The following is a 113,072-nucleotide window of genomic DNA, read 5'->3' as shown; positions in this document are numbered from 1 at the left end:
ATGGCGGGCATGGTCGTGCCGGAAACTAGAGCGGGCGCATTGCGGACGAAGGCGGCGAGCATGTCCGGCCGGTTGGGCACGCGTCCCGCGATCATCCCCTGACGCGCGAAATGCGTCAGATCGGGACCGAGCCGTCCCTGCGGCCACCTTATGCCGGGGATGACATGGCATGCCGCGCACCCTGTCCGTTGAACGAGGGCGCGTCCGCGCTGCACATCCGCGCCGGGCATCGCCGCCCGCCCTTCCGGCGGTGGCTTGCAGCCGCCGAGCAGCAGGATAAGCGTAATGCCGATACGCAAAGACGACGCAGCCCCCTTCCCTTTCGTGCGAACTGCTATGGAACCGCCCGCAATCGTCACGGTTCCATTATGATGCGATGTTTCAGCCGGAGTCCCGACCTGCGCCCCGTCCTGCTGCTGGCGATGACGGCTGGCTGCGGTTCCTATGACAACCGGGGACTGGAGCAGTTCGCGTCGACGGGACAATTGGTGGCGCTGAGCGGCGGCGGAGCGGGCGCGCAGGGCGCCTGTCTGACGTGCCATGGCGTAGATGGCGGGGGCGACGGCACGGCGGTGCCTCGCCTGGCGGGGCTGGGCGCGGGCTATATGGTGGCGCAGCTCGACGCCTATGCGGACGGGCGGCGGCAGCATCCGCAGATGCAGGCGATCGCCGAACGGATGACCCGGCGGCAGCGGCTGCTGGTGTCGGACTATTATGCCGCCCTGCCCTATCGGTCGAAGGTGGAGATGTCTTCGCCTGCTGCTCCCCTTCTGTATACGAAGGGCGATCCTGAGCGCGGCCTGCCGTCATGCGCCAGTTGCCACGGCCTGTCGGGCGAAGGAGTGGGCAGCGGCAATCCGCCGCTCGCCGGACAGTCGGCTGCCTATCTGGCGGACCAGTTGCACCGCTGGCGGCTGTCGCTGCGGCGGAGTGATGCGCGGAACGTGATGCAGCAGATCAGCCTCAAGCTCACTGCTGAGGAAGCCCGGACTCTCTCGGACTATGCTGCGTCTCTTTCCGGCTATCCTCCCAATCGGGAACCTCCGGCAGCATCCCGCGCAGCACGTCATGCCGATCCCAGAAATGATGCTTCAAGGCCGCCCCTACATGAAGGGGGATGAGCAGGGCGAGCAGCAGGACGAGGATGTGATGTCCCTCTTCCGCGATGGCGAGCAGGCGATATTGCATTTCAGGGCCGAGGCCATGCAGGGGGAGCGCTGGCCAGGGGATGAACCCGGCAAGGCGCAGCGGCGCGGGTTCGCCAAGCGCCGACCACATGACCCAGCCGGTCAGCGGCAGGCCAAAGAAGCAGAGGTAGAAGATATAGTGGGTCAGATAGGCCGCCTGCGTCTGCCAGCCGCCCCGGTCCGCGTCATTGACCGGGCCCGGAATGATCAGACGCCAGAACAACCGCGCGATCGCGAGCAGCAGGATCGGCAAACCCACGGCGCTGTGCAACTGGTAGGTCAGCAGCTTGCCGCCGCCCGACGGCAGGATGCTGGCATACCAGCCGATGGCGAGTTGAGCCATGACGAGAAAGGCCATTATCCAGTGGAAGGCGATGCCGACCGGCGAATAGCGCGACCGCTCCGTATGGGTGGCCGCCCAGCGGCGCAGCGCCTCGATCACACCATGGCTCGCGGCGCGGGGTCAGGAGCGATCAGGCGGCTCATGCGGAGCAGCGCGGCGGCGAGATAGACGCCCGCGGCCGGGACCCACATCACCAGCCCGGCGAGTTGCTGGTCCTCCAGCGGCGACAATCCCCAGGGCTGGGTCGAAAGCCAATGCGGGGCATAAAGGGTCGACGGGGCGAAGGTCAGCAGCGCGCCCAGAAGCCCCATCTGCATCATCGAAAAGAGCAGCGCCCCGGTGGCCGGGATCGCGCTCGCCTGCCGCAGCCGTGCCCAGAAAAGGGCGGCGCTGGCGAGGATCGTTGCCTGCATGAGCCAGTAGATGCCGTCATGGGAAAGCGCGGCGGCATAGGCGGCGGGCGCATGCCAGAACCACAGCACCAGGGTCTGGACGAGCGTCCCCAGCAGGAGGCTGCCCCTGACCTTGCCGGGCCACAGCGACAGGATCGGCGCGAGGACCAGCATCAACAGCATGTGGTGGACGGTGCGCGCGGAAAAGAGGGCGGAGGTCAGCGCGCAGAAAGGAGATATGAACAGCAGGAAGGCGCAGAGCAGACCGGCCAGCGTCCAGCCGCGAGGGACATGGGAGCGCCATGCCCATGCCGCCGCGGCCAGCAGCAGCAGGATGAGGAAGGGATCGCCATTCCAGCGCGACAATAGCTGCGCTGGCGCGGGCGCCCCGCCGCAATAGGGTATCCAGCCAATGTCGCTCATGCCGATGCTCCCTCCCCGACGCCAACCCTTTGCCGGGGGTTGGGGTTCCGGCCGGGCGCACGCCCGAACCTCAAAAGAGGGAACAGCAGGCCCCCTCCGCCGTTTGACCGTTAACCCAACAGAAACAGGTGAAACATGGCGGACACGGCAGCGCGCAACGGGTCTTCGCCGGGCTGGCCCACGAAGCTCCTGGGATGCGTGACCGGGTTGATCGGGCTGGTCCTGGCCGTGGGCGGGGCATGGCTCGCTGTCGTTGGCGGGTCGCCCTATTATCTGATCACCGGCGTTGCCATGATGGCGTCGGGATGGCTGCTGTACCGGCGGCGGATGCTGGGGGCGTGGCTCTATATCGTTGTCGTGGCCGCGACCATCCTCTGGGCCTTCTGGGAAGTGGGGACGAATGGCTGGGCGCTGGTGCCGCGCGTGATCGCGCCGCTGGTCCTGCTGATCGCGGTGCTGCTGGTCATGCCGCTGATGTCGGTGCGCGCGGACAGGTGGAAGCTGGCGGGCGGCGCGATCGCGGCGGTCATCCTGCTGACGGCCGTCACCGGATTCACGCTGGGCCGGATCAACCAGCCACGGGTGCAGGCCGCCCTGCCCGCGGCGTCCGGCGTCATGGCCGATCCCGCCTTGTTGCAGGCGGGGACCGACTGGCCTGCCTATGGCGGATCGGAAAGCGCCCGGCGCTTCTCGCCGCTGACGCAGATCACGCCCGCCAATGTCGCATCGCTGGAACAGGTCTGGCTGACGCATACGGGCGACATGCCCTCCAGCGCCGCGAAGGGCACCTATGGCGCTGAGAATACGCCGCTGAAGATCGGCAACACGCTCTATGTCTGCACGCCCAAGAGCATCGTCATCGCCCTTGACCCGGCGACCGGCCGCCAGCGCTGGCGCTTCGATCCACGCGTGCCCGACACCGCCATTCCCTATACCGCCGCCTGCCGTGGGGTCAGCTATTATGCCGTGCCCGATGCCGCCCCGGCCACGGCCTGCGCCAGGCGGATCATCTGGGGCACGCTGGACGCGCGCCTGTTCGCGATAGACGCGAGCACCGGCAAGCCGTGCCAGGATTTCGGATCGAACGGACAGGTGGATACGAAGATCGGCATGGGCCAGACCCCGCCCGGCTATGTGTCCATCAATTCGCCGCCCACCATCGTGCAGGGTGTGGCCGTGACCGGGCATCAGGTGCTGGACGGGCAGGACCGCTGGGCCCCTTCCGGCGTGATCCGGGGGTTCGATGCCGTCACGGGCAAGCTGCGCTGGGCCTGGGACATGATGCACCCGGACTGGAACGGCTATCCCCCGCCCGGACAGACATGGGCACGGGGCACGCCCAATATGTGGACGGCGGCGAGCGGGGACGAGCAGCTTGGCCTTGTCTACCTGCCCATGGGCAATGCCGCCGCCGACTATTATAGCGGCCTGCGCCGCCCGCCAGAGAATTTCTACGCAACCTCTCTGGTGGCGCTGGACGTGCGGACGGGCAAGCCGCGCTGGCGGTTCCAGGCGGTGCGCAAGGATGTGTGGGATTATGATTTCGGCGCGCAGGCGACGCTGGTGGACTATCGCGGCACGCCCGCGCTGGTGCTGCCGAGCAAGCAGGGGGACATCTATATCCTCGACCGGCGCACCGGAAAGCCGCTGACGCCGGTGGGGGTCATGCGCGCGCCGGGCGGAGGCGTGGAGCCGGACCAGCGGTCCCCCTTCCAGATCTTTTCGCGCTGGCACACACTGCGCAAGCCGGAGCTGACCGAGCGGGATATGTGGGGTATGTCCCCCATCGACCAGATGATCTGCCGCATCCAGTTCCGGCAGGCGAGCTACAAGGGGTTCTACACGCCGCCCGAAAGCAAGCGGCGGTCGATCGAATATCCCGGATATAATGGTGGCACCGACTGGGGCGGCGTGGCGGTCGATCCGCGGCGCGGGGTGATCGTCGCCAATTATAACGACATGCCCAACTATGTCCGTCTGGTCCCGCGCGCGGAGGCCAACAAGCTGGGCTGGGCGCCGCGCGAGCAGGCGCGCGGCAATATCGGCGGGGCGGAAGGCGCTGGCGATCCCCAGGCACATACGCCCTATGCGATCGACGTGAATGCCGGATGGCGGATGAAATTCACCGGCATGCTGTGCAAGCAGCCGCCCTATGGCGGCATCCGCGCCATCGACCTGAATACGGGGCGCACGATCTGGGACCGGCCGTTCGGCACGGCGCGGACCAATGGACCCTTCGGCATCCCGTCCATGCTGCCCATCACCATCGGCACGCCGAACAATGGCGGCGCGGTGGTCACGGCGAGCGGCCTGATCTTCATCGCGGCGGCGACCGACAATCTGATCCGCGCCATCGACCTTTCCACCGGCAAGACGCTGTGGCAGCGCAAGCTGCCCGCTGGCGGGCAGGCGACGCCGATGGTCTATGAGGCGGGCGGGCGCGAATATCTGGTCATCTATGCAGGCGGCCACCATTTCATGGAGACGCCGGTCGGGGACGAGGTGATCGCCTATGCGCTTCCCCAAGGCCGGGGGTGATCCGGGGTGACGGAAAAACGGAAAAAGCAGCCTTAATGCGGATGCCTCGATACAAGACGATCACGCTCTGGAAGGGTGGGAATTAGCTGGCGATCCGCACGGGCACGGATTTGGCGGCGGGGGTCTTCGACAGCTTGTCATGGTGCGACAGCGGCACCAGCGGGTTCATTTCGGGATAATAGGCCGCGACGCATCCATCCGGCAGGGAAAAGGGGGTGACGGTGAGGCCGTCGACCTGCCGGTGCACGCCGTCGCCGGCATCGCTGACCAGAGCGACCACCTGTCCGGCCGACAGCCCGGCGCGGGCGATCTCTTCCGGGTTCATGAGCAGCACGTCGCGCGTGCCCTCCACCCCGCGCAGGCGGTCCGAATAGCCGTAGATGGTGGTGTTGAACTGATCGTTCGAACGCAGGGTGATGAGGCGGTAACGGCCCGGCGCATCTTCGAACCCGCAGCCCGACAGGGTCGTGGGGACGGTGAATTCCGCCTTTCCGCTTTCCGTCTGCCAGATCCGCTCGCGCGCCTTGTTGCCCTTGTAGAAGCCGCCGGGGGTGAACATCCGGGCGTTGAAATCGTCGAACTTGCCGGGATAGCTCGCCTCGATAAGGTCGCGCACCCTGGCATAGTCGCCGACCCATTCGTCCCACCGAACCTTCGGATTGGGCGGCAGAGTTTCCCTGGCGATGCCAGCGACGATCGCGAGTTCGGACATAAGATGTTCGCTGGCGGGCTTGCGCTTGCCGACCGATCCGTGGATGCAGGACAGGCTGTCCTCCATCGTCACCGTCTGCGGGCCGCTGGCCTGCATATCCTCCTCCGACCGGCCAAGGCAGGGGAGAAGATAGGCGACCTCTCCATTGATCAGGTGGCTGCGGTTGAGCTTCGTCGCGATCTGGACAGTAAGGCGCATGTTCGTCCATGCCTCCTCCATCTTCTCCTGCTCAGGAATGGCGCGGAGGAAATTGCCGCCCAGGCTGAGGAAGGCCTTCACCTTGCCCGCGATGATGGCTTCGCAGGCTTCGACCGTGTTCATGCCCTTTTCCATCGGCGGGTCGAAGCCGAACAGTTGCTTCAGCCGGTCGTTGGGCACCAGTTCGGGCTTTTCGGAGATACCGACCGTGCGCTGACCCTGCACATTGGAATGGCCGCGCACGGGCGAGATGCCCGTCCCTTCCCGCCCGATATTGCCGCGCAGCAGCAGCAGGTTGACCAGCGCGCCGATGGTCTGCGACCCGTGGACATGCTGCGTCACGCCCATGCCGTAGACGCCGATCACCTTGTCCGCATCGCAATAGATGTCCGCCGCCGCCTCCAGATCGGCGCGGCGCAGGCCGGATTCCCTTTCAATCTCTTCCCAGCTTGTGGCGTCGAGGCAGGTGGTGAAAGCATCGAAGCCATGGCAATGCTGATCGATGAAGGCGGTGTCGATCAGGTGGCGCTTTTCCCGCGCGAACAGGCCGGCGTCGCGGGCCATGACATGCTTGCACAGGCCCATGATGGCGGCGATGTCCCCGCCGGGGCGGACCTGGAAATAAAGGTCGGAAATCTCCGTTCCCCTGGACGTCAGCATCTCCGCCGGGCTTTGCGGGTTGACGAATTTGAGGAGGCCCGGTTCGCGCACCGGATTGAAGGTCACGATCTTGCAGCCGCGCTTCACCGCTTCCTGCAAGGGGTGGAGGAAGCGCGGGCTGTTGGAGCCGGTATTCTGGCCGAAGAAGAAAATGGCGTCGCATGTGTCGAAGTCGCTGAGCACGCAGGTGCCGACCGGCGAGCCCGTCACCTTCTTGAGGCCGACCGATGTGGTTTCATGGCACATATTGGAACTGTCGGGCAGGTTGTTATGGCCGTAGAGCCGCGCGAACAGGGCGTAGAGATAGGCGGTCTCCAGGCTGGCGCGCCCGGAGGTGTAGAAGACGGTGTCCTTCGGATCGAGCGCGCGCAGTTCCGCCCCGATCTCCCGGAACGCGTCCGCCCAGCTCACCGGCAGGTAGCGGTCGCTGGCGCGGTCGTAGCGCATGGGATGGGTCAGCCGACCCTGCTGTTCCAGATCATGGTCGCGCCAGCCCTTCAGGTCCGTGACGCTGTGTTCCTCGAAGAAATCCGGGGTGCAGCGACGGCTGGTGAGTTCCCACAGCGTCGCCTTCGCGCCATTTTCGCAAAATTCGAAAGGGTGCGGCTTGGCGGGCTTGGTCCAGGCGCAGGACACGCACATGAAGCCGCCGGGCTTGTTCTGGCGCCGCAGCGTTTCCAGCACGGCGGGCGAATCCAGTTCCTTGCCGTAAATGCGCCCCATGCCCTTGAGCGAGCCCCAGCCACCGGCGGGACCGTCATAATGCACGGTGTCGTTTTCGGGCTTGGTCATGCTTCTGCTCCTGGGGCGGGTTGGGGGGCTTGCAGCAGACAATGCGCGCCGCGCCGGAAATATCCTGCCGGTGTCGCCTGCTGGTCAGCCGCGAGGCCAGGGCAAAGCCATAGATCCGCGGTGGATCGAACCGCCCGGCTAACGGTTCACCCCTTGTCATGCCTGTTTCGATCAATCCCGAATGGCAGCAGATGGCGATCTACGCCGTTGGCACCGCGATAGTGCTGATCCTGCTTTTCAACATCCCCTATGCCGGGCGGGTGCTGCGGGCGCTGTTTTCCTTTGCGCTGCTGGCCTTCTGCATCTTTCTGTTGATGCAGCAGGCGCCGTTCGATCCCACTCTGGCGCGGATCACGGCGCAACTGGGCATCGATGGCCAGCAGGTGAGCGGCAGGGAGGTGCGCATCCGCATGTCGCCGGACGGGCATTTCTGGGCACGGGCAGAAATCAACGGCGTGGAGCGCAGGATGCTGATCGACAGCGGCGCGACCGTCACCACCCTGTCCGAAGAAACGGCGCAGCGCGCCTCGGTCGAGCGCGGCAGCGGGCTGCTGCCCATCGTCATGCGCACCGCCAATGGCGTGGTTCCGGCCGACACGGGGACGATCGGCCGGTTCGTGCTGGGCGGCATAGAGGCGCGCAACCTGAAGGCCGCCATTTCGCCCGCGATCGGGAACATCGACGTGTTGGGCATGAACTTCCTGTCCCAACTCGCTTCCTGGCGGGTGGAAGGCCGCACGCTGATCTTGGTCCCGCGCGTCGAGGGCGCCAAAGCCGCGACGGGTGCATGACGCGTGCCGGACATGAGGATGACGCGGTGACGGCGTTGGATGAACTGATTGCCGGGGTCAGGGCTTGCCGCGCATGCGCTGGCAGGCTGCCCGGCGAGCCGCGCCCCGTGGTTCAGCTTTCGGGCTCCGCCAGGCTGCTGATCGCGAGCCAGGCGCCGGGCGCGAAAGTGCATGCGTCGGGCATCCCTTTTTCCGATGCTTCGGGGGACAGGCTGCGCGAATGGATGGGGATTTCGCCGGAAACCTTCTACGACGAGAGCCAGGTCGCATCCTGCCCATGGGCTTTTGCTATCCGGGGCGCGGCGCGGGCGGCGACAAGCCTCCCCGCGCCGAATGCGCCCATCTGTGGCGCAGCGCCCTGCTTGCGGAGATGCCGCAGATCGAACTGACCCTGCTGGTCGGGACATATGCGCAGGACAATGTGCTTGGGCCCGGCCGGATGTCGGACCGCGTGCGGCACTTCGACGCCTATCTGCCCGCCTATTTCCCGCTGCCGCATCCGTCATGGCGTTCCCGCATATGGATGCGCGACAATGCATGGTTCGAGGCGGAGGTGCTGCCGGAACTGCGCAGGCGCGTGAAGGACGTGCTGGAATGACGGGCGGGACCATCTACACCATCGGTCATTCCACCCGGCCGATCGACACCTTCGTCGACATGCTGCGCGGCGGCAATGTCCAATGCGTCGTCGATGTGCGGACCATTCCACGGTCGCGGACCAACCCGGACTATAATCTGGACAGCCTGCCCGAAACGCTGTCCCGCTGGCAGATCAGGCACAGGTTCATCAAGGCGCTGGGCGGGCGGCGTGGGCGTCAGAAACAGGTGGCGGCCGATGTGAACGGCTTCTGGGACAATCAGAGCTTCCACAACTATGCCGACTATGCGCTTTCGCCCGAGTTCCTGGCCGGGCTGCACGAGCTTGAGCAACTGGCCCGTGAGACATGCTGCGCCATCATGTGTTCGGAAGCGGTCTGGTGGCGGTGCCACCGGCGCATCATTGCCGACTATCTGATCGCCGGGGGGTGGAACGTGCTGCACCTGATGGATCGCGGCCGCATCGAACCGGCACGGATGACGCCCGCCGCCAGCGTCGCGGGAGAGGCTATCACCTACCCGCCACCGCCCCAAGCATGGTGATGGCGGCCAGCAGCAGCAGGATGCGGTGCATCCATTCCATGCGGCGGAATTCTATCGCCGGGCGGCCGGACCGCTTCAGCCGCTGATGCAGGCCCAGCGGCTCGATCAGGAACAGCATCGCCGCGAAGATGGTCCAGACGGCCAGCATCGCATGCATCCACCAGAAATGCGGGTCGGCAAACCGGCTCCACATCTGGCCGCGGTCGATCATCCACAGGCCGCTGGCGCCCGCGATCAGCACCCACAGGCGCGCTTGCCCGGCAAAGCGCTCCTCGAACCTGTGAAAGGTGGCCAGCCATTGATCGGGCGGGCTTCCCCTGCGGATGGACGGCATCAGCACGAGCGTGACGAAGGCCACGCCGCCGATCCACAGCAAGACCGCGAGGACGTGGATCGCCCTGGCGATGGTGATGCCGTCCATCGCGGCCCCCGCTCAGGCGGCGAGAAGTTCGTCGGCCGGGCCGAAGAACTCATAATGGATGCGGGCCGAAGGCACCCCGGCCAGCGACAGAGTCGACACCGCATGGCGCAGGAAGGGGCGCGGGCCGCAGATATAATAGTCGGCCTCCGCCACCGGCGTGTTCGCGACCAGCCATTCGTCCGTGATGATCCCGGCGGCGTCATAGTCGCGGCCTTCCACCTCGTCGGCGAGCGGGGTTTGATGGAAGTCCGTCACCTTGATCGCCTTGCCCCTGGCCGCGACGGCGCGGACATGATCGCGCATCGCATGGGTTTCGCGATTGTGCGTGCCGTGGACATAATGCACCGGCACCGGCGCGCCGCTTTCCGCCAGCGCTTCGAGCATCGCCACCATGGGCGTCAGGCCGACGCCGCCCGACAGCAGCACCACGGGCCGCTCGACATGATCGGCCAGGAAGAATTCGCCTGCGGGCGCGGCCACTTTCAGGATGGTTCCCGGCCTGACTTCCTCATGAAGCCAGCCGGACGCCAGCCCATGGGGTTCACGCTTCACGGAGATGCGGTAGGTCTGGCCGTTCGGGGCGGCCGAGATGGAATAGTTTCGCTTGATGGGGGGATGCCCCGGAATTTGCAGCCAGAAGGTCAGATATTGCCCGGCCTTGTGATCCATGACCGGGCCGCCATCGGCCGGACGAAGGATGAAGGAGTTGATGACGCTGCTTTCCCGGATGACGTCTTCCACACGGAAGTCGCGCCAGCCGTTCCAGCCGCCGTCCGCGTCCTTCTGTTCCGTATAGATGCGCTGTTCACGGGCGATCAGAATGTTGGCGAGGAACCAGTAGGCCTCACCCCAGGCGGCGAGGATTTCGTCGGTCGCGGCGTCGCCCAGCACCGCCTTGATCGCGCCGAGCAGGGCATTGGCCACATGGGGATAATGTTCGGGCAGGATCTGCAAGCCCACATGCTTCTGCGCGATCCGCTCGATAGCGGGGGCGAGCGCGCCCAGATTGTCGATATTGCTGGCATAGGCGAGGATGGCCCCGGTCAGCGCGCGCGGCTGGGACCCGGCATCGCCATGATGCGACTGGTTGAAAAGGTCGCGGATTTCAGGGTCCTGAAACATTCGCGAATACATTTCACGGACGATGTCGAGGCCGTGGGCCTCCAGCGCCGGGACTGTGGCCTTGACGAGCGCGACGGTCTGCTCGCTGAGGGGTTGCGACATCGATATCTCCTCTACTGTAAATGCGTCAGGAACTTGGAAATCAGGGGAAAGGATTCTGGTCGTAGAAATCGACCTGCATCTTCATGGCCCCGATGGGCGTCACGAAATGGGGCTGCTGGGGCTGCACGAGGCCGGGCTGCTGCGGCGTCAGCAGCGATTCAGATGGCGGTTCGAGGTAGCTGAGCCGGAGCTGCCCCTCCAGAACCTTGATCACGCCCCAGACGCCAGCCTTGGTACTGTGCCGGGCGCGCAACGCCGCGGGCAGCGAGCTTTCGTCGAACACAGGCGTCGAGCGGTAGGGCAGGACATCAGCCATGATGCGCCCCCTCCGCCTTGCGGACAGGGAAAGGCGGCGCGCCCGAAGGCAGGCGGAAGAACATGGCGAGTTGAAGGCTTTCAGCGATCTGCGCCGCCTTGGCCTGAAGCGCTGCCGCGGCCTTGGGCGTCATCAGATCATCCGTGGTTTCCTTCCACAGGAGCAGCCAGCGGTCGAACAGTTCCGGCGTGATCCGCGCCTTGTGCTTCATGTGCGCGGCGACCGGCTGGCCCTTGTAGCGCCCGCTCGCCAGCATAACCGACGACCAGAAGGCGGTCAGCTTCTTCAGATGGTCCGGCCAGTCATGAATGGCGTCGTTGAATATGGGACCGAGCGCCGCGTCGCCCCGGACGCGGGCGTAGAAGGCGTCCACGAGCGGCCCCAGATCCGATTCCCTGATGTGCGAGACGCCATTCACGACTCAAGCTCCAATCATGCATTGAAAATACATCTATAAGGCGGATTTGAAACATGCAACAGAATTGCATATTTATCGGATGCCATTTTCAAGGATCGCCGGAGCCGCCCAATGAAGCTGACGCTGTATACGGATTATTCCATGCGCGTGCTGCTCTACCTCGGCGCGAACAGCGGCCGCCTGTCCTCCATCGCGGAGGTGGCGCAAGCCTATGGCATATCCCAAAATCACCTGATGAAGGTGGTGAACGGCCTCGCCCGCGCGGGCTATATCGAAAGCGTGCGGGGGCGCGGGGGCGGCATCCGGCTGGGGAAAGCGCCGGAGGACATCAATGTGGGCGTGCTCGTCCGCTATACGGAGGAGGGGTTCGACCTGGTCGATTGCGGCAGCTGCGTCATCGCGCCCGCCTGCGGGATGACGGCCGTGCTCAGGGAAGCGGTCTCCGCCTTTTTGAGCGTGCTGGACGGCTATACGCTGGCCGACATCATGGCCAGGCAACGGACCCCCCCCCCGTTACGCCGTTCGGGATTGGGGCTAGATCACGCCCAGCGCCTCCATCGCCTCGGCCACGCGGACGAAGCCGGTGATGTTCGCGCCCAGCACATAATTGCCGGGCGCGCCGTAGGATTCGGCAGTTTCGGCGCAACTGTCGTGAATCCGGCGCATGATCATGGCGAGGCGGGCTTCCGTTTCCTCGAAGGTCCAGCTGTCGCGGGACGCGTTCTGCTGCATTTCCAGCGCTGATGTGGCGACGCCCCCGGCATTGGCCGCCTTTGCGGGGCCGAAGAGCACATTCGCGTTCTGGAACAGGCGGACCGCTTCCGGCGTGCAGGGCATGTTCGCGCCCTCTCCCACGGCCATGACACCGTTGCGGATCAGCACTTCCGCATCCTTGCCGTTCAATTCATTCTGCGTCGCGGAAGGCAGGGCGACGTCGCAGGGGACCTGCCAGATGGTGCCCTGATCAGTGAAATAAGCGCCCGCGCCCTTCAACCGCGCATATTCGGAAATGCGCTCGCGGCGGACGAGCTTGATCTCCTTGAGCAGTTCCAGATCGATCCCCTCCTCATCGACGATGAAGCCCGACGAGTCCGAACAGGCCACTGCCCTGCCGCCGAATTCCTTGATCTTCTCGATCGCGAAGATGGCGACATTGCCCGAACCGGAAACGATGGCGCGCTTGCCCTCCAGGCTTTCGCGCCGGGTCTTGAGCATCTGGTCGACGAAATAGACGGTGCCGTAGCCGGTCGCTTCGGTGCGCGCGCGCGATCCGCCGTAGATCAGGCCCTTTCCGGTCAGGACGCCCGCTTCATAACGGTTCGTCAGGCGCTTATATTGGCCGAACAGATAGCCGACCTCGCGCGCGCCGACGCCAATGTCGCCCGCCGGGACATCGGTATATTCGCCAAGATGGCGGTAGAGTTCGGTCATGAAGGACTGGCAGAAGCGCATGATCTCGCCATCCGAACGATCGCGCGGATTGAAGTCCGACCCGCCCTTGCCCCCGCCGATCGGCAGTCCGGTCAGCGCATTCTTGAACGTCTGCTCGAACCCCAGAAACTTGATGATGCCGACATTGACTGACGGGTGGAAGCGCAGCCCGCCCTTATAGGGCCCAAGGGCGGAATTGAACTGGACGCGAAAACCCCGGTTGATGTGGGTCTGCCCCTTGTCATCGACCCAGGGCACGCGGAAGATGATCTGGCGCTCCGGCTCGCAAATGCGCTCGATCAGGGCGTTGTCCATATATTCCGGGTGCTTCGCGACGACGAGCCCCAGGCTTTCAAGCACTTCCTCGACCGCCTGATGAAATTCGGTTTCACCGGCATTCCGCCTGAGGACGTCCTCATATACGGGCAGAAGCTTCTCATCGATCCGGGGCATGTCTGTCTCCTTCTTTCCAGATGGACGGATCGAGTCCGCCATTTTCGAACAGGCGCGGGCTATCGGAGCCGGGCGGCTGCCGTTTCGTTATTTATGGGATGGTTGGGGGCCGCCGCCCCGCCTGGCATTCTGATCATCGCGCTGGCTTTCGGAAGGAAGGAGCGCGCCCATGCACGGCGCGCCGCAGACTTTCGATCTACCCCGGGTCCGGGGCATGAAGCGCCGCAACCCGGGGCTAGTTGCCCGCGAGAAGCTGTCCCCCTTGATAGCGGAAGCGCACATGATCACTGCGTGAATGCATCATGAGCGCCATGGCACAGCCCGCCCGCCGGAGTCAAACGCGCGGCGGCCGGGGGTCTTCCCCTGTCAGTAATCGGAAAATTCCCCCCGCCCGATCAGTGCGCCGCCGCCAGCGCCTGGTCGATATCGGCCAATATGTCGCTGATATGCTCTATGCCGATGGACAGGCGGACATAGCCGGGCGACACGCCCGACGCGCGCTGTTCCGCTTCGTTCAACTGCGAATGGGTCGTGGAGGAAGGATGGATCGCCAGACTGCGCGCATCGCCGATATTGGCGACATGGTAGAATAGCTGCAAAGCATTGATGAAGCGCCGCCCGGCCTCTATCCCGCCTGCAAGTTCGAAGCCGACAAGCCCGCCATGCCCGCCGGTCAGGTATCGGTCCGCCAGGGCCCTGGCTTCGCCATCCTGCTGCGACGGGTGAATAACCCTGGTGACCGCGGGGTGTTGCGCCAGATGGCTGGCCACCCCGGCGGCATTGGCGCAGTGCCGTTCCATCCGCAGCGCCACCGTCTCAATCCCCTGGATCAGCTGGAACGCGTTGAAGGGCGACATCGCCGCGCCCAGATCTCGCAGCAGGATTACCCTCGCCCGCAAGATATAGGCGATCGGGCCAAGCGGCTTTGCCGCCTCCGTCCAGACCGCGCCATGATAGGAGGGATCGGGCGTGTTGAGCAGCGGCTGCCGGGCGGGATCGGCCGCCCAGTCGAAATTGCCGCCATCGACGATCAATCCGCCGATGGAGGTGCCATGCCCGCCCAGATATTTGGTCGCGGAATAGACGACGACCGCCGCGCCATGATCGAACGGACGGCACAGCAGCGGGGCCGCCGTATTGTCCATGATCAGGGGAATGGCGGCTTCCCGGCCGATGGCGGCGACCTCCGCGATCGGGAACACCTCCAGCTTCGGATTGGGCAGCGTCTCCGCATAATAAGCGCGGGTGCGGTCGTCCGTCGCACGGCGGAAATTTTCAGGATCGGAAGGATCGACGAAGCGCACCTCGATCCCCTGATCCTTCAACGTGTTGGCGAAGAGGTTGTAGGTGCCGCCGTAGAGCGCCGTCGAACTGACGATATTGTCCCCCGCCCGCGCCAGATTCTGCACCGCATAGGCCGAAGCCGCCTGCCCTGAAGCGACGGCCAGCGCCGCCGCTCCGCCTTCGAGCGCGGCGATGCGCTTTTCCAGTACATCCGTCGTCGGATTCATGATCCGGGTATAGATGTTGCCCATTTCCTGGAGCGCGAAGAGGGACGCCGCATGTTCCGCGTCGCGGAACTGGTAGGACGTCGTCTGATGGATCGGCACCGCGACCGATCCGGTCGCCGGATCGGCCCGCCATCCGGCATGAACGGCAAGGGTTTCGGGTCTGGGCCTTTGTTCGGACATGGGAACTCCGTGGATCAGAATATGCCGCCGGGGCAGCCTTGAAGAATGGGACAAACAAGCGGGGCTGTCCACCGCCTGCTTGATCCCGGGACATGCCGGTCAGTTGGCCGCCCTCTCCCGCGCGACCTTTACGATTTTCAGCGCGCGTTCGCGGCCGTCCCGGTCGGGCCAGAGAATGGACTGCCCCTCCCTCAGCCCGATCAGGCCAGCGCCCACCGGCGTCAGTATGGATATGCGCCCGGCCGAAATGTCAGCGTCGCCGGGATAGACGAGTTGATAGCTATGCTCCTTCTCGCCGCCCTCGTCGATGAAATCCACCGTGGCATACATGGTCACGACATCGTCCGGCATCTGGGCGGCGGTGCGGATGGTGGCGCGCCCTATCTCCTCCAGAAGCATGGCGCTAACTTGCGGCAGGCGCTTGGCGGCGGCGATCGCCAGATCGGTAATCGCATCGGCTTCTGAATCGATCATGTGAATCGGCGGGCGTCGGCTCGCCTTCTTGCTGGTCATGGGTCTGGCTTTCCGGGATGAACTGCCTCCGGCATGCGGAGGCCATCGTGTCGCGAGTCTGTCCGGCCCCGAGTTCAGGGCGAAAAGCACCGGAACCCGGGGCTATATGCCCGCGAGAAGCTGCCCCCCATGGTGGCGAAAACGGTGATGACAGCGGCAAGCCTTCATCACCCCATGATGTCGCGGGACGCCGCTTATGTCAAACCGGGTCCAGCGGATCGATGCCCGGTCCCTGCTATTGCAGCCGCAACAGGAACAGCCCGTAGCCCACGCCGGGAAGGTCATCGCGCCGCCCCGATTGGAAGACGATCATCTTGCCATCCGGGCTGACCACGGGGTTCGACGCCTTGTAACCGTCATAATCGCCCCAATGGGTCAGCCGGACCATGTCGGTCCCGTCCGGCTCCAGCCTGAGTTTCCACACATCGATATATTTGTCGGAATGCTTTTCCTTGCCCCGGCTCGATTCCACGAGGATATGGCGGCCGTCAGGGAATATTCCTTCGGCTTCATTATATTCCTGCGGAATTTTCCGGTAGGTCGTCACTTTCCCGCTTTTCAGGTCGACGCCCATCACATCCGCATAGGGCAGGCGATAGCAGCTGTAGATCAGTTCCTGGTCGTTATTGCGGAAATCCTGCACCTCAAGGCCGCAGTCCGCGGAGTTGGAACGCAGCACCTCTCGCTTATTGGCGAGTTTGGGCACGCCATTTTCCTCGACGATATCGGCGACATAGACGATGGAAACGTTCGGCGCGATCTGGCCCGGATAGTTGCGGGCCGAATTGGCCCAGGCGATCTTCATCGACTGGCGCGAGATGGCGATGCCTTCGAATATCTTGTGGTCGAGCGGGATGGGCTTCGACTTGCCGTCCTTCCTGAGGACCCACATCTCCTGATCCTCGAACCGCGTCTTGATCGGATTTTCGAACTTGCGCGCGCCGATCAGGAACAGGTCGCCGTTCGGCAGATATTGCGCCCTTAAATAGCCCGCATGCGGATAGGGGGTGAGGACGCGCAGTTCGCCGGTCCGCACGTCGATTTCGAAGGCGTCCCCGAAACTCTTGGACATGAAGGCGACCTTGCGGCCATCGGGCGACCAGGACGCGCGCTCCCCGAACCAGGAGAGGCGCGTGATATTCGCGGGAAGATGATCTTCAGGGTTGCCCGTCTTGAGTCCGGCTCCGGCCTTGCCGTTTGCGGCCTGATCCGCCGCAGCGAAACTGGCGGACGTGCAAAGTGCGGCCAGCAGCATGGCCGCGATCATTTTGCCCTTATGGCGGCTCCGAACCATCAGTCCCCTCCTTCTTATACCTGGCTTGGATAACCGGACCGGACCGGCCAGACAACAGCCCTGCACAACCATGAATTTGATTATTGCGCAGATTTGTCTACGCTTTGTCACGATATTAAGAAGAAGGGGAAGAGGATGCACGCTTTTCGCGTAGACCGCCGCCAGTTGCTGCTCGCGGGGGCGGTTGCTCCTCTGGTTCCGGGTCTTGCCGCCGGGAAAGCGCCTCCAGCGGACTCGCCGGTCGCGTTCGCGAAGCGCGAAATCACCCGTGCGTCCCCCAATCCTCCCGCGATCAGCTATAGGATCGATCCAGCGCTGAGCGGTCAGGCCTACAGGCTGAGCGGATCGCCTGAGCAGATCCGCGTCGTTGCCGGTGACGCGGCCGGGGCGATGTATGGCGGGCTGGATATCGCCGAAGCGCTTCGGACAGGGCCGGAGGCGTTGCGCGAATTGTTGCGCGACGCCAGCGTCCGCAAGCCCTATGTCGCCAAGCGCGGGATCAAGTTCAACATTCCGCTCGACCTGCGCACGCCCAGCTATGGCGACGGCGGCGACAGCAATCGCGCCAACATCCCCGAAATATGGGATCGCGATTTCTGGCTGGCCTATTTCGACGAGATGGCGCGGCAGAGGTTCAATGTCCTGACGCTGTGGAACCTCCATCCCTTTCCCTCCATGGTGAAGGTGCCGGAATTTCCAGATGTGGCGCTGAACGACGTCTGGCGCAGCCGGGAGCCGCTGGGTCCCGATATCTTCGATCCGCGCGGCAATGCGGCGCCCGCGCGTCACCTCGCCAATTATGAAGTCGTGAAGACGATGCCGATCGAGCAGAAGATCGCCTTCTGGCGCGATGTCATGGATATGGCCGCGCGTCGCGGGATAGAAATCTACATCTTCACCTGGAATGTGTTCGTCCACGGGACCGACGGCAAATATGGAATCACCGACAAGCTGACCAATCCGAAGACGATCGCCTATATGCGGGCGAGCGTTAGGGAATTGATCAAGACCTATCCGCTGCTTGCCGGCATCGGCATCACGGCTGGCGAGAATATGGGTTATCCCGGCCAGTCGGACGCGGAGCAGAATGAACGCTGGCTCTGGGCCACCTATGGCGAGGGCGTCAGGGATGCGCTGAAATCCTTGCCGGGCAGGACGGTTCCTCTGATCCATCGTTTCCACGAAACGAAGGGCGACACGATCAACCAGGTGTGGGCGGCCTATCCGGGCTTTCCGCAGTCCTTCACCTTCAGCCATAAATATTCCATCGCCCATATGTATTCGACGCCCCGCCCGCGCTTCTTCGAGCGGGAGGCGCGCAAGTCGCTGGACGGCAAGCGATCCTGGATCACGGTCCGCAACGACGACATCTTCTCTTTCCGATGGGGCGACCCTGATTTCGCGCGCGAATATATCGCGAATATGCCCGAAGCGGCCGTGCTGGCGGGATTCTACATGGGTCCTGACGGCTTTTGTCTGGGCCGCGACTTTCTGGACCGGGCCACGGCTGGAAGGCCGATCGGCAGCCACCGTCCGCTGGTGCTGCAAAAGCACTGGTATGCCTTCACCCTCTGGGGGCGGCTCGCCTATGACCCGCGGCTGAGCGATGCACGGTTCGAAGCCATGCTGGCCGATCGGTTCCCGCAGGCCAATGCCGCGACATTGTTCGCGGCGTTGCGCGCGGCGTCTCAGGTGATCCCGCGCACGACCTGCTTTTTCTGGCGCGACATCGACATGATGTGGTTCCCGGAAGCCTGCGTTCACAACAGCCTGTTCGGGATGCGCGGATATAATCCCGGCAAGATGCGCACCGAATTCTATACGGTGGCCGACTTCATGATCGGCAACACCGCGCCCGATGTCGACATGCTGAACATCCGGGAATGGCGCGCGCGAATGGCCGGAGGCAAGCCGATCGGCAAGGCTTCCCCGCTCGATGCAGCGGACGGGATCGGCGGCGCGGGGGCAGAGGCGCTGCGGCTGGCCGCTTTATTGCGCGAAGGCCTGGCCCAGGACGCGGGCCGGGAATTGCAGCAGACGATCGGGGATATTTCGGCGATGGGCCATCTGGGCCATTATTATGCCGCCAAGATCCGTGGGGCCTGTGCGCTCGCCCTGTTCGATGCTTCTGGTGACGTGGCGCAGAAGGCCGATGCCGTCCAGCATCTGGAAAATGCCTTGAGCGCATGGAAGGATTATGCTGCGGTGCACAGCGCGCAATATCTTCCGAACTTCTTCAGCCGGATCGGCTGGGTCGATGTGACGGCGCTGACCGCCGACGCGGCGAAGGACATGGACATTGCGCGATCCTGGACCGCCGGAACATTGAAATAGCCGCCCTGGATGCTCTGTTGGAACCCTTGGCAGAAGTGAGATTGTGATGTTCAGATTTTCGCTGCCTTCCATCCTGTTGCTTGCAATGACCGCGCCTTTGACGGTCGCGGCGTCCTCCGCCGGTCCCGTGACCTTGCCCATGCCGCAGTTCCGCTATGAAACCGATTGGCTGAAGCTTCCCGCCGGTCTCACCATGGGCGAGGTTGTGGCCGTCGCGGTCGACGGGCGGGATCATGTGTGGGTGCTGCACCGGCCCCGCACGGTAAAGGATCGCGATCCCGCCCAGGTCGCGCCGCCGATCGCCGAATTCGACGAACAGGGACGGTATCTGCGCGGCTTTGGCGGCCCGGCGGAAGGATATGAATGGCCTGGGAGCGAGCACAGCCTGGCGGTTGCGGCGAACGGCGAAGTGTGGATCGGCGGCAATGACCGCAGCGCCGGGCATGGGGACGACATGATCCTGGTGTTCAGCCGGGACGGGCGTTTCCTTCGCCAGATCGGACGGCGCGGCGCGACGAGGGGGAATTTCGACCGGCGGAATTTCCATGCGCCGGGCGACATCTTCGTCGATGATCGTGCACGGGAAGTCTATGTCGCGGACGGCTATGGCAATCAGAGGCTGGTGGTGCTGTCGCAACGGGACAAGGCGTTTCTGCGCCAGTGGGGCGCTTACGGCGCGCCGCCGCCAGAGCAGGCGCCCTCCCCGGCCCCGCAAAAGCAAATGCCGGTATCGGGCGAGGCGAAGGATTTCGAAGGGGTGCACGGCGTCGAGCGGGCGCGGGACGGCACGGTCTATGTCTCCGATCGCGGGCATCAGCGCATTCAGGCCTTCACGGCGACAGGCAAGTTCCTGGGCGAGGTCGTGGTCAACCGGGGGCTGGCGAACCCGCTGACCGTGTCCGGCATCACCTTTTCGCGCGATCCCGATCAACGCTATCTGTTCACCGCCGACTGGGGCAACGGCATGATGGTGGTCATCGACCGCAAACGGCTGCGGGTGATCGGCACGATCGGCCAGGCCGGGACAGGTCCGGGTGAGTTCAAGGGACCTCACCTGATCGACAGCGACAGCCGGGGCGTCATCTATGTGGCGGAAGTGCAGGGCCGCAGATTGCAGCGCCTCGTGCCGGTGGATCGCTGACCTCTCCGCCCCGTCAGAAGCCGTTGGCCAGACCCCGCGCCAGCAGCGCATCGCTGCGCGCCAGGACGATAAGGGGAAGGCCCGCAGCTTCGGCACGTTCCACCGCCAGACGGGTGGGGGCGGAGATCGTCACGAGCAGGGGGCATTGCGACAGGACCGCCTTTTCCACCAGTTCATAGGAACAGCGTGATGACAGCAGCGCAAAGCCGCCGTCCCACCCCGCATCCATGCGGCGCATCGCCCCCACCAGCTTGTCGAAGGCATTGTGCCGCCCGACATCCTCCCGCACCAGACGGATGGTCCCGTCCGCTGTGACCCATGCGGCGGCATGGGCGGCGCCGGTTTCGGCATTGAGCGGCTGATGATCGGACAGGTTGGCAAGGGCGCGGAATATGGCCGCGCGGCCCGCCGCAGCCGGGGCGATCACCCTGGGCAAGGGGCGGATGGCCTGCTCCAGATTTTCGATGCCGCAAATGCCGCAGGAGGATTCCGACGCGCGGTGCCGCACGCGGTCGAGCAAGGCGGCGGTCCGCGTCTGGGGCAAGGTGGCGCGGGCGACGATGCCCCGATCCGTGCGGTGGCTATCCACGTCGAAGGGAGGATCTTCGGGCCCGGCCAGCCGCTCGGCCAGGGCGAATCCCAATATCAGGTCGTCGATATCGGCCGGTGTCGCCATCAGCACGGCATAGCCGATGCCGTTGAACTCGATCGCGACCGGCACCTCGTCGGCGAGCGCGCGGCCAGCAACCGCCGTGCCGCCATCAGGCGTCAGCCGCGCGAAGGACAGGCGGGAAAGCGGCGCGCCGCTCTCATCATCAGGGGGCGTCATCGTGAAGCGCCTAGCCAGCGTCGCAATGCCCGACCTCATTCACGGAATTGAACTGCTCCTCATCGGGATGCGGCGCGGCCCTTCCCTGCGCCATGCGGGCGACCGCCGCCGCCACAAGGGGGGACAGGCGATCCGGCTCATCACGGGCGATGGCGATGATCTGCTCCTTCATGCGCGGGTCCCAAAAGCTGGTCAGATGGTCGGTCAGCGCCGTGACCGCGCCCTCCTCGCCCATGGTCGCCAGATTGAGGGCGATCTGGTGCGCCATGTAGATCAGCCTGCCGGTCGTGGACATAACCTCGATATCATCGCTCATGCCCGCCATCCTATTCCGCCGCCTCCAGCGGCGCAATGCGCCTGCTGTTGCGCGCCTGGGCCGCATAGTCCTGCTGCCATTCGCTGGGACCGTTGGAGGCGGAGACCTGCACCGCCGTCACCTTATATTCCGGGCAGTTGGTCGCCCAGTCGGAAAAGTCGGTAGTGATGACGTTCGCCTGCGTTTCGGGATGGTGGAAGGTCGTATAGACGACGCCGGGCGCGACCCGTTCGGTGATGAGCGCGCGCAAGGTCGTCTCCCCCGCCCGGCTGCGCAGCGTCACCCAGTCGCCATCCTTCAGGCCCCTGTTCTCCGCATCGCTCGGATGGATTTCCAGCCGGTCTTCCGGGTGCCAGGCCGTGTTGCCCGTCCGCCGCGTCTGCGCGCCGACATTATATTGGCTGAGGATGCGCCCCGTGGTCAGCAGCAGCGGGAAGCGCGGGCCGGTCTTCTCATCGGTCGGCACATAGCCGGTGACGACGAACTTGCCCTTGCCCCGCACGAAACCGTCTATGTGCATGGTCGGCGTCCCGGCGGGCGCGGCTTCGTTGGCGGGCCATTGCAGCGATCCTTCCGCCTCCAGCCGGTCATAATTCACGCCCGCGAAAGTCGGCGTCAGCGCCGCGATTTCGTCCATGATCTGCGATGGATGATCATAGGTCCAGTTCAGCCCCATGGCGTTGGCGACCAGCTGCACGATTTCCCAATCGGCATAGCCGTTGAGCGGGGCCATCACCTTGCGCACCATCTGGATGCGCCGTTCGGCATTGGTGAAAGTGCCGTCCTTTTCCAGAAAGGTCGATCCGGGCAGGAAGATATGGGCATAGTTGGCGGTTTCGTTGAGGAACAGGTCCTGCACCACCACGCATTCCATCGCCGCAAGGCCCGCAGCGACATGGTGGGTGTTGGGGTCGGATTGCAGAATGTCCTCGCCCTGAATGAATATGCCCTTGAAACGGCCATCGGTCGCGGCGTCGAGCATGTTGGGAATGCGCAGGCCCGGTTCGGGATCGAGCCTTACGCCCCAGGCGCGTTCGAACAGTCCCCGCGTCGCACCGTCCGAGACATGGCGATATCCGCTGAACTCATGCGGGAAGCTGCCCATGTCGCAGGCGCCCTGTACGTTATTCTGGCCGCGCAGCGGGTTCACGCCCACGCCTTCGCGCCCGACATTGCCGGTGGCCATGGCAAGGTTCGCGATGGCCATGACGGTCGAGCTGCCCTGGCTATGTTCGGTAACGCCCAGGCCATAATAGATCGCCCCATTGCCGCCCGTGGCGTAAAGGCGCGCGGCGGCGCGCACCTCCTCCGCCCTGACGCCGGTCAGCGGCTCGATCGCTTCGGGGGAGCGGGCGGGTTCCGACACGAAATCCGCCCAGTCCTGAAACTCGTCCCAATCGCAGCGCGCGCGAATGAACGCTTCGTCATAGAGCTTTTCGGTCACGACCACATGGGCGAGCGCGGTCAGCATGGCGACATTGGTGCCGGGGCGCAGGGGAAGATGATGTTCCGCCTGGACATGGGGCGACTTCACCAGGTCGGTGCGGCGAGGATCGATGACGATCAGCTTCGCGCCCTGCCGCAGCCGCTTCTTCATGCGCGAGGCGAAGACCGGATGCCCGTCCGTCGGATTGGCGCCGATGACCAGGATCACGTCGGCCTTCATCACGCTGTCGAAATCCTGCGTCCCGGCGGAGGTGCCGAAGGTCTTGCTGAGCCCATAGCCGGTCGGCGAGTGGCAGACGCGCGCGCAGGTATCGACATTATTGTTGCCGAACCCCTGGCGGATCAGCTTCTGGACCAGGAAGGTTTCCTCATTGGTGCAGCGGCTGGAGGTGATGCCGCCGATGCTGCGCGTGCCATATTTCGCCTGGATGCGGCGGAACTCGCTGGCGGTATGGGCGATCGCTTCCTCCCACGACACTTCGCGCCACGGTTCGTCGACCGACGCGCGGATCATGGGATTGAGGATGCGGTCGCGGTGCCGGGCATAGCCCCAGGCGAAGCGGCCCTTGACGCAGCTATGGCCGCGATTGGCCTTGCCTTCCTTCCACGGCACCATGCGCACCAGTTCTTCGCCCCGCATTTCCGCGCGGAAGGTGCAGCCGACGCCGCAATAGGCGCAGGTGGTGACGACGGCGCGGTCGGGCGTTCCGGTTTCGACCACCTTCTTTTCGATCAGCGAGGCGGTCGGGCACGCCTGCACGCACGCGCCGCAGGACACGCATTCGGAACCAAGGAAGCTGTCGTCCTGCGAAGCGGCGACCTTGGAATCGAAGCCCTTCCCCTCGATCGTCAGCGCGAAGGTGCCCTGCACCTCCTCACAGGCGCGCACGCAGCGGGAACAGACGATGCACTTGCTGGGATCGAAGTCGAAATAGGGGTTCGACTGGTCCTTGAGCTGCCCCATGTTGGTCGCGCCGTCATAGCCGTAGCGCACATCGCGCAGGCCGACCGCCCCGGCCTGATCCTGCAATTCGCAATCGCCATTGGCCGCGCAGGTGAGGCAGTCGAGCGGATGGTCGGAGATATAGAGTTCCATCACCCCGCGCCGCAGTTGCTTCAGCCGGCCGGTCTGGGTGCGCACCACCATCCCATCGGCCACCGGCGTGGTGCAGGATGCGGGATAGCCCGCGCGCCCCTCCACCTCCACCAGGCAGAGGCGGCAGGACCCGAAGCTTTCCAGACTGTCGGTCGCGCACAGCTTAGGGATCGACCCGCCGGTCAGCGATGCGGCGCGCATGATGCTGGTGCCTTCGGGCAGGGTGACGCTCTGACCGTCGATGGTGAGCGTGACCGTTTTGCCGGTCGACAATGCTGGCGGGGTGCCATGGTCGGTTTCGCGGGCAAAGGTCATTCCGCGGCCTCCTTGATGGGCGCGGGCGCGCCGAAATCCTCGGGAAAATGGTCGAGCGCGCTCAGCACCGGATAGGGGGTGAAGCCCCCCAGCGCACAGAGCGAGCCATATTTCATCGTGTCGGCGAGATCGCGCAGCAGGCGGGTCTGCGCTTCGACCGACACATCGATCCGGTCCGGCGCGCGGGAATAAAGGGCTTTTTCCAGCACGCCATTGCGAGAAGGCGCAATCCGCCCTCCCGCGCCTGACTGCGCGGGAGCACGTGCGGCGATGATCCGGTCCATGATCTCCACCCCTCGCGTCGATCCGATGCGGCAGGGGGTGCATTTGCCGCAGCTTTCGGCCGCGCAGAATTCCATGGCGAAGCGCGCCATATGCGCCATGTCCACGCTGTCGTCGAACACGGTGATCCCGGCGTGGCCGATCAGCCCGCCCGCCTGCGCGAAGGCTTCATAGTCGAAGGGCAGGTGGAACATGCCGGGCGGGAAATAGGCGCCCAGCGGCCCACCCACCTGCACCGCCCGCACCGGCCGTCCGCTCGCCGTGCCGCCGCCGATGCCGTTCACAAGCTCGCCCAGCGTAATGCCAAAGCCGATCTCGTACAGCCCGCCATGTTTTACATTGCCCGCAAGCTGCACTGGCATGGTCCCGCGCGACCGGCCGAAACCAACGGCCGCATACGCCTCCGCACCCTCCGCCAGGATGAAGGGCACGGCAGCCAGGCTCAGCACATTGTTGATGACGGTGGGCTGGCCGAACAGCCCCTGCAACGCGGGCAAGGGCGGCTTGGCGCGAACCTGCCCGCGCTTCCCCTCGATACTGTCGAGCAGCGCGGTTTCCTCGCCGCAGACATAGGCGCCCGCGCCTTCGCGCACCTCCAGGGTGAAGGGCGCGACGATGTGCGCCGACGCCTCGATCGCCGCGCGCATGGCGGCGATGGAGAAGGGATATTCGGACCGGATATAGATATAGCCATGGCCCGCGCCCACGGCATGGGCTGCGATCGCCATTCCCTCGATCAGGCAGAAGGGGTCGCCTTCCATCAGCATGCGGTCGGCGAAAGTGCCGCTGTCGCCCTCGTCCGCGTTGCAGACGATGAACTTGGTGGCGGCGGACGCGTCCAGCACCGTCTGCCATTTGATGCCGGTGGGAAATCCAGCCCCGCCGCGCCCGCGCAAGCCCGACGCCTTGACCACATCCACCACCATCTGCGGCGACTGACCGCGCGCCTTTTCCAGGCCCCGCCAGCCGCCATGCGCCGCATAATCGGCAAGGCTCAGCGGATCGATGACGCCGCAGCGGGCGAAGGTGAAACGCTGCTGTCCGGCGAAGAAGGGCAGATCGTCCACCCTGCCCAGCCGCGCGCCATGGGTGCCGTCCAGCACGGCCGCCACATCCTGCGGCCCCACCGGGCCATAGCCGATCCGCCCTTCGTCCGTCTCCACCTCGACCAGGGGCTCGATGCTGAACAGCCCGCGCGATCCGGTGCGCACCACCTCGCACCCCGCCTGCGCAAAGGCGCGCGCGACATCGTCCGCGCCCAGGGCGATGGAGGCCATGTCCCGGCTGATGAACACCCGCGTCATGCCGCCACCTCCGCCGCGATCCGCTCCAGCGCCGCCGCGTCGACCCGCGCCACGGGGCGTCCGTCGACCAGCGCATTCGGGCCGATCGCGCAAAGGCCAAGGCAGTAAACCGGCTCAAGGCTGAGCTGCCCATCGGCGCGCGTTTCCCCCATGGGAACGCCAAGCCGCCGGGCCGCCGCTTCCTCGATCGCCGCCCCGCCGCGCGCCTGACAGCTTTCCGCGCGGCACAGCTTGACGACATGGCGGCCGGGCGCGGCCCTGCGGAAATCATGGTAGAAGGTGATGACCCCATGCACGTCCGCGCGCGACAGGTTAAGCGCCTGCGCTATCGCCGGGACGATGGCATCATCGACATATCCGACCTCTTCCTGAATCGCGTGCAGCAATGGCAGCAGCCTGTCACGCGACTTACCGTGGCGCGCTGTCCATGCGCCGATGAATTCTTCCATTCTACCCTGCCTGTCCGGCCTTTTCGTGCGGCCATGGTGCGGCCTTCGCCAAGTCAGGTCAAATCGATCTAAGCTATCAATGATAGGATCATCCTATCACGTCATGTCGAAACCGGGCGGCAGTCTCAATTCGCGCGCGACGTTCAGCACCGCTTGCGCCAGCGGGCCGAGCGGCGCACTGTCCGGCACGACCACGCCTACCCTGCTGCCTTCGTCCATATCGGGCAGCGGGATCATCCTTGCCCATGCCAGCCCTTCCAGCAGAGCGGCGTGGCTGTCGGGAATGATGGAACATAGCCTGCCATGCTGCACCAGCCCCAGCAGCGCGATATAGCTGTCGGCGGTGACGCGCGGCCGGAGGGCGAGGCCGCGTTCGGCCAGCCGCGAATCCAATATGCGGCGGTTCTGCATGCCCTGATGCAGAAGGCAGAGCGGCAGTTGTGCCAGATCCGCCCAGTCGAGCGGATCGGGAACGGGGATGCCCCCGGCCGCGCTCACCAACATGGTGCGTTCGGAATAGAGCGCCACGGACAGCGCGTGGGCGGGCGGTTCGAAATCGAGATAGGTGATGCCCGCATCCAGTTCGAAAGCCGCAAGGTCGCGCTCGATCTGGCGCGAAGTCAGCGCCCGCACGGAGATGTTGAGGCCGGGATGACGGCTGAGCATCGCTTCGGTCAGGCTGCCGATCACCGGCATGGCGGCGGGTATGGAGCCAAGGCGCAATTCGCCCCTCAGCGGCCCGCGCGCGGTTTCCGCCGCCTGCTCCATCGCTTCGGCCGTGGCGACAAGCTGCCGTGCCCAGGGAAGGATCGCCTCGCCCTCCGCCGTCAGACCGACGAATTTGCGGTCGCGCCGGATCAGCCGCTTGCCGAGTTGCTCCTCCAGGGATGCGATCCCGGCCGACAGGCTGGGCTGCGACACGTTGCAATAGGCCGCCGCCCGCGCGAAATGGCCTTCCCGCTCCAGCGCCAGAAAATATTCGACGAGCCGCGTCTGCATGCCGCCGTCATAGCCGAGCGGAGCCGTTCTTGATAGACAGACGCTGTCAGGGCAGAGCCGGGCCAGCCTATCCCGCAAAATCCTCTTCGCCGTCCGCCGCGATCACCAACAGCGCGTCCCGCAACGCCTGCCTGTCCCGGCCGCCGAGCAGCTTGTCGAACCGCGCCTCATGCGCGTCCATCGCCGCTTCCGCCTCCGCCCGCGCCGCCTCGCCCATCTTCGTCAGCGTCAGCGCCAGCGAACGCCCGTCGACCGGCGACTTTTCGACATAGCCCTTCACCGCAAGCGCAGTGATCAACGGCACCATATTGGCGCGCTTGATCCCCAGCACGCGGCCAAGCTCGCTCTGGATGCAGCCGGGATTGGCGCCGACCAGGATCAGGACCGTGCCTTCGACCGGGCGCAGGCCGATCTCCGCCAGCGCGCTGCCCAGATCCGCCATCATCGCCGAAGACGCCCGCCGCAGGAGGTAGCCCAGCCGTGAAGAGACAGGATCGTGAAACGTCTTCGGGCTGACAAGCTGGTCCATGTCCGTTGCCATAATGCTATTGTTCATAACGATCAATGTTGTTATGGATCATAACAATAATGAAGGAGTCAGGACATGCCTGCATCGGAAATCCTTTTGGTTATCGGTGGCGAATCGCGCGCCGCCGCCTCCACGTTCGAACGCGCCAACCCCGTAACGGGTGACGTCGCCACCCGCGCCGCCGCCGCCAGCGTGCAGGACGCGACCGCCGCCGTCGACGCCGCGCAAGCCGCTTTCCCCGGCTGGTCGGCGCTCGGGCCCGGTGCGCGCCGCGCCGCGCTGTTGAAGGCCGCCGACGCGCTCGATGCCAAGGCCGCCAATTTCGTCAGCGCCATGATGGAAGAAATCGGCGCGACCGAAGGCTGGGCGCGCTTCAACCTGATGCTGGCGAGCGCGATCGTGCGCGAAGCCGCCAGCATCACCACCCAGATCGGCGGAGAGGTCATCCCCTCCGACAAGCCCGGCTGCATTTCCATGGCGATCCGCGAGCCTGCCGGGGTCGTGCTGTCCATGGCCCCGTGGAACGCGCCGATCATCCTCGCCACCCGCGCCATCGCCGTGCCGCTCGCCTGCGGCAACACCGTGGTCCTGAAGGCGTCGGAACAGTGCCCGCGCACCCATGGCCTCATCATCGAGGCGTTCGTGGAAGCGGGTCTTGGCGGCGGCATCGTCAACCTCGTCACCAACGCGCCGCAGGATGCCGGAGAGATTGTCGGCGCGATGATCGACCATCCCGCCGTCCGCCGCGTCAACTTCACCGGCTCCACCGCCGTGGGCAAGATCATCGCCAGGCGCTGCGCGGAAAATCTCAAGCCCGTCCTGCTCGAACTGGGCGGCAAGGCGCCGATGATCGTGCTGGACGACGCCGATCTGGACGAAGCGGTCAAGGCTGCTGCCTTTGGCGCCTTCATGAACCAGGGCCAGATCTGCATGTCGACCGAGCGCATCATCGTGGTGGATGCGATCGCCGACGCCTTCGCTGAAAGGTTCAAGGCGAAAGCCAGCTCCATGGCCGTGGGCGACCCGCGTGAGGGCAAGACGCCGCTGGGCGCGGTCGTGGATACCAGGACGGTGGACCATGTCCGCTCGCTGATCGATGACGCGCTGGCGGCGGGCGCGACGCAGCTTACCGGCGGCGATGCCAATGGCGTGCTGATGCCTGCCCATGTCATCGACAATGTGACGCCCGCGATGAAGCTGTTCCGCGACGAAAGCTTCGGCCCGGTCGTCGGCATCATCCGCGCCCGCGACGAGGCTCATGCGATCGAACTGGCCAACGACACCGAATATGGCCTCTCCGCCTCCGTCTTCACCCGCGACACGGCGCGCGGCCTGCGCGTCGCGCGGCAGATCCAGTCCGGCATCTGCCATGTGAACGGCCCGACCGTCCATGACGAGGCGCAGATGCCCTTCGGCGGCGTCAAGGCATCGGGCTACGGCAAGTTCGGCGGCAAGGCCGGGATCGACAGCTTCACCGAACTGCGCTGGATCACGATCGAGACCGAGCCGGGTCACTATCCGATTTAGCTTACCCGTTCCGTCACCCGGACCTGGGCCGGGGTCCCGCTTCTTCGCCCTCATCGAGCAAAGGCAGCGGGATGCCGGATCAAGTCCGGCATGACGACATTCTCATTGAAGGACCGCAATCATGACCAACATCCTCCAAGTCGAAGGCGTCGAGCAGACCGAACTGGAAACCGTCGCCTTCACCGTCGAAAACGGCATCGCCTGGGTCAGCCTCAATCGCCCGGACAAGCGCAACTGCATGTCGCCGCGCCTCAACCGCCAGATGATGCGCGTGCTCGATGAGCTGGAGTATCGCGACGATGTGGGCGTGCTCGTCCTGACCGGCGAAGGCACGGCCTGGACGGCGGGCATGGACCTTAAGGAATATTTCCGCGAAACCGAAGCGCAGGGCCTGAAAGGCACGCGCGGCGCGCAGCGGGAAAGCTATGGCTGGTGGCGGCGCCTGCGCTGGTATCAGAAACCGACCATCGCCATGGTCAACGGCTGGTGCTTCGGCGGCGGCTATGGTCCACTGTTCGCCTGCGACCTCGCCTTCGCGGCGGAAGAGGCGCAGTTCGGCCTGTCCGAAATCAACTGGGGCATCCTGCCCGGCGGCGGCGCGGCCAAGGTCGCGGTGGAACTGACCAGCTTTCGCAACGCCATGTATCATTCGCTGATGGGCGAGAATATCGATGGCAGGAAGGCCGCCGAATGGGGCTTCGTCAATGAAGCGATCCCCCTCGCCCGGCTCAAGGAACGGGTGACGGAAGTCGCCAATGTGCTGCTGACCAAGAACCCGGTCGCGCTCAAGGCGACGAAGGACGCCATCCGCCGCGTCCGCGAAATGACCTATGACAATGCCGAAGACTATCTGGTCCGCGCGCAGGAAGCAGCCAACAGCTTCGACAATGAAGGCCGCAAGGAAGGCATCAAGCAGTTCATCGACGACAAGACGTACAAGCCGGGCCTCGGCGCATACGACAAGTCCAGGCAGAACGCCTGACAGTCCCTTCATCCTCGGAGTAATGACCCCCTGCCCCGTTCGGGCTGAGCTTGTCGAAGCGTTCCGCTGAGCCAATGGCGAAGCGCTTCGGCTTTGCCTCAGCAGAGCCCTTCGACATTCCACCGAGACAAGTGGCTCGGTGGAACAGGGCGAACGGGGATATCAGGTCATCGCACAACCCATTTCGAAAGCCTGACAGCCATGACGGTCGAAACCATCACAGCCTCTCCCGCAGCAGGCGCAGCCGGTCATTCCCTGGACCGGCTGCTGCGTCCCCGGTCCGTGGTGATCGTGGGGGCATCGGACAAGCCCGGCGCGCTGGGCGCATCGGTGCTGGCCAACCTCGACCGGAACGGCTTTGCCGGCGGCATTCACCTCATCAACCCCAGGTGGGCGGAGATTGCCGGGCGGCCCTGCCTTCCCTCGGTCGATGCCTTGCCGGAGGGCGTGGACGCCGCCGTCCTCGCCATTCCCCGCGCGGCCGTGCTCGACACGATCAGGGGCCTTGCCGCGCGCAAGGTCGGCTCCGCCATCATCTTTTCCGCCGGTTTCGCGGAAGGCGGTGAAGAAGGCCTCGCCGAACAGCGCGAGATCGGCCGCATCGCGGCGGAAAGCGGCATGGTCATCGAAGGCCCCAACTGCCTTGGCATGACCAACTTCATCGACCGCGTGCCGCTGACCTTCGTGGAAACCAGCGTCAAGCCGCTGAAGGGCGGCGCTGGCATCGGCATCGTGTCGCAGAGCGGAGCGATGGCCTGCGTGCTTTCCACCGTGCTGGCGAGCCGCGACCTTGACCTCAGCTTCTCCGTCTCCACCGGCAACGAAGCCGCCAGCGGGGTCGAGGATTATGTCGAATATCTGCTGGAGGACGCCTCCACCCAGGTCATCGCCATGATCGTGGAGCAGTTTCGCAAGCCCCGTCGCTTCCTGGCCGCCGCCGGCCGCGCGCGGGCGCTGGGCAAGACCATCGTCCTCCTCCACCCCGGCAAGTCGAGCGCCGCGCGCGAGTCCGCGGCGACCCACACCGGCGCGATGGCGGGCGATTATCAGTTGATGCGCGCCAAGGTCGCGCGCGCGGGCGCCATCTTCGCCGAAACGCTGGAGGAGCTTGGCGACATCGCCGAAATCGCCCTGCGCTGCCCCGCCATCCCGGCGGGCGGCGTCGCGGTGCTGGGCGAATCCGGCGCTTTCAAGGCGCTGACCCTTGACCTGTGCGAAGATCTGGACCTCGACCTGCCAAGGGTGGATGACGAGAGCGCCCCCGCCCTGCGCGCGGCGCTTCCCGATTTCGTGGGCGTTTCCAACCCGCTCGACATGACGGCGCAGGGGCTGGTCGAACCCGACCTCTACTACCGCACCCTTGCCGCGCTGTTCGGCGACGACCGTTTCGGCAGCGTGGTCGTCGGCATCATTCAGAATGATCCGGTCACCGCCGCGATCAAGCTTCCGCCGATCCTGCGCGCTGTCGAGGAACTGAAGCCGCAAAAGCCCGTCATCTTCGCCGGGCTCGATGAAGGCGCGGACATTACCGCCGCCTATATCGATCAGCTGCGCGCCGATGGCATCCCCTATTTCCCCTCGACCGAACGCACGCTGCGGGCGCTGAAACGCCTTAACGAGCATGCTCGCCGCGATTTCTCCGAAGGCGACAGCTCGCCGCTGCCCGCGCCGGGCCTGCCACAGGCGGGCGGCGTCGTCCCGGAATATCGCGCCAAGCAGATCCTCGGTCCGTTGGGCATCCCCTTCCCGAGGGGCGCATTCTGCACCAGCGTCGAGGAAGCGCTGACCGCCGCCGGACAGATCGGCTATCCGGTCGCGCTGAAGGCGCAATCCGCCCGCCTCAGCCACAAGAGCGACGCGGGCGGCGTCGTCCTCAACCTGCGCGACGCGGACGAACTGCGGGCCGGATGGGACCGCCTCTACGCCAATGTGTCCGCCTATGACGCCGCTCTGACGCTGGAGGGCGCGTTGCTGGAGGGCATGGGCGAGCGCGGGGTCGAACTCATCATAGGTGCGAAAAGCGATCCCGAATGGGGCCCGGTGATCCTGGCGGGCTTCGGCGGCGTCACGGCGGAAATCCTGCAAGATGTGCGCCTGCTCACGCCCGATCTCACGATCGATGCGATCACGGCCGAACTGCACAAGCTCAAACAGTCCGCATTGCTGCGCGGCTTCCGGGGCTCCCCCGCGCTCGACGTCGAAGCGGTGGCGAAGATCATCGCGACCCTGGGCCGGGTGCTGATCGCCGAACCCGCGATCCGCGAGATCGACCTCAACCCCGTCATCGTCTATCCTGAAGGAAAAGGCGCGATCGCGCTCGACGCCCTCATGCTGACGGCGGCGAAGGTATAATTGCACTTACCCCGTTCGTGACGAGCGCAGCCGGGAGACGTCATGCAGCGCTTCTCGACTTCGCTCAAAGCGAACGGGAGTCTAACATTGGGAGGGATCATGGCAGCGGCGCGCGAGGCCTTCGCAAAGCTCAAGGCGATCGACATTCATGTCCACGCCGAGGTAAGCTGCCATGACCCCGAAGACCCGATCTTCGGCGAATTCGCCGACGCCGCCACGCACTATTTCAAGGCCCCGCGCCGCCGCCCGACCATCCCCGAAACAATCGCTTACTACCGCGAGCGGCAGATCGGCTTCGTCATGTTCACCGTGGACATGGAGGCAGGCACGGGCATCAAGCGCATCCGCAATGAGGAGATAGCGCAGGCGGCCGCCGACAATAGCGACATCATGATCGCCTTCGCCTCCATCGACCCGCACAAGGGCAAGCGCGGCGCGATCGAAGCGCGCGACCTCATCGAAAATCACGGCGTGCGCGGGTTCAAATTCCACCCGCCCATCCAGAATTTCGATCCGGGTGACCGCATGGCCTGGCCGCTTTATGAGGTAATCGACCATTACAGGCTGCCGGTCATCTTCCACACCGGCCATAGCGGGATGGGCAGCGGCATGCCTGCGGGCGGCGGCATCCGCCTGAAATATGGCCAGCCGATGCTGGTGGATGACGTCGCGGTCGATTTCCCGGACATGAAGATCATCCTCGCCCATCCCGGCTGGCCATGGACGGATGAATCTCTTTCCATGGCGCTGCACAAGCCCAACATCTTCATCGACCTGAGCGGCTGGAGCCCGCGCTATTTCCCCGAACAGATCATCCGCTACGCCAATGGCCAGCTTGGCCACAAATTCCTGTTCGGGTCCGATTTCCCCCTGATCCCGCCCGGCAAATGGATCGCCGCTTTCGATGAGGCCGGATTCAAGCCGCATCTGCGCGATCCGATCCTGCGGGACAATGCCCTGAACCTGCTGTTTGGAAAGGATGACGCGTGACGAACCCGGTGGAACGCCGTGAGCTGTTGAAGGCGATCCCCGGCGTCGCGCTCGCCAGCACCGCCACATCGGCCGCCGCCGCGGAGCCCCCGGCGCTCGCCGTGCCGCAGCTGACGCTGGCGATGCGGCTGCGCGTGCTCATCGCCCCGCCGCAGGAACTGGGCCTTGTTGATGGCGTGCGCAAGCGTGTCATCCCCATCACAGGCGGCACGGTGGAAGGCCCGCGCCTTACGGGCAAGGTGCTGCCCGGCGGCGCGGACTGGCAATCGATCCGCCCGGACGGCACCGCCGACATCCTCGCCCGCTATTCGATAGAGGCGAGCGACGGCGCGATCATTTCAGTCATCAACCCCGGCTACCGCCACGGCCCCGCGCCCGTCCTGGCGCGCATCGCCGCGGGTGAGGAGGTCGATCCGGCGCTCTATTATTTCCGCGCCACGCCCCGTTTCGAAGTGGCGAGCGAGGGTCCCCACGCCTGGCTGGGGCGCACCGTCTTCGTGTGCACTGGCGGGCGCTATCGCGATCATGTGCGGCTGGACCTTTTCGCGGTGAGCTAAATTCGTGGTGAGCTGAAGAAATATCAAAACAGGGATGGGATTGAGGGATGGCTTCGAACGGCACGGACATCAGGCGCCTTCTGGATGAGGCCCCATTGGGGCGAATGCAGATCGCGGCGATCATCCTCTGCATCCTGCTGAACGCGCTCGACGGGTTCGACGTGCTGGCGATCAGTTTCGCCTCTCCCGGCATCGCCGCCGAATGGGGCGTCGATCGTGCGGCCCTGGGCATCGTCCTGTCGATGGAACTGATAGGCATGGCGGGGGGATCGGTGCTGCTGGGCAATCTGGCAGACCGGATCGGACGGCGGCCAACCATCCTCCTTTGCCTGATCGTCATGGCGAGCGGCATGCTGGCGGCGACCTTTTCCAACAGCGTCGTGTCGCTGTCGGCCGTGCGGCTGGTCACCGGCCTTGGCATCGGCGGCATGCTGGCCTGCACCAACGCCATGGTCGCGGAACTCGCCAATGCCCGCACCCGCAGCCTGGCCGTGGCCCTGATGGCGGCGGGCTATCCGATCGGCGCGATCCTGGGCGGGTCGATCGCCTCCATGCTGCTGGTGGCGGGCGGATGGCGCGACGTCTTCCTGTTCGGGGCGATCGTGACCGGCATCTTCCTGCCGCTGGCATTCTTCCTGCTGCCTGAATCCATTGGCTTCCTGCTGCAAAAGCGGCCGCAAAATGTGCTGGCGAAGGTGAATGCGCTGCTCGTCCGCATGGGGCACAGCGCCGTGGACGCGCTTTCCCCGCCGGATGCCGCCGCGCCCAAAGCCTCCTTCGCCGCCCTCTTCTCCCCCGGCCTGCTGCGGATCACGCTCCTGCTCACGGCATCCTATTTCGCCCATATCATGACCTTCTATTTCATCCTGAAATGGGTGCCCAAGATCGTCGTGGACATGGGCTTTGCTCCTTCGGCGGCGGGCGGCGTGCTGGTCTGGGCCAATGTCGGCGGGCTTGGAGGGGCGCTGCTGCTCAGCATGCTGAGCTGGCGCATTCCCGTCCGGGTCCTGGTGATCGCCGCCATGCTGATATCGGCCGTGATGGTGACGCTGTTCGGTCAGGGCCAGTCCAGCCTGTCCGGGCTGGCGCTTGTCGCCGCCGCCGCCGGTTTCTTCACCAATGCGGCCGTGGTCGGCCTTTATGCGATCATCGCCCAATCCTTCCCCACATCCGTGCGGGGCGGCGGCACCGGCGTCGTGATCGGTATCGGCCGGGGCGGCGCGGCGCTGGGGCCGATCATCGCCGGATTGCTGTTCAGCCTGAATTTCGGTCTGCCGCTGGTCGCGCTGGTGATGGGATGCGGCTCCCTCTTCGCCGCCGCCGCGCTGCTGCTGCTCCGCCCTGCGGCGGCGGCCAAGTAGGATATCGAACGTGCCCCTGCGACGGCGGAGGCACGTTATTTCTTACAGCGGCAACCCCACATAATTCTCCGCGATAGTGGTCTGCGCCGCCACGGAAGATGCGATATAGTCCAGGTCAGCCACCTGCATGCGTCGGTCGAAGGCATCGTTGCCAGGGAAGCGATGCATCAGCATCGTCAGCTGCCAGGAAAAGCGTTCCGACTTCCAGATGCGCGCCAATGCCCGGTCCGAATAGCCCGCGATCCCGTCCGCATCGCCGCGCCGGAAATAGCCGATCAGCGCTTCGGACAGATAATAGACGTCCGACGCCGCAAGGTTCAAACCCTTGGCTCCGGTCGGCGGCACGATATGGGCGCTGTCGCCCGCCAGCATCAGCCGCCCGTGCCGCATCGGTTCGAACACGAAGGACCGCAGCGGCGCGATCGACTTTTCCAGCGCCGGACCGCGCGTGATGCGCGCGCCAGCCTCCGGCCCAAGCCGCACCGCCAGTTCGTCCCACAGCCGGTCGTCGGGCCAATCCTCCACCTTCTCGTCCAGCGGGACCTGGATATAATAGCGGCTGCGCGTTTCCGACCGCATCGACGCCAGCGCGAAGCCATTTTCATGATTGGCGTAGATCAGTTCATGGTTGCACGGCGGCACATCGGCCAGGATGCCGAGCCAGCCGAAGGGATACACCTTCTCATAAGCCCGCGCCACCGATGCCGGGAACGCTTGGCGCGAAGGTCCGTGAAAGCCGTCGCAGCCGCAGATGAACTGCGCGTCGATGCGCTCCGCCTTGCCGTCCTTCACATAGGTGAGGTAAGGCGCATCCCCTTCGACATCGTGCAGCGTCACGTCGCCCGCCTCGTAGATCACCTGCAAGTCGCGTCCGGGCGCCGCATCCATCAGGTCGCGGGTCAATTCGGTCTGGCCGTAGACCATCACCTGCTTCCCCGTCAGCGCCTTGATATCGATGCGGATCAGCCGCTCGCCATCGGCCAGGTTGAAACCGTCATGCGGCAACCCTTCGCGGTGCATCCGCTCGCCCAGGCCCAGCCGGTCCATCAGGTCCGTGGTCGTGCGTTCCAGAACGCCCGCGCGGATGCGTCCCAGCACATAATCGGCGGACGCGCGTTCCACCACCACGACGTCCAGTCCTTCGGCGCGCAGCAAGTGACCCAGCAACAATCCTGACGGTCCCGCGCCGACGATGGCGATCTGCGTTTTCATGAATGTCTCCTCTCCGCTCACTATGCGGGGCATCTTGGCGCAAGCGCTGCTTGCCGGACATGGCGCTACCGGCGTATAAGTTGGACGATCCGTCAGCTTTTCAGGTGGCCATGACCGCACCCGTTCCAACCTTCTATCTCTATGGAGAGCCCCAGCGCGGGGTGGAGGAAGGCTTTGTCCATGTCGAAAGCCTGGACGACCGCTCCCGGCCCAGCGAGTGGACGATCCAGCCGCATGTCCATCGCGACCTCAACCATATGATCCTGATCGCGGAAGGGGGCGGATCGATGCGCGCGGATGGCGGCGCGGTCGCCTTCGACGCGCCGTGCCTGCTGATCATCCCGGCGGGCATCATCCATGGTTTCGTCTGGCACCGCGAATCCCGCGGCTGGGTGACGACCATCGCGGGCAGCTATCTTCAGCTTCTGCTCGATCGCGACGCCGAACTCCAGCCCCTGTTCCAGACGCCACGCGCCGTGCCCGTGCCGGGCGGCGACCTTCAGGAAATGGAAACGGCGATCGAGCGTCTGGGGCAGGAACTCGCCTGGTCCGGCCCCGGCCGCCGCGCCGCGGTCGAAGCGCTTCTGCTGTGGCTGATGGTCCAGACGCTCCGCCGCGCCGCTCCGGCCAGCGCGGGCACGGTCACGGGCGGCCGCTCCGCCCGCCTCGTCGCCCGGCTGCGCGAGCGGATCGAGCAGCGCTTCCGCCAGCGTGAGCCCGTCGCCGCCCATGCCCGCGCGCTGGGCGTCAGCGAAACCGCGCTGCGTCAGGCCTGCGCCCGTGTCGCGGGCCTTTCCCCCGCCGCCATGCTGGACGAGCGCGCCCTGCTCGAAGCGCGCCGCCTGCTGCTCTATTCCAATCTTTCGGTTGCGGAGGTGGGCTATGCCATCGGCTTTGAGGACCCGGCCTATTTCTCCCGCTTCTTCGCCCGCCACACCGGCCAGTCGCCCCGTGGCTGGCGCGCGGGCAAGGGCCGGGCTATCAGCGGCTGATGAGCGAGGACATCCGTCAGATTCTCGACCGGTTGAGGGACCGCCCGGACAATCCCGTCGCCCGCGCCCGCCGCATGGTCGAGGCTCATGTGCCGGAGGATCGCAGGGGCCCCGGCTGGGCCCGCCACTGGCGCGAGCTGGAGGCCTATCTGGAACTGCCCGGCCGCTGGATCGGCGGAGAGAGGATCGAAGATGACGGCTGACGGGATCATCGACATGCTCGTCGCCCGGCTGGTCCGCGACCATGGCCGCAGCAAGCATCATTGGCGCAAGGTGATCGGCCGCGTGCGCCTCTACAGCCGCGACACGCATCCGCATTGCAACTGGGCGATCACCCCGGCGGGTTCGGCACAGGAAATCGCCGTTGTCGAGACGCTGATGGACGACCTGCGGATGCGGCATCCGTTGCTGACGGCGTAAACCCTCCCCATCCCTCGACGGGGAGGGTCGGGCGTTACCCCAGCTGCTTTTCCAGTTCGCCAAGCACGCGATAGCAGTCGAAAACCTTCGCCACGCTCGAATTGGGCTCGCGCCCCTCGCGGATGGCGCTCACAAATTCGCGGTCCTGCAATTCGATCCCGTTCATCGACACGGCTACCTTGGACACGTCGATCGGTTCTTCCTTGCCGTTCACCAGGTCGTCATAGCGCGCGATATAGGTGCCCGTGTCGCCGATATAGCGGAAGAAGGTCCCCAGCGGCCCGTCATTGTTGAAGCTGAGCGACAGCGTGCAGATCGCCCCCGTTTCGCTTTTCAACTGGATCGACATGTCCATGGCGATCCCCAGATCCGGGTGGATTGGCCCCTGCATCGCATGGGCGTCCACGATCTTCCCGGCCTGATAGGCGAACAGGTCCACCGTGTGCGCCGCATGGTGCCACAGCAGATGGTCCGTCCAGGACCGTGGCTCACCCTTCGCATTGATGTTCTTGCGGCGGAAGAAATAGGTCTGCACGTCCATCTGCTGGACGTTGAACTCGCCCGCCTTGATGCGGTTGTGCACCCATTGATGGCTGGGGTTGAACCGCCGCGTATGCCCGACCATGCAGGTGAGGCCGGTTTCCTGCTGCCTGGCCAGCACCGCCTGCGCATCGGCCCAGCTGTCGGCGAGCGGGATTTCCACCTGGACATGCTTGCCCGCGTCCATGCAGGCGATCGCCTGCGCCGCATGCATCTGGGTGGGCGTGCACAGGATCACAGCGTCCACATCGTCGCGCGCCAGGGTGTCGTCCAGTTCGGTCGTCGCGTGCCCGATCCCATATTTGTCAGCGATCGCCTGGGTCGCTTCCAGGCGGCGGCCGACGAGCGAGGTGACGGTCACGCCGTCGATATTCTTGAGGCCGTCCAGATGCTTTTCACCAAAGGCACCTGCACCGGCAAGGGCTATACGCATGGGGGAACTCCTTACTTTGTCCCCCTCCCGCAAGCGGGAGGGGAGGATTCAGATAACCGGCTCCAGCACCAGATGCCCGACAGCCGTATTGCTCGCGGGCACATGATAATGGCGGTGCAGCGGCCTGACCTTCCTGCCCAGCGCGCCGCGCATGATCAGCCACATCACCATCTCGATCCCTTCGGACCCGGTCTCGCGCAGATATTCGATGTGCGGGATCGCCCGCAGCGCGCCGTCATCCTCCGCGCTCATCAGGTCCAGGAAACGGTTGTCCCACTCCGCGTTGATCAGCCCGGCGCGCGGACCCTGCAACTGGTGGCTCATGCCGCCCGTGCCCCACACCTGTACGTTCAGATCTTCCGGGAAGCTTTCCACCGCCCGCGCGATCGCCTCGCCCAGCATCCAGCAGCGGTTGCCAGACGGCGGCGGATAGGTGACGACATTCACCGCCAGCGGTATCACCTTGACCGGCCATGCCTCAGGCTGCCCTAACATCAGGCTCAGCGGCACCGTCAGCCCATGGTCGACATCCATCTCATTGATCATGGTCATGTCGAATTCGTCCAGGATCAGGCTCTGCGCGATATGCCAGGCCAGGTCCGCATGCCCCTCCACATCGGGCACAGGGCGCGGGCCCCAGCCTTCATCGCAAATGCCGTAGCGGTCCGCGCAGCCGATCGCGAAGGTCGGGATGATCTTCATGTCGAAGGCGGAGGCATGGTCATTATAGACCAGCACCACCACGTCGGGCTTTTCCTGCGCGATCCACTGCCGCGACCAGTCATAGCCCGCGAACACCGGCTGCCAGTAGGGCTCGGCCGTCTTGCCCAGATCCATCGCCGCGCCGATGGCCGGTACGTGGCTGGTCGCAACGCCAGCAGTAATGCGGGCCATCAGCGTTTCTCCTTTATCGAACGGACGCCTTCGGGCGAGCGCCCCCCGGCCACCATCATCGCCTGATAATCTTCCGGGCTCATGCCCGTCATGGTCCCCACCGCCTGTAGGAAGGACAGCCCATCGGTGGAAAACACCTTGGCCAGGAAATAGATGTTCCCGCCCAGGTCCAGGCAGCGGTTATAGTCGCGGTCCAATATCGCCTGCTTCTGCTCGTCGGTCATCGGCCATTCGTCGATATAGGCGCGCTCGTCCGCCTTCCACCGCTCGCGGTTTTCCGCCTTCATTAGGCTCATGGCAAACTGGTTCATCCAATATCCCTGCCGCGCCCGCCGGGCGGTATAGACACGGGTGCCGGGAATATCGTCGAACTGGGCCAGATATTCGTGAATGTCGCTCATGCGGCCAACCTCGCAATTAGGGGAAACCCATCTCCCGCCCCTTCCTTCCAACAGAGGGACGGGAGACAGGCCCACCCCCCACAGGGATATATGGGGGGTGTGGAAGCTCTCACAGGCCGCGCGCCTTCAACTGCGCGTCCAGCCGGGGGAAGACGCGCCTGGCATTGCCTTCGAATATCGCGTGGCGCTCGGCCTCGCTGATGTCCAGCGCGTCGACATAGCGTTTGGTGTCGTCGAAATAATGGCCGGTAGTGGGATCGATCCCGCGCACCGCGCCGACCATTTCCGATCCGAACAGGATGTTCTTGTTGTCGATCACATCCGCCAGCAGGTCGATGCCCGGCTGATGATAGACGCATGTGTCGAAGAAGATGTTGTTCATCAGATGCGTGTCGAGGCTGGGCTTCTTCAGCATGTCGGCAAGGCCGCGATACCGCCCCCAATGATAGGGCACCGCGCCGCCGCCATGCGGGATGATGAAGCGCAGCGCCGGGAAATCCCTGAACAGGTCGCCCTCCAGCAACTGCATGAAGGCGATCGTGTCGGCTGCGATATAATAGCCGCCAGTCGCATGCATCGCCGGATTGCAGCTGCCCGACACATGGATCATCGCCGGAACGTCCAGTTCGACCATCTTCTCGTAAAAAGGATACCAGTAGCGATCGGTCAACGGCGGATGCTGGAAATGGCCGCCGCCCGGATCGGGATTGAGGTTGCAGCCGATGAACCCCATGCCGACGCAGCGTTCCAGTTCGGCGATGCTGTTCGCCATGTCGGCCTTCGGCGATTGCGGCAGCATGCACACGCCGGCGAACGTCTCCGGGAACAACCCCACCACCCGCGCGATCAGGTCGTTGCAGCGCATCGCCCATTCCTTCGCGACCTCCGCATCGCCCACATGCGGGGCCATGGCCGAAGCGCGGGGCGAAAAGATCGTCAGGTCAGCGCCGCGCTCCTTGATCAGGCGCAGCTGGTTGGATTCGATCGTGTCGCGAATCTCATCGTCGCTGATCTCAGGATAAGGGGGCGGCACGGTGCCCGCCTTGAACGCCGCCTTCTGCTCCTCCCGCCAGGCGTCATGCCCCTTGGGAAGCACCGTATAATGGCCGTGGCAGTCGATAATCAGGCTCATCGCGTTCCTCTTCCCATTCTAACATGCCCCTGCGCAGGCAGGAGCACTCAACTCTCCGAAACTTACGCCCCAGCCCCGCCGTCCAAAACCGAAGCCCCGGAATCGCGAATGGCCGCAACCTTCCCCTCGATCCCGGCAGGCGGGGCCTTCACTCCCAGGGCGCCGATCGCCCGCTGCCGCTCCACCGTCCCGCGCGTCATCGCCGCTCCGGTGCCCAGCGCTTCCAGCGTCTTCACCACCTCTTCCATCTCGGCCGCGCGGCGGATGCCATGCACCAGCATGCGGTCCAGATTATAGTCCGCCCGCGCTTCCCAGGGCTTCGCTTTCTCGCTCGCGTCCAACGACGCCAGCACTTCCGCGCGCACGCCCGCCGCTTCGGCCGCCAGCACGCATTCGGCGGTCAGCGCTTCCATGCCCTTCACCATCACCGACCGGATCATCTTGATCGCCGAAGCGCGTCCCACCGCTTCCCCGGCCACCCGCATATTCGCAAAGCCCAGAGCGCCGAGCCGCGCCTTCGCCTGCTCCGCCTGCGCCCCGCTCAACAGCAGCGGCACCGAAAGCCGCGCCGGATCGACAGGCGCCATCACCGCTACGTCGACATAATGGCCGCCCGCCGCCTCGATCACCTGCGCCGCCGCCTGCTTGGTCTGCGGCGCGACGCTGTTGAGGTCGCAATAGATCGCGCCGGGCGCCAGGCATTCCGCCGCCGCTTCCGCCACGGCCGGGGCCTGATCCGCCGTCACCAGCGAAAGCACGAGGTCAACGCCCGAAAGCGCATCTTCCATAAAGCGCGCGCCCAGCACATGCGCCGCGCCATAGGCGGCCAGCATCGCGTCCCGGTCGCCGGGGCTATTGGTCTTCGCGTCGAACACATGCGCCCGCGCGCGCCAATCGCCCGCCAATGCGAAGGTCGAACCCGCCTCGCCAAATCCGATCAGACCGACTTCCTGCTCCATGGACGCAGGCATGACTCATCGGCACGATCCCGGCCAATCGAATCCACGGACTTCCTATTAGATTTTACGAATTAAGATCGCCGACCTCCGCCTCGACCGCCGCCATGAAGCGCTGTTGCAGCCGCGTCGGCCGCCAGTCCGCCCGCGTCGTCAACCCGATCGTGCGGCTGATCGCGCCGGGGGCCGGGCCGATATCCGCCACCAGCCCCGCATCCAGTTCCAGCGCGAGCTGGTCGACCGACAGCATCGTCAGATAATCTCCGCCCACCAGCAGTTCGCGGATCGTCATCACCGACCCGCATTCGATCGGCACCTGCGGCAGGTCGCCGCCCAGCGCCTCGAACATATGCTGCCACAACCGGCGCAGCGGCGCGCCTTCGGGCGGCAATATCCAGGGAAAGCGCCGCAACGCGGCGGCGTCCCACCCCTTGGCCAGCGGATGCCCCGCGCGCGCCAATATCGTCGGCCTGTCCTCGAATAAGGGCCGCTGATCCAGATCCTGGCCGATCGACCGGTCGCGCAGCGCGCCGATCATCATGTCCACCTCGCCATCGCGCAGCGGCCCAACCAGTTCGGCATGCGACCCCTCATGCACATTGATATGCACCCGCGGAAAGTCCGCCCGGAAGCGTGCGATCGCACGGGGCAGCAGCCGCGCGCGCGACAGCGGCATCGCCCCGACCACGATCCTCCCGCTCTCCTGCCCCTTCAATTCCGCCAGATCGTCCAGCCCCGAACGCAGCTCCGCCAGCGCCAGCCTCAGCCGCCGCGCCAGCATCGCCCCCTGCCGCGTCAGCACCAGCCCGCGCCCCCGCCGGTCCGCCAGCCTGTATCCCATCGCCAGGCCCAGATCGCCCACCGCCCGGTGCAGCGAAGGCTCCGTCACCCCCGCTTCCGCCGCCGCCGCCGCATAGCTCCCCGCCCGCGCCAGCGCGACGAAGGCGCGTATCTGCGCCGCCGTCACCCGGCTGCTGCCGATCAGCCGCAGCGCCGCCTCGACACGCGGGGCCAGCCTGCCTGCCGCCTCCGTGGGGGCCATTCCGCCTGGTTGCCGTTCGAACAGGGGCAGGCCCAACTGCGCCTCCAGCTTGGCGATGCCCTGCGTCACCGCAGGCTGCGTCAAGTTCACAGACCGCGCCGCCAGGCTGACGCTCCCCTGCTCCACCACCGCCGCCATGGCGGCCAGATGGCGGATATTGAACTGGTCGGGACTCATGATCGACGATTAGCAAAAACTAATAGGAAGCACATAGATCAAATTGGAGGAATTCGTTCCAAGGCTCCATTTCACTCGTGATTTCGCGAGAGAGGAAAAGGGATCATGTCCGCCATCGTCGTCCAGAATATCGAACGGGCAGAGCTTTCCGTCATCGACGGCCTCGCCAGATGCGGCGTCGCCACCGTCCATGAAGCGCAGGGCCGCACCGGCCTCCTCGCCCCCTATATGCGCCCCATCTACGCAGGCGCGCGCATCGCGGGCAGCGCCGTCACCATCTCCGCCCCTCCCGGCGACAACTGGATGGTCCATGTCGCGATCGAGCAGTTGAAGGAAGGCGACATCCTCCTCCTCGCGCCCACCAGCCCCTGCACCGACGGCTATTTCGGCGACCTGCTCGCCACCTCCGCCCAGGCGCGCGGCTGCCGCGGCCTCGTCATCGACGCGGGCGTGCGCGACATTCGCGATCTCACCGCCATGCACTTTCCGGTCTGGTCGAAGGCCGTCCATGCCCAGGGCACGGTCAAGAACACGCTGGGCAGCGTCAACGTCCCGGTCGTCTGCGCCAACGCCCTCGTCAATCCGGGCGACGTCATCATCGCCGACGATGACGGCGTCTGCATCGTCCCGCGCGCCGATGCCGCCGCCGTGCTGGAAAAGGCGCAGGCGCGCGAAGCCGCCGAAGAAGCCAAGCGCGTCCGCCTTGCCGCTGGTGAACTCGGCCTCGACATCTACAATATGCGCCCCCGCCTGGAAGAGATGGGACTGAAATATATCTGAGTCCCAAAGCCGTTCGTTTCGAGCATAGTCGAGAAACGATGGAAACGCGCTAACCGCTTCTCGACTACGCTCGAAGCGAACGGAGGTTGAAGTGACCCCATCCACCCAAGCCCGCGTCATGTGGATGCGCGGCGGCACGTCGAAGGGCGGCTATTTCCTCGCTCAGGACCTCCCCGCCGATCCAGCCGCCCGCGACACCTTTCTCCTGCGCATCATGGGTTCCCCCGACCCGCGCCAGATCGACGGCATGGGCGGCGCCGATCCGCTGACCAGCAAGGTCGCGGTCGTGAAGAAATCCGACCGCGAAGGCGTCGATGTCGATTATCTTTTCCTCCAGGTCTTCGTGGATCAGGCCATCGTGACCGACGCCCAGAATTGCGGCAACATCCTCGCAGGCGTCGGCCCCTTCGCCATAGAGCGCGGCCTCATCCCCGCCAGCGAAGGCGAGACCCGTGTCGCCATCTATATGGAAAATACCGGCCAGATCGCCATCGCCACGGTCCAGACGCCCGGTGGCAAGGTCCGCTATGACGGCGACGCCAGGATAGACGGTGTGCCCGGCACCGCCGCGCCCATCCCGCTGGAATTTCGCGACACCGCCGGTTCCTCCTGCGGCGCGCTTCTCCCCACCGGCAACGCCTTCGATGAAGTCGAGGGCGTGCGCGTCACCCTGATCGACAATGGCATGCCATGCGTCGTCATGAAGGCGGAAGATGTCGGCGTCACCGGCTATGAAGACCGTGAGACGCTGGACAATGACCGCGCGTTGAAGGCGCGCATCGAAAAGATCCGCCTCGCTGTCGGCGAACGCATGAACCTGGGCGACGTCAAGGACAAGTCGGTGCCGAAGATGATGCTCGTCGCCCCGCCGCGCAATGGCGGCGCTGTCACGGTGCGCAGCTTCATCCCCCATCGCGCCCATGCCTCAATTGGGGTGCTGGGCGCGGTGAGCGTCGCCACCGCCTGCCTGATCGAAGGGTCGCCTGCCGCCGAGGTCGCCGCCATCCCGGACGGTAACCGCAAGACGCTGCCGGTCGAACATCCGACCGGCGAAACCACCTGCGTCATGGAACTGGACGAAAGCGGCAATATCACCAGCGCCGCCATGCTTCGCACCGCCCGCAAGCTCATGGATGGAGAAATTTTCGCATGACGGACCGCATCGTCAGCTGGCACGCCAATCCGTCAATTCCGCGCTTCACACCGCCGCCGGGCGCGGTTGATGCGCATTGCCATGTATTTGGCCCGATGGCGCAATTCCCGTTCAGCCCGAAGGCCAAATATTTGCCGGAAGATGCTGGCCCGGACATGCTGTTCGCCCTGCGCGACCGGCTGGGCTTTTCCCGCAACGTCATCGTCCAGGCGAGTTGCCACGGCACCGACAACAGTGCGACGCTGAATGCCATCGCCCGTTCGGAAGGAAAGGCGCGCGGCGTCGCCGTGGTCGATCCCGCGATTAGCGATGCGGAGCTGGAAAAGCTGCATGAAGGCGGCATGCGCGGCGTCCGCTTCAATTTCCTCAAACGCCTTGTCGACGACGCGCCCAAGGACAAGTTTCTGGAAGTCGCCCGCCGCGTCCAGCCGCTGGACTGGCATGTCGTCGTCTATTTCGAAGCGGACATATTGGAGGAAATGCGCCCCTTCCTAGACGCCATTCCGGCCTTGATCGTCATCGATCATATGGGCCGCCCTGACGTATCCCAGGGGCCGGACGGTGCCGACATGCGCGCCTTCCGCTCATTACTCGACAGCCGGGACGACATCTGGACCAAGGTCACATGCCCCGATCGGCTAGACCCGAAAGGCCCGCCCTGGGATGATTTCGCCCGTTCCGTCGCGCCGCTGGTGGAAGATTATCCTGACCGCGTGCTATGGGGCACTGACTGGCCTCACCCAAATATGGAAAAGGCCATTCCCGACGATGGGTTGCTGGTGGACATGATCCCCCGCATCGCGCCAACGGCCGAACTTCAGCGCAAGCTGCTGGTCGACAATCCCATGCGGCTTTACTGGCCGGAGGAACAAAGCTGACCAGCGCCGTCAAGGTACAGAGTTGATCCTGCACAGGACGCCTCGCCTGCTAACATCGCTATAGCCGTGACAGACGAGCAGGGCACCATTTACATCGAAGGTCAGGACAAGCTAAGAGCTTGCCTTCTCTTCCCTGCGGATGGATGCCCCACGATGCCCGATGAACTACAGCCCGACATTACGGCACTTACCGTTCAACTTTTGAGCGCCTATGTTTCCAAGAACAATGTTCCGAGCGAGAGCCTGGCCGATTTGATCAGGTCGACGCGCGCGGCGCTGTTGCAAAATCCGGCCGAAGAGGCGGGGGCTGCGGAGCCGGAATATGTCCCGGCCGTGTCGATCCGCAAGAGCTTGTCATCGCCTGACCATATATTGAGCTTGATCAATGGTCAGCCTTACAAGACATTGAAGCGGCATCTTGAGGCCAATGGATTGACGGCGGACGAATATCGCCAGCGCTACAAGCTGCCCAAATCCTACCCCCTGGTTGCGCCCAACTATTCCGAAGCGCGCCGTGGCGTTGCCCAGCGGCTTGGCCTTGGCCGCAAGACCCCTGCGGGCAATGCGGAAACTACGCCTGCGCAAAGCGCGCCGCCCGAACAGCCCAAAGCGGCAGCAAAGCCCGCTACGGCCGCGCCGGTGAAAGCGCCAGCCGCTTCCCCGAACAAGGACGTCAAGAGCAAGGCAGCGGAAAAACCCACCGCCGATGCCAAGGCGAAGGCGCGCAAGCGCCTCTCGATCGCAAGCCCGAAGGGGCAGGATAAGGCAGCGGCGGCAGCTGATGCACCCACTCCGCCCAAGGCAAAGGCGAAGCGCCGGGCAGCACCACGGAAAACGGCATCTGCTGAAACGAAGGGCGAGTGATAAAAGGACAGCGGTTCAGCCGAGTGGCTTAGCCACCCGCCTCAATGGCTTAGCGACATATACGGGGATTGACCGCAAAGCGCTTCCAACACTTGAGGCTGGTTCCGCGCGCAAGACAACGCAATGCCCTGCGCGCGGACGGTATGAGCGCCTCAGAAGCGGGCGCTCACCGCTATGCCATAGGTGCGCGGTTCGAAGACGGACCCGCCGTCCACCAATTCCTGCTCGCTCAAAAGACCATAAACCTTGGAGTTGGTGAGGTTCCGGCCCCACAAGCGCACCTTGTAATGATCGCCGGGGAAAGAATAACCGATTTCGGCGGACACAAGTTCATACCCCGGCTGGAAGATACGGTTGTCCGCCTCCGGGAACCAGCGTGCGCTGCGATAGTAATTCCCGCTCAGTGAAAGCGTCCCGCCGCCAAGAGCGGTTTCATAAGTTGCGCCAAGATTGAAGGTATAATCTGGAGCATTGATGGTGTGACGGCCTGACGCATCGAAGGAGCTGATGGAGTTGCCTCCTGTCAATTGCCCGGTTACCGGGTCCCTGTTGGGCGTGATCAGAACCGCATCGGGGAAAGATGTGTAGCGCGAATGCATCAAGGAAAGTGAGCCTCGCAGCGTCAATCCTTGAAACGGAATTGCCGTCAATTCAGCCTCAGCGCCGTAGATCTTGGCTGATGCCGCATTAAGGATCTGGAGCGTGCCGGACAATGTACGCGTCAACTGGATATTGCTGTAGTCATAATAGAACCCAGCAATATTCAGCCGCAAATGGCGGTCGAGCGCATCGACCTTCAACCCTCCCTCGAAGGCATCGATCCTTTCGGGCTCGAGCGGAGGGGCTGTAAGGGCATTCAAGTTGAACGTCCCGCTTTTGAAGCCACGATTGTAGGACGCATAGACCATCAGGTCAGGCGTGAAGTGATGGTCGAGAGACAGGCGCCAGCTGGGCTGGCTGTCCGTCACCTTTTGAGGCTCCGCGACGGTTCGCGGAAGCGCAACGTCTGCGAAAGTCAGGATAGTCTGGTTATATCCGCTCAACCGGCGGCGATCACGCGTGTAGCGAATGCCACCCGTAAGATTCGTGTCCTCACCCAGCGGAACCGTCGCTTGTGCATAGGCTGCCAGCGATGTGGTCACCTGACGAGCATTGGTGATCTGATCAATAGGACCGGGCTGGTGCGAGAGGAACGGGTAAACCGTCGCGTTGGGATTGGTTCTGGCATCGTTACGGAAGTAATAAAGGCCGAAAATCCATTTGATCGGGCTGCTCTCGTCCGACAGAAGTTGCAGTTCCTGGGAGAACTGCTTTTCGCGTGGTTGCAAGGCAATCACCAGGCCAGGCGTTGGACTGGCGTCCTGGTCAAAACTTTGAAAACCCTTCGTGTTGCGATATGCAGAGATGCTGAGCAGGCGAATGTCGCCGAGCCCCTGTTCTACCTTCAGGCTACCACCCCAGGCTTCGACACGCGAATCGGAGAAGTAATCGCTCGCGGTATCCCAAAATCCGCCGTTAAACCGGTATCCTGTCGCAGTCACCACGCCCTCGATCGCCCGGACGGCGACGGCCTTGCTTGAATGCGTCTTGGAATAATCTGCCGAAAGCGTGATCCGCGTGTCGGAACCAGGCTCATACAGCCATTTGGTGCGCAACGATAGATCAAGCGGTGTTCTGTTGACGTCCTCACCCGTGGGGATGTTCTTCCCCCAGCCCTGCCCCTGGTGAGAATAATAGCCCGCGAAGTCCACCGCCAGATTTGGTGCAATCCCTCCGGTCGCGTATAGCTTTGTTTCCAGTGTTTCGAAATTATCGTAGCCGACGCTGGCCTCCACCGAAGGCGTCTGGCTGGGATCGCGCGTTATCACCTGTACAAGGCCGCCCGTTGCATTGCGGCCAAACAATGTTCCCTGTGGCCCCTTCAGTACTTCGATACGTTCTATATTGTTGAGTGCGAACACGGAGCCTGCTTGAGACGCGATATAGACGCCATCGACATAAGTGGCGATGCTAGATTCCTGCCCCGCACCAACTGATTGTGCGCCGACGCCGCGAAGGAATGGCGTGGCATTTCCCACCGAGATCGTGACTTTAAGACCGGGGGTGATCACGGCGAGATCCTGCGTGCCACGGACGCCGAGCGCCTGCACGGCCTCCGCAGTCACGGCAGTTACCGACACCGGAACACGCTGCAAATTTTCACTGCGCCGTTGCGCCGTGACTACAATATCCTCAATCTGGCCTGAGGAAGCGGAACTGCCGTTTGCACCTGATACTCCGGCAGCAGGCGCATTCTGGTCATTACCAGAGGCGTGCTCCTGTCCCCATACAGGCGTGGATATTGTCAATGCAATGATCGACACGCCCAACATCTTCGTTGTTCGCATGGCTATTACTCCTCCCCCATAACCGCCAATATTCGCGGCTGATTGATTTCGCCGATTCCGGCTATCCTATGAACGGACAATAAATTCAGAGCAGGCAGCAATGCCCAACTTCTCCGCCGGACATAGATCCCGGCGTATAATTTACGTTTTTTCTTTACTGCCAACCCAAATGACCTCCAGGGACTTCGCCCTGGGAGTTTCTTTGCCATTCAGTTACGCTCGATAAGGAACAGAGCAGCCAGATCAAATGCAAGCTGGTTATGAACGGCATCAGCCGGACCGATAGTTTGGCTCATCGGGAAGACCATGGGAGAGCGCATGCAAGCATCAGCGTTCCGGCCCAGACCATGAAGGCCTGAGCCGAAAAAATTCTCCAACGGTGCCTGGGGAGCGTGTATCGCGCGGCTATTCAGCCGCCACCTGCTCATCACCTGCCGGAACTTCGCTCGGATGCGCTTCCAACTGCTTTTCCGCCGCGAGATAAGGACGCGGCTTTGTCTCGCCCCGGTCATGAACGAAGCCGGGCGCGAAACCTACGCTCCAGTCGTGCCCTTCATACCAGAATTGCGGGATGTCGTGCATCCACTGGGCAAAGCCGAACATCGCGTCGAAATCGCGCGGGACCCAATTGTCGTCACATGCATCGACATCCGCGCCATATTCGGCGTCGCCTCCGGCCGGACAGGGAATATAGTTGAACAGGCCCGAGGAAATCCGGTGACGGCCAAGCCCCCATTCCGATTTCGCCCAGCCCCGGCGCTGCATATAGAGGGTGCCAGCCATGATCTCGTCCAGATCGGTGACCGCGAAGTTCGTATGGCAGAAAGATGTCTTGCCCTGCACCGACGCGAAGGGAAGGTTTGAGCTATAGAAGAAGATGTTATGGTGATCGCTTGCGCCATCAGCGCGAAGATAGGAACCGAAGCCACGCTGCGTATCCGTCAGGCGGAAATCCAGGCGATCGCGCATGAACTGGGCGCAGCCATCGGTATCTGCGACGAAGAAAACGACATGACCGAGCCGCTTCGGATAGGCACGCTCGATCCATTTGCGATGGACATTGAGCCGGTTGATGTTCCCCGGCGAATTGACCGGATCGACAGACGTTTGCGGCATGCGGAAGGTGGGCCAGAGGCGCAGCGCCATGGGAATGCCGCCATCAGCGATGAAATGCGCCGTCCCGTCAGGATCGCGGCGCACATCCCGGTCGGCCGCGACGCGTGCCGCCAGACGGTCGAGATCGGCCTGGCAATCAATACCCCATACAGTCTCATGAACGCCGATGCCGACGATTTCCGAACCCTCTATCGGGTGGGTCGAAAGCCGTTGTAATATGACATTGGATGTATCGGGCAGGCGATAACGCACCATGTCGCTGGTTCGATCATAGATTTTGAGGCCATAATCCTCAAAGAAATCGACGCACCGTTCCAGATCGTCGACACAATAAACGAGCGATTCTATCCCGAGGATTGTCACGTCATACTCTCCACACAATTCTTGCCAGCAAGGCGGCTGGGTTCATTTGCTGGAATAATAGCGCGCGGCAGCGCCATCAAATCGTATGTCTTTATCCCCGCCATCCGCTGGGTTTATGGCAGGATCGGCAAGGTTCCGGCCCGCCGCAGCTTTGCGATTACTGGAACAGGTGTCGTTCGGCCGATACGCGCTCACGTATCCAGCTTGCCGCTGTATGGACCGCCAGCGACGTTTCCCCCTGGGAAGGCTCGACAAGCCAGTAGCTTCGCTCAAGCATGATCTCGTGCGGCAGGATAGGCACCAGTTGCGGACGGCTGCGGGCAATGAAGGCGGGCAGGACGCACAACCCATGCCCGGCACAGGCGAATTCCATCTGCGCATAGAGGCTGGAGCTTTGCAGCGCTGGCCTCAAACCCGGCAGGATTTCGCTCAAATAGTCGAGGCCGCGGGTGAAGACCAGATCATCAATATAGCCGGAAAAGGGGTGGCGGACCAGATCATCGCGATTGTGGATTTCGGGAGAGCTGGCGAGATACTCCTGCGATCCATAGACGAACAGCCGGTAATTCACCAATTCTTTGCGGTCGGATTTGGGCAGATTGGGCGGATTGAGCGTGATGATAAGATCGGCCTCCCAGCGCGACAAGGCGACGATCTGCTGAATGGTCAGCAGTTCGATGCGAAGCCGGGGGTAGGCGCGCGTGAAAGCAGGCAGTCGGCTCGCCAGAAAGAAATTGCCGAAGCCTTCGAGTGAACTGACGCGGATGTGACCGCTGATCTCGCCCGCCGAACCGATCTCCGCCTCGATATGGGCGGCTTCATGATCGATCTTCGCCGCCGCCTCCAGCAGCTTGATGCCCGTCCGGGTCAACCCATAGCCGCGAAGCGTCCGTTCGAACAATTTGGTCGAAAGCCCCCGCTCCAGCGCATCGATCCGGCGGATCACCGTCGCATGGTCCACGGCCAGCCTGCGCGCGGCGGCTGAGACGGTGCCGGTCCGCGCCACGGCCAGAAAATAGCGCAGGTCGCCCCAATCGAATGCCAACGCCATCCCTCCCGCAAAACCGCACAAATACTGCGCAACCATATCTGTATCGTTGCACGAAGCGCTAGGCTAGGCCGTGAAAAAGGCGGAGGACCCTGATGACCTACCAAGCTGCGCTGCCGCGCGTGATGAAGATTGGCGCAGGCGCGTCCAAGGAATTAGGCGCGGTGCTCAAGATGCTGGGCCTGTCGCGCCCGTTTCTGGTGACCGATCGTTTCCTGCTGGAAAGCGGCCGTGTCGAACAGCTGCTGCATGGCCTTAGCGCCGATGCGATCGAAGCGCGCGTCTTTTCGGATACGGTGCCTGAGCCGACCGTGGCGTCGATCGAAAATGCGCTCGCCGACCTGCTTAGTGGAAACCATGATTGCGTGATCGGCTTCGGTGGCGGCAGCCCGATGGACAGCGCCAAGGCGATCGCGGTGCTGGCGGCCTTCGGTGGGGAATGCCGCGATTACAAAGTGCCGCATATTCAGGACATTTCAGGCCTGCCGGTGATCGCCATTCCGACGACGGCCGGTACGGGGTCGGAAGCGACGCGCTTCACCATCGTCACTGACGAGAAGAACGATGAAAAGATGCTCTGCACGGGCCTCGCCTATCTGCCGGTAGCGGCGCTGATCGACTACGAGCTTACGCTGACTATGCCGCCCCGACTGACCGCCGACACCGGCATCGACGCGCTGACCCATGCGATCGAAGCCTATGTGTCGCGGCGCGCGAACCCCTTTTCCGACAGCTTCGCCCTGTCCGCCATGCGCGCCATCGCGCCGAACCTCTATCGCGTATGGGCCGACCCGCAGGACAGGGCCGCGCGCGAGGCGATGATGTTCGGATCGACACAGGCGGGCATTGCCTTTTCCAACGCCAGCGTCGCGCTCGTCCATGGCATGAGCCGACCCATCGGCGCGCATTTCCATGTGCCCCATGGCCTGTCCAATGCCATGCTGCTGCCCGCGGTGACAGCATGGTCAGCGCCGGGCGCCCTCACCCGCTATGCCGAATGCGCCCGCGCCATGGGCGTCGCGGATGAGAGCGAAGGCGATCAGGGTGCAGTCGGCAAGCTGATCGACGAACTCGTCCGGCTCAACACCGAACTCAAGGTGCCCAGCCCCTCGGCCTACGGCATCGATGGGGAGCGCTGGCACGCGCTTCTGCCCACGATGGTCGAACAGGCGCTGGCTTCAGGCTCACCGTCCAACAATCCCGTCATTCCCACCCCCGGCGAGATCGAGGCGATCTATCGCCAGGTCTGGGCGGCGGCTTAAGGAGACATCATGTGACTTCGATTCAGCATTTTATCAGCGGAGCTTTCACCTCCGGCAGTGGCAGCAAGACGCTGCCGGTCTTCAATCCCGCCACGGGCGAACAGAGCGGCACCCTCAGCATCGCCGACGCGGCGACCGTTGACCAAGCGGTCGCCAGCGCGCTTGCCGCTTTCCCGGCCTGGGTGGCAACGCCTCCGCATGTCCGCGCGCGCGTGCTGTTCCGCTTCCGCGATCTGGTCGAACAGAATATGGACCGGCTGGCGGGCATCATCACGGCCGAACATGGCAAAGTGTTGTCCGACGCGAAGGGCGAACTCACGCGCGGGCTGGAAGTCGTCGAATTCGCCTGCGGCATCCCGCAGATGCTGAAGGGCGACTATAGCGAAAAGGTCGGCAGAGGCGTCGATGCCGTATCGCTGCGCCAGCCGCTGGGCGTGGTTGCGGGGATCACCCCGTTCAACTTCCCCGCCATGGTGCCGATGTGGATGTTTCCCGTGGCGATCGCCTGCGGCAACAGCTTCGTGCTCAAGCCTTCCGAGCGCGATCCCAGCCTGGCGGGAGAGATTGGCCTGCTGCTCCAGAAAGCGGGGCTTCCCGATGGCGTCTTCAATGTGGTGCATGGCGGCAAGGCGGCGGTGGATGCGCTGCTGGACGATCCCCGTGTAGATGCGATCAGCTTCGTCGGCTCCACCCCGATCGCTGAATATGTGCATCATCGCGGCACTGCGGCGGGTAAGCGTGTGCAGGCGCTGGGCGGCGCGAAAAACCATATGGTCATCATGCCAGACGCCGATCTCGACCAGGCGGCCGACGCGCTGATGGGCGCGGCTTTCGGCTCCGCTGGCGAACGCTGCATGGCGATTTCCGTCGCGGTGCCGGTAGGGCAGGAAACGGCCGACGCGCTGATCGAGCGGCTGACGCCTCGTGTGCGCAGCCTGGCCATAGGGCCGGGGACCGATCCCGCCGCCGAGATGGGCCCGCTCATCACCGCCGCCCATCGCGACAAGGTGTCGGGCTATATCGATGCTGGCGTTGCAGAAGGCGCGAAGCTGGTGGTCGATGGCCGTGGCCTGTCGCTACAGGGTTATGAGCAGGGCTTCTTCCTGGGCGGCACGCTGTTCGACAATGTCCGCCCCGATATGCGCATCTATCGGGAGGAGATTTTCGGGCCCGTCCTTTCGGTCGTGCGCGCCGGTAGTTTCGAGGAAGCGCTGACGCTGGTGAACGATCATGAATTCGGCAACGGCACGGCGATCTTCACCCGCGACGGCGATGCGGCGCAAAGCTTCCTCAGCCGGGTGCAGGCGGGCATGGTCGGCGTCAACGTTCCTATCCCCGTCCCCATGGCCTTCCATTCCTTTGGCGGCTGGAAGCGGTCGCTGTTCGGCGACCATCATATCCACGGCCCGGAAGGCGTACGCTTCTACACACGGCTCAAGACAGCCACGCTGCGCTGGCCGACGGGCATTCGTGCCGGGGCGGACTTCATCATGCCGACGCTGAGCTGACCATGAGCGGCGACGTCATCATAGAGGTGCAGGGTGGCGTCGGGCGGCTCCAGCTGAACCGGCCCAAGGCGCTGCATGCCCTCAATCTGTCGATGTGCCGTGCTATGCTTGAGACGCTCGCGGCGTGGATCGATGATCCGGCGGTCAGGCTGGTGATTATCGACCATGCCGAAGGGCGCGGATTCTGCGCGGGTGGCGACATTCGCATGCTGGCCGAGAGCGGGGCTGCGGACGGCAAGGAAGCCGCCGCCTTCTTTCATACAGAATATCAGCTCAACCACCTGCTGTTCACCTATCCCAAGCCGGTAATCGCCTTCATGGACGGCATCACCATGGGCGGAGGCGTGGGGATATCCCTGCCCTGCCGATACCGCGTCGCGACGGAAAGGACGCGCCTTGCGATGCCGGAAAGCGGCATCGGCCTCTTTCCCGATGTCGGCGGCGGCTGGTATCTTTCGCGGTTGCCGGGCCGCATCGGCGCATGGCTCGCGCTTACCGGCGCGAGCCTGAACGGCGCGGACTGCGTGGCGTTGAAGGTCGCTACACACTATATCCTCTCCGGCAAGGTCGAGGAGGCGAAGGCGGCGCTGTTGTCCTCCGGCAGGGAGCCGCAGGACAGTCTCGCGGCATGGACGGTCGAAGCCGCGCCGCCTGCAATCCAGGCGCAGCAAGCCGATATCAATCGCCTTTTCGCCAGCGATCGTTATGAGGATATTCTTGCGGCGTTGCGCAGCGATGGCGGCGAATGGGCCACCGCGCAACTGGCCGCCCTTGCAAAAAAATCCAATCTCACCTGCAAGATCGCGCTGCGTCAGTTGATCGAAGCTGCCCGCCACAGTGATTTCGCCGACGAGATGCGCATGGAATATCGCATCGCCACACGCATTTGCCGCAGCGCCGATTTCATTGAAGGGGTGCGCGCCCTGCTGATCGACAAGGATCTTGATCCGAAATGGACCCCCGCGGAACCGGAGGGCGTGACCGGGTCCATGGTCGAGGAATATTTCGCTCCAATGCCGCCGGGCGAGGAGTGGCAGCCTTTAAGGATAAAGCGCTGAATTGCCCATCCACTGGACTGATATCGGGTATCACCAGCTTATATTTTACGCGCGTGCAAGCGCGCGATATTTCTTAGGCGAAAGAACGGTACGCCGTCTGACATGCTTGCGAAAAGGCATGCAACGGCCGGTCGCAACAGGCAGAGGAACTCAGAAAGGTATTCCATGCAAAATCCATCGATGCTGATGCCGGAGCCAGTGCGCGAGAGCCTTAGCGGGGACGAAATGCGGAATTGGCCGAAGAATAATTGGTGGGTCGTCGCCCATGCGAGCGAGCTTGGCGCAAAGCCGATCGCGCGGTGGGCGCTGGAAATGCCGATCGTGATCTTCCGCAAGGAAGATGGGTCCATTGCCGCCCTGATCGATCGCTGCCCGCATCGCTGGGCTCCGCTTTCGATGGGTGAGGTCGAGGGCGACAGGATCGTCTGCGGCTATCACGGCATGGCATTTGACGAGACCGGCCGATGCATCAACGTGCCATCGCAGCGCCATACCCCTTCCGCCATTCAGGTCGGCGCATTCGCGGCGATCGAACGCTATGGCTTCATCTGGCTATGGGGCGGCGAGCGGGCGGATGCCGACCCGTCGCTGATCCCTGAAGAACTGGCGTTCCTGGATAATCCAAGCTGGCATAGCGTGTGGGGATACAAGTCCGTCAAGGGCAACTACATGCAGATCAAGGAGAATGTTCTGGACCTGACGCACTTCGCCTATCTGCATGCCAAGTCGCTGAAAGTTGCCGACTGGACGGATGCGCCGGAGGTCGAGGTCACCGATCGCTTCATCAAATATAAGCAGGAATTCAAGATGTCGCCGCTGGCGGCAGTCTATGCCGATCCCGCTGGCAAGGAAGTCGGCAAGCCCATCAATCGCACCTCATGGGGCTGCTACTATTCCCCGTCCGTCAATATAGGCGCGGTCGACATGCATGATCCCAACCCGGAGCCGAACGGGCTGGAACGGTTCGCCCTGCGGGTGATCCACCTGACCACGCCAGTATCGCCGCTCGCCACCCATTATTTCTGGGTTTGGGCGCGCGACCATGGCGAGCCCTATGACGTCGACGCCTATCGCGCCTATGTCAGTTCCGTCTTTGACGAAGACATCACCATGATCGAAGCGACGGCGGCTCTGTGCCAGCGCGCGCCGGATCAGGAAAAGGCGCGCGAATATAGCGTGGCAGCGGACCGCGCGGCAGTCGAGGCGCGGCGCCGCGTCGCTGATCTCGTGCAGCGGGAAAGGGTTGCGGCGGCCTGATCAGGCCGCCTCCATTTGGTACCGCAAATTATTGAGATGTAAAGGCGCTGACGAGGAATGACGACGATTGAAGTGACCACCCGAGAGGGTCAGAAGGTCGATGTGAAGGCGAGTGAAGGCTTGAGCCTGATGGAGATCATCCGTGACGGCGGCGTAGATGAATTGCTGGCCCTGTGCGGCGGATGCTGTTCATGCGCCACATGCCATATCATCGTGGACGAGGAATTTGCGCGGCATCTTCCACCGATCAGCGCCGATGAGGATGACCTTCTCGACAGTTCGGCCCATCGCAATTCGCGGTCCAGATTGTCTTGCCAGATTCCCTTCACGCAAGCGCTTGAAGGCATCCGGGTGACACTCGCGCCCGAAGATTAGCTGAGCGCGTTAGTCTGACATACCATCCCCGGCATCTCGATGATGCCGGGGATGGTCACGTAAGCTGCCGCAACTTTATCCTTATGGTCTTAGTGAGGGAAGACGACGGTCGTCTGCTCGTTCACGAACACCCGGTCCTCCAGGAAGGCGTGAACCGCGCGTGACAGAACGCGGCGTTCAATGTCGCGGCCCTTCCTGACCAGATCGTCGGGCGAATCCCGGTGGCTGACGCGATCGACATCCTGTTCGATGATCGGTCCTTCATCCAGATCAGCCGTCACGAAATGGGCCGTCGCGCCGATCAGCTTGACGCCGCGGGCGTGGGCCTGGTGATAGGGTTTCGCGCCCTTGAAGCCGGGGAGGAAGCTGTGATGAATGTTGATGCAGCGCCCTGCGAGGAAAGCGGCCAGGTCGTCGGACAAGATTTGCATATAGCGCGCCAGCACGATGAGATCCGGCTGGGTTTCGTTGACCAGGGCCTTGATCCGGCTCTCCTGCTGCGCCTTCGTATCCTTGGTGATGGGGAAATGATGGAAGGGGATGTCACCCACCAGCGACACCTTGAGCGCCTCAAGTGGATGGTTGGACACGATGCCGACAATGTCCATGTTCAATTCGCCAAGCCGGTGCCGGTAAAGAAGGTCGCCAAGGCAATGGTCGAATTTGGAAACGAGGATCAGAACCTTCTTGGGCGTCGCATGAGGGCGCATGGTCCAATCGAGCCCATGTTCACCCGCCGTCGTGACAAAGGCCTTCTCCAGAGACGGCAGGCTGGAATCGTCCGCCAAGGTGAATTCGACGCGCATGAAGAAGCGGCCGGTGAAGACATCCTCGAACTGCTGCGCCTCGCGGATGTTCGCGCCATTGCGCACCAGCGTTCCGGCGACGGCCGCGACTATGCCCGGACGATCGGCACAACTGAGCTTCAAAATATAGGTATCGGACACGAGCATTCCCCCCGGCTCGAAAATGACAGGAGTGAGATTAGTAGCAATCAGCGCAGCGCGTGCATATCCACGCGACGATTATCCTGCTTGTAAGGCGCGGACGCGACCTTCGCCCTGATCTGCTTCTGCGGTTCGCCTGGCGCACCCCAGATTACTGTGACATCGGTGCCGATTTCCGCATGGGCGACATCGATGACGCATAGCGACAGCATTTCGCGAAAGAAGAAGCTGTACCCGCGCGAGGTCGCGACCCCGACATCCTGTCCACCCGCCACAACGCGGTCGGCCCACATGAAGCCGCGCTGGTCCCGTGGCATCTCCATGAAATGATAGGGCGCGCCAGAGCGGAACAGCGACGCATGGACATCCAGCACGTCGTCAGCGTTCCAGACAAGCGTGCGGATCACGCGCCGGGGCGCTGCCACTTCGGCCTCCAGCGCGGCGCGGCCAAGGAAATCATGGTCGAAATTGATCACCTTGGCCCATCCCAGTTCGACCGGGCTGCGATACCAGTCACTGATATCATCCGACTGGAAGCTGCCCGCGACATTGAAGGTGGAGGCGAATGCCGGCAACCCGACGCGGAAGGCTTCCAGATAGCCGCGAAGGTCCTCATCGAAAATCGCAGGCATATAGTCGGTAACGATAGTAGGATAGCAGGCTTCCAGATGATTGATGAAGGCGGCCCGGCCGCCCAGTTTGCGGATGCCGAACTCCTGTCCCGCTTCCACCACAGCGTCATAGACGGCCTTCGCGTCTTCCGCAGGGCCTTGCAGCTCCCAGCCCGGCTCGCCCGACATGCCCTGACGCAGCGCGACCACGGGCCGCCCGGCGATGATCGTTTCGCCATTACGCATGAACTTGATGTCGCGGATCTGCGGTCCAACCAGCTTTTCCATCACGGCGGCCGCGAGCGGTCCTGCCACCTGGAAATTATAGCCTTCCTCCGCAATGCTCTCGACATCATAGCTGCCTTGGGCGAGCTGATAATCGATCCAGAAAGTGCCGCGCCCGAATAGCCGGACTTCCTGCTCGCCCAAGCGGGTCAGGATGCCTTCCGCTATGACCTTGCCCGCTTTCGTGACGTGTATGGCGTGTTTGGACTGGCCTACGGCGAAATTCGCGAAACTGTTGACGGTGAAGTCGGAAAAAAGCTTGAAGACGTCAGGACCGCGATAACGCCGCTGCCACAGGAAAGACCAGTCGCCAATATAGCATGTCTGCTTCCAGGACATGCTTTCATCCAGCCAGTCGGTATATTCCGGCAATCCCCAGCGGGTGGTGAAATAGCCCTCCGGCGTGCGACGCAGCGCTGCTATATCCATTCGGCAGATCCTATCCTTGTTGCGCTGTCGACGCAGCGCCAATCCCTATCGCTCGTCAGGCTCATCTTGAAAAGCGACTAAGATGAGATATGCCTTATTCGATATATGGATATCAGACGCCTTGACCTTAATCTGCTGCTTCTGCTGGACCGTCTTTATGACAGCCGCAGCCTGACCGCTGCGGCTTATGCGCTGGGGATCAGGCAGCCGCTCGCCAGCAGCCGCCTTGCCGAACTACGGCGCTATTTCGGCGACGAGCTGTTCGTGCGAACCGGGCGGGGAATGCGGCCGACGCCCTTTACAGAACGCATCATCACGCCCCTGCGCGAAGCTATGGCGATTATAGAGGGCAAGGTGATCCGCAAGCCGGGTTATGATGCGGCGAATAGCGACCGGGAATTTACGCTGACCACGTCCGATATCGGCGCGCTCGTCTTCCTGCCGCCGCTTCTGGATGTGCTCGCCCAGGTTGCGCCCCGGATCACGCTGCGGTGCCTGTCCCTTCCGCAAAATCAGGTACATGCAGCGCTGGAGCGCGGGATGATCGACCTTGCGATCGGTTATTTCCCGGATGTGCGCGGACCCAATATCGGATGCGCACCCCTGTTCGAACATCCCTTCAGCTGCATCGTGCGTGATAGCAATCAGATCGTCGGCACGTCCCTCGACCTCAACGCTTTCCTTGCAGCGGAGCATCTGGTGGTCGATCAGGAAGGCAGCAGCCAGGCGATCGTCGAGCGTCGCGTCGCTGATCTTGGGCTGGCGCGCCGCGTCCGCCTGCATGTCCCGAATTTCCTGAGCGTTCCGCACCTCATTTCCCGCACGGACATGATCAGCGTGGTGCCTTCGTCGCTGGGCGTCGCCTATGCCCGCATCTACCCCTTGCGCGTGCTTCCGCCGCCCTTCCCCATTCCCGCGATCCCGCTGGGCTTCTTCTGGCATCGCCGCACCGAGGGAGATCCCGAAGTCGGATGGCTGCGCGAATTCGTGCGATCGGAACTCACCGGCCGCGATCCCACCGCGATCATGACCGAAACATAACCGCACGAGCGCGGTTCCTGAGATAATCCCCGGTTATATCAAACATTATCACTTTAAATTTTCTAGCCCCGTCCTGCTCCGATAAAACCCGGAAGAGCGGCGAGCCATTGGCAGTAACGGACGGAGATGGAGCATGGGGGGACGAGCGAGGATTCCCGGCATTGCTCTGGAATGTGCGAAGCTGTGCCAGGCTGGGCATGGCTATGCCGGGCATAGGCGCCAGCTTGGCGCGATCGGCTGACCCATGCATTTCGAAGGCTTCGACCTTAATCTTCTTGTGTCGCTTGATGCGTTGCTGACCGAACGAAATGTGACGCGGGCATCGGAGAAATTGCGCGTTTCGCAGCCTGCCATGAGCGCGGCGCTCCAGAAGCTCCGCGTCCAACTGTCCGACCCGCTGCTGGAACGCATCGGCCGCCAGATGGAATTGACGCCCCGCGGGAAAGCCATCGCCGGGCCAGTCAAGGACCTGCTTTTCGGGATACGCGGCATATTCAATACCGAGGCGAGCTTCGACCCGGAAACCGCCCGTCATTCCTTCCGCATCGTGATGTCGGGTTATTGCGCCGAGGTGTTCGGTGTGCCGCTGGTCCACGCAATAGGGCGGCTCGCTCCCCATGTGACCTGCGAAATGCATGACTTGTCGATCGACATGATCGCGCGCCTTCGCGAAGGTCAGTTCGACATGGGCGTCGCCCTGCCGCACAGCGTCCTCTTCGACCCGGACTATGCGAACGACGGTCTTTGTACGCAACGCCTCTTCATCGATCATTTCGTGCTGGTCGGTTCGAGGAGCAATCCGGCGCTTGCGAAGGAACTCACTTATGACGAGTTTTGCGAGCAGCCTTATGTCGATGTCCGCATCGGTGGAACGGTCATCAGCCTGGTCGAACAGGCGCTGAGGCGGCAATCGAAACGGCCGCCCACCCGCGCATGGGCGCCTTCCTTCCTGCATGCGATGGCGATGGCGAGCCAGACCGAACTGCTGACGATGGTGCCAGCGCGGATGCTGGCGCTGCATGCGGACGCCCTGGAATTGAAGGCGGTGCCAGCGCCGCTGCCGGTCGATCCGCTTGAAGAAACCGCAATCTGGCACCCCCGGACCGATCTTGATCCCGCCCATTTGTGGTTGCGCGAAGTCGTCCAGAAGGTGGCCGCAAAAATGAATGGATCTGGACCTCACGAATTTCATGGAGTTGCAATTTGAGGAAAGTGATCATCACCTGCGCCGTGACAGGGGCCATCCACACGCCGTCCATGTCGCCGCATTTGCCCGTCACGCCGTCCGAGATCGCAGAGGCGGCGATCGGGGCGGCGCAGGCGGGCGCTGCCATCGTGCACCTTCATGCCCGGCAGCCAGAGGATGGGCGTCCCAGCCAGGACCCGGCGCTGTTCCGGCGCTTCCTTCCCGCGATCGCCGAACAGAGCGATGTCGTCATCAACATCACGACCGGCGGATCGCCCGTTCAGACGCTGGAAGAAAGGCTGGAGCCCGCGCGCGTGTTCCAGCCGGAACTGGCATCCCTCAACATGGGATCGATGAACTTTGGCCTGTTCGAGATGCTGAACAGGTTCAAGGAATTCCAGCATGATTGGGAAGAACCGTATCTGCGCAATTCCGACGATCTGGTCTTCCGCAACAGCTTCCGGGACATCGAGCATATTCTGCGGTCCTGCGGCGATGCGGGGACGCGGTTCGAGCTGGAATGCTATGACACAAGTCACCTCTATACCGCCGCCTATTTCCTGGATCGCGGCCTGCTGCCCAAGCCGCTTTTCATCCAGTCGGTCTTTGGTCTGCGGGGCGGCGCGGGGCCGCATTATGAAGATGTCATCATGATGCGGCGGACGGCCGACCGGCTGTTCGGCCATGACTATCAATGGTCCGTGCTGGGCGCTGGCCGCAACCAGATGCCGATCGCCACCATGTCCGCGGCGATCGGCGGCAATGTGCGCGTGGGGATCGAGGATTCGCTTTGGGACGGCCCCGGACGGTTGGCCCGGTCAAACGCCGATCAGGTGACCCGCATCCGGCAGGTCATCGAAGCGCTCTCGCTTGAAATCGCAACACCCGCCGAGGCCCGCGAGCTTCTCCAGCTCAAGGGCGCCGCCAATACAAGGATATCCGCATGACCGTCATCCGCACCTCCCCCGGACCCAATCCCCTCAGGGGCTGGCAGGTCGATCCCGCCACCATCCGATATGTGGGGGAGGGATTGCAGCGCCCCGAATGCATCCTGGCGCGCCCGGACGGCACATTGTTCACGGCCGACGCACGCGGCGGCGTGGTGGCGATCGCCAGGGACGGGTCGCAGCGGCTGATTGCCCAGCAGGCGGACCATCATTTCGATCTCGCCGCCGATGCCGCGTCCAGCCTGTTGACCGGCACCCTGCCCAACGGGCTGGCCTTCGATGCCGAGGGCAATTTCCTCATCGCCAATTTCGGCACGGACCGGCTGGAGATGATGACCCCTGGCGGCGCGACGCAAGTCCTGCTTTCCGAACTTGACGGCGCGCCGATGGGCAAGGTCAATTTCGTGCTGCGAGACAGCCGGAACAGGCTGTGGGTGACCATCTCCACCCGGATCAACCCGTGGAGCGATGCGATTTGCAGCACATTGCATGACGGCTATCTGCTGCTGATCGACGAGCGCGGCGCGCGGATCGTGGCCGATGGCTTTTCTTTCACGAACGAGGTCAGGCTGGATGCGGCGGAAGAGTGGATCTATGTCGCTGAAACCACGGCCAAGCGCATCACGCGGCTGCGCATCCGTGAGGATGGATCACTCACCGACCGGGAGATTTTCGGCCCCGGCAATCTTGGCAAGGGGCTGATCGACGGCATCAGCTTCGATGCCTATGGCAATTTGTGGGGCACGATGTTCCTGGCGGACCGGCTGATTGCCCTGACGCCTGACGGCGAACTGCTTGAACTACTGGACGATGGCAATGATGCCGCGACGGCAGAATTTGAAGCGGCCTTCGCCACGGGGGAGAGCGTTTCCTTCGACACTCTGTCGCGCTGCGGCGGAACGATCGCGCCCTGGCTTGCAAGCGTGACCTTTGGGGGCCCCGACCTCAAGACTGCTTATCTCGGCAGCCTAAAGGGGAGCCGCCTCCCCTATTTCACTTCCCCAGTTGCGGGATTGCCCATGGTTCACTGGCGCTGATCAAGGCTGAGAGGATGCCACCATGATTGCCGATCTGGATATCGATCTATATTCGCCTGAGCTGATCGCCGATCCGTATCCGGCCTATAAGGCGATCCGCGATGCGGGCCCCGTCTGCCGCCTACCGGGCGGGGTCTTCGCCATGGGCCGCCACGCTGATCTCAAACAAGCGTTGAGCGACTGGTCCCTGTTCAGTTCGCAGTCCGGCGTGGCGTTGAACGAGACGATGAATGACGCGCTGAGCGGGACCGTCCTTGCCAGCGACCCGCCGCTGCACACCGGATTGCGGCAGGTCGTCGGCCGCCCGCTAGCGCCAGGGCGGCTGGCGGCCTTGCGGCAACAGATCACAAAAACCGCGGAAGCGCTGGTGGACGATCTGGCGTCACGCGGCGAGTTCTGCGCCGCCACGGACCTTGCCCAGCATCTGCCGCTTACGATCGTGTCGGAACTGGTCGGCATGCCGGACGATGGACGGCGGCGGATGCTCGATTGGGCGGCGGCCGTCTTCAACAGCATGGCGATGGAAGGCAGCAGCTATGCGGCGGAAGCGCTTCCCATCGTCGGCGAAATGGTCGCCTATATCGCGGACGCCGCCTTGCCGGAACGATTGGTGCCGGGCGGCTGGGCGGCGGAACTTCATGAAGCAGTGAAGGCCGGCGAGATCACCAAGGAGACGTTCGAAAGCCTGCTGCAAGCCTATCTCGCGCCATCGCTCGACACCACTATCTTCGCAACGTCCAATCTGATGTGGCTGCTGGCGAAGCATCCTGAACAGTGGCAACGCCTCCGTGACCGGCCCGCCCTGATTCCGCGCGCGATCAACGAAGCCTTGCGACTCGAAAGTCCGGTGACCGGCTTTTCACGCCTGCTCACCCGCAACGCCAATATAGACGGCGTTGAGGTTCCAAAGGGCAGCCGCATATTGATGCTGTTCGCGGCGGGCAATCGTGACGAGCGGCGCTATCCCGACCCCGATCGCTTCGACATCGAGCGCGACAGCACGGATCATCTTTCCTTCGGGCACGCGATCCACCGCTGCGTCGGAGCCAATCTGGCGATGTTGGAAATGACGGCGCTGCTCACCGCCCTGACGCGCCGGATCAGGAGCATCGAAATATTGGAAGAACAGCGCACCGATCATGCGGTGTTGCGCGGCTTTTCCTCGCTGAAAGTGCGGGTCGATTGTTGATCGCGAGGGGCGCGCGCCCGCCCTATTTGAACAATTGGTAGCGCGTCACCATCGCAGCCACCGCATCCGTACCGAACACTTCAATCGCAGCCTCCGACAGTTGGGCAGAGAAATCCTGTGGCAGCCCCCCACTGGGCACAACCACTTCATCGATCGCGTCCCAGGCCGCTGGTTCTTCACCCTGTTCGATGGCGTTATGGCAATATGAAACCGAGGGATAGCGGGAGACCAGCCTTTCCAGCCGGGTACGCCACTCCGCCAATGCGGTGGCCGGGGGCGTGCGCTCCGCACGTCTGAACAGGATGACCTTCGTGTCTCCACTCTTGGCGGGCGGTCCCCATTCGGTTGCATCGGCGAAGAGGATGCGGGTGCCTTCGCGGTCACCGAAATTATCCTCGTCCGGCTGCACATGATTGCGATAGGCATCATTGTCCAGCGTTGCGAAAGCAACCTGCTTTGACGCGATCCGCACCAGCGAGAGCGCGTCGCAATCGAGCAGTGGCGCGCCGCTGACACTGTCGGACGCGCCATCGATGGCATAGGCATGCGCATATCCGTCAAACCGGCCGCCGACCTCTTCATGCGCCATGGCGAGCGGGCCGTGAACGTTCAACAGATGATGCTGAATATCAGCCCGTGACAAGCCGATCTTGGTTTTGGGGACGATAACGACTTTGTTCATAACGCACGCTTTCTTATCGTTTGAAATAGTCACTTATAACGTTTCGCTCAGCCGCCTTCTTGTTCGACCTTCTTGCCGATCAGCGACATAGGGTGCGGTTCGGGATATTCGTTGAGCAGGAAGGAAATGCCGTAGGTCTGGCTGGCATCGTAGAAGGCTTCGCGGGCGGGTCCGATCGAATTGATCATCAGCGGTTCTATCCCGCGCTTGCGGAAATGCGCGACCGCCTCATCAAGGTTGGACACCTTGATGACGAAGGTGCGCAGGCAAGGGCCATGGTCCGCCAGATGCTTCATTTCCGCCGCGCCGACTGGATGGCCGTCGGAAAGTGGCTGGCCAAGCTCAAAACCATGGCGGCCCGCCAGCGTTACGGCGATCTGCTGTTCTTCCGACCTGATGACATCGTCGAACTTCCAGCCGAGAAGATCGCTGAAGAAGTCCCTGGCTTTGTCAATGTCATCGACCAGCGCGATGACCCGATCGACCCGTTCAAAAAGCATCCTGTTTCTCCCAGCAAAATTACTCTGCGCCCGTCCGGGCTTCGAACTCCGGCATTCAGGCGGTCACATGGTCACGGATGCGCGCGACGACCGCGCTGGAACCAGCGATGCCCTTCTGGATACGATCGCAATATTCCTGATGCATCTCCCGCGCGTCATCGGGATGTGTGAAGATGTCCTCCACACCCGCGGCGGCGGCCGCCAGAATGATCTGCGCGGATTGGTCGGGAGAGATGGTCTTTTCGGACTCTGCGAGGCCTTCGGGGATGTCCGGCGTGACGCCTCCCGCAGGGCGCAGGGCGAGGAAGTTGGCGCCGATGTTGGTGCGGGTCAGCCCCGGATAGATGGTGGAAACCCTGATCGGCCTGTCCCCAATCTCATCCCGCATGCCCTGGGACAAGGCCGCAACCCCGAATTTCGCCGCCGCATAGAGGGCGATATGCCAGCCGGGCGAGGCCACCAGGGCAGCCAGAGACGCCGTGCAGAGGATATGGGCAGGCTTTCCGTGCGCCAGCATGGACGGCATCAGCGAACGGACGGTTTCATAGACGCTGATGGTGTTGACATCGAGGGACCAGCGCACCTCTTCGGGCGTCACCTTCGTGAACGGAATTCCAGCAAGCCCGACGCCAGCATTGGCGCACAGATAATGAACCTCGCCATGGGCGTCCAAAACCTCCCCGGCGATCGCCGCGAGCCGGTCATTGTCCGTGACGTCGCCCACATGGATCGTGACCTTGGGGGAGCCGGCTTCCTCCGCCGCCGCCTTCACTTCTTCCAGCGAAGAAGGCAAGATGTCGACCAGCGCCAGCGCCGCCCCTCCCCGCGCGAAAGCCAGGGCGAGTCCCCGGCCGATCCCGCTGCCACTGCCTGTAACATAGGCGACCTTGCCTGCATAATCCGGCATATGAAGACTCCCAACTGGTTGACGATCCGGCCAGGCCGGAATGAAATCGTTCAGATCGGCTGCCCGGCGCCATCTGCATCGCATCGGCGGCCGGGTCAGCCTTTCCGCCCCCTTATGGAAACGCTTGCCTGTCGAGCGTAAGTTCAGGAAGCGGCGTGGAAATTCATCGGCAGATGATCGAAGGTCTGGAAGGCCGATATCATCACCTCCGGCTCGCCCGCGAGTTCGATACGTTCGATCTTTTCCGCCATGGCGCGGATCAACGCCACCGCCTCCTCGCGCGCCAGCATCTGGCCCGCGCAATTGTGGATGCCGGTGCCAAAGGAGAGATGCTTGCCGAACTTGCGGGTGATGTCGAACCGGTCCGGCTCGTCCCAGACCGTGGGGTCGCGGTTCGCCATTGTGGCGAAGATCAGAACCGGATCGCCCTTGTGGATATGGGCGCCCGCCAGTTCGGTATCGCGCACCGCGACGCGGCCCAGCCAGCGGCCGGGGCTGAGCCAGCGGTGGCCCTCCTCGAAAGCGCTGAGGGCGAGATCTGGATTGTTGCGCAGCACGGTCCATTGATCCGGGAACTGCGAGAAGCCGTAGAACATATTGGTGAGCACGCCGATGGTGGTGTCGGTGCCCGCCGTGAGCAGCGCCAGCACCAATGTCGCCGCGCGGTCATGCGTCATGTCGCCGCGATCGGCTGCTTCGAACACACGCGCGCCGATGCTGCCGGGAGCCAGGGCTTCGGGATTGCACTGCCCCTGGACCCAGACCGCTGCCTCCCTGGCTTCTTCGAAGAACTGGATCATGAAGTCGGTGGTCGGACCAAAAGCATTGATCGCGGCGGCGCCGAACAGCGACAGATTCTCCCGTCCATCGGGGCGCAACCCCATCGCGTCTCCGAACACCTTGAAGATATAGGGCCTCACCAGACCCTCGACGATATCGATGCCCTTCGCGTCAACGACGCGATCGACGGCTGCGCGGGCCGCCGCTTCGAAATCGCTTTTCAAGGTGCGTATGACGGCGGGGGCGAGAATCCAGTTTAGAGCGCGCCGCGTGTCGGTGTGCGACGGCGGGTCCTCGCTGACCGCGATCTGCGGAATGGGAATGTCGGGGCTTTCAAAAGGCCGCTGCGCGGAGGAGAAGGTCTCCCAATCCTGAAGGATCGCCTTGACCAGATCATAGCGAGCGGTGGCCCACATCTTATGATGATCGAGCCAGACCATCGGCCCGGCAGCCTGAATTTCCTTGTCGACGGCGGTGGCGTTCAGGATGGCTTCGCGGTTCAGCGGGTCGCTGGTGATATAGGGTATTTCCGCTGGGTCGGGTGCGGCGGTTGCCTTTCGAGCATATTCAGTCGTGACCATCTTCAACTCCTCAGTTCTGCAATTTTCGTCATTCGAAAGGCTCGCCGTCCGGCGAAGGCGCTGATGGTCCCTGCCCCCGTTCAGGCGGACCATCGGCGCCTCCATGGCCATCAGAAATTATATCTCAGGCGCGCGCCGTAGGTGCGGGGTGCGCGAATGCTGCCGACGATCAGCCCGTCAGCGCCGCCATTGGGGTTGGCTGGGGCGGGATGGATGAACAGGTGCCGGTTGGCCTGGGTGATCACCGCTTCATTGGTGAGGTTTCTCGCAAAGACCGTCAGCGATAGCTGGTTGCCCGGCGCGTAGAAGGCGAGCGAGGCATCGAGCATCGCATAGGCGTCCTGCCGCTCCGTGCCCAGATATTCGACCGAAAGCCAGCTTGAGGAGGCGAACTGCACGCTCGCGCCCGGTTCGATCGCGAAGCCGCTGCTCAGATCAAAGCGATGCGAGTAGCTCGCCGTGCCGCTCCATTTGGGCGTGCGGACAAGCGGAAAACCGGCGCAGTCGATCGGGCGCGTGGCCCCATCCGGGCTGAGCGGCCCGATATCGCAACCCGTCACTGGCGGCCCAAGCGAGGTGTAGTTGGTGATGGTGAACTTCTGATATTTGGTGTTGATATATTCGACCTGGAGATTGAACGTATCGGCATCGGTCGGGCGAAAGGCGATATCCGCGTCGATGCCGAAGATCCGCGCCTTGCCCGCATTCACGGTTGCGAAAGTGAAATAGCCCGGAATGGAGGTTGCGGAGAAATAGCTTTGCTGCTGGCCCTTATATTTCCAGTAGAAGGCCCGCCAACACACATCCTCCTGCTACTGAGTGAAATAGGTTCTTTCGAGTGCTCAAATCGGTTCGAGCAATTTGGCCCGCATCTGCGCCGTGACCTCGGCCTGGGACTGTTCCGCGGCCGCCGGGTTCATCTGCCATTCGCCGAGCTTGATCGATGTTTGCCCCACCAGGTTCGCGCGTTCGAAGCGGCGCGTCATGAACCTTGCGAGCTTGTCCGCCAGCGGCGCTTCGTCGCGCGACAGTTCGTCGGCGAGCGCGACCGAATCCTCGATGGCCATGGCCGCGCCCTGGCCCAGATGCGGCGTGGCGCTGTGCGCGGCGTCGCCGATCAGGAGGATGCGCCCTTTATACCATGGGGAGGGCAGCATGCAGACCTCAAGGGGCCGGTAGACAACAAGCTCCGGCTCCGTGATGCGCCTCGCCAACTCGCCAAGCAGGCCGCCGAAGCCAGCGAGACGCTTGCGCATCTCATCGGCGAGGCTTTCGGGCGGGAAATGGGGATTGCCCGGTTCCTCGGTCACCGTCATGATATACATGGTGTCCTGCGTCAGGGGACAATAGCCAGCGGTGTGGCCATCTTCATGCATGTAGAGGTGGAACCATTCCAAGTCCTTGGGGCGCGGCACATTGTATCTCCATACGCCCTGACCAGTATAGCGGGGCCTGGGTGCATCAGGGAAGACTATATTGCGCGTCTTCGAATACGCTCCGTCTGCGCCGATCACCAGATCATATCGGCCGGTAGTTCCATCGGTGAAGCGGACATCTACCCCGTCGCCGCGATCTTCGATCGTTTCGAAGGTGACGCCAAGACGCACCGGAATGCCCAGCGCCTTCACCTTGCCGGTCAGGACCTTGTGGAGCGCGGGACGGGTCAGGCCCAGATCGGCGGGATAGGGCGCGGTCACCGTCGAGTCACCAGGCAGCTCCGCAATCTCCTCCCCCGCCATGTCGAGGAATTTCCAGCCCTTATAGGGAAAGCCCGCCGCAACGGCCTCGTCACCCAGGTCCAATGCTGCCAGGGCGCGCACGAAATTGGCCTGGACGATGATGCCGACATGATAGACGCGCCAATCAGTGCTCAGTTCGACGACATCGACGTCGAAGCCCTTCTGATGCAATCCGATGGCCGCGCTCAGGCCGCCGATACCGCCGCCAATGACCAGAATCCTGTTGTCTTTCACCATCCCCTCCGCATCCTCTTGCCCGTTCTGCCCTGATATTAGAGCAGAGCGCCGCCATCCGAACGATAGCCAGTGCGGGCGCGTGCGGTTGAACCGGCACCCGCACATGACCCATTGCTCCTGCGGCTATGCCCGACCGTCGCCGGAAAACCGGCGAAGCTCAAATCATTTGTTTTTGGTAGATGGAATAAGCAGGTCTTATGGTGACCTTGATCACCCCTTGGCGCTTGAGAGCGGCTGCGGACGTACCAGCCGGTAACCGGCAAGCGCCTGAAACCCGCCGACGATATAGGACAGGAGAGAGGGGTAAGCGGCGGAGATATCCTCTCCGCTCATCCGGCCTTCCGACACGAGGTCGAGCAGCCCGTCTATTTCAAACGTGCCCATCATCACCGACAGCGCATAGGTGAAGCCGCGCTGGGCCGTTTCCAGGCTGAGGGACGGCTCGGCGGCCATGATCCGCTCGATCGCCACGCGTCCGACGGCCCCGAAATGCTTCAGCAAAAGCGCGGCCCAGCGAGGGTCCTGATGCATCCGCGCGAGCAGACGCCCATAAGCGCGCCAGCCAGCATCGCCGTTGGTCATGAGGTCAAGCACCGGGCGGGCGAAGGCGTCGAACACCTGTTCCAGGCTGGGTGATGCCGGAAGCCGCGCGAAGGAGGCGCGCCTTGCTTCATCCAGCATCGTGGCCCGGCGGGCAAGCACGGCGTCGAGCAGAATGTCCTTCGTCGCGAAATAATAGGTGAGCAGGCCCAGCGAAAATCCCGCCCGGCTGCTGATCATCCGGGTCGAGACTTCGTCATAGGAATGGCAGGAAAACAGTTCTTCGGCGGTATCCAGTATCTGTTCGATCGACGCCGCCTTGTTTCGCGTGGCGCGGACGTCGCTTTTGACCGCGGGCCCGGAGGTCTCTTTCATCTTCTGGCTCATTCCCTGTGACCCGCCCGTCCGCCTTCGCGCCTCTCGCCTGCTATACGTGCAAAGGCGGACGCGGGTCACCAGCAAATATGCCCTTCCTGATCAGGGGAACAATCAAGAGCCGGATCAGAAACGCACGCCGATCCGCCCGCCATAGGTTCGGGGCGCGCGCAGGATCGCGATCACGTTAGACGCTGCGGAGAAGGGCAGTTGCCAGCCATTGCCCATGACGGTCGTATTTTCGATATTGTTGATGAAGGCCGCCGCATACCAGCGTCCGCCCGCCGCATTATAGGTCAACTGCGCGTCGCTCATCCAATAACCCTGCTGATATTCATCAGCCACGAAGTCGAGTGCGGTCAGGGAGGAGGATTGATAATGCGTCCGCACATTGAGGACGATGTTCGCGTCATTGGCAAGAGGAACGGTTTGCTGCGCGCCCAGGTTGATCGTCCACACGGGCGCCTGGGGCGGCCTCCTGCCGCTGCAATCGACGGAGTAGGAATTGCCGACCAGCGCGCCGACCGCGCAGCCGGATGCGGGCGGCGCGCCCAGATTGGGGACCGAATAGACGAAATCCTTGTACCGGGCGTCGAGATAAAGGACATCGGCGGTGAGCAGCGTGTTCCTGAGCGGCTTGAACTGGGCTTCCAGTTCGACGCCCTTGAAGCTGGCGCGGCCGACATTTTCCGTCGCGAAAATGGTGGTGCCCGCAGAATCCCGTGCAAGGTGGCTCACCTGCTGGTCGGTGTAGCGCCAGTAAAAGGCCTCAAGATTCAGTTGCAGGCGATTGTCGAAGAAGCGGTTCTTCGATCCCACGGTCCAGGCCTTGATGGTTTCCGGCTTGAACACGCCTTCATCCCCGCTCAGGAAGAAGCCGCCTGATTTGAAGCCGGTTTCAAAGCTCGCATAGAGCAGGTTCCGGGGCGTGATGTCCCAGTCGGCGCCAGCGCGCCACGTGACCCGGTTGAACCTGGCGGCCCCGTCCTGGGTGATTTCCGTGCCCACCTGAAGCGTTCCATCAGCGCCGGGCACGGGCGCGATCGTGCCGTCCGGTAGGCGCGTGACCGGGATGGGCGCGGTGTCATAGGGGAAGGGCACCGCGTCCGGGCAATTGGGATATTGGGCGAGGCAGACGCGGTCGATCGTCTGGAGATTGGCTTTCAGCGTCTTGCGCTCATGCGTGTAGCGGATGCCGCCGGTGACGCGGACATTATCCCTGAGAGCATAGGTCAGCCGCGCAAAGCCTGCATAGCTGTCAAGCGTGGACGCGAATTGCGCCTGATAATGGTCGAACTGATGGTTCACCAGATAGGTGGGAACATGATTGTCTTCATTATAATAATAAGCGCCGACGAGCAGCCGCAGGGGGTTGCTTTCCGGGCTTGCATAACGGGCCTCGACGCTCGTCTGCTCATTCTTCTCCCGGTCGTAGATCCAGAAGCCGTCCGTCGTGCTGACATTGTCGAGGCTGGATCGCCGGTAAGCGGGTATGATCGTGAACGTGCCGGCATCGGTCGAATAGCTGAGGTTCGCCGAAACGCCCCAGAAATTGTTCCTTTGATACTGGTTATCGGCAACGGACAGAAAGTTCCTGCCGCCAAGGACGTTGGGCAGAGAATGGTAGAAGGCCTGTCCTTCCGGCGAATTGATCCCGTAGCGATTGTCGATGCCCAGATCGACCGGCGTGCCGCCTGCTCCCCGGCCGCCCTGATGGAAATAGTCGGCGGACAGCAATATCTCCAGATCATCACTTGGATTCACCCGCAATTGAATGCGGCCGCCATAATCATGCTGGTCGTCGGTGCCGTCCTTCATATAGCCGTCATGGCGAACGAAGATGCCCGCAGCGCGAATGGCCGCAACCGGCGAAAGCGGAACATTGAGCGCGCCGTCGAGCCTTACCGCATCATAATTGCCATATTCGGCGCTGGCATCCGCACCGAAGGCGAAATCGGGCTTGCGGGTGATGACGTTGATCGCGCCGCCGGTCGCGTTGCGGCCATATAATGTGCCCTGAGGCCCCTTGAGAACCTCGACACGTTCCAGATCGTAGAAATAGCCTGTGGTCGAATTGGGCCGCCCGATATAGACGCCGTCATAGTTGAACGCGATCGCGGATTCCGTCAGTGGATTGGCGTTCACATTGCCGACGCCGCGCAGGTAGAATTGCGTGTATGCGCCATTATTGCCCGCGACCTGAAGCGAGGGAACGAGCGTGGTCAGCGCCTTGGGATCGGACACGCCAGCGGCGCGCAGGGCGTCGCCATTGACCGCGGTCACGGCGATCGCGGCGCGCTGAAGATTCTCCGAACGGCGCTGGGCGGTCACCACAATGTCCTGAATGCCGCCGGGCGAAGAGGGGGACGCAGCCTCTGCCGCGGCCTGCGTGCTGGCAGGATCGGCGGCATTCTGCTGAGCGAAAGCTGGTGTGGAAAATGCGAACGCCCAGGCGATGGCGTTCAATGAAACCTTGCCCATTTTCATGGCTGTCCTCCCCGGTAAATGATGTTTTGCGGGGATGTTAGGAACAGGACAGAATTGGTCCAATATAAGTTAGTTATTTATGGCATCATCTCGACAGATGGCGGATTTGCAATGTTCCATAACAATGATCGGTTGTCATGAAGGACAATGACATATTCATGGCTCGCCCGATCCATCGGAAAGATGAACCGGATGAGCCATGAACTGGACCATGCTACTGGATTGTCCGGCCATGCGGCCGGAACATCATTGCGGGATCAGGCGGGCAATTCCGCCTCTGCCTTGCTGAGCCGCTCGATCGCCGCGGCGGATGCGGCGATGCCTGCCTTTACCCGCTGGCTGTAGGCTTCATGCATTTCCCGCGCTTCGTCCGGGTGAGTGCAGATGTCCTCCACGCCCGCCTCGGCGGCGGCCAGGATGATCTCGGCGGCCTGCTCCGGCGGAATGGCGACGTTCATGTCGAGACCTTCGGGCAGCTGCGGCGCTACCCCGCCCGTGGGCCGTAGCGAACGGAAGGTGTTCGAGATATTGGTGCGCACCATGCCGGGATAGATGCTGGAAACCTTGATCGGCCGGTCGCCGATTTCGTCCCGCATGCCCTGCGCCAGGGCGGCGACGCCGAACTTGCTCGCGGAATAGATGCCGTGATGCCATCCCGGCGGCGTCAGCAGCCCGGCCAGCGAGGAGGTGCAGAGGATATGGCCCGGCTGTCCATGGGCGAGCATGGACGGGAGCAGGGAGCGAACGGTTTCGTAGACGCCGATGGTGTTGACGTCCATCACCCAGCGGACCTCGCGCTGCGTCACCGAACTGAAGGGAATGCCGGCGATGCCGATGCCCGCATTGGCGCAGAGGAAATGCACGTCGCCATGCGCGTCCAGCACCTCCTTCGCCACGCGTTCGATCTGGTGGATCGCGCTGACGTCGCACAGATGCGTCGTCACCTTGGGCGCGCCAGCCGCGAGGGCGAGCGCCTTCGTTTCCTCAAGCCCTGCTTCCGACACATCGGCGAGCGCCAGCGCGCTGCCCCGCTTCGCAAAGGCGAGCGCCAGTCCGCGCCCGATCCCGCTTGCCGACCCGGTGATATAGGCAAGCTTGTCTTTATATTCCGCCATGAGGTGGCTCCATTCGATAGGGGGTTTCAGGCGAAGGCGGCGCGCACGGCCTCAGGCGAGGCGGCGACGTCGATGTCGAGGATGGCTCCCGTCGCCGGGCCGAATTCCAGAATATGCGTGCCGGACGGCACGTCCTCGATAAGCCAGGGATCGACGCCGCCGCCATTGGCCGTATATTCGGGAAAGTCGCTGCTGAAGATATGCAGCAACAGCCGGTGACCGGCGGGAAGCTTATAGGCGGTCTGCCCCACCGTCACGGTGAAGGGCGTCGCATGTTCCTGAATGACGCCGCCGTCCGCCGTTTTGCTGACGGGCCGGGTCTTGAGCCGGACCTGGCCGCGCGTGATGAGATGGGCGGTCCCATCGGGGGCCTGGTCGAGCAGGCGGGCGAAGATGTCGGCGCTTTCCAGCGTGGAGGCGAGCCGCCCTTTCAGCGTCACCGCGCCGGTAATCAGGAGGTCGTCCGCCACCGGCTTGCTGCCGAAAGCGAGCACGTCGGGCCGGTCGCCAAGCGGCGCAAGATCCGGCCAGGCCATCAGCACCGTGGTCGAGCCGGGACCGCAGGGCTGCTCTGCGCTCGCAGCGATCGAAGGCACGAGATTTTCGCCGTCATGACGCCAGCGCGCGAAGTCCCGTTCGGGCGGCGTTTCGCCCAACAGACCCTGCGCGTCATTGTTGCCGGACAGGTAGAAGCGGACCCGGCGCGTGTGGGCGGGGGGCCAGGCCTCGCTCGCTTTCCAGCCGGTCCTGCCGATCTCATATTGCACCGGCGGGACGCCTTCGCCCAGCCCGCGCAGATGGCGATTGTAGAAGGGGATCGTCGGATCGACCGCGCGGCGGATGAATTTTTCCAGCGCGACGGGATTGTGCGTGTACCAGTCCTCCGGTCCGAAGGGCGCCTGTTCGACATTATAGCCTTCATGATCCACCGCTTCGAGGCGGAGAAAGAGCTTGCCCGCCCAGGCGGGAGCGGCGGAAAGCGCCTCAATATCCTGCCATGCGGCGGGGGCGCACAGGTCGTAATAGCCAACGGTGAACAGGGTCGGGATGGGATTGGCGATCAGCGACGCCAGGCTGGGCGCGCGCGAGGGGAAATCCTTTTCGAAGGACTTTTCGAAATCCGCCGACCATTGGCCGACCGTTTCGAAAAAGCCCTCCATCATCTTCTTCCAGGGACGCTGATGCCAGGGGAGCCGCCCGATATAGAGGAAATTGTCGTTATAGCATTGGCCGAAATACCAGCGGTTGACGACATGCTCGACATCTTCGGAACCGTCCGGGGCGATCACCGGAAGGCCGAGATTGGAACCGGTCAGGCGCGGCGCGATGCACTTCAGCGCGGGATGATCCGAGGAAAGCGCCGCGATCTGGGTGAAGCCGATATAGGACGTTCCCCACATGCCGACCGAACCGTCGCTCCACGGCTGCTTTGCAATCCAGTCGATCGTGTCATAGCCGTCATCGGGCTCGTGAATCATATATTCGGTCGCGCCGCCTGAACGGAAGCGGCCGCGCACATCCTGAATGACGACATTATAGCCATGCGCCACGAACAGCCGCGCGATCTTCCCCATGCCGGGGAAGCCGCCCTTGTCATAGGGCGTGCGAATGAGGATGGTCGCGGCCGGGATGTCGAGGTCGGCCCTGTAAAGGTCCGCCGCAAGCTCGACGCCGTCCCGCATGGCGATCTGGATGGTTTGCGCCCCTTCCGGCACAGGTTGGGGTTGCGCGCGAATATAGGATTTCTGGTCCGGGATATTGTTCATCGATCTTCATCCAATCGCAAAAGTGAAATTCATGAAAATGCCCGCCGCGCGCGCGACTTGCCACCGGCGCTGGCAATTGCCCGCGCCATGCCGCCAGGACTTGGCCTCCATTTCCTGACCGCGCAGCAAGGGCCAGTTACGGAAGTGGAGGCTAGCATCGGGACTGTGAGCCCACAAATATATGTGGCTGATCGGATATATCGAACCGGGTTATGCCTGAACCCCGGCGCGGGAGCCGAACGCCGCCGCGCGCCGGACGCAGACAGCCTACCCCCGGAAGGTGAGGCTGAGCCGCGCCGTGGCCCCGCCGTCGACCGGAATATTCGCGCCGGTGATATAGGCGGCTTCGTCGGAGGCCAGGAACAGGCCCGTATAGACTACGTCGGCCGGGCTGCCGAGGCGCGCAAGTGCGGAGGAATCCTCGAAAAAGGCCTTGAGCCTTGGCTTTTCGCGCAGCAGCGGCTGCGTGGCGGGCGTGGCGATGATGCCGGGGGAAATGGCGTTCACCCGAATCCAGTGGGGCGCGCCCTCGACCGCAAGCTGGCGCGACATGGCGATGACGCCGCTCTTGGCGGTGCCGTGCGCGAGCGCGCCGACGCCTTCAATCGGTTCAGCGCCGCCCATGCCGCTGATCGACCCGATATTGATGATGCTGCCGCCGCCCCGCTTGATCATATGCGGCCAGACCGCCTGCGTCGGCACGAAGATGACATCGAGTTCGACGCGCAGATTGTCATGCCACATTTCGATGCTGGTTTCTGCGAACGGCGCGAACCGGGCCGACCCGCCATTATTGTAAAGGATATCGATCCCGCCCTGCTTCTGGACCACGGCATCGGCCCAGCGCTTCATCTGTTCAGGATTGGTGGCGTCAGCAACGTCGAGATCGAGCGTCAGCCCTTCCGCCTCCGCCAGCGCGCGGGTTTGCCGCAGCCCGTCTTCATTGATGTCGCACCCGAAGACCGCCGCCCCGGCCCTGGCGAACAGAAGCGCGGCTTCCCTGCCCTGCCCGCCTGCGACGCCCGTCAGCATGGCTACCTTTCCGGCGAGGCGGCCTTCCACCTTGCCTTGGCTGGTCCGCGCCTGTTCACTCATTGCCATGCCTCCTCATATGCGCTGTCAGGAATTGATCATCTGCCCGTGAAGGAGCGTTTCGCGCACTTTCCCTATTCCCGGCACGTGAGCGCCCTCCCCGCCGTCCACGACCAGGATCTGGCCCGTGATCATGCGCGCGGCAGACGAAGCCAGGAACACGGCGGCGTTGGCGATGTCCACAGGTTCGGCAAGCATGGGGGTCAGCGTTTCCTCCAGCTCCAGTTCAAAGATCGCCGGGTGGAACGCCGCGACGACGGCGGGCGAACGCGTCAGGCCCGGCAGGACGGCATTGCAGCGAACGCCATCCTTGCCATATTGCGTGGCGACCGACCGGGTAAGCTGGACAAGGGCGAGCTTGCTCGCCGAATAGGCCGATTGGACGAGATTGCCGCGCAGGGAAAGGGCCGAGCCGGTATTGACGATCGCGCCGCCCCCGGCCGCCAGCAGATGCGGAAGCACATATTTGCTGCACAGCATCGTGCCCTTGCAATTGGCCCCGAAAATACGATCCCAGACCTGGGCATCCATGTCGGCGATCGCGCCATCCCTGCCGTTCAGGTCAGGCGACAGATCGGCGGCATTGGCGTGCAGGATGCCGATGGACCCAAAATGATCGTGCGACCGGGCAATCAGCCGTTCGATGCTGGTTTCGTCATGCAGGTCGAAGGGAAGCGCGATCGCATCGCCACCCTGACCGGCGATGGCGTGGGCAACGGCCTCCGCCGCTTCCAGCGCGATGTCGGCCACCACGACCCTGGCGCCCCGCGCTGCCAGCAGTTGCGCGCTTGCAGCGCCAATGCCGCCCCCGGCGCCGGTCACTATGGCGACGTCTCCAGCAAATTCTATCATGTTCGTCCTTGCATCCTGATAGCGGCGATCACGGGCGGCCGCCCGCAACCGCGCGCGGTTTCGTGCCGCAATCGGCCACAGCCTGAAGAGTGCGCCGCACCGGCGGGTCCATGCCAAGCGGCTCTGCCGTCGCGGGCATGCGTTCGGCCACCGCCGACATGACGTCCCTTAGCCAGCGATGCCCTGGGTCCGCTTCCGACCGGGGGTGCCACATGGCCGTTTCATTCAGTTCCAGAAGCTCAATCGGCGCGGGCAGCGCCTTGAGCTGGAGATAATCCTTGTGAATTTCGAAAAGGCGGTGCGGGACGATCGTCACCATGTCCGTGCCGCTCACCATCGAAAGCGCGTGGAAGAAGGTGGGCACGCATCCGCCGATCCGGGGCCGCTCCATCTGCTTGCGCAATGCCAGTTCGATATTGCTGACCAGACGGCCGCCGAAGCGCACGTCGACAAAGACCTGCTGGCAGAATTCCGGGTAGCTGATCGGGCGGTTCAGCAGGGGATTGCTTCTGGACCCGGCGAGGATGAAGCGGTCATGGAACAGCAACTGCTCGCACACATCGTCCCGGCGATAGGCGGGGTCGAACAGCGCGCTGTGCGGAAGAGTGACGCAGGCATCGATCTGACCATCATGCAGGCGCGTCAGCGTGTCCATCGACAGTTCATCAATCTCACAGTTCAGCCCCGGTCCGGCGGAAACGATCTCATCGACCAGCTGAACCCCGAAAATCTCGGCGCAGCTATTGGACATCACCACCTTGAAGGTGCGTTGCGCTTCGGCAGGCTGGAAGCTGTCGCCATCGCTGAGGAGCGCGCGCACATCGAACAATATCTCCTTGAGCGGCCCCACCAGCATGCGGGCGCGAGGCGTAAGCTCCATCTGCCGCCCGATCCGTTCCAGCAGCGGATCGGAGAAGTGGAAGCGCAGCTTTTGCAGCGCGAAACTCATCGCTGGCTGGGAGACGTGGAGGCGTTCGGACGCCCGCGTGACGTTGCGCTCGTTCAGAAGCGCATCGAGCAAGACGAGGAGATTGAGGTCGAGGCCATTCAGATGCATGGCCGCCCCCCTGACGAAGCGGCGCGCTCTTGCTCAGGCGCGTGCCGTTCTGGCTTTCCAGATCGAAAGCTCATGGCCATTTTCCACCTCTCCCAGCCGATTCCGATGAAACCGGACTCTTTTCACTGCGCCCGAATTTTATCTGCCGGGGAGGCGTCGGCGCCGCGCCTCTCCTTATATCTGCCGGTCCTTCGGCGGGCGTTAACTGCCCTTATGGGGAAGAACCGAGTTAACCGTACACACGAACGGTTAAGGGAGCAAGCATTCTTGAACCATCCGCTGCGCGCGTCCGGGAGGGAAGATGAGCCGCGCGTGCGGGCGCTCCCTTCCGCTCCCCGTCAGCGCGCTCAGAGGCCGCCTAGAGCGATATATTTGATCTCCAGATAGTCATCGATGCCATATTTCGATCCTTCGCGGCCGAGGCCGGAGGCCTTGACCCCGCCAAAGGGCGCGACCTCGGTGGAAATCAGCCCCTCATTCACGCCGACCATGCCGAATTCCAGCGCTTCGCTGACGCGGAAGATGCGGCCCACGTCACGCGCGTAAATGTAGGAAGCAAGGCCGAAGGGCGTGTCATTGGCGAGCGCGACCGCTTCCTCTTCGGTTTCGAAGCGGAACAACGGCGCAATGGGACCGAAGGTCTCATCGGCGAAGATCATCGCATCGCGCGGGACATTGGTCAGCACCGTGGGTTCGAAGAAGGTGCCGCCCAGCGCATGCCGCTTGCCGCCTGCGCGCACCTCCGCGCCCTTCGCCACGGCGTCGGCCACATGCTCCTCGACCTTCGCCACCGCGTTTTCGTCGATGAGCGGCCCCTGCACGACACCATCCTCCATGCCGTTGCCCACCTTCCGCTTCGCGGTTTCCTCGGCAAGGCGCTGCGCGAACGCGTCATAGATGCCGGACTGGACGAGCAGGCGGTTCGCCGCGATGCAGGCCTGGCCGGTATTGCGGTATTTGGCCATGAGCGCGCCCTTCACTGCGCTTTCCAGATCGGCGTCGTCGAAGACGATGAAGGGCGCATTGCCGCCCAGTTCCATGCTGGTCTTCTTGATGGTGGGCGCGCATTGGGCCAGCAGCAGGGCGCCGACTTCGGTCGATCCGGTGAAGGACAGTTTGCGTACGATGGGGCTGCCGGTGAGTTCGCCGCCGATCGCCCGCGCCGATCCGGTGACGATGTTGCAGACGCCCTTCGGCAGACCGGCGCGCTCGGCCAGCACGCCCAGCGCGAGCGCGGACAGCGGCGTCTGGCTGGCGGGCTTGATGACGCCAGCGCAGCCCACCGCCCAGCCCGGCCCCGCCTTTCGCGTGATCATCGCCGCCGGGAAGTTCCACGGCGTGATCGCCGCGAACACGCCGATCGGCGACTTCTGGACCAGGATGCGGCGATTGTCCGCATTTTGCGGGATGATGTCGCCATAGACGCGCTTCGCCTCTTCCGCGAACCATTCGATGAAGCCTGCGGCGTAGAGCAGTTCGCCATGCGCTTCGGACAGGGGCTTGCCCTGTTCCGCCGTCAGGATCACCGCCAGATCGCCGATATGCTCCAGCATGAGGTCGTAGAGGCGGCGCAGGATGCGCGACCGCTCCTTGGGCAGCACCTTCCTCCATTCCCGCGTCGCGCGCTCGGCGGCGGCGACCGCGCGGCGGGTTTCCTCAGCGCCCGCATCCGGCACCGTGGCGATCAATTCCCCGGTGGCGGGATTGCGCACGTCCAGCGTGCGGCCATCGTCCGCCTGAACCCATTCGCCATCGATCAATATGGCCTGACGCAGGAGACCGGGGTCTTTAAGATCAAGTTTGACAGGAACAGTCATGGCGGCCCTCATTCAGGATTGCGTCCCACGAAGAAGGCTTCGTCGGGATCGGTTGTCGGGTTGAGACCGGCCGCTTCCAGGCCACGGCGCAGGATGATCATTTCCCGCGTGTAGATGCGCGCCGTAGGATGGCGGAGCGGACCGCCATTATATCCCTGGAGCCAGCCCTGATATTTCCATAGCATGCGGTTGAGCAGGCCGCCACCGCCCATCGGCACGCTGCCAAAGGCTTTGCGCGCCGCGTCCATGGAATAATAAAGGGCCGTCGCCTCATCGAACCGGCATTCCTGCACCAGGTTGAAGATCCTGGGCAGCATCGGGCCGAAATAGGCGGAATAGTTGGTGCCGCAGAAGGGCACCGGGATGATCTGCGACAGGGGGATGAATTCATGTTCGATGGGGAATGAGATCACCACTTCCTCATGGAAGGCGCGATGAACCTCGATCGGCGCCATGATCAGCGGCGCGCCGCCTTCCGCCTTGATCGCGACGATGTTCGGGCAATCGTCGATCAGGCGGCGCAATATGGGAACCGGGATGTCCGCCGGGTCGAGATGCGAAAAACCCCAGGTCGGGATGGGGAAAAGCATCACCGCCATGTCGGTGGCATCGCAAAATGCCTTGGTATAGGCGTAAACCTCTTCCATCGACTTGGGGTAGAAATAAGGCGGATAACCAAGGAGCACCAGTTCGGCCCCCGCGCGTTCCGCCCGCTTCACCGCTTCGATATTTTCCTCAAGCGAGTTGAACACGGCATGGTGGACGGTGATGATCCGCCCGGCGGCCTGATCCACCATGACGCGCACGAACTGTTCATATTCATCCATCGTGATGACGACTTCCGAACAGGCAAGCGTCGCGGTGAAGCCATGCCGGATGCTCGTTTCGACATCATGGCGGACCGCCGCCTCGTTCAGGCGGGTGAAGTCCGACGTCATGGTCGGCATCACGACATTGGCGACGCCCACCAGCTTTTCACGAGCCCATGCCCGTGCGTCGTTGCGATTATAGCTGAGCATGTCCCAGATCCTTTTCTAACGCTTGGTTTCGAAGGCGGCCGGAAGCGGCAATGCGAGACCCGCTTCCAGGGCCTTGGTGAGGATGAGTCCCGCCACGACCACGTCCTGGAGGCCGCCGCCGACGGATTTGAACATAGGGTTCCGCGCGGCCTGCACCCGGCTGTCGAGACTGCCCGACATCAGGTCGAACAGACCGAACGACTTGTCATGGAATTCGATGCCCGCTTCATGCGCGGCGATCATGTCGCCGGTTTCCTCCAGCACTTCTTCCACCATGTCGCACACGATCAGGTCGGCGCGCTCGATGACCGAAATGTCGATCTCGCGCTGTTCGGGCACGGTCGATCCGATCGACGCCACAACAGCCCCGTCCCGCAGCCAGTCGCCGTACAGGATCGGGCGCTCCCCTTGCGAACGTGCGGCCGCGAGGACGAGGCCGGATTCCCGCACAGCCTCTTCCGGGCTGGCGCAGGCCGTGGCGGTGACGCCCAGTTCTTCCTGGATGGACGCCGCAAAGGCTTCGCGCTTCGCCGGCGTGGGGCTGAATATCGCGATCTCGCTCAGGTCCCGCACGCTGGCGATGGCGCGGACATGCATGGCCGCTTCCAGCCCGCTGCCCAGCACGGCGAGCCGGTCGACCTTCGCCGGAGCGATGCGGTCCAGCGCGGCCGCGGTGGTCGCGGCGGTGCGATAGGCGGTGACCATGTTCGCATCCACGAATGCGGCGATGCGGCTCGTTTCACGGTCGAAAAGCACGATCACATATTCAGCGCCCGGCGCGGGAGCGGTGGCCGACATCCCCATGAGCTTCGCACCGAAATAGCGCGAGCCCGGCGGCAAGGCTGGCAGGGTGCGCAGCCACGCCCCTCCGCCCCGCGCGACGGTGCGGGGCGGCAGGGCGACGGGATCGGCCTGCTGAGCATAGGCGTGTTGCAGCGCCTTGATAGCATCGGGCCATTGGAAAACCGCGCGCGCGGTTTCGCCGGAGACGAATACGGACGGCGTATCGGGATCGGCCATGGGGAAAACCTCTCATCCAGTCGCGACGGGTTCGCGAGTCTTAGTTGATATTGATGTGACTTAATTTCATGATTGAGCGCGGTCAAGAAGATTGATTGCGTTGCATCACCCGATGAAATGTGGACAGCCGCGCCGCCGCCTTCTACAGCCGTTGGCATGACGATGCCGACCGACCCCGCCCCGCATGAAGAACTCAATCGCGTGCGCAGCTATGTGGAGCAGGCGCGCCGGGACCAGCAGGCGCGCCTGCCGTCCGAACCGCAGCTTGCCGAGCGGCTGGGCATCACCCGGCCCCGGCTGCGGCGCATATTGAAGAAGCTGGAGTCCGAAGGGCTGATCTGGCGGCATGTCGGCAAGGGCACTTTCGTCGGCGAGCGCAGCCTTACCAACACGCTGGGCGAACTGCCCAACATGCTGACGCCCCTGGAAACCTTCGAAGCGCGGATCGTGCTCGAACCGCAGCTTGCGGGCCTTGCGGCGCTGCGCGCCACGCCTGCCCAGATCGAGGAAATGCGCGAATGCCTGGCGCGCATGGCGGACCTGTCCCAATTTGCGGACTGGGCGGTCTGGGACGAGCGCCTGCACCGGCTGGTGGCGAAGGCGGCGCATAATACCCTCCTGCTCGCGCTCTACGACACCGTTCGCGAAAGCGCGCCGACGGGCATGCGCGACCGGCTGCACGATGTCTTCCCCGCGCCCGCACCCGAAACCAACGAGCAGCACGAAGCCTATGTGGACGCGATCGCCGCGCGCGACCACAAGCGGGCGGAAGCGCTGATGCGGGCGCATCTGCAATCGGTGCGGGACGCGCTTTTCGGCAGCCGTTGAGGCATTTACGCGCCCATCACGTTCGCCGATGCTGAAAATTCATAATAACGATTGGCCTGCCAACGGGCGCAAAGCTTATCCCCGGATGTGACCTGCTCCCCCCTGGGTCAGCGCATTGACCGCGACAGAGATGGCGGCGCGCTGCGCCCCGCCATTTCATAATCCCGCATCGTAGGAGAGAGTTTCCATGTCCGGCATCGATGATCTTCGCACAAATGTGGACACCTCGGTATCATGGGGGCGTCTTGAGTTCACTGGGTGGCAGGATGAGAACCTGTCGTGGAAGGAAAGCTGCTACATTGGCGACTGGAGCTGGCTCGACGAATTCCATGTCAAGGGCGCCGATGCGCTGAAATTCCTGTCGATCACGCCATCAACAGCTTCGCGAAATTCGACCTTGGCCAGGCGAAACATGCCGTGTTCTGCAACAAGGCGGGCAAGGTCATCGGCGAAGGCGTGCTCCAGCGGCTGGGCGAGGACGAATTCGAATTTCAGGCGCGCGGGCCAGTCGTCAAATGGCTGGAATATCGTCTCGCCAAGGGGGGCTATTCTGCGGCCCATGCAACGTCGATAAGCAAGTTCAAATTCCAGGTGTCGGGACCGGCCGCCCTCGCCGTTTGCGAAAAGGCGACCGGCGAACCGTTGCGCGACATCGGCTTCATGCGCTTCCGGTCAGCGCCGATCCGCGACGTCGATGTCCTTTTCCTGCGGCAGGGCATGGCGGGCGAAATCGGGTTCGAGCTTCAGGGCCCTTCGGAAAAAGCAGAAATTGTCCGGCAGGCGATATTGGAGGCGGGCGCGGACATGGGCATCCGCCAGCTTGGATCGCGCACCGCCATGATCAACCATCTCGAAGCCGCCTTTCCCACCGTGACGCATGACTATCTGCCAGCGGTCGGCGACGAACCGGAACGTGAATTCTACGAGCTTTACGGTTCCGCGACGCCCGTGTTCGGTTCGCCCGAATGGTTCCGCAGCTTCGCGCGGACCCAGAAGGTGAAGGGCAGTTATGAGGGACGATCCGTCACCGACTGGTATCGCTCTCCCATCGAATTGGGATGGGCGAAAAGCATCAAGTTCGACCATGATTTTTACGGGCGCGAGGCGCTGGAAGCCGAAATGACCGATATCAAGCGTGTCCGCCGCACGCTCATCTGGAACAAGCAGGATGTGGTCGATGTGTTCGCGTCGCTTTTCGAAGAAGAGACGCCCTATGACTATATGGAATTCCCCCGGCACCAATGGAACGCCATGTATGCGAACAAGGTGATGGACGGCGACAGGCTGGTGGGCGTGGCGACATCGCGCGGCTATTCCTATTATTTCCGCAAGATGCTGAGCCATGTCGTCATCGACACCGCCTATGCGGAGCCGGGAACGGAACTGACGGTGATCTGGGGCGAGCCGGGCCATCGGCAGAAGGCAATCCGCGTGACCGTCGCGCAATCGCCGTTCAAGCAGGATAACCGGCGCGCCGACCTGAACAGTCAGGCGTGACCGGCGCTGGCGCTGAAGGGAAATCTCGACGGCGGAGGATTTGTTCCGCCGTCAGAGGTGCTTTTGCCAGAAGTGCATCAGATGTTCGCTTTCGTCCGCCTGACCGACTTCCTTCCAGGACATGGCTGTGCTGAAATCGGGCGTCTGGCGGTATCCACGGCCTTCCCAGAAAGGCTGGAGGTCACGCGCCGCTGGCGGCCGGGCGGGGTGGCTGCTGTCCCGTTGAACAGCGCAGAAGACCGCCAGTGATGCGCCTGCTTCACGGGCGGCGGCTTCCCGTTCGTCGAAGAAGCGATGGCCGATGCCCTGCCCCCTGAACTGGGGCAGCAGGACGGATTCGCCGAAATAGCTAATCGCGCCAAGGTCCCGCCCGGCGCGCAGAAAGGGCTGCCTGATCGCGTCCGCCTGACCCGCCATCGGGGAGGCGGTGGCCATCCCGACCGGGATGTCCCCCACCCTGGCGACGATCAGGACCGCCGCCTCGTCCGCCAGAAATTCGGCAAGATAGTCCGCCTCATAATCCATGCTGCCGTTATAGAGATAGGGCCAGCTGCGGAACACGGTCATGCGCAAGGTCGCCAGCGCGCGCAGCGACATATCGTCCTTGCCGATCCGCTCCACCGTGACCTGGGCAGAGGGACGTGCAGCAGCCATCATCCGGCGCTGACCTGCGCCAGCCAATCGGCCAGATTATAATGGTTGCTGACGCGTGCGATCCGGCCGCCGCGAAGCTCGAAAAAGGCTCCGACGCGCAGGGCATAGCGTTGATCGCGGGCGGGCGGCAGATCACCATCGGTCTGAAGGTAGACGCCTTCCAGCTGGAACTCCGCCGCTGCCCGGCCGCCTTCTGCATCGCTCAGGAAAACCGGATCGATCACCCGTTCCTTGTAGCAGCGGTTCATATGGTCCAGAAATTCCGCGAAGGCCGCCTTGCCGTGCCGGACAGCGCCTTGCGAAGGTTCGTGGACCACGTCATCGGTCAGCAGTTCCAGCATGGCGGCGCTGTCGCCCCGGTTGAACGCGCCATAATAGGCGGCCAGAATCTGTTCCGCGCTCATTCAGCGTGTCCCGGCGCCCAGCCGCGCGGCATGCCAGCGCAGATGATCGGCCATGAAGGTGGAAATGAAATAATAGCTGTGGTCATAGCCCTCCCGCATGTTGAGCGTCAGGGGGATGGCGGCGGCATCGCAGGCCGCTTTCAGCAGTTCGGGCCGCAATTGCTGTTCCAGAAACTGGTCGGCCGTGCCCTGATCCACCAGCAGGCCGGGAACGCGCGCGCCGTCCTCGATCAGCGCGACGGCGTCATGCCTGCGCCATGCGGAACGGTCATCGCCCAGATAGCCCGCCAACGCCTTTTCCCCCCAGGGCACCTGGCCCGGCGCGACGATGGGAGAGAAAGCGGACACGGCCTTGAACCGGTCCGGGTGCCGCAGCGCGATGGTCAGCGCGCCATGCCCGCCCATGGAATGCCCCATGATCGACTGGCGGCTCATATCCGCGGGGAAGTTCCCGGCGATCAGGGCGGGCAGTTCCTCCGTCACATAGGACCACATGCGGTAATGCCGGTCGAACGGCGGCTGCGTCGCATCGACATAGAAGCCCGCGCCGAGGCCGAAATCATAGGCGGCCGCTGCGTCATCGGGAACGCCTTCGCCGCGTGGCGAGGTGTCGGGCGCGACGAATATCAGGCCCAGTTCAGCGCAGGCGCGCCTGAACTCGCCCTTTTCCGTCACATTGGCATGGGTGCAGGTCAGCCCCGACAGATACCAGACAACCGGCAGCTTCGCGCCTTCGGCATGGGGCGGGACATAGACCGAAAAGGTCATGTCCGTACCGGTGGCGGCAGAGGCATGTTTATAGACGCCCTGAACGCCGCCGAAAGCCAGATTGGCGCTGACCTGCTCCATGCTCATCCGTCAGTTGCCATCCGTGAACGTATAGGCGCAGATCTTGTTGCCCGCCGGATCGCGCAGATAGGCCGCATAAGCGCCGGGCAGGTGGCTGCGGGCGCCGGGCGCGCCCTCGTCGGTGCCGCCATTGGCCACTCCCGCGGCATGGAACTTGTCGACGTCAGCCGTCGTGGCGGCCGCGAAGCCGATGGTCACCCCGTTGGATGAGGGCGCTTCCCCATTGCCGGGCCGCGCGATGATGAAGGCAGGCTTGTCGCGGCCGTACAATATCCAGCCATTGCCGAACGGTCCGAGATTCTTGACGCCCAGCGCGCCAAGAGCGGCGTCGTAGAAGGCCGCGGACGCATCGACATCCGCCGCGCCAATGAACACATGGCTGAACACGCCATCACCGGAAATCACCGCCATATCGGTTCTCCTTGTTGGAAATGATGCAATTTTTTAAAATCGATCGAGGAAGGATGGGCGCGCCCGCAGCTTCATCCGCTGACGAGCGCAGCGCCCGTCAGAACACCACCACGGACCGGATGCTTTCCCCTGCATGCATCAGGTCGAAACCCTTGTTGATCTCTTCCAGGCTCAGCACATGGGTGATCATCGGGTCGATCTGGATCTTTCCGTTCATGTACCAGTCGACGATCTTGGGCACGTCGGTGCGGCCCTTCGCGCCGCCAAAGGCCGACCCCTGCCAGACCCGGCCGGTGACGAGCTGGAACGGGCGGGTGGAGATTTCCTTGCCCGCTTCCGCCACGCCGATGACCGTGGAAACGCCCCAGCCGCGATGGCAGGCTTCCAGCGCCTGGCGCATGACTTCGGTATTGCCGGTGCAGTCGAACGTATAGTCCGCGCCGCCATCGGTCAGCGCGACCAGATCGGCGACGACCTCCGCCGTGGACTTGCCCTTGGGATTGTAGAAATGAGTCATGCCGAAGCGCTTGCCCCATTCCGCCTTGCTGTCGTTGAGGTCCACGCCGACGATCATGTCCGCGCCCACCATTCGCGCGCCCTGAATGACGTTGAGGCCGATGCCGCCCAGGCCGAAGACGATGACATTGCTGCCCGGCGTCACCTTCGCGGTCTTGACCACGGCGCCCACGCCCGTGGTCACGCCGCAACCGACATAGCAGCTTTTGTCGAACGGCGCGTCCTCACGGATCTTCGCCACGGCGATTTCCGGCAGCACGGTGAAGTTGGAGAAGGTCGAGCAGCCCATATAGTGGAAGATGGTCTGCCCCTTGTAGCTGAACCGGCTCGTGCCGTCAGGCATAAGCCCCTTGCCCTGGGTCGCGCGGATCGCGGTGCACAGGTTCGTCTTCCCCGAAAGGCAGCTTTTGCACTGGCGGCATTCCGGCGTGTAGAGCGGGATCACATGGTCGCCCGGCTTTACCGACGTGACGCCCGGCCCCACTTCGCGCACGATGCCCGCGCCTTCATGACCCAGGATCGACGGGAAAATCCCCTCGCTGTCGAAACCGTCCAGCGTATAGGCGTCGGTATGGCAGATGCCGGTCGCCATGATTTCGACCAGGACCTCGCCCGCCTTGGGCCCTTCCAGATCGACCTCGACAATTTCCAGCGGCTTTTTGGCTTCAAAGGCGACGGCGGCGCGCGTCTTCATTTGGGCAATTTCCTCGTATTATAATCACTATCATGTTGCACCGGAGCGCAAGACAATCCGTCGCATGCGCCCGCCGCATTCGCGAACGCCTCCAACAGCTTTTGCAGGCAAATCCAGATCGCTCCGAACACCGTGCCTCTCCTCTCATTTTTTCTGCCTTTTTCTATAAGGCCGCCCCGCATCTGTGATAATAGGCTAATTTCGCAAATCATTGTGTCAGCATTGGGATAATCATGTCGAAGTGGGAAGGATTTGACGAATTCATCGCGGTGGCGACCACCGGTTCCTTCACCAAGGGCGCTCAGGCCATCGGCATGTCTCCCACCCATGTCAGCCGGGCGATCCTGGCGCTGGAGCGGCGCGTGCAGGCACAGCTGTTCCATCGCACCACCCGCATCGTCCAGCTGACGGACACGGGCCGCGTCTTTTATGAGCGGTGCCAGCGGATTTCGCAGGAGACCGATGAGGTCATCGCCCAGATCGGCGAGCAGGGCGAGCCGCAGGGCGAATTGCGCCTGACCTGCTCCACATCGATGGGGGAACGGTTCGTCGCCCCCATCATCCGCCGGTTCGCCACGCAGCATCCCAAGCTGAACGTCATGATCGATCTGACCAACCGGGTGGTCGACCTTATATCCGAAGGCTATGACCTGGCGATCAGGACGGGTCAGCCGTCCGATCCCCGGCTGATCGCCAAGCCCGTCGCCGCGCGCACGCTCTACACCTGCGCCGCGCCCGGCTATCTCAGCCGCGCCGGGACGCCCGCCACGGTCGAAGACCTTTCCCATCATGAATGCATCGCCGGGACGAGCGGCACATGGCATTTCAATGTCGCAGGTCAGGAGGTCACGCATCACCCCAAGGGCAGGTTCCGGTGCAACAGCGGCCATGCCGTCATGGAAGCCTGCCTTTCCGGCATGGGGATTTGCCAGTTGCCCGACTTCTACGTCCTTCCCTATCTGGATCAGGGCCTTGTCACCCTGATCCTGCGCGACTGCCAGCCTGAGGATGAGGCGATCTGGGCCGTCTATCCCCAGCGCCGCCACCTGCTGCCCAAGATCCAGCAAGCCGTCGACTGCCTGGAACGGGAACTGGGGGCGGCGATGAGTTCGTCAAGCCGCAATCCTTTCTAAGAAAGGCGAAAGGCCTGCGCGCGCGGGCGCGGCTTCATTCCACCCCGGCCTGCTTTTCCACGTAAAGCTGCATCGCGGAGAAATCAGCGCCCGGCAAGGCATCGCGCGCCGCCGCCCACTGGCCGGACGTCAGCGCCACGAACGGCAGGGTCGCCTGCCGGTCCTCGCTCATGCGCGCAGCGATCCCGGCATCCTTCGCCATCAGGCTCATCGCGAAACCGAAGCTGAACGTGCGGGGGATGACATGGGCCGGGAACAGGCCTTCGGAACTGGCGCTGCGCCCGCTGGAGCGATTGATCACATCCAGCATCGTTTCGGGCGAAAGGCCGAAGCTTTCCGCCAGCACCAGCCCTTCGGCCGTAGCGGCGATAGCGGCGGCGGCGACGAAATTGTTGATCGCCTTCGCCGCATGTCCCGCGCCCGTGCCGCCGACCAGCCGCGCATTGCCCATGGCGTCCAGCACGGGCTTGACCTTGTCGAAGGCGGCAGGGTCCGCCGTGCCCGCCATGATGTTCAACCGGCCATCCCGCGCACCCGCGACGCCGCCGGACACCGGCGCGTCGATCAGGATGACGCCCTTTTCCGCAAGCCGCTGCGCCGTGATGATCGTGTCGGTCGGCGCGGAGCTGCTCATCTCGATCACGATCGCGCCCGGCTTCAACTGCTGCGCCAGGCCCTGATCGCCGAACAGGACAGCCTGAACGATGCCGCCATCGGGCAACATGGTGATGATCACGTCACGGTCGCCGCCAAGCCCTGCCAGCCGGTCGACCACCGTTCCACCGGCCGCGGCGAACTTCGCCCGTCCTGCTTCCGAACTGTCATATCCAGCAACGTCGAAGCCATTCGCGACCAGCCGGAGGGCCATTTCATGGCCCATATTGCCAAGCCCGATAAAAGCGATCCGCATGCCGGTCACGCCGTCTTTGCCGCGTCGGCGGCGTCGAGCTTCTTGAGGGCCTCATCCGCCGATTTGAAGGCGGCGACGGCATAGGGCACGCCGCCATAACCCATGGCCTGGAGCAGAACCTCGCGGATTTCATCGCGGGTCACGCCGTTGGCGATCGCACCGGGGACGTGAAGCTGCAACTCTTCGCTGCGGTTGAGCACCGTCAGCATCGCCACCGTGATCAGGCTGCGATCACGGCGGGACAGTCCCGGACGCGTCCAGATTTCACCGAACAATTGTTCGGCCATCATGACGAAGAATGGCTTTGAGAACTCGCTGGCGTTCTTCATCGCATTGTCCGCGAAGCCCGGCGGGAACATCGCCCGCTGTACTTCAAGAGCCGCATCCAGCCGCGAATCCGCCATTATTCCATTCCTTTCCACAGGCATTGCAGGCGGTTCCGGCATTGCACGGCCCGCCGCCGTCCAGCGCTTTCTTGATCAGGACCGGGCGGGATACAAATCGCGGATCGAGATGGAGATAATCGCTCGTTACGATTCGCTCGAACCCGGATGCGCCGGTAACAGCGTTTGAGAAAAATGGCCCTCAATCATGGGGAGGTGGTCGAATGCGCAGTCAACTTTGGCATTATATAGGCGGCGCACGCACGCCCGGCACCGGCGGACAGGTTCATCAGGTGATCAACCCCGCCACCGAAGCGCCCGTCGCCGAAATCCTCCTCGGCTCGGCGGCGGATGTGGACCAGGCGGTCGCGGCGGCCAGGACCGCCTTTACATCCTTTTCGACGACATCGCTCGCCAGCAGGATCGCCCTGCTTGAGCGGATCATCGAGGAATATCAGAAGCGCGCCGATGCGCTCGCGCTTGTCACGAGCGAGGAGATGGGCGCGCCGATCGGCTTCGCCCGCGCGGCGCAGGTGCCGATTGGCCTGGGGCATTTCATATCCACCCTCGCGGTGCTCAGGGATTTCCGGGAGGAAGAAAAGGGCGACGGATATTCCATCCGCTATGAGCCGATCGGCGTCGTCGGGATGATCACGCCCTGGAACTGGCCGCTCAACCAGATTTGCGCCAAGGTCGCGCCCGCGCTGGCGGCTGGAAACACGATCGTGCTGAAACCGTCCGAGGAAGCCCCCTCTTCCGGCCTTATCCTGGCCGAAATTCTGGAGGCGGCGGGCGCGCCCCCCGGCGTGTTCAACGTGGTGAACGGCACGGGGGCGGTCGTCGGGGCCGCGCTTTCGGAACATCCCGATGTGGACATGATCAGCTTCACCGGCTCCACCCGCGCCGGTATCGCGGTCGCGCAGGCGGCGGCGCGGACGGTCAAGCGCGTCCATCAGGAACTTGGCGGGAAAGCGCCCAATCTGGTGCTGGAGGGCACGGACCTTGCCACCTTCCTTCCCCCGGCGGTCGAAGGCGTGATCGTCAACTCGGGCCAAAGCTGCATCGCGCCGACCCGCCTTCTGGTGCATGAGAGCCAGGTCGAGGAAGCGACGTCACTGGTCAAGGGGATGATGGAAGCCACGGCCGTGGGCGACCCGGCCGAAATGGGCATGCATATCGGCCCGGTGGTGAACCTTGCCCAGTTCGAGAAGATACAGGCGCTGATCCAGTCCGCCATCGACGAGGGCGCAACGCTGGTCGCGGGCGGCACGGGGCGGCCGGAAGGCCATGACACCGGCTATTATGTCCGGCCGACATTGCTGGCGGACGTGACCCCCGGCATGCGGATATTCCGCGAGGAAGTGTTCGGCCCCGTGGCGACGATCACGGCCTATTCCGATATCGACGAAGCGATCAGGCTGGCGAACGACACGGAATATGGGCTGTCCGCCACCGTTACTGGCGAGCCCGCCGCCGCCGCCGGTATTGCCCGCCGGATCAGGGCTGGCATCGTCACCATCAATGGCTGGGCGCCCCCGCAAGGCACGCCCTTTGGCGGATACAAGCAATCAGGCAACGGCCGGGAAGGCGGCCGCCACGGCCTGATCGACTTCATGGAGGTCAAGACGATCGCGGGCGTTCCCGCCTGATCTGAAAGGCTCCAACGCCAACATCGCGACTGAAGGGCGGCCTTCTGCCTTAGGCCCGCCCGTCCCTTATTCTTGCCGGAAACAGCGTCATGTCCTTTGCCACCAACGCCGCCGCCCTCCTCTTCCACATGGAAGCATCGCCGCTCGCGGCGCGCCTCCGCGCGGTCGATCCCGATCTGTTCGATACGGATACGGCAGCGATGGTCCTGCACGAGGCCGCCCGTTTCTTCGAGGATCGATGGGCGGCGCAGGACGGCAGCTTCGATCGGGAAGGATGCCGGGTCAAAGATGGGCGGGTCAGGATCAGCGCTGTCGAACGGCAGGCATGGGCGGACTTTACCGCCGCAGGCTGGCTCACGCTCAATCTTTCGGCCGATCATGGCGGGCAGGGCCTGCCCCTGCTGGTCCAGACCGCCTTTGAGGAATTGTCCAATCGCGCATCGCCCAGCCTCAGCATGCTGGCGGCGCCGACGCGGACGGGCGCATTCCTCCTGTCCACCCATGCGCCCGAAGATGTGCAGAAGGAATGGCTTCCGAAGCTGGCGAGCGGCGAATGGAACACCACCATATGCATGTCGGAACCCGATGCCGGATCGGATGTGGGCCGTGTGCGCACCCGCGCGGCGCTGGACGGCGAGACGTGGCGCGTCACTGGCGAGAAATGCTGGATATCCTTCGGCGATCATGACCTGTCGGAACGGATCGGCCATCTGCTGCTCGCACGGACGGAGGATGCGCCGGGCGTTCGGGGCCTCAGCCTCTTCCTCGTCCCCGATCGTCTGGCCGATGGCAGCCGGAACCAGGTCTTTACCCGGCGGATCGAGGAGAAGCTGGGCCTGCATGGCTCGCCCACCTGCGCGCTGGGGTTCGAGGGCAGCGAAGCGACGTTGATCGGGCAGCGCGGCCGGGGATTGCAGCAGCTTTTCGACATGGTCCTGCGCATGCGCCTTTCGGTCAATCCGCAAGGATGCGGCGTCGGGGCCAAGGTGGTGGACATCGCGATCGCCTATGCCGCCGAACGCAAGCAGGGCGGACCCGCCGACCATCCGCCCGTGCCGATCGCCAGCCATGCCGATGTGCAGCGCCAGCTTCTGTCCATGGCCGGGCGGCTGGAGGCCATTCGCGGTGTCGGACTGGCGGCGGCGGCCAGCCTGGACCTTGCCGAACGGTCGCCGGACGCCGATGAGCGGACGCGCATGCTGGCGCTGGCGCAATGGCTGCTGCCCCTTGCCAAGGACATGGCGGCGCGCACCGGATTCGATCTTGCCAGCGACGCGGTTCAGGTGCTGGGCGGCGCGGGGTATACGCGCGAATGGCCGGTGGAGCAGGCCCTGCGCGACGCGCGCGTCTTTTCCGTGTTCGAAGGCACGACGGGCATGCAGGCGATCGACATCCTTCATCGCCGGTTGTGGCGCGAGCGGGGTGAGGGACTGGACGTCTTCATGGCCCTTGCGGCGGACACATTGACCAAGGCGCGCGAAGAGGATGCGGCGCTTTTTTCGCCAGTGCTGGACCGCCTGAAGCAGACCGCCGCGCAGCTGACCGGCTGGCAGGACGTGCCCGGCGAAGCGGACGCAGGTGCCACTCATTTCCTTGAACTGGCTTCGCTGGCGGCGGCGGGATGGACCGCGCTTTTCCTGCTGACGCAGACTGCGGAAGGCCCGGAGGCGCGGGCCGTGCAGGCGGGCGCGCGCTATTTCCTCACGGAACTGGATGCGCGATCCCGTCAGGCCGCCGCGCTTGCGCTGCTGGGGGCGGAGCGGCTGGCGCTTTTTTCCGATCTGGCGGCGTCAGGGGCGGGCTGAACCGCTTTCCTCGAATCGGCCGCGCAGCACGGCACGGGGCATGTCCGCATAGCGGGGCGCGTCGACGGCCCGCCGGGCTTCGGACGGGCTTTCCCCATAAGCGCTGCGGAAGGCGCGGCTGAAATGCGCCGCATCGTTGAAACCCCAGCGGAACGCGATCTGCGTAACGGAAAGGTCCGACAGCGCCGGGTCGGTCAGGTCCCTGCGGCAGCGCTCCAGACGCTCCTTGCGAATCCAGCTGCATGCCGACCAAGGTGTGGTCGAAAAGATCCTGTGCAGGCGCCGCACGGAGATATTGCATCCCGACGCGATGTTCGCCGGATTGAGATCCGGGTCGGCGAGATGGGCATCGATGAAATGGCGCACCCGCGGGTCCGGGATGGGCTCGACCAGCACGGGCCTCTGGCGCTGGCGGTTGATGAGGCCCCGCGTCAGTTCCACCAGCAATTGGCGCGCGCACCTGCCGCCCTCTCCGTCGAGCCGGTCCATCTGCTGCGCCAGCGACGCCATGAGCGGAGCGGCGAGCGCGGCGAGCGCGTCATCGCTTTCCATCCGGCGCGGCGACGGGAGAGCGGCGGACGGGATGCCATGCATCACTTCGGCGAAGGGAATATAGCCCAGCATCTGGCTCGATCCCGTGCTTGTCTCAAGAGTGAAGTAGCGTTCTGAATCGAGCAATGTCAGGTCCCCGGCGGACAGGTGCACGGTGGATTGGCGGTGGGCGACGGTGCAGCTTCCATCAAGCTGGACCAGCAAGATGATGTGGCGGCAACCGGCGCCGCCTTCCGGCCGCTCAAGCCGCGTTCCATCGCCGCGCAGGTGCATGAGGCTGATGCCGCAGAGATCGGCCGTCCGCTCCTCCGCCCCGGCGCGCTCTCCGGCAGGGGGAACGGGGGCCGGGGGCCGCAGATGATCCCATTGGTCAGACCAGCCGGTCTTGCGCGCTGCCTGCTCCATGTCCTGCGCCTCTCCTGCCAGTTGCGATCTTTGGAAGGAGGATTGCCCCTTGAGCTAAATTGCGCAATAAACGGGTCAGGATTTCCTCTATCTCAAATAGCGATAATGCATTCCACGCGGCTCGACCTTAATTTGCTGAAGCTCCTGCCCGCGCTGCGGGAAACGCGCAGCGTGTCTCAAGCCGCGGCGAAGCTGGGGCTCAGCCAGCCCGGTTTCAGTTCCGCGCTGGCGAGATTGCGCCGTCAGCTCGACGACCAGCTTTTCGTCAGGACGGCGACCGGCATGCAGCCGACGCCGCTTGCCATTCGCCTGATCGAAGGGGTGTCGCATGTCATCTCCACGCTGGAAGGCGACTTGGCGACGGAGGCGGAGTTCAACCCCTCCATGCTCGAAGCGCCATTCCGCATCGCGCTGAGCGATGCCGGGGAGCCGACGATCGTGCCGCCCCTGCTCGACCGCATCGTCGCAGCGGCGCCGCAGAGCGGGCTGATCGTCGATGCGCCTGATCCTCAGGAGCTGACGGCGGTGTTGGAGGCCGGGGAAATTGAGTTGGCCATCGGCTTCTATCCCGAACTGCGCAAGTCCACCTTCAAGCGCCAGAAGCTGTTCGACACGGGTTTCACCTGCGTCGCGGCGGCGGGTCATCCGGCGATGAAGGAGGGCCGCATTTCCACCGACGCCTATTTCCATTACGGCCACATCCGTATCATCCGGGCAGGCCGAAGCGAAGTCGCGCTGACCCGCTTCCTGAAAAAGCGCGGATATTCGCGGCGGACCGTCCTGTCGACGCCGCATTTCCTGGGCCTTCCCTATGCGTTGAACAGCAGCGACCTGCTGGCGACGCTGCCGTCCGTCCTGGCCGATGAGCTTGGCGAGCGCTATGGCCTGCAAACCGCGCCGCTGCCCCTGGACGTGCCCGGCTTTGCCGTCAGCCAATATTGGCATGTGCGCTATGACCGGCACCCGCGAAACCGCTGGATACGCAGGCAACTGGCCGAATTATTCCTTGGCAGAGGCTAGGACCGATCGTCTTCCGTCACCCCGGCCTCGCCCGATGCCGCCGCGAAATATTCGATGCGTTCGAGCCATTTCGATCGTTCGGACGACAAGGCGGCGATGTTGCGCCTGAGCCAGCGGCTGCGCGGCTGTCCGTCGAAACGGCTGTGCCAATATTGGTGGACGGTGAAGACGGGCGGGTTGAAGGGCGGCTTCACGATGCGGACGCGGTTGCTTTTCGCCAGCAGCAGCGCCAGCGACAAGGGCACCGTCGCTATGAAATCCGTAAGTTCGACGATGAAGGGCAGGCTCAGCAAGTGGGGCGTGCGCAGGACCACGCGGCGCTGCCGCCCGTGCGTCCGCAGCGCTTTTTCGAACAGGGGCATGCTGCGCGAATGGGATGCGACGGCGACATGGCCGTAGGAGGTGAATTCGTCCCAGGTCAATTCCTCTGACCTTACCTGATGGTCGGCCGCGACGAGGCAGACGAAGGTCTGCTCATACAGGGTTTGCCGGTGAAAACTGTCCTGTTCAAGTTCCGGGTAGAAGCCGACCGCCACCTCGACGCTTCCATCCCCCATGCGGGCGGGCAGCTCCTCCGGCTCCAGCGTGACGGAGCGGACATTGGCGCCAGCATGTTCACGCCGCATCCTTTGTATCAGCGGCGGGAGGATGGTCGGCTCGGCCGCATCGCCCATCGAAATGACGAATTCCTGCTCCAGCATTTCAGGCGCGAGGGTCGCCGTCTCTTCCAGATCACGCTCGATCTGCGCCACCATGTGGGAGGCGGTGCTGATCAGGCGCTGGGCAAGGTCGGTCGGCTGCATGCCGCTGTTGGTCTGGACGAAAAGCGGATCGCCCAATTGCCCGCGCAGCCGGGAAAGCGCTGAACTGAGGCCCGACTGGCTCATGCCCAGAAGATGCGCGGCGCGCGTGACGCTGGACGTCTGGGCCAGCACCGGCAGGATTCGAAGCAGGTTGAGGTCCAGGTTCACTCCACCTCAACTATCCCCGGCAGACCGGCAACTCAACGCTCTTTTGCCCGCGCTGCTCACGCCGCCACGGGAAGGCCGGGGGCGGCGAAGCGGGACAGGTGAGCGGCCATGTCCGCGCGGTAGCGGGCGAGGGCCTGCTCCTTCACATGGCCATAGCCGCGAACCTCCATCGGCAACCGGGCGATCGCCAGCGCCGCGTCGCTGTTCGCGGCCGTCAAGCCGGACGCGAGAGTTTCGACTATGTGCAGAAACTCCGTGGCGAGCGCCCTTTCCTCCCGCCGTTCATGGGTGAAGCCGAAAATGTCGAAAGCGGTGCCGCGCAGGAAGCGCATGCGGGCGAGCAGCCGGAACAGCGGCATCGTCCCCTTCCCGAAGCGCCGCTTGCGCAAATGGCCGGTCAGAGGATCGCGCTTCGCAATCAACGGCGGGGCGAGGTGGAACTGAAGCCGCACATCGCCGTCAAACTGTTCCGCAAGCGCTTTGGCGAAAGCGCCGTCCGTGTAGAGCCGCGCGACTTCATATTCATCCTTATAGGCCATGAGCTTGTAGAGCGAGCGCGCCGCCGCCTCCGTCAGCGCGGTGCCGCCGTTCAGCGCGGCTTCGGCGCGGCGGATGCGGTCGATGGCGGCGCCGTAGCGCGCGGCATAGGAGGCGTTCTGATATTGGGTGAGGTCGGCGATATGCCGCGCGATCAGGGCCTCCGCCGTTTCCTCCTGCGCCTCCCCAAGGCCGGCGCTGCGCAGCACAGGGGCGGGATCGATGGCGAGCAGACGTCCCCACAGCAGCGCGGCGCGGTTCATGCCGACGCCCACGCCGTTCAGCCTGATCGCCGCGTCGAACGCATCGCCATCCATGTCGAGCCAGCCGCGCTGCCATGCATAGCCCAGCATCATGAGGTTGGCGCCGATCGCGTCGCCAAGGAGCCGCTCGGCCAGCCGGGTGAAGGGATGCGCGGCGAAATTGTCCTGCCCCGCCCGCGCCATCAGGCGGCGGTGCAGCAGGGTGGCATCGACTATGGCGCTGCGGTCGGAGGTGAAATCGCCGGTCACCGCCGTATCGGCATTGGCGACGACGAAGGTGCGGCCCGGATCGATCGCCGCCATCACATCCCTGGCGTTGCCCACGATCTGGTCGCAGGCGATGATCAGCCCCGCCTGACGCGGCGGAATCCGCAGGGCCGCGATGTTTCCGCTGCCGAAATTGATGTGGCTGGTCACCGCCCCGCCCTTTTGCGACAGGCCGACCTGATCCAGCACGCCCGCGTTCAGCCCGCGCATGTGCGCCGCCATGACGAGCAACGCGCCGATCGTCACCACGCCGGTCCCGCCGATGCCGCCGGCCAGAATGCGCTGCACCGGATCGGCGGTCAGCGGGACGGGCGCGGGCGGCGCGGGAAGATCGGCCGGATCGGCTCCGCCCGCCTTGCGCGGGGCGCCGCCTTCGACCGTCACGAAACTGGGGCAGAAGCCGTTGAGGCAGCTCATATCCTTGTTGCAACTGGACTGGTTGATGCGCCGCTTGACCCCGTCCGGCGTCGGCAGGGGCTCGACCGACAGGCAGTTCGACTTGACCGAACAGTCCCCGCACCCTTCGCACACCCTGGCATTGATGAAGACGCGCTGCGGCGGTTCGGCCAGTTTGCCGCGCTTGCGCAGGCGGCGCTTTTCGGTCGCGCACATCTGTTCGTAGAGGATGACCGTCACGCCGGTGCGGTCGCGCAGTTCGACCTGCAATGCTTCGATATCGTCGCGATGGACGACCTTCTCCACGCGCGCGCGGGCCGGGTGCCCCTTGGGATAGCGGCCGGGATCGTCGGTCGCGAGCACGATCCCGGCGACGCCTTCCGCCGCCACCTGCTCGATCATCTGCTCGACGGACAGTTCACCGTCCACCGGCTGGCCGCCGGTCATCGCCACGGCGCTGTTGTAGAGCAGCTTGTAGGTCAGGTTGACGCCCGCCGCGACAGCCTGCCGGATGGCGAGGATGCCCGAATGGAAATAGGTGCCGTCGCCCATATTGGCGAAGACGTGCGGTTCATCAGTGAACGGCGCGAGGCCGACCCAATGCACGCCTTCTCCCCCCATCTGGCAGAAGCCCGAATGGTTGGGACGCAGCATGGATGCCATGCCGTGGCAGCCGATGCCGGAAAGCGCGCGGCTTCCCTGCGGGAGCACGGTCGAGCGGTTATGCGGACAGCCCGAACAGAAGAAGGGACGGCGCAGCGCGACCGGGGCGGCGAAGCTCGCCTGATCCGCCAGCAGCGCCCCGGCCTCCTGCGATCCGGCTGGCAGGGGCAACAGCTTCGCCAGCAAGGCCGCTATGGATTCCGGCGTCAGTTCGCCGGTCGCGGGGAATAGCGGATTGCCATCGGCATCGCACTTGCCCAGGATGTGCGGCGCGCCGTCCTGGCCATAGAGCTGCGCCTTGGCCTGCGCTTCGATCAGGCCGGATTTCTCCTCGACAAAGATCAGGCGGTCGAGCCCAAGCGCGAAGTCCCGCAGGCTGGCGGGCTCCAGCGGCCAGATGAGGGCGGGCTTGTACAGGGCGATGCCCAGCGCCGGAAGCTGGCCTTCCTCAATCCCCAGCAGGTGCAGCGCGTCGATCAGGTCCAGCCATGGCTTGCCCGCCGCGACGATGCCGATGCGGCTGGCCGGAGTGCGATGCAGCGCGCGGTCGAGGCCGTTCGCCCGCACATAGTCCAGCACGGCGGGCAGGCGATGGTTATGGTGCCGCGCCTCCTGCTCGGCTGGGGTGTCGGGCCAGCGGAAATGCAGGCCGCCGGGCACATCGGGCTGCGGGGGCAGGATCGGGTCGCGGGCAAGCTCGTCCGTGGCGACGACGCGCGATGCGTCGGCGACGTCCGTCACGATCTTGAGCGCGGCCCAGGCCCCGCTATGGCGCGACAGGGCGAAGCCGTGCAGGCCGAATTCCACCACTTCCCGCGCATCGGCGGGGTAGAATAGCGGCACGGCGAGGCTGGCCACGGTTTCGTCCGAGGACACGACCAGCGTCGATGATTTGGCGGTATGATCGTCGCCCACCGCCAGCAGGACGCCGCCCGCAGGGGAGCTTCCCTGAAGATTGCCGTGGCGGATGGCGTCGGCCGCGCGGTCGAGGCCCGGCCCCTTGCCGTACCAGAGCGCGAACACGCCATCGACCCTGGCGCGGCCGGTCATCAGCATATGCTGGGTGCCCGCGACGGCGGTGGCGGCCAGTTCCTCGTTGACGGCGGGCATGACCTTGATGCCCCTTGGCTCCGTCAGCGATCGCGCGCTGGCGAAGGTCGTGTCGACCGTTCCCAGCGGCGAACCGCGATAGCCCGACACGAACCCGCCCGTGTTCCGGCCTGCGGCGGCATCGCGGTCGGCCTGGACCAGCATCAGCCTGACCAGCGCCTGCACCCCGCTGATGAGCACGCGGCCTTCGCGCCGGACATAGCGGTCCGTGAGCGACACGGCGGCGGCATCGGGAGTTTTTTCTTCCAGGGCCATCTGCAATCCTCAAAACTTTTCCCAAGGAACTGCACCATCCAGCGCGAAGAGTATTGCATGATTGGAGCGTGATGAATGCGCATTTCGGCATAAAGGGGCAGAAGGGGACCGGCGGCTGGCGATCGGTCAGCCATCTGCCCGGAAGCGCGGAATTGGGCGGCTTTTGCGGCCCGGACCGCTGTGCAGGCGGGGCGTGACCAGCCGCGCCGTCGCTGTCAGGCAAGCGCGGCGGAACTGCGGGACAAGACGATCCGGCGGGATGGCGTAGGAGGATATGCCTGTCCGAAGCCGTCCCTCTGGCGCCATGCCGTGCGCCGCCGCATGGATCGGCCGGACCGCATTTCAGAATAGGAATTTGTTCATGTCCGACGCGCCGAAATCCCCCCGCCGTTCCACCGCCTGGTTCGGCGGCAGCGATCGCGCGGCGTTCCTTCACCGAAGCTGGATGAAGGGCCAGGGGCATCCCGACGATATGTTCGACGGCCGCCCCATCATCGGCATCTGCAACACCTGGTCCGACCTGACGCCGTGCAACGCCCATTTCCGGGCGCTCGCCGAACGGATCAAGCGCGGCGTGTATGAAGCGGGCGGATTTCCGGTGGAATTCCCCGTGTCGTCGCTGGGCGAACCGACGATGCGCCCGACCACCATGCTGTTCCGCAACCTCGTGTCGATGGATGTCGAGGAAGCGATCCGCGCCCATCCCATCGACGGCGTCGTGCTGATGGTGGGATGCGACAAGACCACTCCGGCCCTGATGATGGGCGCGGCAAGTTGCGACTTGCCGACGCTCGTCCTGTCGGGCGGGCCGATGCTGAACGGCAAGTTCCGGGGGCATGACATCGGGTCGGGAACCGATGTCTTCCGCTTCATGGACGCCTTGAAGACGGGCGACATGCTGCTGGCCGAAGTGTCCGAAGCGGAATCGGGCATGACCCGGTCGATCGGCCATTGCATGACGATGGGAACGGCATCGTCCATGGCATCCATGGTGGAAGCGATCGGCATGGGCCTGCCCGACAATGCGACGATCCCCGCCGCCGACACGCGCCGCTGGCGGCTGGCGCAACTGGTGGGCCGCCGGATCGTGGGCATGGTGGAGGAGGATCTGACCTTCTCGAAAGTGGTCGACCGCCGCTCGATCGAAAACGCCATCCGCGTCAATGCGGCGCTTGGCGGATCGACCAACGCCGTGCTTCACCTGCTCGCGCTGGCCGGGCGGCTGGAGATCGACCTGACGCTGGACGATTGGGACCGGCTAGGCCGCGACGTGCCGACCATCGTCAACCTGAAACCGTCGGGCGACTATCTGATGGAGGATTTCTACTATGCGGGCGGCATTCCCGGCGTGATCCGGCGGCTGGGCGAGGCGGGCCTGCTGCACCGCGACGCCGCGACCGTGAACGGCCGCACGATCTGGGAGAATAACAGCGAAGCGCCCATCTATAATGAGGACGTGATCCGGCCCTTCGAACGGTCGCTGATGGCGAGCGGGGGCGTCGTCGTGCTGCGCGGCAATATCGCGGAAAATGGCGCGATCATGAAGCCGTCCGCCGCCACGCCGCGCCTGTCGCAGCATCGCGGCCGCGCCATCGTCTTCGATTCGATCGAGGAATATCGCGCCCGCATCGACGATCCCGAACTGGACATCGATGCGGACAGCATCATGGTCCTGCGCAATTGCGGGCCGACCGGCTATCCGGGCATGCCGGAGGTTGGCAATATGGGCCTGCCCGCCAAGCTCCTGCGGCAGGGCGTCAAGGACATGGTCCGCATTTCCGACGCGCGGATGAGCGGCACCGCCTATGGCACGGTGATCCTGCACTGCGCCCCGGAAGCGGCGGTCGGCGGCGGGCTGGCGCTGGTGCAGGAGGGCGACATCATAGAGGTGGACGTCGCCAGCCGGCGGCTGCATCTGGACGTTGCGCCGGACGTGCTGGAGCAGCGCCGCGCCGCCTGGACGCCGCCCGCCCCCGGCATGACGAGCGGCTATCAATATATGCACGCAAGCCATGTCCTACAGGCCGATCGCGGAGCCGATCTCGACTTCCTGGTCGGCCGCCGGGGCGCCGCCGTGCCGCGCGAATCGACCTGACCAGGGCAGCGGGCCGCGCATGACGATGCTGGGAACCGCCGATCTCGACCTTCTGGAAAGGCTGTTGAGCCCGCTGGGCGAGATTCCCTTTTTCGTGAAGGACGCGGATTTGCGGTTCGTGGCGGCGAACCCGGCCATGGCGTCGCTGATCGGGGTACGCCACCCATCCGAACTGATCGGCCATACGTCCCGCGATTTTTTCACGGCGCATGTCGCGGAGATGTACGAGGCCGTCGACCGCCATATCCTGCAATCGGGCGATACGGTCAGGGACCGGCTGGAATTGACCGGCCCCCGGTCCGACACATGGCTGCTTTACACGCGCACGCCGGTCTTCGCGGGCGACGGCGCAGTGACCGGCGTCGCGGCGGTGGCGCGCGCCTTACCGGCCGGGCATGCGCGCGGCGCGATCTATTCCCGCCTTGCCGACGCGCTGAACTGGTTGCGGGACCATATCGCAGAGCCGCTCGACGTCCCTGCCCTGGCGAAACGGGCGGGCATATCCGTTTCGCAGCTTGAGCGGAACGCCGCGAGCGTGCTGGGCATTTCGCTGCGCACCGCGCAGCACCGGCTGCGCATCGACCATGCCATCGGCCTGCTCGCCACCGGCATGCCGATCGCCCATATAGCGCAGGCGTGCGGATTTTCCGACCAAAGCGCCTTCACCCGCCGGTTCCGAACGGCAACGGGCCTTACGCCGCAGCGCTGGCGGCAGCGGCCGCCAGCAAGCCATCATGCGGCGCGGGAAGAGGCCCCCTGAATTCCGGTCAAGCGGCAGCAGCCGCCCCGGCTGCCTCCTCCTCCCGGATCAGGCTGTCCATGATCCGGCGGAACATGGCGGGAGCCTTGTCGGAGGGAATGAAGGCCTTCGCCATGGATGCGTCCGTGCGGTCCCAGAGCAGTTGCTGCGCCTCTATGATGGCGCGGTCTTCCTTGAACGCGGACATGACGAGGCTGAAAATGCCTTCCACCAGATGTCCAGGCAGGTTGGTGGCGTCGAAGCCGGTGGCGAAGAAATAGCGCGTCTCGCGATCGTTGATGGGGGTCACGGCCTGCTGTTCGACCCGGTAGGTCATGGGCTTGTCACCGGGTTCGCCAAAGCCGCACCGTTCCGCCATGCCATGCGGATAGGATTTATTTTCCATGATGAACACGCCGGGCGCGAGATAGTCATAGGTGGACCAGGTATCGACGAGGTTCGGATTGGTCTGGCTCTGGCGGCGGCCGGTCAGCCAGCGTTCGATCCGCACGCCCCGGTCGAGCGGCTTGACCCTGGGCACCTCGTCCGACCAGCCATAATCGGTCGCCGCGCCCAGCGTCTTTTCATGCACGAAATCGACATGCGACAGGTCGAGCAGATTGTCGTTGATGAGCATGTAGTTGGCCGCATAATCGATCTGGTCGGCCCGCATCGTCCAGCGGGGATCATTCAGGCCGAACGCGCTGGGGATGAGCGCGGGATCGGCCCTGGCGGGGTCGCCCATCCAGACCCAGAGCCAGCTATCGCGTTCCTCCACGGGAAAGGTCCGCACATTCGCGCCGGGGACGATCCGGTCCGCGCCGGGAATATGCTGGCAGCGGCCGTCGGGTCCGAACACCAGCCCGTGATAGCCGCACCGCAGGGCATCGCCTTCGACACGGCCAAGCGACAGCGGCACCCAGCGGTGAGGGCAACGATCGGCGACGGCATGCAGCGCGCCTTCCTGCGTACGGTAAAGCGCGACCGGCTCACCGATGATGGTGCGGCCGATCACGTTTCCGGCCGCAAGCTCATGGGACCAGGCGCCCACATACCAGCAATTTTTGAGGAACATGCCGACTCTCCATTCCGGCGAAACTAGTATGGTTGCCATACCATATCCGCAACCGCTAGGGAAGCGCCATGCGCAAAACATCGGCAGTCGATCTCAAACGCAGCTTCGGGGGGATGGAGGATCGCGCCGGGGTCCGCTTCGGACTGGCGGGGTCCGCCTTTCTCGACAGCTATGCCAGCCTTCTCGCCCCCATCGGGCTGACGCCGTCGCGGGTGCTGGCGCTGGGCTTCATCCGCGCCAATCCCGGATGCGAGCAGGGCGCGCTGGGTCGCGCGCTCGGCATAAGGAAAGCGGCGGCGATGGGTTCGGCGGAGCGGCTGGAGGCGGACGGCTTCGTCGAGCGGCGCGACGCCGCCGACCGGCGGGTGCGCGCGCTCTATCTCACGCCGAAGGGCGAAAGCGCCTGCGCCGAAGCGGAAGCGATGGCGACAGAGCTGGAAAAGGCCGCCTTTGGATGGATGGATCAGGACGAATGCGAGGCTTTGCTGGACAGGATCGATGAGATTGCCCGGCGCTGCGTGGAATGGCGCGATCGCCAGCGCGGCTGACGCAGGATGCCGCCTGCTGGCGCGCGCAGACAATAAAGATGGAGGCGGCGGCGCAAGTCCGCTCCGCCCGAGCGCGCTAGATCTGTCCCGATCAGGCCCGATCCCGTTGCCGCACGCAGGAGCCATGTTGCGCTTCATTCAACGGGCGACGAATTTCGGGCCGGACAAGGAATTGGAAAGGGCAGGATCATGGAAAGCAAACGCCGCACGGCGGTCGTCACCGGGGCTGGACGAGGGATTGGCCTGGCCGTGGCGCAGCGGCTGCTGGAGGAAGGCTGGAACGTCGCGCTGGCGGCGCGCAGGATCGATGCGGAAACCGCTGGCCATACCGGCGGCAATGTCCTGCCGGTCGTTTGCGACGTCACCAGCGCGCAGGATGTTGACCGGCTGTTCGCGGAGGTGACGGGGCGCTGGGGGCGCGTCGACCTGCTGTTCAACAATGCGGGCATCGGCACGCCGCTCGCCCCGCCCGACGAGATTCCGGTGGACAATTGGGAACAGGTGATCGCCACCAACCTGATGGGCGCGATCCTTTGCGCACGGGCGGCCTTTGGCGTCATGCGCAGGCAGGACCCGGCCGGCGGGCGGATCATCAACAATGGATCGGTCGCCGCCAGCGTGCCGCGCCCCGGCTCCGGCCCCTATACGGTCAGCAAGCATGGCATCACCGGGCTGACCAAGTCGCTGGCACTGGACGGACGGCCCTTCGGCATCGCCTGCGGGCAGATCGACATCGGCAATGTCCGCACCGACATGACGGCGGCGGTGGCCGTGGGGCTGCCGCAGGCCGATGGCTCCCTGCGCCCGGAACCGATGTTCGACCTGCCGCATGTGGTCGATGCGGTATCCTATATGGCCAACCTGCCCTTGTCGGTGAACGTCCCCTTCGTCACCGTCATGGCGACCAACATGCCGCTGATGGGCCGGGGTTGAAGGGGACGTTGCGGCGGCGGACGATCAGGCGCTGGCGAACAGGCGCTCCATCTCGCGCCTGAAGCCGTAGGCGGTCACGCTTTCGTCCGCGACGACATCGCTCCAGCGCAGCGGCTGATCGCGCGGCACGTCGCGGACGAGCTTGATCCCCTGCGCCAGCGCCAGCGGCAGGTGCCCGCCCGCAAGCGACGCGGCTGCGGGCATCAGCTTGCCGAAGACGGTATAGCCGCCTTCGCCGTCCAGCATCTCGCCCGCCACAAGATCGCGCTTGGGCGTGGCGACGACATCGGCGTTGAAGCCGCGCGGCGCGCCGGTCGTTTCGCCGCGCAGCGCGATGGACGCGACCGAAACGCCCACTTCGATCCCGACCAGATGCCAGCGGCGGTACATCGACATATAGCGGCCGGACGGATCGGTGACGATGCGATATTCCCGCATGGACCGCTGCGCATAGTCGCTTTCCGCTTCGACGCAGACCCAGACGCCGGGACGGATATTATAGGGGATTTCGGTTCCATCGGCCCTGATGCTGGAGATGGTTTCGACCAGCCCCTTGGCCTCCAGCACGCCGCCTTCCGCGCGGGGGCGCATCAGCGTCGCGATATCGTCGATGCCGCCGGGGGGATAGGCGAGGCCGTCGACCGGCGCCTGAAGGCCGGTCGCATTGGCCAGCGCCGCGCATTCGATCGACGGCTTCGACCCGTCCAGAAAGGCGTTGAACATCTTGGGGTTGAGGCCCCCGGCCGCCGCGCTTTCCCGGTTCACGCCCAGCCCCCAATGATCCCACACGGTATCGGGGGTCGAAGACCGGTAGTCCGGGTGCCATTTATGCCCGCGCCCGGCGGCGATGACGGTCAGGCCGCAGGTGCGCGCCCAATCGACCAGTTCACAGGCCATCGCTGGCTGATCGCCATAGGCAAGGCTGTACAACACCCCCGCTTCGGCCGCGCGGCGGGCGAGCAGAGGGCCGCACAGCGCATCCGCCTCTACCGTCACATTGACGACCGGCTTGCCCGCCGCGAAGCTTGCAAGGCAATGATCCACCGCGACGATCGGATGGCCGGTGCATTCGATCACCAGTTCCACGCCGTCATGCGCGATCATCGCAAGAGCGTCATCGCCCACGAAGGTGCCGCCCGATCGCACGGCGTCTTCGATGGAGGAGGCGGCGGTCCGCTCCAGCGGCCAGCCAAGCGAGACGAGATGCTCCCGCGTGACGCCCGGCCGCAGATCGATGACGGCGGTGACATGGATGCCCGGCGTGCTGACGGCCTGCGCCAGGAACATCGACCCGAACTTGCCAGCGCCGATCAGCCCGACGCGGATCGGACGGCCCTGTTCGGCGCGTTCGAGCAGCTTGGCGTGAAGGTTCATCGTTAATCTCCAGAAGATTGTTTCGACAACCTCGCTATTCTCCTTGCCGCGCGCGATCTTGCACTGCGGGGACGCTGGCGCTTGCCTTGCGGCGACAGCGGGTCAGGCAGGCTCGCAGAGCAAGGCGTGGGAGCGCGATATCTCGCCAATCACATCGGCATTATGCGCCTTCTCCACCTGCCAGCGGGACAGGCGGCAACTGATCTCCACGACATCGCGCGCGCGGGGATAGCGGCGATCGGCAAAGCGGGCGAGCGCATCGCCGATCGAGCCCGGAGTCGCGTCAAGCTCCTCCGCAAGCACGACCGCGTCCTCGATCCCCATTGCCGCGCCCTGGGCGAGGGTGGGCGGATTGGCGTGGGCGGCGTCGCCGATCATGACGATGCGTCCCTGCCCCCAGGGCCTGGGCGCAAGCAGCCATTCCAGCGGCCGGTAATTCACCTGCTCCGGCGCGTTGAGGTTCTGGACGGCTTCGGCGACGAGCCCGCCATAACCTTCCAGTCCGGCGCGCATCTGGAGATGGAGCGTCGAAGGTTCGCGCGGTTCGCCGGACATATCCTGCACGATGTAGAGATAGGCCCTGTCGCGCGAGATGGGGCAAATGCCGACGAAGCCCGGCGAGCCGCCGGGATAGAGATGCGTCGTGTAGAGCCCCGCCGGACGCGGCACTTCGGCGCGCCATACCGCCTGGCCGGTCGGCTGGGGCTTCACCTGCGGCATCAGCCATTGCCGCGTCTGGGAATAGATGCCGTCAGCGGCGACCACCAGTTCGAAGCGGCCCGTGCTGCCATTGTCGAACGTGACCTCCACGCCATCCCCGGCATTGCGCATCGCTTCGACCGTGGTGGAGCAGCGGATGACCGCGACCTTTTCGGCGGCGCGGCGCAATATGTCGTGCACGTCGGAGCGCGTCATTCCGGTTCCGGCAGGCCATTCCGCGCCGCCCAGCGGCTGCATGGGATCATCGAGCAGATGCGCGCCATCGGGACGGCAAATGGCGACCTTGTCCATCGGAACGCCGGCATCGACGCACTGCCGGGCCACCCCGATCCTGTCGAGCGCCTGCATCGCATTGCCCACCATGGTCAGCCCGATGCCGCCATGATCCGCGACCTCGCCCCTGCGTTCGATCACCAGCACGTCCCATCCGCGCTGCCCCAGCGCGGCCGCGGCGGTGAGCCCGGATATGCCCGCGCCGACGACCAGCGTGCGGCGCTCGCTCATTCCGCCGCCTCCGCCACCATCTCCCGTTCCGCGCGGATCTGCGCGGCGATCAGCCTGCGCGTGCGGATCGCGCCTTCGTCCGCGCGCACCGACACTTCGGGCACGCGATCGGGTTCGAGCTGGTCGAACAGTTGCTGGATGTCGTTCAGCGCCACCACATCTTCCATCAGCAGGCGGCGGAAGTCGTCCAGCAGGAATTCGGCGCGCACGCTGGGATAATTCTGCACGACCACCGCGAACTGGTAGCAGCTTTTGGGACCGGCGGGCGTTATGCCGAACACAATGCGGGCGTCACGCGGTTCCATCGACGGGTCACTCGTGTCGGCGAATGTCTGCCGGACGACGACGGCATGGGGAGCATAGCTCCACAGGTCCAGCACGCGGTCCACCCGGTCGCCCTTGATCTGCATGGCGAGCTTGATCATCGGGGGGACGGGTTCGTCGCTGAATTCCCGCTCCATCCTGACCTTCGTGCCCTGCTGCGTGCATCTGTAGGGATGCGACGCCACGTTTCCGGCGTCGATCATGCCGTGATGCAGGAAGGTGATGTGCGTGGCGTCCACCAGATTTTCCAGCGAGTAGAGATAGTTGCTCTCGCCCGGCAGGCAGAGGCCGAAATAGGAATGGAAACCCGGCGCGGTCACGCCCATCTCCTCATGATCGGGGAGCAGCGCGGGATCGGCCTTCGCCGGATCGCCCGCCCAGGCCCAGATCCATCCCGAAATTTCCACCAGCGGATAACGGCGCACCGACATGGCGGAGGTGGGCGCGCCGCCGGATGGAATCAGGCATGCCTTGCCTTCCGGGTTGAAACGGATGCCGTGATAATTGCACTGGATGTCGTCCCCGATGACGGTGCCGCCGTTCGACAGCCGCATGCCCCGGTGCGGGCAGCGGTCGAACAGCGCGACCGGCGTGCCATCGGGCGTGCGATAAAGGACCACCGGATCGCCAAACAACATGCGGTGAAGCGGCTTTTCGGTCACTTCAAACCCGAACGCCGCGACATACCATTGATTGCGAGGATACTCCGCCCGGCCCGGCAGCATATCGATACCGTCGATCATCATCGAAAACTCTCCAGCGAAGATAGGGAACTGTCGGCTTTGATTTTTCGCACTTCGCAGGCGGAAGATTATTGCTCCTCCACCCGTCCTTCTATCTGCACCATCGCATAAAATAGCTGAATCCGTCCGAATTGGCTGCTAGACGAGGGTAGATGGACAGGCTGAGCAGAATCCTTGAGGCGACGCATCTGCAAGGATCGCTGATCGGGATGATCCAGTTGTCCGCCCCGTGGCATATCGACCATGAGCAATGGGTGGGCGCGCCGACGCATTATATTGTCGAAGGCGAAGCGGTGCTGGAGCACGAGGGGGCCGCGCCGCAATTGCTGTCGGCGGGCGATCTGGTGATGTTCCCGCAATGGCAAAAGCACCAGCTTCGCTCGCCCGGCGCGGCGGGACCGCCCGTTTCGATCCGCGAGATTGTGGAGAATAACAATGGCCCCCCGTGGCGCCCCGGCGAATGGCTGGAGGAGCCACTGATCATGAAGGCGGGCGGCGGCGGCGCACGAACCGTCATCCTGAGCATGGTCTTTTCGCTCGACACCGCTAAGCTGCATCCCATGTTCGCCGCCATGCCCCGGCTGGTTCACCTGTCGCCGCGGGACATCGATCTTGGACCCTGGCTGCCTTCGCTCCTCCAGTTCATGGAGATGGAGAAGGCACGGCACGAGCCGGGATATGCCGCCATTTCAAGCCGGATCGCCGACCTCATCTTCCTTCAGATATTGCGCGCGCAGGCGCTGCGCAGCCCCGGCGCAGGCGGATTCGCCCGCGCCTTGTCGGACCCGGCGATCGGCGCGCTGCTCCAGGCGCTGCACGAAGCGCCCGGCGCGTCCTGGACGCTGACATCGATGGCGCGGCGGGCGGGACTGTCCCGATCCACCTTCAGCGTACGGTTCAGGGAGGTGATGGACGTTACGCCAGCGGCCTATCTGCGCGGATTGCGGATGGACACGGCCGCCGAACGGCTTCGCACCGGGACGAGCGTGAAACAGGCGTTCGAACGGTCGGGCTACACCACCCTCTACGCCTTCACCACGGCCTTCGCCGCCCGTTTCGGCACTACGCCCGCCCAGTTCCGGGCCAGCGCTCGACCCCGGCCGGGGTTGTGAGGGCCTGCCAGCGAATGAAGTTCGACCCGGCATAAGCCTCCGCTGCCCGCATCAGCGCCATTCGAACACAGCGCCGATCATCCTCCGGTCGCCGGAAAGCAGCCGCCTGAACGGAGTGGCGGCGTCTGACGGTTTATATCTGCCGGTGATCAGCGGGGCGATGTCCAGCCGCCCGGTGGCGACCATTTCGAAGAAGGTTCGGATATCGTCCATCGACGTATAGATGCCCGTCGCGAAATATTCGCCTGCCCTGTCGACACGCGGTGGCCAGTCATGGATCGACGTGACATGCTGTTCCAGAAGTTGCGGGCGAGAACCGATGAAACCGCCGGTAATGGTGATGCCCTTCATCCAATGTTCGCCATAGAAGTTGCCGTTGAACTCCCTGACGGCGGACCCCGCGAACACGGTGCCGCGCTGGCGGGTGATGCGAAGCGCCAGATCCAGGGGCGGGCCGGAGCCGGACAGTTCGATCGCGGCGGCCACGCCGCCTCCGGGCAA

Annotated in this window: 101 protein-coding genes and 3 pseudogenes (2 of these 104 cut by a window edge); 42 read left to right on the top strand and 62 right to left on the bottom strand. The window is 64.1% G+C overall.

What is annotated here, in order from left to right:
* On the bottom strand, positions 1–299 hold the 5' portion of the coding sequence (locus tag ET21_RS0119965) for a cytochrome c family protein (protein ID WP_021236497.1). 58 nt of this gene lie to the left of the window's left edge; 299 of the gene's 357 nt are visible here — the first part of the coding sequence; it begins with the start codon at positions 297–299; its stop codon lies off the left edge, out of view.
* A 69-nt stretch (positions 300–368) separates the two neighbouring features.
* Between ET21_RS0119965 and ET21_RS27290 the strand changes: the two are divergent.
* Positions 369–944, top strand: a pseudogene (locus ET21_RS27290) (cytochrome c); the annotation flags it as partial.
* Between the two features lie 25 nt (positions 945–969).
* Here ET21_RS27290 and ET21_RS28610 read toward each other — a convergent pair.
* Positions 970–1,629, bottom strand: a complete 660-nt coding sequence (locus ET21_RS28610; protein ID WP_030541047.1) for a cytochrome b — start codon at positions 1,627–1,629, stop codon at positions 970–972.
* The gene (locus tag ET21_RS0119955; protein WP_030541046.1) at positions 1,626–2,345 is read right to left on the bottom strand and encodes a cytochrome c oxidase assembly protein; all 720 of its coding nucleotides are present in this window, start codon (positions 2,343–2,345) and stop codon (positions 1,626–1,628) included. The genes ET21_RS28610 and ET21_RS0119955 overlap by 4 nt, the downstream gene beginning before the upstream one ends.
* A 135-nt stretch (positions 2,346–2,480) precedes the next feature.
* Here ET21_RS0119955 and ET21_RS0119950 point away from each other — a divergent pair, with 135 nt between their 5' ends.
* Positions 2,481–4,883: a membrane-bound PQQ-dependent dehydrogenase, glucose/quinate/shikimate family gene (locus ET21_RS0119950; protein ID WP_051768265.1), complete on the top strand. Its 2,403-nt coding sequence runs from the start codon at positions 2,481–2,483 to the stop codon at positions 4,881–4,883.
* Positions 4,884–4,965: 82 nt separating this feature from the next.
* On the opposite strand, the gene ET21_RS0119945 is transcribed toward ET21_RS0119950, so the two are convergent.
* Positions 4,966–7,245, bottom strand: coding sequence for an FdhF/YdeP family oxidoreductase (locus tag ET21_RS0119945; RefSeq protein ID WP_030541044.1), 2,280 nt, complete (start codon positions 7,243–7,245; stop codon positions 4,966–4,968).
* Positions 7,246–7,403: 158 nt separating this feature from the next.
* Between ET21_RS0119945 and ET21_RS0119935 the strand changes: the two genes are divergently transcribed.
* The 3 genes and pseudogenes from ET21_RS0119935 (at position 7,404) to ET21_RS0119925 (ending at position 9,176) form a co-directional block, all read left to right on the top strand.
* Positions 7,404–8,036 (top strand): TIGR02281 family clan AA aspartic protease, encoded by a 633-nt coding sequence (locus ET21_RS0119935; protein WP_051768264.1) that lies wholly within the window; start codon positions 7,404–7,406, stop codon positions 8,034–8,036.
* Positions 8,033–8,634 (top strand): annotated as a pseudogene (locus tag ET21_RS26080) (uracil-DNA glycosylase family protein). The gene ET21_RS0119935 and the pseudogene ET21_RS26080 overlap by 4 nt, the downstream one beginning before the upstream one ends.
* Positions 8,631–9,176, top strand: a complete 546-nt coding sequence (locus ET21_RS0119925; protein WP_030541042.1) for a DUF488 family protein — start codon at positions 8,631–8,633, stop codon at positions 9,174–9,176. The pseudogene ET21_RS26080 and the gene ET21_RS0119925 overlap by 4 nt, the downstream one beginning before the upstream one ends.
* Here the strand turns inward: ET21_RS0119925 and ET21_RS0119920 are convergent.
* From ET21_RS0119920 to ET21_RS0119905, 4 genes are read right to left on the bottom strand one after another with little or no spacing between them, the layout of a single operon-like run.
* Positions 9,145–9,597: a hypothetical protein gene (locus ET21_RS0119920; protein ID WP_030541041.1), complete on the bottom strand. Its 453-nt coding sequence runs from the start codon at positions 9,595–9,597 to the stop codon at positions 9,145–9,147. The genes ET21_RS0119925 and ET21_RS0119920 overlap by 32 nt on opposite strands.
* A gap of 12 nt (positions 9,598–9,609) precedes the next feature.
* Complete coding sequence (hmpA, locus tag ET21_RS0119915) at positions 9,610–10,821, bottom strand: NO-inducible flavohemoprotein (RefSeq protein ID WP_030541040.1); 1,212 nt, start codon at positions 10,819–10,821, stop codon at positions 9,610–9,612.
* Positions 10,822–10,861: 40 nt separating this feature from the next.
* On the bottom strand, positions 10,862–11,137 hold the full coding sequence (locus ET21_RS0119910; protein ID WP_030541039.1) for a DUF1971 domain-containing protein: 276 nt from the start codon (positions 11,135–11,137) through the stop codon (positions 10,862–10,864).
* Positions 11,130–11,555: a group III truncated hemoglobin gene (locus tag ET21_RS0119905; protein WP_021236474.1), complete on the bottom strand. Its 426-nt coding sequence runs from the start codon at positions 11,553–11,555 to the stop codon at positions 11,130–11,132. The genes ET21_RS0119910 and ET21_RS0119905 overlap by 8 nt, the downstream gene beginning before the upstream one ends.
* Positions 11,556–11,666: 111 nt before the next feature.
* Here ET21_RS0119905 and ET21_RS27285 point away from each other — a divergent pair.
* Positions 11,667–11,987, top strand: a pseudogene (locus tag ET21_RS27285) (Rrf2 family transcriptional regulator); the annotation flags it as partial.
* Positions 11,988–12,089: 102 nt separating this feature from the next.
* Here ET21_RS27285 and gdhA read toward each other — a convergent pair.
* The 4 genes from gdhA to ET21_RS28060 all read right to left on the bottom strand — a co-directional run bounded on the left by gdhA (position 12,090) and on the right by ET21_RS28060 (position 16,937).
* Positions 12,090–13,439: an NADP-specific glutamate dehydrogenase gene (gene gdhA / locus ET21_RS0119895; protein ID WP_030541037.1), complete on the bottom strand. Its 1,350-nt coding sequence runs from the start codon at positions 13,437–13,439 to the stop codon at positions 12,090–12,092.
* A gap of 395 nt (positions 13,440–13,834) precedes the next feature.
* Positions 13,835–15,130: an O-acetylhomoserine aminocarboxypropyltransferase/cysteine synthase family protein gene (locus ET21_RS0119885; protein WP_030541036.1), complete on the bottom strand. Its 1,296-nt coding sequence runs from the start codon at positions 15,128–15,130 to the stop codon at positions 13,835–13,837.
* Between the two features lie 99 nt (positions 15,131–15,229).
* Positions 15,230–15,643, bottom strand: coding sequence for a nucleoside diphosphate kinase regulator (rnk, locus tag ET21_RS0119880; protein WP_021236469.1), 414 nt, complete (start codon positions 15,641–15,643; stop codon positions 15,230–15,232).
* 235 nt (positions 15,644–15,878) lie between these two features.
* Entirely contained in the window at positions 15,879–16,937 is a 1,059-nt protein-coding gene (locus tag ET21_RS28060) for a PD40 domain-containing protein (protein ID WP_051768263.1), read from the bottom strand.
* A gap of 135 nt (positions 16,938–17,072) precedes the next feature.
* Between ET21_RS28060 and ET21_RS28055 the strand changes: the two genes are divergently transcribed.
* A complete protein-coding gene (locus ET21_RS28055; RefSeq protein WP_051768262.1) occupies positions 17,073–19,271 on the top strand; it encodes a hypothetical protein in 2,199 nt (732 codons plus the stop codon).
* Positions 19,272–19,317: 46 nt separating this feature from the next.
* Entirely contained in the window at positions 19,318–20,412 is a 1,095-nt protein-coding gene (locus tag ET21_RS0119865) for a hypothetical protein (RefSeq protein WP_051585306.1), read from the top strand.
* A gap of 13 nt (positions 20,413–20,425) precedes the next feature.
* Here ET21_RS0119865 and fdhD read toward each other — a convergent pair whose 3' ends face one another.
* The 7 genes from fdhD to ET21_RS0119830 form a co-directional block, all read right to left on the bottom strand.
* Positions 20,426–21,241: a formate dehydrogenase accessory sulfurtransferase FdhD gene (gene fdhD, locus ET21_RS0119860; RefSeq protein WP_051768261.1), complete on the bottom strand. Its 816-nt coding sequence runs from the start codon at positions 21,239–21,241 to the stop codon at positions 20,426–20,428.
* Between the two features lie 10 nt (positions 21,242–21,251).
* A complete protein-coding gene (locus ET21_RS26075; protein WP_081856805.1) occupies positions 21,252–21,557 on the bottom strand; it encodes a formate dehydrogenase subunit delta in 306 nt (101 codons plus the stop codon).
* 10 nt (positions 21,558–21,567) lie between these two features.
* On the bottom strand, positions 21,568–24,414 hold the full coding sequence (gene fdhF / locus ET21_RS0119850; RefSeq protein WP_030541030.1) for a formate dehydrogenase subunit alpha: 2,847 nt from the start codon (positions 24,412–24,414) through the stop codon (positions 21,568–21,570).
* The gene (locus ET21_RS0119845) at positions 24,411–26,000 is read right to left on the bottom strand and encodes an NADH-quinone oxidoreductase subunit NuoF (protein ID WP_030541029.1); all 1,590 of its coding nucleotides are present in this window, start codon (positions 25,998–26,000) and stop codon (positions 24,411–24,413) included. Before ET21_RS0119845 ends, fdhF begins: the two co-directional genes overlap by 4 nt.
* On the bottom strand, positions 25,997–26,449 hold the full coding sequence (locus tag ET21_RS0119840) for a formate dehydrogenase subunit gamma (RefSeq protein WP_030541028.1): 453 nt from the start codon (positions 26,447–26,449) through the stop codon (positions 25,997–25,999). The genes ET21_RS0119845 and ET21_RS0119840 overlap by 4 nt, the downstream gene beginning before the upstream one ends.
* A 96-nt stretch (positions 26,450–26,545) precedes the next feature.
* Positions 26,546–27,448 (bottom strand): LysR family transcriptional regulator, encoded by a 903-nt coding sequence (locus tag ET21_RS0119835; RefSeq protein ID WP_030541027.1) that lies wholly within the window; start codon positions 27,446–27,448, stop codon positions 26,546–26,548.
* 67 nt (positions 27,449–27,515) lie between these two features.
* Positions 27,516–27,977, bottom strand: a complete 462-nt coding sequence (locus tag ET21_RS0119830; protein ID WP_030541026.1) for a MarR family winged helix-turn-helix transcriptional regulator — start codon at positions 27,975–27,977, stop codon at positions 27,516–27,518.
* A gap of 75 nt (positions 27,978–28,052) precedes the next feature.
* Here ET21_RS0119830 and ET21_RS0119825 point away from each other — a divergent pair, with 75 nt between their 5' ends.
* The 6 genes from ET21_RS0119825 (at position 28,053) to ET21_RS0119800 (ending at position 35,746) form a co-directional block, all read left to right on the top strand.
* On the top strand, positions 28,053–29,504 hold the full coding sequence (locus tag ET21_RS0119825) for an aldehyde dehydrogenase (RefSeq protein ID WP_051768260.1): 1,452 nt from the start codon (positions 28,053–28,055) through the stop codon (positions 29,502–29,504).
* Positions 29,505–29,625: 121 nt separating this feature from the next.
* Positions 29,626–30,486: a p-hydroxycinnamoyl CoA hydratase/lyase gene (locus ET21_RS0119820; RefSeq protein ID WP_030541024.1), complete on the top strand. Its 861-nt coding sequence runs from the start codon at positions 29,626–29,628 to the stop codon at positions 30,484–30,486.
* Positions 30,487–30,687: 201 nt separating this feature from the next.
* The gene (locus tag ET21_RS0119815; RefSeq protein ID WP_030541023.1) at positions 30,688–32,838 is read left to right on the top strand and encodes an acetate--CoA ligase family protein; all 2,151 of its coding nucleotides are present in this window, start codon (positions 30,688–30,690) and stop codon (positions 32,836–32,838) included.
* Between the two features lie 99 nt (positions 32,839–32,937).
* Entirely contained in the window at positions 32,938–33,828 is an 891-nt protein-coding gene (locus ET21_RS0119810; RefSeq protein WP_030541022.1) for an amidohydrolase family protein, read from the top strand.
* Positions 33,825–34,385, top strand: a complete 561-nt coding sequence (locus ET21_RS0119805; RefSeq protein WP_030541021.1) for a DUF3237 domain-containing protein — start codon at positions 33,825–33,827, stop codon at positions 34,383–34,385. The genes ET21_RS0119810 and ET21_RS0119805 overlap by 4 nt, the downstream gene beginning before the upstream one ends.
* A gap of 47 nt (positions 34,386–34,432) precedes the next feature.
* Positions 34,433–35,746 (top strand): MFS transporter, encoded by a 1,314-nt coding sequence (locus ET21_RS0119800; protein WP_030541020.1) that lies wholly within the window; start codon positions 34,433–34,435, stop codon positions 35,744–35,746.
* 42 nt (positions 35,747–35,788) lie between these two features.
* On the opposite strand, the gene pobA is transcribed toward ET21_RS0119800, so the two are convergent.
* Positions 35,789–36,958 (bottom strand): 4-hydroxybenzoate 3-monooxygenase, encoded by a 1,170-nt coding sequence (gene pobA / locus ET21_RS0119795; protein ID WP_030541019.1) that lies wholly within the window; start codon positions 36,956–36,958, stop codon positions 35,789–35,791.
* Positions 36,959–37,068: 110 nt separating this feature from the next.
* Here pobA and ET21_RS0119790 point away from each other — a divergent pair, with 110 nt between their 5' ends.
* Genes ET21_RS0119790 through ET21_RS0119780 form a run of 3 tightly spaced genes read left to right on the top strand, consistent with a single transcriptional unit; the run spans position 37,069 to position 38,370 of the window.
* On the top strand, positions 37,069–37,950 hold the full coding sequence (locus ET21_RS0119790) for a helix-turn-helix domain-containing protein (RefSeq protein ID WP_030541018.1): 882 nt from the start codon (positions 37,069–37,071) through the stop codon (positions 37,948–37,950).
* Positions 37,950–38,153, top strand: coding sequence for a hypothetical protein (locus ET21_RS0119785; RefSeq protein ID WP_030541017.1), 204 nt, complete (start codon positions 37,950–37,952; stop codon positions 38,151–38,153). Before ET21_RS0119790 ends, ET21_RS0119785 begins: the two co-directional genes overlap by 1 nt.
* Complete coding sequence (locus ET21_RS0119780) at positions 38,143–38,370, top strand: hypothetical protein (RefSeq protein ID WP_021237528.1); 228 nt, start codon at positions 38,143–38,145, stop codon at positions 38,368–38,370. Before ET21_RS0119785 ends, ET21_RS0119780 begins: the two co-directional genes overlap by 11 nt.
* A 34-nt stretch (positions 38,371–38,404) precedes the next feature.
* Here ET21_RS0119780 and ET21_RS0119775 read toward each other — a convergent pair whose 3' ends face one another.
* The 6 genes from ET21_RS0119775 to ET21_RS0119750 all read right to left on the bottom strand — a co-directional run bounded on the left by ET21_RS0119775 (position 38,405) and on the right by ET21_RS0119750 (position 43,945).
* The gene (locus tag ET21_RS0119775) at positions 38,405–39,343 is read right to left on the bottom strand and encodes a Gfo/Idh/MocA family oxidoreductase (RefSeq protein ID WP_030541016.1); all 939 of its coding nucleotides are present in this window, start codon (positions 39,341–39,343) and stop codon (positions 38,405–38,407) included.
* A 48-nt stretch (positions 39,344–39,391) separates the two neighbouring features.
* Positions 39,392–40,237 carry a class III extradiol dioxygenase subunit beta gene (locus ET21_RS0119770; RefSeq protein ID WP_030541015.1) on the bottom strand — a complete coding sequence of 282 codons (846 nt, stop codon included), beginning with the start codon at positions 40,235–40,237 and terminating at the stop codon, positions 39,392–39,394.
* Positions 40,237–40,638 (bottom strand): protocatechuate 4,5-dioxygenase subunit alpha, encoded by a 402-nt coding sequence (gene ligA, locus ET21_RS0119765; protein ID WP_030541014.1) that lies wholly within the window; start codon positions 40,636–40,638, stop codon positions 40,237–40,239. Before ligA ends, ET21_RS0119770 begins: the two co-directional genes overlap by 1 nt.
* Before the next feature lie 109 nt (positions 40,639–40,747).
* Complete coding sequence (locus ET21_RS0119760; protein WP_030541013.1) at positions 40,748–41,770, bottom strand: amidohydrolase family protein; 1,023 nt, start codon at positions 41,768–41,770, stop codon at positions 40,748–40,750.
* A 62-nt stretch (positions 41,771–41,832) separates the two neighbouring features.
* Entirely contained in the window at positions 41,833–42,729 is an 897-nt protein-coding gene (locus tag ET21_RS0119755; RefSeq protein ID WP_030541012.1) for an NAD(P)-dependent oxidoreductase, read from the bottom strand.
* Between the two features lie 64 nt (positions 42,730–42,793).
* The gene (locus ET21_RS0119750) at positions 42,794–43,945 is read right to left on the bottom strand and encodes a LysR substrate-binding domain-containing protein (protein ID WP_030541011.1); all 1,152 of its coding nucleotides are present in this window, start codon (positions 43,943–43,945) and stop codon (positions 42,794–42,796) included.
* 105 nt (positions 43,946–44,050) lie between these two features.
* On the opposite strand from ET21_RS0119750, the gene ligK reads away from it, so the two are divergent.
* The 4 genes from ligK (at position 44,051) to ET21_RS0119730 (ending at position 47,620) form a co-directional block, all read left to right on the top strand.
* Positions 44,051–44,725, top strand: coding sequence for a 4-carboxy-4-hydroxy-2-oxoadipate aldolase/oxaloacetate decarboxylase (ligK, locus tag ET21_RS0119745; protein ID WP_021239003.1), 675 nt, complete (start codon positions 44,051–44,053; stop codon positions 44,723–44,725).
* A 118-nt stretch (positions 44,726–44,843) separates the two neighbouring features.
* Entirely contained in the window at positions 44,844–45,878 is a 1,035-nt protein-coding gene (locus tag ET21_RS0119740; protein ID WP_030541010.1) for a 4-oxalomesaconate tautomerase, read from the top strand.
* A complete protein-coding gene (locus ET21_RS0119735) occupies positions 45,875–46,756 on the top strand; it encodes an amidohydrolase family protein (protein ID WP_030541009.1) in 882 nt (293 codons plus the stop codon). Before ET21_RS0119740 ends, ET21_RS0119735 begins: the two co-directional genes overlap by 4 nt.
* Positions 46,757–46,909: 153 nt before the next feature.
* Positions 46,910–47,620 (top strand): MucR family transcriptional regulator, encoded by a 711-nt coding sequence (locus ET21_RS0119730; RefSeq protein WP_030541008.1) that lies wholly within the window; start codon positions 46,910–46,912, stop codon positions 47,618–47,620.
* A 152-nt stretch (positions 47,621–47,772) separates the two neighbouring features.
* On the opposite strand, the gene ET21_RS0119725 is transcribed toward ET21_RS0119730, so the two are convergent.
* From ET21_RS0119725 to ET21_RS0119715, 3 genes are all read right to left on the bottom strand, one after another.
* Positions 47,773–50,007 (bottom strand): TonB-dependent receptor, encoded by a 2,235-nt coding sequence (locus ET21_RS0119725; protein ID WP_030541007.1) that lies wholly within the window; start codon positions 50,005–50,007, stop codon positions 47,773–47,775.
* A gap of 405 nt (positions 50,008–50,412) precedes the next feature.
* Positions 50,413–51,486, bottom strand: a complete 1,074-nt coding sequence (locus ET21_RS0119720; RefSeq protein ID WP_081856792.1) for a VOC family protein — start codon at positions 51,484–51,486, stop codon at positions 50,413–50,415.
* 157 nt (positions 51,487–51,643) lie between these two features.
* Positions 51,644–52,537, bottom strand: a complete 894-nt coding sequence (locus ET21_RS0119715; protein WP_037471508.1) for a LysR family transcriptional regulator — start codon at positions 52,535–52,537, stop codon at positions 51,644–51,646.
* Positions 52,538–52,629: 92 nt separating this feature from the next.
* On the opposite strand from ET21_RS0119715, the gene ET21_RS0119710 reads away from it, so the two are divergent.
* The 5 genes from ET21_RS0119710 to ET21_RS0119690 all read left to right on the top strand — a co-directional run bounded on the left by ET21_RS0119710 (position 52,630) and on the right by ET21_RS0119690 (position 57,994).
* Positions 52,630–53,796 (top strand): iron-containing alcohol dehydrogenase, encoded by a 1,167-nt coding sequence (locus ET21_RS0119710; RefSeq protein WP_030541004.1) that lies wholly within the window; start codon positions 52,630–52,632, stop codon positions 53,794–53,796.
* Positions 53,797–53,807: 11 nt separating this feature from the next.
* Positions 53,808–55,304, top strand: a complete 1,497-nt coding sequence (locus ET21_RS0119705) for a CoA-acylating methylmalonate-semialdehyde dehydrogenase (RefSeq protein ID WP_030541003.1) — start codon at positions 53,808–53,810, stop codon at positions 55,302–55,304.
* A 2-nt stretch (positions 55,305–55,306) separates the two neighbouring features.
* Positions 55,307–56,362 (top strand): enoyl-CoA hydratase/isomerase family protein, encoded by a 1,056-nt coding sequence (locus ET21_RS0119700; protein WP_030541002.1) that lies wholly within the window; start codon positions 55,307–55,309, stop codon positions 56,360–56,362.
* Between the two features lie 165 nt (positions 56,363–56,527).
* Positions 56,528–57,619 (top strand): aromatic ring-hydroxylating dioxygenase subunit alpha, encoded by a 1,092-nt coding sequence (locus ET21_RS0119695; RefSeq protein WP_051768258.1) that lies wholly within the window; start codon positions 56,528–56,530, stop codon positions 57,617–57,619.
* A gap of 57 nt (positions 57,620–57,676) precedes the next feature.
* Entirely contained in the window at positions 57,677–57,994 is a 318-nt protein-coding gene (locus ET21_RS0119690) for a 2Fe-2S iron-sulfur cluster-binding protein (protein ID WP_021239013.1), read from the top strand.
* 89 nt (positions 57,995–58,083) lie between these two features.
* Here ET21_RS0119690 and purU read toward each other — a convergent pair whose 3' ends face one another.
* Positions 58,084–58,941, bottom strand: coding sequence for a formyltetrahydrofolate deformylase (gene purU / locus ET21_RS0119685; RefSeq protein ID WP_030541000.1), 858 nt, complete (start codon positions 58,939–58,941; stop codon positions 58,084–58,086).
* Positions 58,942–58,988: 47 nt separating this feature from the next.
* Entirely contained in the window at positions 58,989–60,266 is a 1,278-nt protein-coding gene (locus tag ET21_RS0119680) for an aminomethyltransferase family protein (RefSeq protein ID WP_030540999.1), read from the bottom strand.
* A 105-nt stretch (positions 60,267–60,371) separates the two neighbouring features.
* Here ET21_RS0119680 and ET21_RS0119675 point away from each other — a divergent pair, with 105 nt between their 5' ends.
* The 5 genes from ET21_RS0119675 to ET21_RS0119655 all read left to right on the top strand — a co-directional run bounded on the left by ET21_RS0119675 (position 60,372) and on the right by ET21_RS0119655 (position 65,666).
* The gene (locus ET21_RS0119675) at positions 60,372–61,307 is read left to right on the top strand and encodes a LysR family transcriptional regulator (protein WP_030540998.1); all 936 of its coding nucleotides are present in this window, start codon (positions 60,372–60,374) and stop codon (positions 61,305–61,307) included.
* Between the two features lie 244 nt (positions 61,308–61,551).
* Positions 61,552–62,514, top strand: coding sequence for a LysR family transcriptional regulator (locus ET21_RS0119670; protein WP_051768257.1), 963 nt, complete (start codon positions 61,552–61,554; stop codon positions 62,512–62,514).
* Positions 62,511–63,440: a 3-keto-5-aminohexanoate cleavage protein gene (locus ET21_RS0119665; RefSeq protein WP_030540996.1), complete on the top strand. Its 930-nt coding sequence runs from the start codon at positions 62,511–62,513 to the stop codon at positions 63,438–63,440. Before ET21_RS0119670 ends, ET21_RS0119665 begins: the two co-directional genes overlap by 4 nt.
* On the top strand, positions 63,437–64,477 hold the full coding sequence (locus ET21_RS0119660) for an SMP-30/gluconolactonase/LRE family protein (RefSeq protein WP_030540995.1): 1,041 nt from the start codon (positions 63,437–63,439) through the stop codon (positions 64,475–64,477). The genes ET21_RS0119665 and ET21_RS0119660 overlap by 4 nt, the downstream gene beginning before the upstream one ends.
* A gap of 22 nt (positions 64,478–64,499) precedes the next feature.
* Entirely contained in the window at positions 64,500–65,666 is a 1,167-nt protein-coding gene (locus tag ET21_RS0119655) for a cytochrome P450 (protein WP_030540994.1), read from the top strand.
* A gap of 22 nt (positions 65,667–65,688) precedes the next feature.
* On the opposite strand, the gene ET21_RS0119650 is transcribed toward ET21_RS0119655, so the two are convergent.
* From ET21_RS0119650 to ET21_RS0119570, 16 genes are all read right to left on the bottom strand, one after another.
* Positions 65,689–66,348: an EthD domain-containing protein gene (locus ET21_RS0119650; protein WP_030540993.1), complete on the bottom strand. Its 660-nt coding sequence runs from the start codon at positions 66,346–66,348 to the stop codon at positions 65,689–65,691.
* 47 nt (positions 66,349–66,395) lie between these two features.
* Positions 66,396–66,848 carry a VOC family protein gene (locus ET21_RS0119645; protein WP_021239021.1) on the bottom strand — a complete coding sequence of 151 codons (453 nt, stop codon included), beginning with the start codon at positions 66,846–66,848 and terminating at the stop codon, positions 66,396–66,398.
* A gap of 55 nt (positions 66,849–66,903) precedes the next feature.
* Positions 66,904–67,755, bottom strand: coding sequence for an SDR family oxidoreductase (locus tag ET21_RS0119640; RefSeq protein ID WP_051768256.1), 852 nt, complete (start codon positions 67,753–67,755; stop codon positions 66,904–66,906).
* A 143-nt stretch (positions 67,756–67,898) separates the two neighbouring features.
* Positions 67,899–69,116, bottom strand: coding sequence for a cytochrome P450 (locus ET21_RS0119635; RefSeq protein ID WP_162180720.1), 1,218 nt, complete (start codon positions 69,114–69,116; stop codon positions 67,899–67,901).
* Positions 69,117–69,226: 110 nt separating this feature from the next.
* The gene (locus ET21_RS0119630) at positions 69,227–69,919 is read right to left on the bottom strand and encodes a TonB-dependent receptor (RefSeq protein ID WP_030540990.1); all 693 of its coding nucleotides are present in this window, start codon (positions 69,917–69,919) and stop codon (positions 69,227–69,229) included.
* A gap of 39 nt (positions 69,920–69,958) precedes the next feature.
* A complete protein-coding gene (locus ET21_RS0119625; RefSeq protein ID WP_030540989.1) occupies positions 69,959–71,092 on the bottom strand; it encodes an FAD-dependent monooxygenase in 1,134 nt (377 codons plus the stop codon).
* A gap of 210 nt (positions 71,093–71,302) precedes the next feature.
* Positions 71,303–72,007: a TetR/AcrR family transcriptional regulator gene (locus ET21_RS26750; RefSeq protein ID WP_162180719.1), complete on the bottom strand. Its 705-nt coding sequence runs from the start codon at positions 72,005–72,007 to the stop codon at positions 71,303–71,305.
* A gap of 126 nt (positions 72,008–72,133) precedes the next feature.
* Entirely contained in the window at positions 72,134–74,494 is a 2,361-nt protein-coding gene (locus tag ET21_RS0119615) for a TonB-dependent receptor (protein ID WP_030540987.1), read from the bottom strand.
* A 257-nt stretch (positions 74,495–74,751) separates the two neighbouring features.
* Complete coding sequence (locus ET21_RS0119610; protein ID WP_051768252.1) at positions 74,752–75,609, bottom strand: SDR family oxidoreductase; 858 nt, start codon at positions 75,607–75,609, stop codon at positions 74,752–74,754.
* 26 nt (positions 75,610–75,635) lie between these two features.
* The gene (locus ET21_RS0119605; protein ID WP_030540985.1) at positions 75,636–77,375 is read right to left on the bottom strand and encodes a CocE/NonD family hydrolase; all 1,740 of its coding nucleotides are present in this window, start codon (positions 77,373–77,375) and stop codon (positions 75,636–75,638) included.
* A 267-nt stretch (positions 77,376–77,642) separates the two neighbouring features.
* Entirely contained in the window at positions 77,643–78,470 is an 828-nt protein-coding gene (locus ET21_RS0119595) for an SDR family NAD(P)-dependent oxidoreductase (RefSeq protein ID WP_021239033.1), read from the bottom strand.
* A gap of 24 nt (positions 78,471–78,494) precedes the next feature.
* Positions 78,495–79,319: an SDR family NAD(P)-dependent oxidoreductase gene (locus tag ET21_RS0119590; protein WP_030540984.1), complete on the bottom strand. Its 825-nt coding sequence runs from the start codon at positions 79,317–79,319 to the stop codon at positions 78,495–78,497.
* A 28-nt stretch (positions 79,320–79,347) separates the two neighbouring features.
* The gene (locus tag ET21_RS0119585; protein WP_051768251.1) at positions 79,348–80,376 is read right to left on the bottom strand and encodes a LysR family transcriptional regulator; all 1,029 of its coding nucleotides are present in this window, start codon (positions 80,374–80,376) and stop codon (positions 79,348–79,350) included.
* A gap of 347 nt (positions 80,377–80,723) precedes the next feature.
* Positions 80,724–82,193 carry an NAD-dependent succinate-semialdehyde dehydrogenase gene (locus tag ET21_RS0119580; protein ID WP_030540982.1) on the bottom strand — a complete coding sequence of 490 codons (1,470 nt, stop codon included), beginning with the start codon at positions 82,191–82,193 and terminating at the stop codon, positions 80,724–80,726.
* A gap of 8 nt (positions 82,194–82,201) precedes the next feature.
* A complete protein-coding gene (locus tag ET21_RS0119575; protein ID WP_030540981.1) occupies positions 82,202–83,212 on the bottom strand; it encodes a dihydrodipicolinate synthase family protein in 1,011 nt (336 codons plus the stop codon).
* Between the two features lie 15 nt (positions 83,213–83,227).
* Positions 83,228–84,232, bottom strand: coding sequence for an ornithine cyclodeaminase family protein (locus ET21_RS0119570; RefSeq protein ID WP_030540980.1), 1,005 nt, complete (start codon positions 84,230–84,232; stop codon positions 83,228–83,230).
* Positions 84,233–84,388: 156 nt separating this feature from the next.
* Here ET21_RS0119570 and ET21_RS0119565 point away from each other — a divergent pair, with 156 nt between their 5' ends.
* Both ET21_RS0119565 and ET21_RS26070 read left to right on the top strand, forming a co-directional pair.
* Positions 84,389–85,060 (top strand): FadR/GntR family transcriptional regulator, encoded by a 672-nt coding sequence (locus ET21_RS0119565; protein ID WP_030540979.1) that lies wholly within the window; start codon positions 84,389–84,391, stop codon positions 85,058–85,060.
* 279 nt (positions 85,061–85,339) lie between these two features.
* Positions 85,340–86,557: an aminomethyltransferase family protein gene (locus tag ET21_RS26070; protein ID WP_202807145.1), complete on the top strand. Its 1,218-nt coding sequence runs from the start codon at positions 85,340–85,342 to the stop codon at positions 86,555–86,557.
* Positions 86,558–86,608: 51 nt separating this feature from the next.
* On the opposite strand, the gene ET21_RS0119555 is transcribed toward ET21_RS26070, so the two are convergent.
* The 5 genes from ET21_RS0119555 to ET21_RS0119535 form a co-directional block, all read right to left on the bottom strand.
* On the bottom strand, positions 86,609–87,211 hold the full coding sequence (locus tag ET21_RS0119555) for a GNAT family N-acetyltransferase (protein WP_030540978.1): 603 nt from the start codon (positions 87,209–87,211) through the stop codon (positions 86,609–86,611).
* The gene (locus tag ET21_RS0119550; protein ID WP_021239043.1) at positions 87,211–87,615 is read right to left on the bottom strand and encodes a ketosteroid isomerase-related protein; all 405 of its coding nucleotides are present in this window, start codon (positions 87,613–87,615) and stop codon (positions 87,211–87,213) included. The genes ET21_RS0119555 and ET21_RS0119550 overlap by 1 nt, the downstream gene beginning before the upstream one ends.
* Positions 87,616–88,464 carry an S-formylglutathione hydrolase gene (gene fghA, locus ET21_RS0119545; protein WP_030540977.1) on the bottom strand — a complete coding sequence of 283 codons (849 nt, stop codon included), beginning with the start codon at positions 88,462–88,464 and terminating at the stop codon, positions 87,616–87,618.
* A 9-nt stretch (positions 88,465–88,473) separates the two neighbouring features.
* Entirely contained in the window at positions 88,474–88,875 is a 402-nt protein-coding gene (locus tag ET21_RS0119540) for a VOC family protein (protein ID WP_021239045.1), read from the bottom strand.
* Between the two features lie 97 nt (positions 88,876–88,972).
* Entirely contained in the window at positions 88,973–90,085 is a 1,113-nt protein-coding gene (locus ET21_RS0119535) for an S-(hydroxymethyl)glutathione dehydrogenase/class III alcohol dehydrogenase (RefSeq protein ID WP_021239046.1), read from the bottom strand.
* A gap of 233 nt (positions 90,086–90,318) precedes the next feature.
* Between ET21_RS0119535 and ET21_RS0119530 the strand changes: the two genes are divergently transcribed.
* Entirely contained in the window at positions 90,319–91,218 is a 900-nt protein-coding gene (locus tag ET21_RS0119530; RefSeq protein WP_021239047.1) for a LysR family transcriptional regulator, read from the top strand.
* Between the two features lie 34 nt (positions 91,219–91,252).
* On the opposite strand, the gene ET21_RS0119525 is transcribed toward ET21_RS0119530, so the two are convergent.
* Together ET21_RS0119525 and ET21_RS0119520 are read right to left on the bottom strand one after the other, a co-directional pair.
* The gene (locus ET21_RS0119525) at positions 91,253–92,128 is read right to left on the bottom strand and encodes an NAD(P)-dependent oxidoreductase (protein WP_030540976.1); all 876 of its coding nucleotides are present in this window, start codon (positions 92,126–92,128) and stop codon (positions 91,253–91,255) included.
* A gap of 5 nt (positions 92,129–92,133) precedes the next feature.
* Complete coding sequence (locus ET21_RS0119520; protein ID WP_030540975.1) at positions 92,134–92,532, bottom strand: carboxymuconolactone decarboxylase family protein; 399 nt, start codon at positions 92,530–92,532, stop codon at positions 92,134–92,136.
* A gap of 203 nt (positions 92,533–92,735) precedes the next feature.
* On the opposite strand from ET21_RS0119520, the gene ET21_RS0119515 reads away from it, so the two are divergent.
* The gene (locus ET21_RS0119515; protein ID WP_030540974.1) at positions 92,736–94,160 is read left to right on the top strand and encodes an aldehyde dehydrogenase family protein; all 1,425 of its coding nucleotides are present in this window, start codon (positions 92,736–92,738) and stop codon (positions 94,158–94,160) included.
* A gap of 89 nt (positions 94,161–94,249) precedes the next feature.
* Positions 94,250–95,965 carry an acyl-CoA dehydrogenase family protein gene (locus ET21_RS0119510; protein ID WP_030540973.1) on the top strand — a complete coding sequence of 572 codons (1,716 nt, stop codon included), beginning with the start codon at positions 94,250–94,252 and terminating at the stop codon, positions 95,963–95,965.
* Here the strand turns inward: ET21_RS0119510 and ET21_RS27855 are convergent.
* On the bottom strand, positions 95,951–96,922 hold the full coding sequence (locus tag ET21_RS27855) for a helix-turn-helix domain-containing protein (RefSeq protein WP_051768249.1): 972 nt from the start codon (positions 96,920–96,922) through the stop codon (positions 95,951–95,953). The two genes, ET21_RS0119510 and ET21_RS27855, sit on opposite strands and share 15 nt — an antisense overlap.
* A 105-nt stretch (positions 96,923–97,027) precedes the next feature.
* Between ET21_RS27855 and ET21_RS0119500 the strand changes: the two genes are divergently transcribed.
* Entirely contained in the window at positions 97,028–97,942 is a 915-nt protein-coding gene (locus ET21_RS0119500) for a LysR family transcriptional regulator (RefSeq protein WP_030540971.1), read from the top strand.
* Here the strand turns inward: ET21_RS0119500 and ET21_RS0119495 are convergent.
* Together ET21_RS0119495 and ET21_RS0119490 are read right to left on the bottom strand one after the other, a co-directional pair.
* On the bottom strand, positions 97,939–98,913 hold the full coding sequence (locus ET21_RS0119495) for a LysR family transcriptional regulator (protein ID WP_051768248.1): 975 nt from the start codon (positions 98,911–98,913) through the stop codon (positions 97,939–97,941). The genes ET21_RS0119500 and ET21_RS0119495 overlap by 4 nt on opposite strands.
* Before the next feature lie 56 nt (positions 98,914–98,969).
* Positions 98,970–102,404 (bottom strand): indolepyruvate ferredoxin oxidoreductase family protein, encoded by a 3,435-nt coding sequence (locus ET21_RS0119490; RefSeq protein WP_030540969.1) that lies wholly within the window; start codon positions 102,402–102,404, stop codon positions 98,970–98,972.
* 361 nt (positions 102,405–102,765) lie between these two features.
* On the opposite strand from ET21_RS0119490, the gene ET21_RS0119480 reads away from it, so the two are divergent.
* Together ET21_RS0119480 and ET21_RS0119475 are read left to right on the top strand one after the other, a co-directional pair.
* Positions 102,766–104,499 carry an IlvD/Edd family dehydratase gene (locus ET21_RS0119480; RefSeq protein WP_030540968.1) on the top strand — a complete coding sequence of 578 codons (1,734 nt, stop codon included), beginning with the start codon at positions 102,766–102,768 and terminating at the stop codon, positions 104,497–104,499.
* Positions 104,500–104,518: 19 nt separating this feature from the next.
* Positions 104,519–105,259, top strand: a complete 741-nt coding sequence (locus tag ET21_RS0119475; protein WP_030540967.1) for an AraC family transcriptional regulator — start codon at positions 104,519–104,521, stop codon at positions 105,257–105,259.
* Positions 105,260–105,266: 7 nt separating this feature from the next.
* Here ET21_RS0119475 and ET21_RS0119470 read toward each other — a convergent pair whose 3' ends face one another.
* Positions 105,267–106,313: an aromatic ring-hydroxylating dioxygenase subunit alpha gene (locus tag ET21_RS0119470; protein WP_030540966.1), complete on the bottom strand. Its 1,047-nt coding sequence runs from the start codon at positions 106,311–106,313 to the stop codon at positions 105,267–105,269.
* Between the two features lie 68 nt (positions 106,314–106,381).
* Between ET21_RS0119470 and ET21_RS26740 the strand changes: the two genes are divergently transcribed.
* Both ET21_RS26740 and ET21_RS0119460 read left to right on the top strand, forming a co-directional pair.
* Positions 106,382–106,861: a MarR family winged helix-turn-helix transcriptional regulator gene (locus ET21_RS26740; RefSeq protein ID WP_021238059.1), complete on the top strand. Its 480-nt coding sequence runs from the start codon at positions 106,382–106,384 to the stop codon at positions 106,859–106,861.
* Positions 106,862–107,050: 189 nt separating this feature from the next.
* Positions 107,051–107,794, top strand: coding sequence for an SDR family oxidoreductase (locus tag ET21_RS0119460; protein WP_021238060.1), 744 nt, complete (start codon positions 107,051–107,053; stop codon positions 107,792–107,794).
* A 24-nt stretch (positions 107,795–107,818) separates the two neighbouring features.
* On the opposite strand, the gene ET21_RS0119455 is transcribed toward ET21_RS0119460, so the two are convergent.
* From ET21_RS0119455 to ET21_RS26735, 3 genes are all read right to left on the bottom strand, one after another.
* Positions 107,819–109,168: an NAD(P)H-dependent oxidoreductase gene (locus ET21_RS0119455; RefSeq protein ID WP_021238061.1), complete on the bottom strand. Its 1,350-nt coding sequence runs from the start codon at positions 109,166–109,168 to the stop codon at positions 107,819–107,821.
* Between the two features lie 102 nt (positions 109,169–109,270).
* Complete coding sequence (locus ET21_RS0119450; RefSeq protein WP_030540964.1) at positions 109,271–110,392, bottom strand: FAD-dependent monooxygenase; 1,122 nt, start codon at positions 110,390–110,392, stop codon at positions 109,271–109,273.
* Entirely contained in the window at positions 110,389–111,462 is a 1,074-nt protein-coding gene (locus tag ET21_RS26735) for an aromatic ring-hydroxylating dioxygenase subunit alpha (RefSeq protein ID WP_051768247.1), read from the bottom strand. The genes ET21_RS0119450 and ET21_RS26735 overlap by 4 nt, the downstream gene beginning before the upstream one ends.
* 149 nt (positions 111,463–111,611) lie before the next feature.
* On the opposite strand from ET21_RS26735, the gene ET21_RS0119440 reads away from it, so the two are divergent.
* Positions 111,612–112,571, top strand: a complete 960-nt coding sequence (locus ET21_RS0119440) for an AraC family transcriptional regulator (RefSeq protein WP_030540962.1) — start codon at positions 111,612–111,614, stop codon at positions 112,569–112,571.
* A 51-nt stretch (positions 112,572–112,622) separates the two neighbouring features.
* On the opposite strand, the gene ET21_RS0119435 is transcribed toward ET21_RS0119440, so the two are convergent.
* On the bottom strand, positions 112,623–113,072 hold the final stretch of the coding sequence (locus ET21_RS0119435) for a zinc-binding alcohol dehydrogenase (protein ID WP_156029307.1). Its footprint extends 600 nt past the window's final position; only the last 450 of its 1,050 coding nucleotides appear in the window; its start codon lies beyond the right edge, outside the window; the stop codon is at positions 112,623–112,625.

Source organism: Sphingobium sp. DC-2, from assembly GCF_000722555.1.
Taxonomy (GTDB): Bacteria; Pseudomonadota; Alphaproteobacteria; order Sphingomonadales; family Sphingomonadaceae; genus Sphingobium; species Sphingobium quisquiliarum.
The sequence above is the reverse complement of the archived record's forward strand: the minus strand, read 5'-3'. Positions and strand labels throughout refer to the sequence as shown.

Excerpts from the sequence above, each read along its gene's own strand:
- ET21_RS0119955 (WP_030541046.1), bottom strand. The coding sequence starts at position 2,345 with ATGAGCGACATTGGCTGGATACCCTATTGCGGCGGGGCGCCCGCGCCA.
- ET21_RS0119950 (WP_051768265.1), top strand. The coding sequence starts at position 2,481 with ATGGCGGACACGGCAGCGCGCAACGGGTCTTCGCCGGGCTGGCCCACG.
- ET21_RS0119945 (WP_030541044.1), bottom strand. The coding sequence starts at position 7,245 with ATGACCAAGCCCGAAAACGACACCGTGCATTATGACGGTCCCGCCGGT.
- ET21_RS0119935 (WP_051768264.1), top strand. The coding sequence starts at position 7,404 with ATGCCTGTTTCGATCAATCCCGAATGGCAGCAGATGGCGATCTACGCC.
- ET21_RS0119925 (WP_030541042.1), top strand. The coding sequence starts at position 8,631 with ATGACGGGCGGGACCATCTACACCATCGGTCATTCCACCCGGCCGATC.
- ET21_RS0119920 (WP_030541041.1), bottom strand. The coding sequence starts at position 9,597 with ATGGACGGCATCACCATCGCCAGGGCGATCCACGTCCTCGCGGTCTTG.
- hmpA (WP_030541040.1), bottom strand. The coding sequence starts at position 10,821 with ATGTCGCAACCCCTCAGCGAGCAGACCGTCGCGCTCGTCAAGGCCACA.
- ET21_RS0119910 (WP_030541039.1), bottom strand. The coding sequence starts at position 11,137 with ATGGCTGATGTCCTGCCCTACCGCTCGACGCCTGTGTTCGACGAAAGC.
- gdhA (WP_030541037.1), bottom strand. The coding sequence starts at position 13,439 with ATGCCCCGGATCGATGAGAAGCTTCTGCCCGTATATGAGGACGTCCTC.
- ET21_RS0119885 (WP_030541036.1), bottom strand. The coding sequence starts at position 15,130 with ATGTCCGAACAAAGGCCCAGACCCGAAACCCTTGCCGTTCATGCCGGA.
- rnk (WP_021236469.1), bottom strand. The coding sequence starts at position 15,643 with ATGACCAGCAAGAAGGCGAGCCGACGCCCGCCGATTCACATGATCGAT.
- ET21_RS28060 (WP_051768263.1), bottom strand. The coding sequence starts at position 16,937 with ATGGTTCGGAGCCGCCATAAGGGCAAAATGATCGCGGCCATGCTGCTG.
- ET21_RS28055 (WP_051768262.1), top strand. The coding sequence starts at position 17,073 with ATGCACGCTTTTCGCGTAGACCGCCGCCAGTTGCTGCTCGCGGGGGCG.
- ET21_RS0119865 (WP_051585306.1), top strand. The coding sequence starts at position 19,318 with ATGTTCAGATTTTCGCTGCCTTCCATCCTGTTGCTTGCAATGACCGCG.
- fdhD (WP_051768261.1), bottom strand. The coding sequence starts at position 21,241 with ATGACGCCCCCTGATGATGAGAGCGGCGCGCCGCTTTCCCGCCTGTCC.
- ET21_RS26075 (WP_081856805.1), bottom strand. The coding sequence starts at position 21,557 with ATGAGCGATGATATCGAGGTTATGTCCACGACCGGCAGGCTGATCTAC.
- fdhF (WP_030541030.1), bottom strand. The coding sequence starts at position 24,414 with ATGACCTTTGCCCGCGAAACCGACCATGGCACCCCGCCAGCATTGTCG.
- ET21_RS0119845 (WP_030541029.1), bottom strand. The coding sequence starts at position 26,000 with ATGACGCGGGTGTTCATCAGCCGGGACATGGCCTCCATCGCCCTGGGC.
- ET21_RS0119840 (WP_030541028.1), bottom strand. The coding sequence starts at position 26,449 with ATGGAAGAATTCATCGGCGCATGGACAGCGCGCCACGGTAAGTCGCGT.
- ET21_RS0119835 (WP_030541027.1), bottom strand. The coding sequence starts at position 27,448 with ATGCAGACGCGGCTCGTCGAATATTTTCTGGCGCTGGAGCGGGAAGGC.
- ET21_RS0119830 (WP_030541026.1), bottom strand. The coding sequence starts at position 27,977 with ATGGACCAGCTTGTCAGCCCGAAGACGTTTCACGATCCTGTCTCTTCA.
- ET21_RS0119825 (WP_051768260.1), top strand. The coding sequence starts at position 28,053 with ATGCCTGCATCGGAAATCCTTTTGGTTATCGGTGGCGAATCGCGCGCC.
- ET21_RS0119820 (WP_030541024.1), top strand. The coding sequence starts at position 29,626 with ATGACCAACATCCTCCAAGTCGAAGGCGTCGAGCAGACCGAACTGGAA.
- ET21_RS0119815 (WP_030541023.1), top strand. The coding sequence starts at position 30,688 with ATGACGGTCGAAACCATCACAGCCTCTCCCGCAGCAGGCGCAGCCGGT.
- ET21_RS0119810 (WP_030541022.1), top strand. The coding sequence starts at position 32,938 with ATGGCAGCGGCGCGCGAGGCCTTCGCAAAGCTCAAGGCGATCGACATT.
- ET21_RS0119800 (WP_030541020.1), top strand. The coding sequence starts at position 34,433 with ATGGCTTCGAACGGCACGGACATCAGGCGCCTTCTGGATGAGGCCCCA.
- pobA (WP_030541019.1), bottom strand. The coding sequence starts at position 36,958 with ATGAAAACGCAGATCGCCATCGTCGGCGCGGGACCGTCAGGATTGTTG.
- ET21_RS0119790 (WP_030541018.1), top strand. The coding sequence starts at position 37,069 with ATGACCGCACCCGTTCCAACCTTCTATCTCTATGGAGAGCCCCAGCGC.
- ET21_RS0119785 (WP_030541017.1), top strand. The coding sequence starts at position 37,950 with ATGAGCGAGGACATCCGTCAGATTCTCGACCGGTTGAGGGACCGCCCG.
- ET21_RS0119780 (WP_021237528.1), top strand. The coding sequence starts at position 38,143 with ATGACGGCTGACGGGATCATCGACATGCTCGTCGCCCGGCTGGTCCGC.
- ET21_RS0119775 (WP_030541016.1), bottom strand. The coding sequence starts at position 39,343 with ATGCGTATAGCCCTTGCCGGTGCAGGTGCCTTTGGTGAAAAGCATCTG.
- ET21_RS0119770 (WP_030541015.1), bottom strand. The coding sequence starts at position 40,237 with ATGGCCCGCATTACTGCTGGCGTTGCGACCAGCCACGTACCGGCCATC.
- ligA (WP_030541014.1), bottom strand. The coding sequence starts at position 40,638 with ATGAGCGACATTCACGAATATCTGGCCCAGTTCGACGATATTCCCGGC.
- ET21_RS0119760 (WP_030541013.1), bottom strand. The coding sequence starts at position 41,770 with ATGAGCCTGATTATCGACTGCCACGGCCATTATACGGTGCTTCCCAAG.
- ET21_RS0119755 (WP_030541012.1), bottom strand. The coding sequence starts at position 42,729 with ATGGAGCAGGAAGTCGGTCTGATCGGATTTGGCGAGGCGGGTTCGACC.
- ET21_RS0119750 (WP_030541011.1), bottom strand. The coding sequence starts at position 43,945 with ATGAGTCCCGACCAGTTCAATATCCGCCATCTGGCCGCCATGGCGGCG.
- ligK (WP_021239003.1), top strand. The coding sequence starts at position 44,051 with ATGTCCGCCATCGTCGTCCAGAATATCGAACGGGCAGAGCTTTCCGTC.
- ET21_RS0119740 (WP_030541010.1), top strand. The coding sequence starts at position 44,844 with ATGTGGATGCGCGGCGGCACGTCGAAGGGCGGCTATTTCCTCGCTCAG.
- ET21_RS0119735 (WP_030541009.1), top strand. The coding sequence starts at position 45,875 with ATGACGGACCGCATCGTCAGCTGGCACGCCAATCCGTCAATTCCGCGC.
- ET21_RS0119730 (WP_030541008.1), top strand. The coding sequence starts at position 46,910 with ATGCCCGATGAACTACAGCCCGACATTACGGCACTTACCGTTCAACTT.
- ET21_RS0119725 (WP_030541007.1), bottom strand. The coding sequence starts at position 50,007 with ATGCGAACAACGAAGATGTTGGGCGTGTCGATCATTGCATTGACAATA.
- ET21_RS0119715 (WP_037471508.1), bottom strand. The coding sequence starts at position 52,537 with ATGGCGTTGGCATTCGATTGGGGCGACCTGCGCTATTTTCTGGCCGTG.
- ET21_RS0119710 (WP_030541004.1), top strand. The coding sequence starts at position 52,630 with ATGACCTACCAAGCTGCGCTGCCGCGCGTGATGAAGATTGGCGCAGGC.
- ET21_RS0119700 (WP_030541002.1), top strand. The coding sequence starts at position 55,307 with ATGAGCGGCGACGTCATCATAGAGGTGCAGGGTGGCGTCGGGCGGCTC.
- ET21_RS0119695 (WP_051768258.1), top strand. The coding sequence starts at position 56,528 with ATGCAAAATCCATCGATGCTGATGCCGGAGCCAGTGCGCGAGAGCCTT.
- ET21_RS0119690 (WP_021239013.1), top strand. The coding sequence starts at position 57,677 with ATGACGACGATTGAAGTGACCACCCGAGAGGGTCAGAAGGTCGATGTG.
- ET21_RS0119680 (WP_030540999.1), bottom strand. The coding sequence starts at position 60,266 with ATGGATATAGCAGCGCTGCGTCGCACGCCGGAGGGCTATTTCACCACC.
- ET21_RS0119675 (WP_030540998.1), top strand. The coding sequence starts at position 60,372 with ATGGATATCAGACGCCTTGACCTTAATCTGCTGCTTCTGCTGGACCGT.
- ET21_RS0119670 (WP_051768257.1), top strand. The coding sequence starts at position 61,552 with ATGCATTTCGAAGGCTTCGACCTTAATCTTCTTGTGTCGCTTGATGCG.
- ET21_RS0119660 (WP_030540995.1), top strand. The coding sequence starts at position 63,437 with ATGACCGTCATCCGCACCTCCCCCGGACCCAATCCCCTCAGGGGCTGG.
- ET21_RS0119655 (WP_030540994.1), top strand. The coding sequence starts at position 64,500 with ATGATTGCCGATCTGGATATCGATCTATATTCGCCTGAGCTGATCGCC.
- ET21_RS0119650 (WP_030540993.1), bottom strand. The coding sequence starts at position 66,348 with ATGAACAAAGTCGTTATCGTCCCCAAAACCAAGATCGGCTTGTCACGG.
- ET21_RS0119645 (WP_021239021.1), bottom strand. The coding sequence starts at position 66,848 with ATGCTTTTTGAACGGGTCGATCGGGTCATCGCGCTGGTCGATGACATT.
- ET21_RS0119640 (WP_051768256.1), bottom strand. The coding sequence starts at position 67,755 with ATGCCGGATTATGCAGGCAAGGTCGCCTATGTTACAGGCAGTGGCAGC.
- ET21_RS0119635 (WP_162180720.1), bottom strand. The coding sequence starts at position 69,116 with ATGGTCACGACTGAATATGCTCGAAAGGCAACCGCCGCACCCGACCCA.
- ET21_RS0119625 (WP_030540989.1), bottom strand. The coding sequence starts at position 71,092 with ATGGTGAAAGACAACAGGATTCTGGTCATTGGCGGCGGTATCGGCGGC.
- ET21_RS26750 (WP_162180719.1), bottom strand. The coding sequence starts at position 72,007 with ATGAAAGAGACCTCCGGGCCCGCGGTCAAAAGCGACGTCCGCGCCACG.
- ET21_RS0119615 (WP_030540987.1), bottom strand. The coding sequence starts at position 74,494 with ATGAAAATGGGCAAGGTTTCATTGAACGCCATCGCCTGGGCGTTCGCA.
- ET21_RS0119610 (WP_051768252.1), bottom strand. The coding sequence starts at position 75,609 with ATGGCGGAATATAAAGACAAGCTTGCCTATATCACCGGGTCGGCAAGC.
- ET21_RS0119605 (WP_030540985.1), bottom strand. The coding sequence starts at position 77,375 with ATGAACAATATCCCGGACCAGAAATCCTATATTCGCGCGCAACCCCAA.
- ET21_RS0119595 (WP_021239033.1), bottom strand. The coding sequence starts at position 78,470 with ATGAGTGAACAGGCGCGGACCAGCCAAGGCAAGGTGGAAGGCCGCCTC.
- ET21_RS0119590 (WP_030540984.1), bottom strand. The coding sequence starts at position 79,319 with ATGATAGAATTTGCTGGAGACGTCGCCATAGTGACCGGCGCCGGGGGC.
- ET21_RS0119585 (WP_051768251.1), bottom strand. The coding sequence starts at position 80,376 with ATGCATCTGAATGGCCTCGACCTCAATCTCCTCGTCTTGCTCGATGCG.
- ET21_RS0119580 (WP_030540982.1), bottom strand. The coding sequence starts at position 82,193 with ATGACTGTTCCTGTCAAACTTGATCTTAAAGACCCCGGTCTCCTGCGT.
- ET21_RS0119575 (WP_030540981.1), bottom strand. The coding sequence starts at position 83,212 with ATGCTCAGCTATAATCGCAACGACGCACGGGCATGGGCTCGTGAAAAG.
- ET21_RS0119570 (WP_030540980.1), bottom strand. The coding sequence starts at position 84,232 with ATGGCCGATCCCGATACGCCGTCCGTATTCGTCTCCGGCGAAACCGCG.
- ET21_RS0119565 (WP_030540979.1), top strand. The coding sequence starts at position 84,389 with ATGACGATGCCGACCGACCCCGCCCCGCATGAAGAACTCAATCGCGTG.
- ET21_RS0119555 (WP_030540978.1), bottom strand. The coding sequence starts at position 87,211 with ATGGCTGCTGCACGTCCCTCTGCCCAGGTCACGGTGGAGCGGATCGGC.
- ET21_RS0119550 (WP_021239043.1), bottom strand. The coding sequence starts at position 87,615 with ATGAGCGCGGAACAGATTCTGGCCGCCTATTATGGCGCGTTCAACCGG.
- fghA (WP_030540977.1), bottom strand. The coding sequence starts at position 88,464 with ATGGAGCAGGTCAGCGCCAATCTGGCTTTCGGCGGCGTTCAGGGCGTC.
- ET21_RS0119540 (WP_021239045.1), bottom strand. The coding sequence starts at position 88,875 with ATGGCGGTGATTTCCGGTGATGGCGTGTTCAGCCATGTGTTCATTGGC.
- ET21_RS0119535 (WP_021239046.1), bottom strand. The coding sequence starts at position 90,085 with ATGAAGACGCGCGCCGCCGTCGCCTTTGAAGCCAAAAAGCCGCTGGAA.
- ET21_RS0119530 (WP_021239047.1), top strand. The coding sequence starts at position 90,319 with ATGTCGAAGTGGGAAGGATTTGACGAATTCATCGCGGTGGCGACCACC.
- ET21_RS0119525 (WP_030540976.1), bottom strand. The coding sequence starts at position 92,128 with ATGCGGATCGCTTTTATCGGGCTTGGCAATATGGGCCATGAAATGGCC.
- ET21_RS0119520 (WP_030540975.1), bottom strand. The coding sequence starts at position 92,532 with ATGGCGGATTCGCGGCTGGATGCGGCTCTTGAAGTACAGCGGGCGATG.
- ET21_RS0119515 (WP_030540974.1), top strand. The coding sequence starts at position 92,736 with ATGCGCAGTCAACTTTGGCATTATATAGGCGGCGCACGCACGCCCGGC.
- ET21_RS0119510 (WP_030540973.1), top strand. The coding sequence starts at position 94,250 with ATGTCCTTTGCCACCAACGCCGCCGCCCTCCTCTTCCACATGGAAGCA.
- ET21_RS27855 (WP_051768249.1), bottom strand. The coding sequence starts at position 96,922 with ATGGAGCAGGCAGCGCGCAAGACCGGCTGGTCTGACCAATGGGATCAT.
- ET21_RS0119500 (WP_030540971.1), top strand. The coding sequence starts at position 97,028 with ATGCATTCCACGCGGCTCGACCTTAATTTGCTGAAGCTCCTGCCCGCG.
- ET21_RS0119490 (WP_030540969.1), bottom strand. The coding sequence starts at position 102,404 with ATGGCCCTGGAAGAAAAAACTCCCGATGCCGCCGCCGTGTCGCTCACG.
- ET21_RS0119480 (WP_030540968.1), top strand. The coding sequence starts at position 102,766 with ATGTCCGACGCGCCGAAATCCCCCCGCCGTTCCACCGCCTGGTTCGGC.
- ET21_RS0119475 (WP_030540967.1), top strand. The coding sequence starts at position 104,519 with ATGACGATGCTGGGAACCGCCGATCTCGACCTTCTGGAAAGGCTGTTG.
- ET21_RS0119470 (WP_030540966.1), bottom strand. The coding sequence starts at position 106,313 with ATGTTCCTCAAAAATTGCTGGTATGTGGGCGCCTGGTCCCATGAGCTT.
- ET21_RS26740 (WP_021238059.1), top strand. The coding sequence starts at position 106,382 with ATGCGCAAAACATCGGCAGTCGATCTCAAACGCAGCTTCGGGGGGATG.
- ET21_RS0119460 (WP_021238060.1), top strand. The coding sequence starts at position 107,051 with ATGGAAAGCAAACGCCGCACGGCGGTCGTCACCGGGGCTGGACGAGGG.
- ET21_RS0119455 (WP_021238061.1), bottom strand. The coding sequence starts at position 109,168 with ATGAACCTTCACGCCAAGCTGCTCGAACGCGCCGAACAGGGCCGTCCG.
- ET21_RS0119450 (WP_030540964.1), bottom strand. The coding sequence starts at position 110,392 with ATGAGCGAGCGCCGCACGCTGGTCGTCGGCGCGGGCATATCCGGGCTC.
- ET21_RS26735 (WP_051768247.1), bottom strand. The coding sequence starts at position 111,462 with ATGATGATCGACGGTATCGATATGCTGCCGGGCCGGGCGGAGTATCCT.
- ET21_RS0119440 (WP_030540962.1), top strand. The coding sequence starts at position 111,612 with ATGGACAGGCTGAGCAGAATCCTTGAGGCGACGCATCTGCAAGGATCG.